Genomic DNA, 107,262 nt, shown 5'->3' on the forward strand with positions numbered 1-107,262 from the left:
TGTCGCCGGTGCGCCAGTCAGGATGGGAAGACGAGATGACGGTGCCGGCGAAATCGATGCCCGGCACCAGCGGCCAGCGGCGGATCACCGGCGCCTTGCCCGTGATTGCAAGGCCGTCCTTGTAGTTCACCGTCGTCGCCTCGACCGCGATGGTGACATCGCCTTCCATCAGGTCGGCCTCGGTGAGATCGGTCACGGCTACCGACTGATTTTTCTCGGCGTCACGCGAAACGAGGATGGCTTTGAAGGTTTCGGGCATCTCTTTCTCCGCGATCTTGTTTGGCGACATGGACTGTGCGGCGATGGCCGCACGGGGTCAATCTTTGGAAGACTTGGCATTCGAAGGTCTGGGCTCGCGCCGCCAGCCGAACAGTTCGTCGAAGACGACCAGGGCCGCGCCCACCGAGATGAAGGCATCGGCCAGGTTGAAGACGGCGAAGGACCAGACCGGCGTATGGAACAGGATATAATCGATGACATGGCCGTATATGGCGCGGTCGATCAGATTGCCGAGGGCGCCGCCGACGATCAGAGCAAAGCCGGTGCGGGCAAGGATCTGGGACGGCGCGATCCGCGTCGCCAGGAACAGCACGAAGGCAACGACCGCCAGCGAGATGACAATCAGCCCGCTGTCGCCGAAGGTCGAGAACATCGAGAAGGCGATGCCGGTGTTGTAGGTGCGAAACAGCGCCAGGAACGGCACGAGATCGAGCTTTTCCTGAAAGGGCAGGCCGGTCTCGACCAGGTGTTTTATCCACTGATCGAGCGCTATGGCCGCGACGACGAGCAGCGCGTAGGGGGACCATGATCTCACGGGCGGGCAACCTTCATTGCTGGTCCACGATTGGTTCGAGCTTCAGCGCGCCGCGCCGGATCTCGAACAGCATTATGCCGGTGGCAACGGCAAGATTGAGCGAATCGGCGCGGCCAGCCTGCGGAATTCTAAGCAGCCTGTCGCAACTCGCCGCCAGGCTTTCGGGCAGCCCCTGCTGCTCGTTGCCCATCATCAGCAATACCGGGCCGCGGGAAAAGTCGACCGAGCGGTAATCGACCGCGCCTTTCAGGTGGGTGCCGGCGACAAGGCCTGAAAATCCGCCTCGCCAGGCAAGGAAGGCCTCGGTCGTCGCCTTGGCCACCGGCACGGCAAAGATCGAACCCATGGTGGCGCGCACCGTTTCCACCGAAAAGGGATCGGTGGTGTCGCCGACCAGGATGACACCCTTGGCGCCGACAGCATCGACGGTGCGGATGACGGTGCCGAGATTGCCGGGATCGCGCACCCGGTCGAGCGCCACCCAGACATCGCCATTGTCGGCGCGGATATCCTTCAAGGCCAGGAATTTTTGCGAGAAGACCCCGACCACCATTTGCGGATTGTCGCGGCGGGTGATGGCGACGAGAACCTTTTCCGACACTTCGAGCACCGTGCCACCGGCGGCAACGGTGCGTGCAGCGACCTTCTCCACCGCGGCGTTGCCGCGCCCGGCCTTGGCGAAAACCAGTGTCCTGATCTGCCAGCCGAGATCGAGCGCATCGATGACCAGCTTCAGCCCCTCGGCCATGAAGGCATTCTGCTGGTCGCGGAATTTCTTCTGGGCGAGCGCCTTGATGTCCTTGACCAGCGGATTGGCGAGGCTGGTGACTTCCTTCACCAGCCCGGGTGCGCCTGCATGCCGCTCGTTCATTTCAGGCCACCCAACGCGAAAACAATGAGGTCGAAAGCGCCCGGCCGGCGGACTTTTCACGGATGATGAGCTCTCCCGATTCGACCGTGCCGCCCATGCCGGCAAAGGTGTCGCGCATCAAGGCATGGATGGCGAAGAAGGAGGCGCGGATCGAATAGGCGGTGAGCACCATGGCGAGTGGTTTCGGTGTCAGGATCGCGCGGCAAAGGTCGGTCAAGTCAGGCAGGTCCTCGAACAACTGCCAGACCTCGCCCTTCGGGCCGCGGCCATAGGCCGGCGGGTCGAACAGGATGATGTCGTAGCGGCTGCCGCGGCGCTCCTCGCGCTCGGCGAATTTCACCGCATCGTCGACGATCCAGCGGATCGGCTTGCTGCCGAGCCCGGCCATTTCCTGGTTTTCGCGGGCCCAGCCGATCGCCTTCTTCGAGGCATCGACATGGGTGACCTCGGCGCCGGCGCGGGCCGCCACCAGCGAGGCAAGACCGGTATAACCGAACAGGTTCAGCACCTTGACCGGCCGCTTGGCCGCAATGATCAGCCCGGCCATATGGTCCCAGTGCGAGGCCTGCTCCGGAAAGACGCCGACATGGCGAAACGAGGTGAAACGGCCGAGATAGTCGATGCCGTCATGCTTCATCGGCCAGGTTTCGCCGAGCGGCGTCTTCGGGAACCGCCAGCGGCCGATGCCTTCCTCGTCGGTATCGCCGGTAAAAATGGCGTCGGCTCGCTCCCAGTCCTTTGCCGGCAAGGCCTTTTGCCAGATTGCCTGGCCCTCGGGCCGCACGATGCGGTAGGGGCCGTATTGTTCGAGCTTCTGCCCGGCGCCGCTGTCGAGCAGCGCATAATCGGCATTCGGCGCCACTTCGAGGATCACGGGGAGGTGCTCGGTGGGCAGGGCGCCATCGCGCCGGGCAAGGATGCGCGGCACCGATTTCGGCTCGGAGCGGTCATCGGCCTTCGCCTCAAGCCGCTCGCGCGGCTGCGGTTCCGGTCTGGCGGGGGCGCGGCCGGCCTGCGGACGTGGCTGGTCCCCCGCACCCTTCGCGGATTGATGCGGACGGTTGTCGCGGCGTTTGTCGCGAAAAGACTTCAAGCGTGAGCAACTCCGAGCGGCGTGGCCGCTTTTGGCATGCGGACAGCGGCGGTGCAATAAGCGATGGCCGGCAGGTCGATTGGCGCAGGCCTGAAGCCTTCGCATTCGAAACAGTGCGGCGGGTGTTGCAGCATTGCGCTTGTTTTTCCACGCGCTTCGTTTATGAGGCCCGGATTGTTTTCTGGAATGGGAGCGAAAGATGACGAACATCTTCACCGCGCACCCCTCGAGGGTTCCGGCGTAAGCCAGCATCTTGCTGACTGCCGCCGGTCGAACGGATGCCTGATGGCGTCCGATTTCTGACCTGTATCCAGAAGTGTTCCATCATGGGCAATTTGATTGGGAGCTCAGGCTCCTCTTCGCCGCGCGTCGTCGCGACGGCGCATATCCAGCATTGTTTTTCACCGCGTACCTGGATCGAAGGAGCGGCGCTTCAGCAGCTGAAAACCGTCGCGGCTCTGCCCGGCGTTACCTCGGTTGCCGCGTTCCCCGACCTACATCCCGGCAAATATGGGCCGACCGGGATTGCCGTGTTGTCGGAACGGCTGCATCCGCAGCTGATCGGCAATGACATTGGCTGCGGCATATCGCTGTTCGAGCTCGATCTGCCGCTGCGCAAACTCAGGATCGACAAGGCCGTCGAATGCCTGCGCCAGATCGAAGCGGAGGATATCGACCCGCATGCGGCGCTCGCTGGCGTGGACCTGCCGCTGGATCTCTACCCCGATGCGTTGGGCACGATCGGCGGCGGCAATCATTTCTGCGAGCTGCAGGCGGTTGATCAGGCGATCGATGCGGCTGGTGAAAGCCTGTTCGACCGCCAGAAGCTGTATCTCCTGGTGCATTCCGGCTCGCGTGGGCTTGGTGCCTTTGTGTTCGGGCAGATGCTCGACCTTCAATCCGCGATGATCGCCGGGCTTGATCCGCAGTCCGCCGAGGGAAGGAACTGGCGCCGCCAGCATGATCTCTGCGTCACCTGGGCATCGCTCAACCGCAGGCTCATCGCCGAGCGTGCGGCAAGCGCCTTGCGCAGCGAGGTCCGGGTGATGGCTGATGTGCCGCATAATCTAGTCCGCGACCGGGCCGATGGCTTCGTCCATCACAAGGGGTCGGCCGCCGTGCGGATGGGAGATGTCGCGCCGATCGCGGGTTCGCGCGCCAGCCTGAGCTATGTCGTGCGGGCGCTCGACGGAACAGGTCCATCGCTGGGCGGCATTTCGCATGGCGCCGGGCGCAAATACGACCGCGCCACCATGCATGGCCGTGCGGGGCGCAACAGGTCGGAGCGCGACGCTTTGCTCAGGAACGTGTGGGGAGGGCAGCTGATCTGCGATGACCGTAACTTGGTCATCGAGGAAGCGGCTTCGGCCTACAAGGATGCCGGGCAAGTGGTGCAAGATCTCGCCGATGCCGGCTTGGTCGTGACGCTGGCGGCGATGAAACCGCTGGTGACTTACAAGAAGGCGATAGACGGCCCGTTCGACCGGACGCGCAAGAAGCCATCGCGTGAACGCGCATCGAGGAGGGCAGATCATGGCCGCAGTTGACATGCTTCTCACATCGGGCAGCGGGCCGGTGGAATGCCGCATCGCCCTGATGGCTCTGGTCGACATAATCAAGAGCGAAGCCGGCAGGCTTGGCTATACGATCGAAGTTACGCTTGGTCACGAACCGGACCGGCATGGCGCCAAATCCGCCATACTCAGCCTTGAGGGGCCCAACGCCGAGGCACTCGCCGAGGAATATTGCGGCACCGTCAAGTTCGTCTTCAAGAGCCCGGTGCGGCGGGGCCACAAACGGCAGAACTGGTTCGTCGGCGTGCAGACCGTGGATTTGACGGTGGCCGCCGCCGTGTCGGTCGCACTGTCCGATGTCCGGTTCGAAACCTTGCGGGCTGGTGGTCCTGGCGGACAGCATCAGAACACCACCGACAGTGCGGTGCGTGCCGTTCACCTGCCGACAGGCATTGTCGTCACGGCACGCAACGAGCGATCGCAACACCGCAACAAGGCGATCGCACTGGGGCGGCTGGAGGCGATGTTGCGCGTCCTTGCCGACCGTGAAGTCGACATGTCGAAGACGCAGATGTTCGTCGCCAACAAGGCCTTGGAACGCGGCAACGAAGTCAAGGTATTCCATCTCTGATGTCGCGGCTTGGACCACCCGTACACTTCCGAACGAGATGGATTATCGTGGAGACTACAAAGCCCGGAGAATCATGTCCCGCTCTGAACGCCTGCTCGACCTGATCCAGACGCTGCGCCGGCATCGCAGGCCGGTGAGCGGGCAGGCGCTGGCCGATGAACTCGGGATTTCGATCCGCACGCTCTACCGCGACATCGCCACGTTGCAGGGCCAGGGCGCACCGATCGAGGGTGAGGCGGGACTGGGCTATGTGCTCAAGCCTGGCTTCATGCTGCCGCCGCTGATGTTCAGCGACGAGGAGATCGAAGCCATCGTGCTCGGCTCGCGCTGGGTCGCCAAGCAGCCGGACCAGCGTCTGTCGGCCGCTGCCGCCAACGCGCTGGCCAAGATCGCCGCCGTGCTGCCGGACGATCTGCGCGAGGATCTCGATGCGAGCACGCTGCTGGTCGGGCCTCCCGCAGCAGTCATCGAGGGCATCGACCTCGGCCTGGTGCGGCAGGCGATCCGCAACGAGCGCAAGCTCGGCTTTTTGTACCGCGACGCCGGCGGCGTGGCTTCCGAACGGGTGGTCTGGCCGTTTGCGCTGGGGTTCTTCGACAAGGTGCGGGTCGTGGTGGCGTGGTGCGAGATGCGCCAGGATTTCCGGCATTTTCGCGCCGATCGAATATCCGGCCTCAACGCCACCGATACGCGCTATCCGCGCCGTCGCCAAGCACTTCTGAGGGAATGGCGGGCAACGCTCGACAAGCCGCGCAGTTCGTGACCGTGTGGTTCGTGACGACTGCTGCCAGAATCTGACAGTAGCTCATTCTATGGTCGCCAAGTTGAAACACTGTACCTTGGAGAGCAGACATGATCGCCCCGAATTTCGTCATCCTCTATGTCGACCAGCCGCAGCAGAGCGGCACCTTCTATAGCGCGCTGCTCGGTCGCGAGCCCGTCGAAAGTTCGCCGACCTTCGTGCTGTTCGTGCTCGACGCGGGCTTCAAGCTCGGCCTCTGGTCGCGTCATACGGTGGAGCCGGCCGCAGCCGCGGCAGGCGGCGGCGCCGAAATCGTCTTTGCGCTGGATACGCCGGACGCGGTCGATGCCGCCCATGCCGACTTGGCCGGGCGCGGGCTGAAGATCCTGCAGACGCCGACCGACATGGATTTCGGCCGCACCTTCGTCGCGCTCGATCCCGACAATCATCGCCTGCGCGTCTACTGGCTGTCCGATGAGGAACAGACCGATGGGGGACAAAAATGAGTGCGCATTGGATCGCGGTGGCGTCGGCCGAACATGTCCGGCGCGGGCGCCAGGGTGGCTTCATGCAGGTCAATCACGGCAAGGCAGCACCCCTGCGCCGCGTCAAGCCCGGTGACGGCATCGCCTATTATTCGCCAACCACCATTCTCGGCGAAAAAGACGGCCTGCAAGCGTTCACGGCAATCGGCACGGTGCGGGAAGGCGAGCCCTATCAGGGCGATATGGGCGCCGGCTTCACGCCGTTCCGCCGCGATGTCGCCTGGGCAGAGGCAGAGGAAACATCGATCAAGCCGTTGCTCGACAGACTGGACTTCAGCGCCGGCAAGTCCAACTGGGGTTATCAACTGCGCTTCGGCCTTTTCGAAATCAGCGCGCATGATTTTTCGCTGATCGCAGAGGCGATGGGCGCCAAACGGCTGCGGCGGTGAACTAAGCTACGAGCGCCTTGTAGACGGCAATGCCGGCGGCAAGGTCCTCGAGGGCTGCGCCAACCGACTTGAACAGCGTGATCTCACTGGCGCTCTCGCGACCCTTCTTCTGACCGCGCGTCAATTCGTGCAGGTCGGCGACAATGGCGTCCGGCTTCAGCACGCCGGAGGCCAGAGGCTGGACGATGTCGCCAGCCTCCTTGGTGGCGCCGGCGCGGGTGTCGACATAGACGCGGGCAAGCGCGATCGCGTCATCATCGCTTTCGCGCATCGTCGGGGTAAAGCCGCCGACCAGGTCGACATGGCTTCCCGGCTGCAACAATGCGCCCTTGATCAGCGGTGTCGTGGTGATCGTCGCCGAGGAGACGATGTCGGCCCGCCCAAGTTCGGCATCGAGATCGCTTGCCGCGCTGGCCGTGAAGCCTTCGGCGCGCAGGTCGGCTGCGACCTTCTCGGCATTGGCAGGGGTGCGGTTCCAGATGCGGATGGTCTTGATCGGCCGCACGGCGCAATGCGCCTTGGCGAGGAAGGGCGACAGCGCGCCGGCGCCGACCACGAGCAGCCGCGAGGCGTCCTCGCGGGCGAGATAGGAAGCAGCCAGCGCCGAGGCGCAGGCGGTGCGCCACTGCGTCAATCTCTGGCCGTCGATCAACGCTTCGGGTTCGCCGGTGGCGCCATTGAGCAGCAGATAGAGCCCCATCACCGCCGGCTTGCCGATAGCGTTGTTGTCAGGCGAGACGGTGACGATCTTGACGCCGATGTGACCACTGGCCGACGTGCCGGCAGCGTTGAAGTCGGTCCATGCCGGCATCAAAAGCAGTGTCGAGGCGGCGCCGTCGGGCCGTTCGACCGAGTGATGATGTCTGACCGGCTGCACCGCACCGTCACGAAACGCGGCGCGCAGCGTATCCACGAGTCCGGAAAAGGTCAGCGCATGATCGACCTCGGCGGCCGAAATGGTCAGCATGGAAAACTCCGCGGAGAGAAAACCGCCGACCGGCGGTTCAAGTGGTTGGCTTCGGCAAGGCCGATGCCTGGGCTGACCCTTGGGCCGATCCTTGTGGTGCCGCCGGCGCGCGGCTAACCGCCTGGCGCAGGTTCTCGGCTTCGACGCCACGCTGGCGCGCCAGCTTGCGGTAGCGGCCCTGCTTGACCCAGGTTGCCAGGCTGCCAACGACCATGCCGATGGCGAGCGCCAAAAACAGGAAGATGAACAGCGGCAAGGTCAGCGTCAGCTTTGGATTGCCGGGGTTGAACGGGTCCAGCGTGAAGGCGACCAGTTCGCGATTGGCGACGGCGAGCGCGATCAGGATGATCGCCAGGGGCACGAAGACCACGATGAGCATGAAGCGATTGAACATGATGTTTTCCGTCAGAAAGGCTGTCTGGCGCTGACGCGGCGCCTATTTGCCGCCGTTCAGCCTTTCGCGCAGCTCCTTGCCGGTCTTGAAGAACGGCACCCATTTCTCCTCGACCTCGACGGACTCGCCAGTGCGTGGATTGCGGCCGGTGCGGGCGGGACGGTTTTTCACCGAAAATGCACCGAAGCCGCGCAGCTCGACGCGATTGCCTTCGGCAAGAGCGTCGGTGATCTCATCGAAGATCGCGCCGACGATGTTTTCGACGTCGCGCAGGAAAAGATGCGGATTGCGCGTGGCAATAATCTGCACAAGTTCGGACTTGATCATCAGACGGGTCCCCGTGAAAGCAGTACGGTCAAAATTATGAGGATGATTTTATTTGCTTTTTCACTTGCCCCAAACGGCATCTCAAGGGTGCCAGACGGAAACGAGACCGTCAAGAAACAAGCGGTCGGCGCCGAGTTCATGAATGACATCGCCGCTGTAGGCGGGCAGGCCGAGCGCGCTGCCGATGGTTTGCGCCATCGCTTTCGAGAACAAAAAGCCGCCGCGCCGTTCCGTATCCTTCCACTCGACGACCTTCAGTTTGGCATCGACGCCCTTGGTCGCCAGCCAGCCGACCGCCTCGGTCTCGCCGCCGACAGCATCGATCAGCCCGTTGGCGACGCCCTGGCGGCCGGTGAAGATCGAGCCGTCGGCGAGCGCCAGCGCTTGCTCGCGGGTCATCTTGCGGCGCTCGGCGACAATGCCAACGAACCAGTCGTAGCTGTCGAGGATGAGCTTGCGGACCATGGCGCGCTCGTCGTCATTGGTCGGCTTGAAGGGGGACGGCGAGGCTTTCAGCGGCGAGGATTTTACTTCCTCCAGCTTGACGCCGAGCTTGTCCATCAGGCCGCTGACATCAGGATACTGGATCAGCACGCCGATCGAGCCGACGATCGAGGTCTTGCGGGCAACGATGTGATCGGCGGCGCTGGCGATCATGTAGCCCGCCGATGCGGCAAGCGTGCCGACTTCCGCGACCACCGGCTTGTCGGCGGCCAGCTTGCGCACCTCTTCATAGATCGATTCACCGCCGACCGTGGTGCCGCCAGGCGAATCGATCGACAGGATAACGCCTTTCACCTTCGACGACTGGCGGATGGTTTCCAGCCGCTTGATGAGTTCCTCGTCCTCGGTGATGGTGCCTTCGATCTTGACCTTGGCGATATGGTCGACGGCCGAGCCGGTGAAATCGTCGCCATAGAACCAGGTTGAAAGTGCAATCACCCCAAGTGCCACGATGCCGATGGCGGCAATCCGCCAGAATGTCAGCTTGCGCCGCAAGCGGCGGCGGTCGATCAGGTCGTCGGCTCTCAGTGCCATGGTCAGCCTTTCAGTCGGCGGGAGGAGACGCTTTTAGACCATCATCTTCCCATCTGGAAGCAATTCTCTTTTCCGGCTCAACAAGACAATCCGCGCGGACAGTCGAGTTGGCCATGCCGGATGCGCCATCGGGCAGGTCAGGGCGGGCTCCGCCCCTCTCCAGGCACAGGTCTCTTCACGTATTTGTGCAATCGCCGCGACGTCTGGCGGCGAAGATCGGCAGCTGATAAATTTTACGCCGCGTGTCTGTTTCTGCTATGAAGAACGGGCAGTTGTGCGGATCTCATTTTCATCTGTACAAACGCGGCTGTCACATTTTTGCAGTTTTCATGGGCTTGTGCTTGCTTGCAGGCGGCGGCGTCCCACCTATAGGCGGTGCTCGCGGGTGGGCAAGGGGTTAGAAGAAAGCGTTGAATGTTAGCGCGACCGATTGAATCGACCAACGCCGAGACGGAGTTGGCTCCCCCGGCGGACGTCCGGATGCGTGGCGATGCTTTCGACCGCGCCCAGCGTCATTCGCGCCGCGTGCGCGTTCTCAAGTTTGCCGTGCCGCTGGCCGCGGTACTGATCGCTGTCGCTTTTCCGGTCTATTCCTATCTGGCCGCGCCGGTCTCCGTCGCGGTCCAGGCGGAAGGCACCGCTTTTTCCAACGGCAAGCTGGTGATGGCCAATCCCAAGCTTAACGGGTTCACCAAGCAGAAGCAGCCCTATTCGATGACGGCGCTGCGCGCCATCCAGGATGTCAGCACGCAAGGCATCATCGAACTGGAAGGCATCGACGCCAAGATCCCGGTCGGACCTGACAATATCGCGGCGATCAAGGCCTCGCACGGCACCTACGATCGCAACGGCAATACGATGAACCTGACCAGCGACGTTGACATCACCACAACTGACGGCATGCAGGCCAAGTTCAAATCGGTCTTCCTCGACATGGGCAAAGGCACTATGAAGACGGGTGATCCCGTCGATGTCAGCCGTGAGGGGTCACGGATCACGGCGGATTCGATGTCGGTCCAGGACAATGGCAAGGTTCTGGTTTTCGAGAACAAAGTGCGCGTCAACATCGATTCCGCCGCCTTGAAGACGGCAGAGGGAAACAGCGGAGAAATCAATGCGGCTCAGTAGTTCGACGCGGCTCGCGGCTGCAACTTCGGCGTTGCTGCTGCTCGGGCTGGTGCCGTCATTGGCGCAGTCCACCAGCCAATCAGGTCTCAAACTGTCCGGCGACAAGCCGATCCAGATCGAAAGCGACAAGCTGGAAGTCCGCCAGGCAGAAAATGTCGCCATCTTCACCGGCAATGTCAGCGTCGTCCAGGGGCCGACATTGATGAAGGCTGGCAAGATGACGGTCTATTATGTGAAGGATCCCAACGCCGCGGCCAAGGGCACGGAAGCCGCAGGCGCGGCGATGACCGGCTCGGCCAACATCGACCACCTGGAGATTTCCGACAAGGTTTACATCAAGTCGGACGCGCAGATCGCCACCGGCGATCAAGGCAGTTTCGATATGAAGAGCCAGGTTCTGGTGCTTTCGGGCAAAAAGGTCGTCCTGTCGCAGAACGATAACGTCCTGGTCGGCTGCAAGCTCGTCGTTCAGATGAAAACCGGGCTGGCCCAGGTTGATCCTTGCGCTGGGCAACGCGTCCAGATGTCGATCACACCGCCGCCGAAATCGGGAGCGGCGAACCCCTGATGGCCAGCCTGTCGTCGCTGACGGCGCGTCTTCCGGGACGGGCCGCCGGCAAGCTTTCGGCGCCGGCCACGGCGACCGTCGATACGGGAAAGTTCAAGGGAACCTTGATCGCCAAGGGTCTGACCAAGAGCTACAAGGGCCGCAAGGTCGTCAGCGGCGTCACCATCGGTGTGCGCGCCGGCGAGGCGGTTGGACTGCTCGGCCCCAACGGCGCCGGCAAGACGACCTGCTTCTACATGGTCACCGGCCTGGTGCCGGTGGACGAGGGCACGATCGAGATCGACGGCTTCGACGTGACCTCGATGCCGATGTACCGTCGTGCGCGCCTCGGCATCGGCTATCTGCCGCAGGAGGCATCGATCTTTCGCGGCCTGAGTGTCGAGCAGAACATCCGCGCCGTGCTCGAAGTGGTCGAAAAGAGCCGCAAGGAGCGCGAACGCAATCTCGACGAACTGCTCGAGGAATTCCACATCAGCCATCTGCGCAAGGCGCCATCCATGTCGCTGTCCGGCGGCGAGCGGAGGCGCCTGGAAATCGCGCGTGCGCTGGCGACGCGCCCGGCCTACATGCTTCTCGACGAGCCGTTTGCCGGCATCGATCCGATCGCCGTCGCCGATATCCAGCAACTGGTGCGTCACCTGACGGCGCGCGGCATTGGCGTCCTCATCACCGATCACAATGTGCGCGAAACGCTCGGCCTGATCGACCGCGCCTACATCATCCATGCCGGTCAGGTGTTGACCCATGGGCGGGCCGACGAAGTGGTGGCAAACCCGGATGTCCGCCGGCTCTATCTCGGCGAGGGTTTCACGCTCTGAGCGTGAAATTTGTTTCCTGACACGATTTTTGGTGCCTTCACCGCGCTTTTTCTCCGATTTTGCCGCCAGATAACGCTCCGGTAAGTGAGTTTTGCTAGCTATTGCCTTGACAAGCAAAAGCTGGGCCAGTTTCTATGACCCGCTGCAAAAATTCCTGTCCGGAAGCCCGGATGCGTAGACGAGGCGTTTGAAACCAGACAATGGCGTTGGCGGCGAAACTACAGCTACGACAATCGCAGTCGCTGGTGATGACGCCGCAGCTGATGCAGTCGATTCGGCTGCTGCAATTCACCCATACCGAGCTTGAGCATTTCATCGATGACGAAATCGAGCGCAATCCGCTGCTGGAGCGCGCGGAGCCGCAGGACGATGCAGCCAGCGACCAGTCGCAGAAGATCGAGGCGGAGCCGCAAGCCGCCGCTGCCGCCGATGGCGACTGGTTCGAAAACGAGACGCAGTGGAGCGCCGAGGCGATCTCCGACAAGCTCGATACGTCGCTGGAAAACCTGTTTCCCGACGATCCGGGGACGAGCGAGCGGCTCGGTCCCGACCTGACGGCGCAATGGAAATCGGCTTCCGGCAATGGTGCGAGTTCCTCATCCGAGGGCATTGATGCCGGCGACATGGCGGCCGCGGCGATCACGCTGCGCGACCATGTCGGCGAACAGGTGGCGCTCGCCTTCGTCGATCCGGCGGCACGGCTGATCGCCGCCGACCTTGCCGACGGCCTCGACGAGACCGGCTATCTGCGCGGCGACCTGGCCGAGATCGGCGCCCGCCTCGGCACGGACGCTGCTGCGGTGAGAAAGGTGCTGGCGGTGTGCCAGACTTTCGAGCCGGCCGGCCTGTTTGCCCGCGACCTTGCCGAATGCCTGTCGCTGCAGCTTGCCGTGCGGGACCGGCTCGATCCGGCGATGAAGGCGCTGGTCGCCAATCTCGAACTGCTGGCACGGCGTGATTTCCATGCGCTGAAGCGGATCTGCGGCGTCGACGAGGAGGATCTGCTCGACATGCTGGCCGAGATCCGTGCCCTCGATCCCCGACCGGGCATGGCGTTTTCGGGCGGCGCCAGTGACGCCATCGTCGCCGATGTCGAGGTGCGTGCCGCCAATGACGGCAGCTGGACGGTCGAGCTCAATGCCGAAACGCTGCCGCGCGTGCTGGTCGACCATATCTATTTCGCCCAGGTTTCGCCGCAGGCGAAGAACCAGGCGGAAAAGGACTTCCTCGCCGAATGCCTGCAAAACGCCAACTGGCTGACGCGCAGCCTCGACCAGCGGGCAAAGACCATCCTCAAGGTCGCCTCGGAGATCGTTCGCCAGCAGGATGCCTTCCTCGTCCATGGCGTGCGCCAGCTGAAGCCACTCAACCTGCGCACGGTGGCCGATGCCATCGGCATGCACGAATCGACGGTTAGCCGGGTCACCGCGAACAAATACATGCTGACGCCGCGCGGCGTGTTCGAACTGCGGTACTTCTTCACCGCCTCGATCGCTGCGTCGGGTGGCGGCGATGCGCATTCCTCGGAATCGGTACGGGACCGCATCAAGCAGCTGATCGATGAGGAAAAACCCGTCGACGTGCTTTCCGACGATGCGATCGTCGACATGTTGCGCGACAGTGGCGTCGATATCGCCAGGCGCACTGTCGCCAAGTACCGGGAAGGCATGAATATTCCTTCCTCGGTGCAGCGTCGGCGCGAGAAACGGGCGCTGGCCAGCGCCGGGCGCTGACACGGTTCGATTTTCCTCAGGCCAGCACTTCATTGACAAGCCGCGGCGAAGTGGCTAGAAGCCCGCCCGCATGAGTGGGGCTAGATGCCCGCGTGTGGATGGTCCGTCACGACGTTGGCCTCGGGACGGTCAAAAGGGCGGCTTGTGATCAACCGGAAAGTTCGGATTTAAAATCGGCGCGAGTGACGCCGCAAAGCTTGTGCGCACGGACCACGAGTATAAACTCGGGCGAGTTTGAAGCCTGAGCAAGGAAGGTCAGTTTTCAGATGAATCTGCGCATATCGGGAAAACACATGGATATCGGCGATGCGTTTCGTACACGCATCAACGATCGTGTCGGCGAAGCGATCGGCAAGTATTTCGATCGCGGCTTTGCCGGACACGTCACAGTCATCAAATCAGGTTCGCGCTATTCGGCGGATTGCATGATCCGGCTGGACTCCGGCGCTTCGCTGCAGGCCACCGGCGATGCCCAGGATCCGACGGTTGCCTTCGAGGCCGCCGCCGATCGCCTGGAAACGCGCCTGAGGCGCTACAAGCGCCGGCTGAAATCGCACAATTCAGGCGCTGCCAATGGCGATCCGACCGACATTGCCTACACGGTGATGGCGCCGCTGGCCGATGACGACGAGGATATTCCGGATAATTTCGCGCCGGCCATCGTCGCCGAATCAACCATGACGCTGAAGACCATGTCGGTGGCTTCGGCCGTCATCGAGCTCGACACCAAGGACAGCCCGGTCTTCGTCTTCCGCAACGCCGGAAACGACCATCTCAACATCGTCTATCGCCGGCCCGATGGAAACATCGGCTGGATCGACCCGTCCACGACCAAGGTCGCACAAGGATAAGAGCCGGCCGCACGAGGGGTGAGGACTGGTGACGGCAGGCGAACAAGGGATTTTCAAGCATGGATCTGAGCGATCTTATCAACGTTCCGGCGATACTGCCGGCGTTGAAGGCGAACTCCAAAAAGCAGCTGTTGCAATTGCTTTCCGAACGGGCAGCCGCGATTTCGGGCATTCCGGAGCGGGAGGTGTTCGACACCATCCTGCAGCGTGAACGGCTGGGCTCGACGGGCGTCGGCAACGGCATCGCCATTCCGCATGGCAAGCTCGCCGGCGTGAAGCGCATCGCCGGGGTTTTCGCCCGGCTGGAGACGCCGGTCGATTTCGAATCGCTGGACGATCAGCCGGTCGATCTGGTGTTTCTGCTGCTGGCGCCGGAAGGGGCCGGCGCCGACCATCTCAAGGCCTTGTCGCGCATCGCGCGGGTGTTGCGCGACGCCGACACGGTGGCCAAGATCAGGGGGACGCGTGACGCCGCGGCAATCCACGCGCTTTTGTCGGATACCCAGGCCTCGCACGCGGCCTGACACTTTCTGATTGGAACATCCAGCCAAGGGCCGCCACGGGCGGCCCTGTCCATTTAAGCCCGGCCCGCCGGGTTTAGTGAATGGCGACCGTGGTCAGGTCGTTTTCCATGGCGCCGGCCAGCGCGCGGTCACGCGCATCCGAAAGCAGGATCGGCTGGCCATTGGCGGCAAACAGTGCCCACAGTTCCATGCCGGGCGCGATTTCACCGAGGTTCGGGAAACGGCCGAGCAACTCGTCGCTCGAGACCTTGCGCAGATAGGCGACCGAGCCCTCGCCGAGATGGGCGAATTCGCCGCTGGTCATGGTGAGATTTTCATCAGTTCTGGTCATTTCAAAGCCTCCTTGGCGCGAGGACGCCGCTCAAGGCCATCCCGCATGAGAGCCATCGGTAAAGATCAGTCTTTCACCGATATGTTTATTTTCCGTACCAGCCGTTCGGACTCCGGCCGATCGAGATCGATCGACAAAAGGCCGTTCTTCAGTTCCGCCGCGATCACCCGCATGCCGTCGGCCAGCACGAAACAGCGCTGGAACTGGCGCGCGGCGATGCCGCGATGAAGAAACTCGCGCTCGGTATCGTCGGACTGACGGCCGCGCACGACCAGCTGGTTTTCCTCCGTGGTGACATCGAGATCGCTTTCGGCGAAACCGGCGACCGCCAATGTGATGCGCAACCTTTCGGTCTTGCCGTCGGCGCCGCTGAGGCGTTCGATGTTGTAGGGAGGGTAGCTGTCGCCGGACTTCGCCAGGCGTTCCAGAGTCTTTTCCATGGCGTCGAAACCAAGGAGAAGCGGGCTGGAAAAGGGCGTCATTCGGCTCATGTTACACTGTCCTCTGTAGAGCGACATAAAGTGGAAAAACCCAGATGGCATTTTTCCCGGTGGTCTTGATATGGTCCGCCCCGCGACCAAGTTCAAGCCATCAAAAGACCCGCCCAAAAAGACCAGGTCGTGGACTCACAGGAATGATCGACATGGCGCTTGAAACGGCCAGCAGATGCAAGGAGAAGCGCGCAGGTCGGGATTGTCTTCCCCGGTCGAGCGGTTCGACTTGGCAGTTCGCAGCCGCTTCGGCGTCATCCCGGATTCATCCCAAGTCCACGGCTTCGCCAAACAAGGAATTGAAATGCCTCAATTACGCAAGATCATCATCGACACGGATCCCGGCCAGGATGACGCCGTCGCCATATTGCTGGCGCTCGGCAGCTCCGAGCTGGAGATCGTCGGCATATCAGTCGTTGCCGGCAACGTGCCGCTGAAGCTTACCGAAAAGAATGCCCGCAAGATCTGCGAGCTGGCCGGCCGGCCGGACATCAAGGTCTATGCCGGCGCCATCCGACCGTTGATGCGCGAGCTGGTCACCGCCGAGGAAGTGCATGGCAAGACCGGTCTCAACGGGCCGCAATTGCCCGAACCGACGATGAAGCTGCAGGACCAGTATGCCGTCGACTTCATCGTCGAGACGCTGATGAAGGAAGAGAGTGGCACCATCACGCTTTGCGCGCTCGGCCCGCTCACCAACATTGCGCTGGCGCTGATCCGCGAACCGCGGATTGCACCGCGCATCAAGGAAATCGTGCTGATGGGCGGCGGCTTCTTCGAAGGCGGCAATGTCACGCCGTCCGCCGAGTTCAACATCTATGTCGATCCGCAAGCAGCCGACGTCGTGCTCAAATCCGGCATTCCGATCGTGATGATGCCGCTCGACGTCACCCACAAGGCGCTGACCACCGCCAAGCGCACGCAGGCCTTCCGCGAACTCGGCACCAAGGTCGGCACGGCGACCGCCGACATGCTGGAATTCTTCGAGCGCTTCGACGAGGAGAAATACGGCACCGACGGCGGGCCGCTGCACGACCCTTGTGTCATCGCCTATCTGTTGAAGCCGGAGCTGTTCAAAGGCCGCACCTGCAATGTCAGCGTTGAAACCACCTCGGAACTGACCATGGGCATGACCGTCATCGACTGGTGGGGCGTCACCAAGCGGCCGAAGAACGCCATGGTGATGCGCGACATCGACCATGACAGCTTCTTCGCGCTGCTGGTCGAGAGGCTGGGGCGGCTTTAGTTCCCTGTTCCAGATGCATATCATCCGCCCAAAAGCACTTGCGCTTTTGGGCGGCGTGCATCAGGCGATTACTCGCGAAGCAGGCGATATGTTTCGGTGTCATTCCGGCGATGCTGCCGTTCGACCGAAACCTCCGAACCGATGGCTCGCGGTGATGTTGCGTCGCCGTACGCGAACACCAGCAGATTATTTTCGTAGAGGCGGATTCCGTAGAGATAGCTGGGTCTGCCACCGACATAACCCTCTGGGTTCGGAGGCGCATTGAGGACGTTGACCACCGTGCCTGTTACGCGCTCTACATTGACGATCGGGCTGCTTTGCCTCGCAATCAAGGTGCCGATTGCCACAGCGCATGCGCCCACAACTAGGCTGGTGATGACTATGCCCCGAAGATTTTCGCGAAGGGTCATGAAGGCAAGGCCATACCGCGCTTTGGCCATGGTTCAATCCGCAAACCGGTAGAAAACGAAGCCACTGTCGCGTGTCACGCGCTCGATGCCAACGCGTGAGCCGATCAGGTGCGGGCGATCATCGTCGACGAGAACTAACGAACCGCTCTCAAGGGATAGCACGTAGACGCTGCGACCCTTGCCCCACTGAGCACTTTTGATCGTTGCGTCGACTGCATCAACCGAATGGATCGGGCTTGCGTCGTTGGTCCATTTGTTCAGAGCCGAGGGAACCATCACCGCGAACAGAGAGCCAACCAGGATCACGCCAGGCGCGTTCCTTTTCAAATCAGCATAAGTCCAAGACATAGATATGAATCCCCGGCGCGGATTCATGTGGTGGCGAGAAGGCTGATTTTCAATCAGCCCTCATCAGCCGTAGGTCTGCGAACTACTTCGACCGTGAAAACGCCAGCCACAGGCCGCCGCCGACCAGGAAGCTGCCGCTGATCCTGGACATGAGCTTGATGCGGCTGGCCGACAGCAGGCGCCCGGCGCGGCCGGCGGCCAGTGCATAGGTCGAATCCGAGATGGCGGCGAAGATCATGGCGGTGAGGCCCATGACGACGATCTGTAGCGAGTAGTTGCCCTGAGGCGCGATGAACTGCGGAAAGAAGGCGCCGAAGAACACCAGCGTCTTGGGGTTGCTGAGCGCCACCAGCAGGCCCTGCAGGAAGAAGCCGCCGCGCGGTTTCCTTGCCGTTCCGTCGGCGTTCAGCGTGCCCTTGGAACGGAACATCTGCACGCCCATCCAGATCAGATAGGCGGCGCCGATCAGCCGCACCCATTCGAACCAGTGGCCCATGCCCGAGATCAGCGTGTTGAGGCCGATGCCGACAATGGCGATCATCACGGCAAGCCCGGCCTGCGTGCCGGCGACATTGGCGAGCCCGGCGCGGGAGCCATGGCGGATGCTGTTGGCGATGATCAGCGTGACCGTTGGACCGGGCACCAGGATGATGACGATGCAAGCGAGGACATAGGCGGCGTAGAGTTCCAGCGACATGATTTTTCCTCAAGGATGCCGCCAGGGCGGCGCGGACTGACGGCAATCAATGCATGGCAGCGCAGCCGGCGCAAGCCGGCACGCCAAGCTCTGCGATACGCCAATGCACCGGTTCAGGCGCCGGTCTGCCAGGGCAGCGTTGCCTCATAGGCGGCTGCCGCCTTGAGCACTGCAAGATCGCCGCGTGGCCGGCCGATCAACTGCATGCCCATTGGCCGGCCCTTGTCGTCGAAGCCGACCGGCACGTTGACCGCCGGGCAGCCGCCCAGGGTGGCGAATGCGGAAACCTGCATCCAGCGGTGGTAGCTGTCCATCGCCCGTCCGGCGACCTCGCGCGGCCACGGCGTGCCGACTTCGAAGGGGAAGACCTGCGCGGTCGGCAGCGCGATCAGATCAAAGCGGTCGAAGATCGACAGCAGCGTGCGATGCCAGGATGTGCGGATGACCGAGGCCGCGCGGATCTGCGGCGCCGTCAGCCGCATCGCGTTCTCGACCTCCCAGACGGCTTCCGGCTTGAGCAGGCCACGCTTCGAGGGATCGTCATAGTGGGTTTTGAGCGCACAGCCGCTGCTGGCCTGGCGCAGTGTGACAAAAGCCTGCCACAGCGCTTCGAAATCGAAATCCGGCTGCAGAGGCTGCCGGGGGAAGGAGGATGCATCCGCCAACCGGCCGAGCGCTGTCTCGCAGAGATCGAGAATCCCGGCTTCGACCGGCAGATGACCACCGAGGTCGCCGAACCAGGCGATGCGGCCGCCAGTCGTCCCTGTCGCAAGCCCGTCGAGGAACGAGCCAGGTTTCTCATAGGACAATGGCGCTTGCGGATGATAACCCGCCTGCACGTCGAGCAGCAGGGCCATGTCGCGGACGTTGCGGCCCATCGGCCCATCGACACCCATCTGCGCATGAAAGACCTCGACGTCGGGTCCGCCGGGAACTAGCCCTTGCGACGGGCGGAAGCCAAAAACATTGTTCCAGGCGGCCGGGTTGCGCAGCGAGCCGCCAAAGTCGCTGCCATCGGCGACAGGCAGCATATCCAGCGCCAGCGCCACCGCCGCGCCACCACTCGAGCCGCCGGCGGTCAGCGCCGGATCGAAGGCGTTCAGCGTCGGCCCGAACACGTTGTTGTAGGTGTTGGAGCCAAGCCCGAATTCCGGAACGTTGGTCTTGCCGATGATGATTGCGCCGGCGTTGCGGATACGCTCGACGAAGAAATCGTCTTCCTGCGGCACGAAATCGGCGAAGATCGGCGAGCCTAGCGAGGTCCTGAGGCCCGTGGTCGAGGCGAGGTCCTTGATGGCGATCGGCAGGCCGAACAACGAGCCGGTTTCGGCATCTGCCCGTCGGACATCGGCAGCGTCGGCCTCGCGCAGGATGTCGCCACGGTCGCGCAAGGAGACAATGGCGTTGACCAGCGGGTTGACCGCCTCGATCCGGTCGAGGAATGCCGTCACCACCTCGCGGACGGAAAGTTTCCTTTGGCGGATCGCATCGGCAAGTGCGACCGCGGACAGGCGACAGATGTCGCTGGCCGGCGCCACGGCATGTTTCGTCTGAGGGCGCAGCATCTCAACGCGTTTCCTGCAATGCCTGGTCGACATCCTTGGCCAGCGGAATTGCCGGCTGGGCGCCTGGCTTCAGGCAGGCCAGCGAGCCCGCCGCGCCGGCGCGCGCCAGCGCCTGTTCGAGCGTCAGGCCGGAAGACAGGCCGGCGGCGAAATAACCGCAGAACGTGTCGCCGGCGCCGACCGTGTCGACAGGGGTGATCTTCATTGCCGGAACGGTCAGGAAATCGCTTGGCGTCGCCGCCATCACGCCGTCGCCGCCGAGCGTGACGACGATGGTGCGGCCGGTCTTCCCGGCATAGTCTCGCATGCGCGCCGCCCGGTCGCGGCCGTTGAGGGACAGCGCTTCGCCATAGAGGTCGAATTCGGTTTCGTTGGCGATGGCATAATCGGCCTTGGCAAGAAAGGCTGCCGCTTCGCCCTGGAAAGGCGCGGTGTTGAGCACGGTGATGGCGCCAGCCGCCCTTGCCTGGTCGAGCGCGGCACCGACGGTCGCCAGCGGGATCTCATGTTGCAGGAGTACGATATTGCCCTTTTTGAAGAAGGCTTTGGAGAGGTCGCCGGGCAATACGGACGCGTTGGCGCCCGGCACCACGGCGATGATGTTCTCGCCGTCGTCGCCGACCATGATCAGGGCTGTGCCTGTCGACGCAAAAGTCTCGGCGACGCCAGACAGATCGACCTTGCCGTCGCGCAGCAGTGCCAGCGCCTCGGCGGCGAAGCTGTCCTTGCCCACGGCGCCGACCATGCGCACCGGGGCGCCGGCGCGTGCCGCCGCCAGCGCCTGGTTGGCGCCTTTGCCGCCGGGCGCGGTGGCAAAGGTCGAGCCGGCTACTGTTTCGCCAGGGCTCGGCAAGCGGTCGACATTGGCGATCAGGTCGAGGTTGATCGAGCCGATAACGATAATCAAGCAAGGCCTCCTGCCAGCACGAACTCAAATATTGGAGCGTCTTTTGTGCGTCCGGGCGAACGCAGGTCGTTCCTATCGTGCGGGAAGCTAGCCTGTAAGGCCGCGGCTTGCCAGACCACGCGAATGGTCCAGCTCGATTTGTGCCTATTCACAACGCACGGTGACCGTGCCCTGGTAGTTGCCGGCGGGAAAGATACCGCTCGACTTGGTGGCGGTGAGGTCGACCTGCATGGGGTGGGTGCCGTTGACGACACGCTGCGGCACGTTTCCGGAGGTGTCGACGCCGGTGCCGTCGAGGCGGTAGACGGTGCTGAAGTTGACGTTGGTACCGCCGCCGCTTGGCGCTGACGAGAACGAGGCGGGCGCCGGCACGGAAACGGAATAACAGTCGAGCAGGTTGAGCAAGGTGCAAAGCAGCGAGCTGGCGGTGATGGTGGCGGTCGCACTCGACCCGCCTGCCTGTTTGGAGCCGAGGATGCTGATGGCAGGATTTGCGGTCATCGTTCCCGACGCCCCGACCATGATGGTGCAGGTGCCGATGATCGCCGCTTGCACCGGAAGGCAGAGGCCGGCAAGTGCTGCGGTCGCAAGCAGCGCGCGGTTATTTCTTCTTCTTTTTCTTGCCATCGCCATTTCCGGTCCTGATGCTCCAGCCTTCGTTGGCCCATCCCGGTGATGCGACCACGGGAGCGGGAGCGCTGGCGGCCACGCTCGCCGTCGGGCCGTCGGCGCCAAGGCCCATTTTGAGGAGTTTCAACTCCAGTTGCAGGCGCTCGACCTCAAGCTCGTAGAGGCGCCTGCAATCGACGCGCTTGGGCGAGCGCCCGATCGGGATCACCACGCGGCCGTAGGTCGCGACGTCATTGTTCGACTGGTTATTGCCTCTGATGACGCCGAGGTCGACATAGGCGCCGGTACCCGATACCGCCGAACGGCAGGTGGTGCCGTCGGAAGCGTGGACCTCGTCCTGCCCCTGAGGCAAGGTTACTCCGGGCAGGTTGAAGCCGCTCTCATTCTGGTTGAGATTGTAGACATCCTCGGCCAAAACCGGCGAGATCCCCGCCGACATCGCTGCAAGCGCGACTGTCAGGATTTGCGGTGCCCAAAAAACTTGCCGCATATCTGTGCCTTTATCTGCGTCTGTTGATTGGGAAAGGGGATGCTTTCGGTACAGATACGCACTTTACGCTCGGCAGCGCCGCCGAAGGGCACGACCACAAGGACAGGGCGGGAAGCCTGGGAAGCCAATTGGAAGGAACTCGGAGAGATCCTGGCGGCCACCGGCTGAAAATCCTGATCGTAGACGTGGATTTCGACCCTGATCTTCTGGTCGTAGGGATTGGCCGGGAATACGCGGACCGCGAAGACGTCGGTGAAGCTGTTGACCTCGCCTCGCATCGGCGACATCGACTGGGCCACGGCGGCAATGGGCATCAGGCCGACGGCCAGCGCCGTCGCCAAGGTTCGAGCATGTGTCAAAGGCCCCTCCTTCCGAGAGCTTATTCGCAGCGCACAGTCACCGTTGCCTGATAGTTTCCGGAGGCGAAGCGGTTGCTGCCGCCCTTGGTGCCGGCGAGGTTGACCGAGACGAGGTCGGCGCCGGGTGTGCCGAGGCTGGTGGCCGAGCCGGTCTCGGCGATGGAGTGCGTACCGGCAGCGGAGTAGGTCGGTGTCCAGGTGGTCGACGTGGTGTCGGCAGCCGGCACAGTGGTGATGGTGACCGGGTCTACGCTGAGCGATACGCCTCCGGTGGTGGTCAGCGTGACCGTTCCGGCCAAGCCGCCGCTGTTGTGCGAGCTTAGCGACTGAAGATCGGGGCTCACCGTCATCGTGCCGTTGGTGGCGACCACAAGCGTGCAGGTTGCGGTGATCGTGCCATTGAAAATGACATTTTGCGTTGTGGCCAATGCGGACTGGTCAATACAGGCGACCAGCAGGGCTGCGCCGAAGACGGCGCGAAACGATGTCATCGAGACCTCCCATTAAGCCGGATAGTCCGAGTTAATATGGGTCATCATCACTTTATCGTAGTTAATTTAGAGTTAACTTGAACAATTGCTTAAAATAACAATCGCTAAACCAGAGGTTGCTTTTGGTTGCAATCAAGAAAATCCGATGCAATAATCGCACTTATACTTGATAAGTCCGGCATTTATAGATTCTGCGGGGGGTTCTTGGAAAATCGACATTCACGACGACACTTGCCCTGCTTCCCAACCCAGAATGGCTCGCTTGCGGGTCAGACCCCAGTGATAGCCGGTGAGGTCGCCGGACTTGCCGATGGCGCGGTGGCAGGGAACCACGAAAGAGAGCGGGTTGGCGCCGTTGGCGGCACCGACGGCACGGCTGGCGCTCGGCGCGCCGATGCTGGCGGCGATCGAGGAATAGGTGCGGGCCTTGCCCATCGGTATGTTGAGCAGCGCCTCCCAGACGCGAACCTGGAAGTCGGTGCCGATCATGACGACATGCAGCGGCTGGTCGGGGCGCCACAGCGTCGGGTCGAAGATGCGCGCGGCATAGGGCCCCGTCGCGGCCATGTCCTCGACATAGATGGCGTTCGGCCAGCGGCTGGACATGTCGGCGAAGGCGGCGCGTTCCTCGCCCGGATCGCTGAAGGCGAGGCCGGCAAGCCCGCGGTCGGTAGCCATGATCAGGGCAGTGCCGAACGGCGAGGGGTGGTAACCGTAGCGGATGGTAAGGCCTGCGCCGCGCGTCTTGTAGTCGCCCGGCGACATCGCTTCATGGGTAACGAAGAGGTCGTGCAGCCGGCCGGGGCCGGACATGCCCAGCTCGAATGACGTTTCGAGCAGCGGCATGCCTGAATCCAGCAGCTTGCGGGCATGGTCCAGTGTCACCGCCTGCAGGAAGGCTTTTGGCGACAGGCCGGCCCAGCGGGTGAAGAGTTTCTGCAGGCCGGTCGGAGTCTCGCCGACCTCCTCGGCCAGTTCTTCCAGCGATGGCTGGTCGCGATAGTCGAGGCTGATCTTCTCGATGGCCCGGCGCACGATTTCGTAGTCGCTGCCTTCGGGCGTGATGTCCTTTTTGAGAACGGCCGTCTGTGTGCTCATGGAACTGTCTCCTTGGGCAGGAATATCGCCCCTTGGGGCGTCGATCGCCACCCGAAACTTGCCTTCTTGCGGCGCGTACCCAGATAGACTCGGGTTTTCGAGAGCCTGTTCCATCCCGATGAGGTCGGGATGGGGCTCTGTCTGTTTGTATGAGCATGATCTTTCCCGAAAACCGGATTCCACTTTTTCGGGATCATGCTCTGACTAGGAATCGCACATGGCTGGCGAGAAGATACATCTGACCGGGGAAAAGGGGACGTTGCTGTTGACGCTCTACGGCAAGGCTCTGGAGAGCAGGTTCCCGGATACGCTGCTCGGGGATCATTTCGCCGACGAGGCGGTGCGCAAGATCGACTACGATTTCTCCAGGCTCAAGGTCGACACCAATCTCGGCGTCGGCCTGGCGATCAGGGCAAAGACGCTGGATGTCCATGTTCAGGATTTTCTCGCGAGAAATCCCTACGCCATCGTGTTGCATCTGGGATGCGGGCTCGATACGCGCATATTTCGTGTCGATCCGCCACAGGGCGTGGACTGGTTTGATGTCGACTACCCTGAAGTCATCGAGCTCAGACGCAAGCTGTACCCGTCCCGGGCCCATTGCCATCTGATCGCCTCGTCGGTGACCGAACCGGATTGGCTGGCCTCGGTGCCGCGCAATCGCCCGGCCATCGTGGTGGCGGAAGGCCTGACGCCCTATCTCCCTGCCAACGAGGGACCACGCCTGTTTGCGCGGCTCGTCTCGCATCTTGCCAGTGGCGAACTGATGTTCGACGCCTACAGCCGTTTTGGCCTGAAGCTGCTTCGCCTCAATCCGGCCATCAAGGCGACGGGTGCCCAGGTGTATTGGGCGATCGACGATCCGCACGACCTGGAACTGGCCATCCCAAAGCTACGGTTCGTCGATGACATCTCGGCCTACAAACCTGAACACGCCGCCCGCATGGGCTGGGTCGCGAAGCTGTTCGTCCGTCTTTGGAGACACATTCCAGCCCTGCGCAAGGTCGGCAGGCTGTTGCGCTACCGGTTCTAGGATCAGCGTGCCTTGGCGGTCGCCAGCGCCCGCGAAAAGGCGGTGGCGAAGGTCTCGCGATCGTCGGGATTGAGAAACCCGCCGATCGGCACGTTCAGCCCCTGTGCTTCCACCGTCATCCTGGTGATGCCGATTTCGGCGTGACGGGCGACCGAAAACCGCGCCCAGAACGGGTTGAAGCGATGCGCTTCCGATTTTCCGGATGGCGCGGTCTTGCGGATGTCGAGGCTGGTGCGCGAGACCGACACCTCCTCGCGGGCACGCGCGGCACGATAGTTGGCGCGGAAAGCGATGTAGACGGCGACCACGTCGAGGCCGAGGAAGCCGAACACCGGCCAGGCGCCACGCGACAGGAAAAACGCGCCTGTCACCAGCCAGCCGAACAGCAGCGCGCCCATCAGCAAGGCAAAGCCGGTTTTGCCCAGGGACCGGTGCGGGGTCAGCAGCGCCTGAAAGAATGGCTCGTCGGCCTGAAATGAGGCGTTTGTGTCGCTCATGGCGGGATATTATAGGAAGGAAATGGCGAGCCCCAAGTCCAAAGAATCATCCATGCCCAAAAATGAGCTATTGCCCGGCCGGCGCGACGGGTCGAACGCCAAGCCGCGTCCGCGGCCGGTGCGGCGTTCGTCGCGCTACAGCGCGGCCGAAGTGCACGAGATCTTCCGGCGTTTTGCCGTCCAGCGGCCTGAGCCGAAGGGCGAGCTCGAACATGTCAACGCCTTCACATTGCTGGTGGCGGTGGTGCTGTCGGCGCAGGCGACCGATGCCGGCGTCAACAAGGCGACGCGGGCGCTGTTCAAGGCAGCCGATACACCGCAAAAGATGCTGGCGCTGGGTGAAGCCAAGGTTGGCGACCATATCAGAACCATCGGGCTGTGGCGCAACAAGGCCAAGAACGTGATGGCGCTGTCGCAGGCGCTGATCCGCGACCATGGCGGCGATGTGCCTGACGATCGGGATCAACTGGTCAAGCTGCCGGGGGTCGGGCGCAAGACCGCCAATGTCGTGCTCAACATGGCCTTCGGCCAGCACACGATGGCGGTCGACACCCACATCTTCCGCATCGGCAACCGCCTCGGGCTGGCGCCCGGCAAGACGCCGGAACAGGTCGAGCAGGGACTGTTGAAGATCATCCCGGACGAATACATGCGCCACGCGCATCACTGGCTGATCCTGCATGGCCGCTATGTCTGCAAGGCGCGCAAGCCGGATTGCCCGGCCTGCGTCATCGCCGATATCTGCAAGGCGCAGGAGAAGACGACCGATGTGCCGGCACCGCTGGTGCCGATAGCTCCGCTAGAAACGGTTGCCGGCGGCGATCAGTAGCCGTAGCCGCGTGCCATCGCCGCGGCGAAGACTGGGATCAACAGGAAGATGAATGCCTCGGCGCGGACAAAGGTCTTGACGGATGCAAGCTCGGCTGCCGGCACCAGGAACGAGGGATTGGCGCCTGCCTGCCTGTTCCAGGAGATGAAGCGGACGGTCGGGATGATCGACAGCAGGCCGACGATGCCAAACGCCGCCATCTTGGCCCAGAACACCCAGTTGTAGACGTAGAATTCCCAACCCTTGAGGCCATAGAAGACGCGGCCGATCCCGACGATGATGATCAGCGCGGCGATGATGCCATAATGACGGTCGATGACGGCGAGCCGCTTGAGCGTGGCGGCGGCCAGGTCGCCGCGGATGAGCACGAATTCGGCGCCGATGATCCCTGCCAGGGAAAACACCAGCAGATGGTGGACGATGGCAAGCACGAGATCGGTGGTGTCCATGCTTTTCCCTGGGTTTGACGGCGCAAGCCCGTGCCTGAAAGGATTGCGCTTGCAGCTGCTGAATCAGCCTGTTGCGAAAATAGCATCGTCGTGCCGAATTCCCATAGCGGAGCTTGAGACCATGTTGCCCGCATGGGTGCCCGTCGTATTTGTGGCGCGGCTTAGCGCGATTTTCTCGCCTGGAAGATGACATGCCCTGCCTTGGCCCTTGCCTGGCCCGGGCAATTTGCTACGCGCCGGGTAGATAAGCGAGGCAATCCCATGAATAATCCGCGAGCGACCATCGCCCCTGTGATCGAGACGCAGCGAACCATCCTGCGGGCACACCGGCTGGGAGATTTCGACGCCTATGCCGTGATGTGGACCGATCCCGTGGTCACCCGTTTCATCGGCGGCAAGCCGCGCACGCGCGAAGAAAGCTGGATGCGCTTCCTGCGTCATGCCGGCCTGTGGTCTCTGCTCGGCTACGGCTTCTGGGCGATCGAGGAAAAGGCGACGGGCCGTTTCATCGGCGAGGCCGGGTTTCACGACCTGAAGCGCGATATGCAGCCGTCGATCGAAGGCATTCCCGAGGCCGGCTGGGCGCTCGCTCCGGCCATTCATGGCGCAGGCTTCGCCACCGAGGTGGTTGGCCGCGTCCTGGCATGGGGCGAAGAGACTTTCGGGTCCGCGAGGACCGTTTGCATCATCGACCCGGAAAACGCCGCGTCGCTGAACGTTGCGACGAAGTGCGGCTACCGGGAAGTGGTGCGGACCACCTACCACGACGCCCCGACCATTCTGCTGGAGCGACTGCCCTGAGCGGCGTCATCGACTGGAGATCCCCGCGCTGCCAAGCATAGATCGCAGTGCGCCTGTCGCCAGCAATGGCGACGAGGCGGGCCGTGCCAAGAACCGCCCTGTGGTTCTGGTCAAATTGAACTGACGCAGCTCCGGCTGCGGCGCCTTCGACCCCGCTACGACACGGCGTCCGCGGCGAGGCTCGCCTGCTCGAGCATGGAGGCGTCCTCGCCGAAGGCGCGGGTGGCGCGCGCCGCCGCCTCGAGCAGCGGGCGTTTCATGCGCTGAAGGAACGCGGCGTCGACGCGCGAGCTGGGGCCGGCCAGCGTCAAGGCGCCGAGCAGGGCCCGGCCCGGACCGAACACCGGCGCCGACACGCCCGCCGTCTCTGGGTCGCGGTCGCCGACGGCGAGACAGTTGCAGGTCTTGCGGATGGTCTCGTAGGGTTCGCCGTGCTGGCCGGAAAACGCCGCAAGCACGCGGCCGCCCGACCCAACCAGCAGAGGCAGCACGTCGCCTTCGCGTATCGTGTAGCGGATCGGGTGCTTGGATTCGACGCGGTAGAGACAGGTGCGGACGTCGCCCGAGCGAACATAGAAGGCAACGCTCTCCCAGCTTCGCTCGGAAAGGTCGCGCATAATCGGCAACAGGATGTCGATCGCCACCACCGAACGCTGATAGAGCGCGCCGAGCCGGAAAGTGGCGGGTCCTACACGGTAGCGGCCATCGTCCAGGCGCTCGAGCAACTGCCCGCGCAACAAGGAATGCGCAAGCCGCAGGATGGTGCTCTTGTAGAGGCCGGTACGGGCCGCGATTTCGGCCAGGCTGAGCGAACGGTCGGCGGTGGTGAAGGCGTCGAGGATGGCGATCGCCCGATCAAGCGCGGCAACCCCTTCGGTAACCGCGTGCCGGATGTCTGGATCAGCCGATCTGCTTGATGAGTCCATTGCGGTTCCCAATTTGGAGAAGGTCCTAAGCAGACACCGCTGGCTTCGCCAACGCGTCGTCTGTTTAGGTTTCTTTGTTCGCCGCAGGTTCTTGTCGCAAAACCGCGGGACACTTTTGCGGAACCTGCTTAGCGGAGCCACTGTGTCGCGCTGCCGATGCGTTCTGTCTAGTAGAATATCGTTCCCGTTGACAGAACTCGGTAACATCTGCTTGAACTCGATTACGGGTCTGGATTCAGGCGCGTTTTGGCAGGCACCGGAGGAGGTGTCGTGATCTGGAGGAATCCCATGCTGAACAGACGCAGATTTTTAATGAGCACGGCGGCGGCAGGCGCTGCCGGCTTTGCAGGACTTCATCTCTCTCCCGCTTTCGCCGAAGGCGCGCCGCAGATCCAGATTTTCGTGCCGGCGGCACCTGGCGGCGGCTGGGACCAGACAGGGCGCACGATGGATCAGGTGCTGCGCAGCGAAAAGCTGATCTCCGGCTCGCAGATCACCAATGTCGGCGGCGCCGGCGGCACGGTCGGGCTGCCGCAGTTCATCAACCAATGGAACGGCAAAGGCAATTCGCTGATGGTTGCCGGCATGGTCATGGTCGGCGCGATCATCGCCAACAAGGCTGCCAACAATCTGACGCAAGTCACGCCGATCGCGCGCCTTACCGGCGAGTTCGAGGCCTTGGTGGTGCCGGCGGAGTCGCCGTTCAAGACGGCAGCTGATTTCGTCGCCGCACTCAAGGCCGATCCGACAAAGGTTCCTGTCGCTGGCGGCTCGGCCGGCGGTTCGGACCACATCCTGTTTGGGCTGATCGCCAAGACCGTCGGCGTGCCTGCGACAAACCTGTCCTACGTGCCGTTCGCCGGCGGCGGCGAGGCACTGTCGGCGCTGCTCGGCAATCAGGTGGCGGCCGGCATCTCCGGCTTCGGCGAGTTCTCCGAGCAGGTCAAGGCGGGCGCGCTGCGGCTGCTTGCCATCTCGGCCGACAAGCGCCAGGACGGCATCGACGCGCCGACGCTGAAGGAAGCCGGCATCGATGTCGAGCTGTTCAACTGGCGCGGGGTCTTCGCACCTCCCGGAGTTTCCGATGCCGACAAGGCGGCGATGATCACGCTGGTCGAGAGCATGGCTAAGAGCGATGCCTGGGCGACCGAGTGCAAGAACCGCAACTGGACGCAGATCCTGCTCACGGGCGATGATTATGCGAAATTCGTTGCCGAGGATACGGCCCGCATCGAGGCCATCCTGAAAGACCTCGGGCTCGCCTGATCTTCCCAAAAAGGGGCGGCGCTCGCCGCCCCTTCTCGCATGGAATGCAAAGCCGGCACTGCGGTGAGGACCGGCCGTGCGGTGCCGGGCATCTTGGCCAGCTATCCTGGCCAGTATTCTTGGGGAGGACAATCATGAGCAGCAGTGACCAGCAGGCGGCGTCGTCGCGCCTTGCCGTGCCGGAATTGTTGATCGGCGTCGGGCTTCTGGCCTGCGCCGGCGCTGTAGCCTGGCAGACGCTGGCGATCCCGGTGTCGCCGCTCTACTCCAAGGTCGGCCCGACCGTCTTTCCCTACCTCACCATGGTCGGTCTTGTGGTGCTTTCCCTGTTGCTCATCCTCGCGGCGCTTCGCGGCGGCTGGCAACCGGAGGAGGAAAAGGAAACGCCGACCGACTGGAAGGCGATGGGTTTCGTCGTCATCGGCCTCATCGCCAACCTGCTGCTGATCCAGCCGCTGGGCTTCACGGCGGCATCCGTCATCATGTTCGTTCTCGTCTGCTACGGCTTCGGCAGCAAGCGCACGCTGCGCGACGTAGGGCTCGGCCTGATCCTGGCGCTGGCCGCCTATTTCGGCTTCGCCAGGGCGCTCGGCGTCAACATCGGCGCCGGCTTCATCGAGAACCAGCTGAACACGGTGATCGATGCGATCATCGGCACGTTTGGAGCCTGACGCCATGGAAACGCTCGGCCATCTCGCACACGGCTTCTCGGTCGCCTTCACCCCAGTCAATCTTCTGTGGTGCCTGCTCGGCACCACGCTCGGCACCGCCATCGGCGTGCTGCCCGGTCTCGGGCCGGCGCTGACCATCGCCCTGCTTTTGCCGATCACCTACCAGGTGGCGCCGGAGGCCTCTTTCATCCTGTTCGCCGGCATCTATTACGGCGCCATGTATGGCGGCTCGACAACGTCGATCCTGCTCAACACGCCTGGCGAAAGCGCCACCATCGTCACCGCGCTGGAAGGCAACAAGATGGCGCGGTCCGGCCGCGGCGGGGCGGCACTTGCCACCTCGGCGATCGGTTCCTTCGTCGCGGGCACCATCGGCACCTTGGGCGTCGCCTTCCTGGCGCCCGTGGTGGTCAAATTCGCGCTCGCCTTCGGCCCGGCCGAATATTTCTCGCTGATGGTGTTGGCCTTCATCACGGTTTCGGCGGTGCTCGGTTCCTCGTCTGTGCGCGGCCTCACCAGCCTGTTCGCCGGCTTCGTCATCGGCATGATCGGCGTCGACCTGCAGACCGGCCAGCCGCGCTTCACCTTCGGCATGACCGAACTGCTTGACGGCGTCGACGTCATCATCTGCGCCGTCGGCCTGTTCGCCGTCGGCGAGACACTCTACATGGCCTCGCGCCGCTATGCAGGCAAGGACGAGATCGTGCCGCTGAGGGGCTCGCTCTACATGACATCAGCCGAATGGGCGCGTTCCTGGAAACCCTGGCTGCGCGGTGCGGCGATCGGCTTTCCGATCGGTGCCATGCCGGCAGGCGGCGCCGAAATCCCGACCTTCCTGTCCTACGCCATCGAAAAGAAGCTGTCGAACCACAAGGAGGAATTCGGCACGGTCGGCGCCATCGAAGGCGTTGCCGGCCCCGAAGCCGCCAACAATGCGTCCGCCGCCGGCGTGCTGGTGCCGATGCTGACGCTCGGCCTGCCGACCTCGGCGACGGCGGCGATCATGCTGTCGGCGTTCCAGAGCTACGGCATCAATCCGGGGCCGCTGCTTTTGACGACGCAGGGCGACCTCGTCTGGGGACTGATCGCCAGCCTGTTCATCGCCAACGTCATCCTCGTCATCCTTAACCTGCCGCTGATCGGGCTGTGGGTGCGCCTGTTGAAGATCCCGGCGCCGCAGCTCTATGCCGGCATCCTGGTGTTCGCCACGGTCGGCACCTATGGCATCTCGCAATCGCCTATCGACCTGGTCATCCTCTATCTCCTGGGGGCGGCCGGGTTCCTGATGCGGCGCTTCGATTTCCCGACCGCGCCGGTCATCATCGGCATGATCCTGGGGCCACTCGCCGAAACCCAGTTCCGCCGGGCGATGACCATCTCGAATGGCGACTGGTCGGTGTTCTACAAGCATCCGCTGTCATTGACGCTACTGACGCTCGCCTTCATCGGCCTGGTCGGGCCGCATATCTGGGCCTATGTCGAGCACCGCCGGCGGCGCGGACCGGAGCATGTGCCGGGCGATGCCTGATCGATTTGAGCTGTCATGACCGAATTGCTTTCCGGTATCCGCGTCCTCGACCTGACCAACGTCCTGGCTGGCCCCTATTGTGCCTATCAGCTGGCGCTGCTCGGAGCCGACGTGATCAAGGTCGAGGTCCCGCAAGGCGGCGACCTCGCACGCCAGCTCGGCGGATCGCCAAAGCTCAACAGCGCCGGCATGGGCGCCTCGTTCCTGGCGCAGAACGCCGGCAAACGATCGGTGGTGCTCGACCTCAAGAAGCCGGCCGATCGCGAACGCTTCCTCGATCTGGTCGCCAGCGCCGATGCGCTGGTGGAGAACTTCCGCCCCGGCGTGATGGATCGGCTCGGCCTTGGCTACGAGGCGCTCAAGGCGGTCCGCCCCGGCCTTGTCTATTGCGCGATATCCGGTTTTGGCCAGACCGGGCCGATGCGTGACAATCCCGCCTATGACCAGATCATCCAGGGCCTTTCGGGGATCATGAGCATCACCGGCACGCCGGAGACGGCGCCGCTGCGGGTCGGCTATCCGGTCGCCGACACGCTTGGCGGGCTGGTCGGCGCGTTCGCCATCGCCTCGGCGCTGGTGCGACAGAAGACAAGCGGCGAGGGCGCCTTTCTCGACGTCTCGATGCTCGAATGCACGCTCTCGGCGCTCGGCTGGCCGGTCTCCAACTACCTGACGGCAGCGGTCGATCCGCAGCCTATGGGCAATGAGAACATGACCGCTGCACCCTCCGGTGCCTTCCGCACCGGCGACGGACTGCTCAACATCGCCGCCAACAAGCAGGAGCAGTTCGTGGCGCTGTGCCGGCTGATCGGGCGGGCGGAGCTGGCGGTGGATCCGCGCTTTGCCGAGCGCGAGACCCGCAAGCGCAACCGTGCGGCGCTCAAAGTCGAGATCGAGGACGCCCTGGCGGGCGCCGCGGCGGCAGTCTGGGAAGAGACGCTCAATCGCGCCGGCGTGCCCGCGGGCAGGGTGCTGACGATCCCGCAAGTGCTGGCCGAGCCGCAAGTGCTCGAACGCCAGGTGACCGCGAATTTCGAGGGCGTGCCGGGTATGGACAGGCCGCTGACGGTTCTGCGCGGCGGCTTCATGGTCGATGGCGCGGCACCCCTGCCGACGAAGCCGCCACCGGCGCTGGGCGAGCATATGGACGAGGTTTTCGCCGATCTGCCGCCGCGCGCCAAGACAAAGGCACGGGCATGAGCACCGAGAAGAAGACCGGCCGTGAGCGCGGCGAGGAATGGTGGCAGACCGATATCATCGAGATGCGGCCCGGTGTCATCCGGCTGCGCGGCTATGAAATCCAGGATCTGATCGGCCGCGTCAGCTTCCCGGCGATGATCTGGCTGATGTTGCGTGGCGAGTTGCCCAGTGAGGACCAGGCGGCGCTGCTCGGCATTGCGCTGGGCGCCGCCGTCGACCATGGGCCGCAAGCGCCGTCGATCGCGATTGCGCGCATGGCTGCAACCTGCGGCGTCGGCATCAACAGCGCCATGGCCTCGGCCATCAACGTGCTCGGCGACGTGCATGGCGGTGCCGGCGAACAGGCGTTGACCTTCTACGGTGACATCGCTGTCGCGCTCGACGGTGGCATGACGCTGAATGAAGCCGTCTCGACGCGGCTCGACCGGTTCTTCGCCAAGGAGAAGGGTTATGTGCCGGGGCTCGGCCACCGTTTCCATCCGGTCGACCCGCGCGCGCCGCGCCTGCTGGAACTGACCCGCGCGTTTGCCGCGCGTGGTGTCGTCAATGGACGCTTCGCCGACATCGCCGAGGCGATCGAGGCGGACGTCGCCCGGCGCAAAGGGAAAAAGATACCGCTCAACATCGATGGCGCCACCGCCGTCATCTACGGCGAACTTGGCTTTCCGCCGCCGCTGACGCGCGGGCTTTTCGTGCTGTCGCGCTCGGTCGGCATCCTGGCGCATGCCTGGGAACAGTCACAGCAAGTCGAGCGAAACAAAGGGCCGCTGCCGCGCGAATGGTTGTGGGCCTATACCGGCGCGCCGGTGCGCCCCTTTCCCGAAGCGGACGACACGACCGAGTGAAAGTCCAGCCTCAGGCGAGGTCGAGTGGCTCGGGCTTGGCAATCATCAAGTTCGCCACCAGGCTCGAAAGGTCCGGCTCATCGATGAGCGTGGCCGCATCTGCGGCCGGCAGCCAGGCCCGCTGCCGCCGTTTGGCTTCCTGCCAGTCGGCCAGTTCCTCAGTGACCTCCAGCAGATAGACGATGACGTCGACGCGGACGAAGCGGTTGGCCAGCCGTTTCCAATAGGAGTAGCTGCCCGCCGGCTCCTTCAGCGTCTTGCCGAGCACGCCGGCTTCCTCTCGCGCTTCGATGGTGGCCGCCTTGCGTCCGCTCTTGCCCTTCATCGGCCAGCCCTTGGGGACGATGAAGCGTCTTGTGGTTCGCGATGTGACCAGCATCACCTCGACATCGCCACGCGCGTTCAGCCGAAACGGAATCGCCGCCACCTGACGGATGCTCTCGCCCTTCTTTGCCTTGCGTACGGCCTTCTTCTTGGTGGCTATCATTCGTGAATCCAGTCGATGCAATGCCGCATAGCGCGACAAGGCATCGTTGCAAAACCAAAACTTTCGCGTGTGCCGAAAGACACTCCGAATACATAAGTCGGCTAATAAATGAAAAACGCCGGCTTGTCAGCGGCAATTGCTCAAAACGGTGGCGCCGATTATCTGCGTCGTACAGCTTGGCTTGTATTGTGGCACCACCGGCTGCGGCTGCTGGACGATCTGGCGGTCCTGAGCACGATACTGCTGCTGTTGCTGCTGGTAGAGCTGCCGCTGCACCCGGTTCTGAAGGACTTGCAGGTCGTTCTGCCGGATCAGCGCGTTGTTGCCGTTGAGGGAATTGACGGCTTGCGCGGAAGCCGGCAGGCAAGCGCCGGCCAGCACTGCCGTCGCCAGCATTGCCGATGTGAAAACCATCAATGGTCGAAACGCCCACATCCGCTCATTCCCGCGTGAAGAAGTCATGGCCTTAATATAGGGCGTCTGTGCGGCTGTGCCATATCTTGGGGCTGATCGAAACAATATCGGTTTGTCGACCGGCGAAGGCCACCTCACGGCGGCGGAGAATCTGCCTGACAACCCCGCATTGCACTTGACGGAGGTCGTCGATTCGCCGCTCTATCGGTCGGCGCCCGTCGTGAGCTGCGTGGCGTCAATGGCGCCGGCCGTCAGCTATGACGGCGCCTCCGGCGAAACGGTTTGAACAGAACGCGATCGGCGCGTCTCTCAAGGTCAGCATCCAGCTGGCCCCAGGCGGAGCCGGGCGGGAGGAGTCTTGATGAGGAAGTACGCGTATTTCGTGGCAATGCTGGGTGTAGCCTGCGTCGTCGGTGTGCCGGCCGTGGCGGCGCAAACCAAGACCGCGGCGGCGCCGGCCGCCGATGCGCCGCAACTGCCCGGTGGCGCGTCGGCGTTGTCCGAGACCCATGGCGACTGGACGGTCAATTGCCAGATATCAGGCGCGACCAAGACCTGCAGCCTGTCGCATCAGCAATTCAACAAGCAAAACAACCAGCGCCTGCTGGCGATCGAGCTGTCGAGCAAAACCGGCGAGGATGCCGCCGGTACGCTCGCCCTGCCGTTCGGCCTGGCGCTGGCCAAGGGCGTCAGCCTGAGCATCGACGACCAGAAGCTGGATGGCAGCCTGCCATTCAACACCTGCCAGGTCGTCGGCTGCCTGGTGCCGGTGGCGTTCGATGCGACCCTCACGCCGCTGCTGAAGTCGGGTACCACCCTCAAGATCGATGCCTTCGCGGCAGACACCGGACAAGCGGTGACCTTTTCCATTCCGCTCAACGGTTTTGCCGGCGCCCTTGCCCGAACCGCGGAGCTTTTGTCCAATTGATCGCAGGGTCATGCAGAGCCGAATGACCTGAAGCGCGCCGTCGTTCCAGCGCCGCTGGTCAAACGACGGTCGTCTTCAGCCGTTCGGCGATCAGGGCGGCGAGCCGCGCCGCCACCTCGTCCTTGCTCATCTCGGGCCATTCCTCGACGCCGGCCCTGGATACGATCCGCACCCGATTGCGATCCCCGCCCATCACGCCTGAAGGACCGATGCCGCTTTCGTGCGACACGTCGTTGGCCACGATGAAATCGGCGCCCTTCTTGCGAAGCTTGGCTTCCGCGTTGCGCAAGAGATCCTGTGTCTCGGCGGCGAAGCCGACCACAAGGCCAGGTCGCTGGCTGTGATGGCCAACCCCGGCGAGAATGTCGGGATTCTCGACCATGCGCAAAACCGGCGGTCCTTCGCCGGGGACCTTCTTGATCTTCTCACCGGCCGAGTTCTCGCTGCGCCAGTCGGCAACGGCGGCGACGAACACCGCGGCGTCCGCAGGCAGAAGCTGCTCCACCGCATCGCGCATCTCTTGCGCCCGTTCGACATGGATGGTCTTCACCCCGGCGGGATCGGCGATGGTGACCGGACCGGAGACGAGGCGGACATCGGCGCCGAGCCTGGCCAGTGCCGCCGCAATGGCGTGGCCCTGCTTGCCGGACGAACGGTTGGCGATATAGCGCACCGGGTCGATCGGCTCATGCGTCGGGCCAGAGGTGACGATGATCCTGCGTCCCAACAGCGGCTTGGGGCTGACATCGAGCAGTGCCTCGATGGCGGCGACGATCTCCAGCGGTTCGGCCATGCGGCCTTCGCCCGCCTCATTGCTTTCGGCCATCTCGCCCCTGGCCGGACCGACAAAAGCGACGCCATCCTTCTGCAACGTCGCGCGGTTGCGGCGTGTCGCCGGATGCGCCCACATTCTTGGGTTCATGGCTGGCGCCATTAATACTGGCTTGTCGGTGGCGATCAGCACCGTCGAGGCAAGATCGTTGGCATGGCCGTTGGCAAGCTTGGCCATCAGATCGGCGGTAGCAGGCGCCACCACCAACAAGTCGGCCTCGCGCGACAGCCTGATATGGCCGACATCGTGTTCGTCATTGCGGTCGAACAGTTCGGTGAAGACATGGTCGGCGGAGAGCGCGCCCACCGACAGCGTGGTGACGAATTCCTGAGCGGCTGATGTCATGACCACCCGCACCGCGGCACCTCGCTCGCGCAACCGGCGGATGAGATCGAGCGCTTTGTAGGCCGCGATGCCGCCGCCGATGATGAGCAGGATGCGCTTGCCGGAGAGGCCGCGCGGCAAGGCTTTGCCTGCGGGTGCGGCAGCGGGAGTCGCTATGCCGTGCGAACTGGTCAGTTCGCGGAGGGTTTTCTCGATCTGGTCGATGCGGCCCATAGAACCGATCTGCCCGTCAACGGCGGCCCGGATCATCACCCGCGCCTGCTCCTCCATGGAGCGGTCGTTCTCCGCCGCCAATCGGCGCAGCAGTTCCTTGACCTCATCGTCCAGATTGCGGATCGTAATGCTGGCCATATGATTGCACTCTGCCGCAGTTGCTGAATGCAATGATAGCAATGCAATCAGAGCGCTGCAAGTTGCGGCGCCCGGATGTGGCTGGGCTATAGGATCTTCCAGGCGATATAGACCAGCGTCAGTGCGATCACCCATAGCGCCAGGCGGCCGGAGCGGCTGTAACGCGCCTCGGCCTTGCCGATGGCGCGGGCGGTGGTCTCGTCGAAGCGCAAGCCGTGCTCGGCCATCAGGTCGATCTCACGTGACAGCCGATCGGTGCGCGCCGCAAGCTCGGGCGCCTGGCGGGCCAGCGTCAGCAGCGCCTTGGCGCCATCGCGCGCATCGACCATCATGCCACGCGGGCCGAGATTGCCGGCGATCCAACCGCTAACCACCGGCTCGGCCGTCTTCCACATGTTGAAGGCCGGGTCGAGCGTGCGCGCGACGCCCTCGACCACCACCATGGTCTTCTGCAGCAGGATCAGTTCCGGCCGCGTCGCCATGTCGAAGAGTTCAGTCACTTCGAACAGCAGCGTCAAAAGCTTGGCCATCGAAATGGTCTCGGCCGGCTGGCCGTGGATCGGCTCGCCGATCGCCCGGATTGCTTGCGCAAAGGCCGCGACATTGTGCTGGCGCGGCACATAGCCGGCCTCGAAATGCACCTCTGCGACACGCAGATAGTCGCGGGTGATGAAGCCGTAGAGGATTTCGGCGAGGAACCGGCGCTCCTTCTTGCCGAGCCTGCCGGCAATGCCGAGATCGACGGCGACGATGGTGCCGTTTGCTTCGACAAACAGATTGCCCGGATGCATGTCGGCGTGGAAGAAGCCATCGCGCAGCGTGTGGCGCAGGAACGACTGGATGAGGTTGGCGGCGATGGTTTTCAGGTCATGACCGGCAGCGGCAAGGCCGGCAATGTCGTTCATCTTGACGCCGTCGACCCACTCCATGGTCAGCACGTCGCGGCCGGTGCGCTCCCAGTCGACGGATGGCACGCGAAAACCGGGATCATCCTTGGTGTTTTCGCCGAGTTCCGAAAGCGCGGCTGCCTCGAGGCGGAGGTCCATCTCGATCCTTGTGGTCTGCGCCAGCGTCTCGGTGACCTTGACCGGCCGTAGCCGGCGCGACGACGGAATGTATTTCTCCTGCAGGTGGGCGGCGAGGAAATAACTTTCGAGATCCTGGAAGAAGTGGCGGCGCACGCCCGGCCGGATGACCTTTACAGCGACCTTGGTTGCAGCGCCGTCATGGATGGTTTCGGCAGCGTGGACCTGGGCAATGGAAGCGGCTGCGACCGGGTCGCCGAATTGCGCGAAGAGATCGCCGACCTTGCGCCCGAGCGAAGCCTCGATAGCCGCGATCGCCTCGGCCCTGGGGAAGGTGTGCATCTTGTCCTGCAACATGGCGAGATCGAGCGCCATGTCGTTGCCGACGACGTCGGGGCGTGTCGCCAGGAACTGGCCGAGCTTGACATAGGATGGCCCGAGCCGGACGACCGCCTTGGCCAGCCGGTCGCTGCGCTCATAGGCCAGTGCGCGGCGGCGGGTGAACAGCCGCGCCAGCCGCCAGCCGAACTTCGGCAGGCCCGACAGTTCCTCGCCCGGCAAGGCGGCGACGACGCCCTCGCGCACCAGCACCCAGCCCGCCCGTACGAGCCGAAACCCAGCGCTGACGGTGCTCATGGCCGTGCCCGTCCTACCGGTTCTTCGAACCGGCATGGCGCACGTCGACTGGGAGAAATGCGGTCCAGCCTCAAAGCTTCCAGCCCGAATGAAGTGCCGCGATGCCACCGGAATAGTTGCGGAAGGAGACGCGATCGAAGCCGGCGCGGGAAATCATCGTCGCGAAATTCTGCTGGTTGGGAAACCTGGCGATCGATTCGACCAGATAGGAATAGGGCTCGCCGTCGCCGGTGACCATCTTGCCGATCTTCGGAATGGCGTTGAACGACCAGGCTTCATAGGCCTTGTCGAGCAACGGCATCTCGACTTCGGAAAATTCGAGGCAGAGGAACCGACCGCCCGGCTTCAGCACGCGGAACGCTTCACTGAGCGCGACATCGATGCGCGGCACGTTGCGAATGCCGAAAGCGATGGTGTAGGCATCGAATGTGGCGTCGGGGAAGGGCAGTTCCTCGGCATTGGCCTCGACGAAGTCGGTGTTGCCGGACAGGCCTTTCTTCTCGGCTCGATCGCGGCCGACGTCGAGCATCGAGCCATTGATGTCGAGCACGGTGGCGTGGGCATTGCCTTGACTGGCATCGACGATGCGGAAGGCGATGTCGCCGGTGCCACCGGCAACGTCGAGCACGCGCCAGCCCATTCTTTTGGGAGGATTGAGCCAGGTGACCATGGCATCCTTCCACAGCCGGTGCAGGCCGGCCGACATCAGATCGTTCATCAGGTCGTATCGGTTGGCAACCTTGTGGAAAACATCGTTGACCAGGGACTGCTTGTCGCCAGCCCCTACACGCTTGAAACCATAGGAGGTTTCCATGCCGCCCGCGGCCGTGGTTCTCTCAACTGACATTTTTTTGATCCGTCATAAAACCGGCGGGACCATAGCCGATCGATGGTGCGGGCGCTATTGTTTAAGGCGCGGTGTTCAGCCGCGCTTCCAGGTGTTGGATTTTCAAGACTTGGACTGACCGACGGGATGATTGAATGCCTTTGAAAGCGGAATTGCACTGCCACATTGAAGGGGCAGCGGCGCCTGAACTCGTCATCCGCCAGGCGCAGAAATACGGCAAGGATACCTCGCCCTATATCCAGAACAGTTCATTCGTCTGGCATGATTTCACATCCTTCCTCGCGGCCTATGACTTTTCCTCCGATCTGTTCCGGACGGAGGAGGATTATGCGCGGCTGGCCGACCATTATCTGACCAGCCTCGCCCGCGACGGCGCTATCTATTCCGAGGTGTTCACTTCGCCCGACCACGCCACGAAGGCCGGGCTGTCGCCCAAGGCCTACACCGACGCGCTTGGCGAAGGCATGGCCCGCGCCAAGGCCAAGACCGGCATCGAGGGCCGCATGATCGTCACCGGCGTACGCCATGTCGGCGTCGAGTCGATCGAGCAGGCGGCACGCTTCGCGGCGCGCTGCGGGCACCCGCTGGTCACCGGCTTCGGCGTCGCCGGCGACGAGCGCATCGGCGACATGGAGGACTATGTCAGGGCCTTCGAGATCGCACGCGAGGCCGGGCTCGGCATTACCATCCATGCCGGCGAACTGACAGGCTGGGAGACCGTCAAGGCGGCGCTCGATCACATCCGTCCCTCCCGCATCGGCCATGGCGTGCGGGCCATCGAAAACCCGGACCTTGTCCGGCGCATTGCCGATGAGGGCATCGTGCTGGAGTGCTGCCCTGGCTCCAACATCGCGCTCAAGGTGTTCGACAGTTTTGCCGACCATCCCTTTCCGGCCCTGCAGGCGGCCGGCTGCAAGGTGACGCTCAATTCCGACGATCCACCCTATTTCTGGACCTCGCTGAAGCGCGAATACGAAATCGCCGCCGAGCATTTCTCGATGACCGAAAAGGCGCTGACCGCCGTCACCAGAACGGCCATCGAGGCCGCTTTCGTCGACCGAAAGACCAAGACCGCGCTTCTTGCCCGCCTCAACGGCGCCTCTCGCTGATTTCTACCGACAAAGCTGTGGTCGGTGCTGGCCAAACGGTTCCTTGGCCGGCGTATTGCCGCTAGGGTTCACTCAAGCAGCTTGAAGCGCGGCGCGTCCGAAAGGGACCATGCGCGCACATTCGGGCGCAGGCATCAGGAGAACACCATGCAGGGCGTCACCGTCGTCGACCATCCGCTTGTCCAGCACAAGCTGACCATCATGCGCAAGAAGGAGACCTCGACGGCCGGCTTCCGGCGGCTGCTGCGCGAGATTTCGCTGCTGCTCGGCTATGAGGTCACCCGCAACCTCGAACTGACGACGACGACGATCGAAACGCCGATCGAGACGATGGAGGCGCCGACGCTGGAGGGCAAGAAGCTGGTTTTTGCCTCGGTGCTGCGCGCCGGCAACGGCTTGCTCGAAGGCCTGCTCGACCTGGTGCCGGCGGCCCGCGTCGCCCATATCGGCCTCTACCGCGACCATGAGACGCTGGAAGCGGTGGAATATTTTTTCAAGGCGCCGAGCGACCTCGCCGACCGGCTGGTGATCGTCGTCGACCCGATGCTGGCCACCGCCAATTCGGCGATCGCGGCGATCGACAAGCTGAAAGGGCGCGGCGCCACCAACATCCGCTTCCTTTGCCTGCTGGCGGCGCCCGAAGGCATCGAGCGCTTCACCAAGGCGCATCCGGATGTTCCCGTCTTCACCGCTTCGATCGACCGCCAGCTCAACGAGAAGGGCTACATCATGCCTGGGCTCGGTGATGCCGGCGACCGCATGTACGGGACCAAGTAGTACCAGGCAAAGTTGCCTGGTACGATTTACCAAATGTTTACGCAAAGGCGTGGTTTTGGCGTGCGTTAAAGCGGCAATCACCATCCGGGCTTATGGATCGGCCGTCACGAAGGCCGATCCATGCTGCGCAAACTTCTCATCCTTGGCGTTTTCGCCGGCACATCGGCATCGATACCGATCGTGTATCAGTCCAACCCGCAAATCATCGAGAACCTGCTGAGATCGTCGATGACAGGCAAGGCCGCGGTCGAGGCCCAGCCGGACGTCAATCTGGCAGTGGTGCCCGACAAGCCGGCCACGCCGCTGCTGCTTGGCCGCAAGGTCATCGTTACGGCTGACGAGCGGGGACATTTCTCATCGGCCTTCAAGCTCAACGGACGTCAGGTCGACGGCATGATCGACACCGGCGCCACGCTGGTTGCCATCAACACCTCGACGGCACGCAGGATTGGCCTGTCGCTGAACCCTTCCGACTTCAGTCACGAGGTCAGCACCGCCAATGGCTCGATCAAGGCTGCGGTGGCAATGATCGACCGGCTTCAGATCGGCAGCATCACGGTCAATGACGTCCAGACCATCGTGCTCGACGACAAGGCACTGCAGACCAATCTGATCGGCATGAGCTTCCTCAATCGGCTTGGCAAATTCCAGGCCGAGAATGGGACGCTGCTGCTCGTTCAATAATCTGCCGCGCGGAAGAATCCGCAATCAGCCGCGTGGAAGAATCCGCCGGATGACCGACTTGTCGGCAGCCGGCTTTGAGGCGCCAATCGCATAGGCCGTAATCACAGCGGCGGCGGCCGCCTCGGCATCGGCCAATGAGCGGGCATGGATCAGCGCCAGCGGCTCGCCAGCCCGAACCTCCGCGCCGACCGGCAGCAGCCTGGTGATGCCGACCGCGTGATCGACCTTGTCGTCCGGCCGCGTGCGTCCGCCTCCCAGGCCAACCACGGCGAGCCCGATGTCGCGGGTCGTTACGCCTGTGACGAAGCCGTCTTCGGTCGCCTTGACGGCAAACTCGGTCGCCGCCACGGCCAAGTATTTTTCCGGTTTCTCGATGAAATCGGCGGGACCGCCGAGCGCGGCGACCATGCGTGCGAAAGTGGCGGCGGCGCGGCCGCTGGCAAGCGTCTCGGTAGCGCGCCGCATGCCATCCTGGTTCGACGACACCAGTCCCGCCGATTGCAGCATTTCGGCGGCGAGCGCCAGCGTCACATCCTCAAGCCGACGATCACGAAGACGGCCGGTCAGGAAGTCGACGGCGTTGCGCACCTCGACTGCGTTGCCGGCGGCCGAGGCCAGCGGCTCATTCATGCCGGTGATCAACGCCGAGGCCTTCAGGCCCGCGCCATTGGCGATCTCGACAAGGCTGTTGGCAAGCGCGGTCGCGTCCCGCGACTTTTCCATGAAGGCACCGTTGCCGACCTTGACGTCGAGCACCAACGACTGCAGCCCGGCCGCCAGCTTCTTCGACAGGATCGAAGCGGTGATCAGCGGCACCGATTCGACCGTGCCGGTGACATCGCGGATCGCGTAGAGCCGTCGATCTGCCGGCGCGAGGTCCGCGGTCTGGCCGATAATGGCGCAGCCGGTTTCAAGCACCGCCTTACGAAACAGCGCGATATCGGGCTGGCTGGCATAGCCGGGGATCGCATCCATCTTGTCCAGCGTGCCGCCGGTATGGCCAAGGCCACGGCCGGAGATCATCGGCACATAAGCGCCGCAGGCGGCGACGATCGGCGCCAGCATCAGCGAGACATTGTCGCCGACGCCGCCTGTCGAATGTTTGTCGGTCACCGGGCCGGGCAGGTCCGACCAGTCGAGCACGTCACCGGAATCGCGCATCGCCAGCGTCAGTGCCACCGCCTCGTCGCGGCTCATGCCGTTGAAGAACACCGCCATGGCGAAGGCGCCGACCTGGCCGTCCGAAACGGCCCCTTCGGTGATGCCTTCGACGAAGCCGGCGATCTCCTGCGCCGACAGCTTCAGGCCATCGCGCTTGCGTCGGATGATTTCCTGGGGAAGCATCAGCTCTCCAGCAGTCCGTCGCGGAACACGCGCTGCAGGATCGTTGCCAGCCGCGCGCCGCCGATCGGCGCCATGTCCTTGGTCTCCTGATGCGAGAGCTCGGCCCCGGTCATGCCGGCCGCCAAATTGGTGATGACCGAGCAGGCGGCGACCCGAAGTCCGAGGAAGCGGGCAAGTATGACCTCCGGCACGGTCGACATGCCGACCGCATTGGCGCCCATGATGCGCGCCATGCGGATTTCGGCGGGCGTTTCGAAGCACGGGCCCGAGAACCACATGTAGACGCCCTTGTGAAGTGCTGTGCCGGTTGCCTTCGCCGCCCGTTCGATCGCCTTTCGGATGCCGGCATCATAGGCTTCGGTCAGGCCGACGAAGCGGCTGTCGCTGGGCTCGCCGATCAGCGGATTGGTGCCCGAGAAATTGATGTGGTCCGATATCAGCATCACCGAGCCTGGCGGCATGTCCGGATCGACCGAACCGGCGGCATTGGTGAGGATCAGCTTGGTGATGCCGATACCGGCAAGCACTTCCAGCGCCGGCCGCATCGCCGCCGCGTTGCCGTGCTCGTAGTAATGGGCGCGGCCGGACAGCATCAGCACCGGCACGCGGGCAAACAGCCCCGCCACCACCTGGCCAGCATGGCCGGTGACGCCACTTCTGGGAAAGCCCGGCAGGTCGGCGTAGGAAATGCGGATCGGATCCTTGATCTGGTCGACCAGCCCGCCCAGGCCTGAACCCAGCACCAGTGCGGTCGACGGCGCCAGGCCGTCCAGCCTTTCGACGAGATGGTCGAGCGCCTTTTCCTTCATCGCAGCCAACTCTTCATTTTCGCCGGTTCTTCGTTCAACCAGGTCTTCATTTCAAAATGTCGCCGCGGAAACCGTAGGGCAGCATCTCGCCCATGGTCACGGTCTCGGCCACGCCGGCATTGTCGCAGAGATAGAGTTTTGTTTCCGGCCGGCAGAATTCGGCCAGTCGCTGCCGGCAGCCGCCGCAAGGCGAGCATTTCGCCATGCGTTCGGCAAGGACGGCGATTTCGACGATCTTGCCGCCGCCACCCATGATGTAGTGGCCAAGCGCGGTGGTCTCGGCGCACCAGCCTTCCGGATAGGAGGCAATTTCGATGTTGGCGCCGGCAAAGACGCGCCCGTCCTCGGTGCGCAAGGCGGCGCCGACCGGGAACTTCGAATAGGGCGCATAGGCCTTGGCCATGGCAGCTTTGGCCGCTTCGAACAGATCATGCGACATTGGTTCGTTCTCTCCGACGATCGTGTCCAAAACCCGGCGCCTGCGCCGGGTAGCGCTTCGACCTCAGCGTTCCTTGACGTAAGGCACGCCGCCGGCGCGCGGCGGGATCGCCTTGCCGATGAACCCAGCGAGCAGGATAACAGTGAGGATATAGGGCAGCGCCTGCATGAACTGCACCGGTACCTTGCCGATGATGGGCAGCGGCGAGCCTTGCAGGCGGATCGCCGCCGCGTCGAGGAAGCCGAACAAGAGGCAGGCGAACATGGCGTTGACCGGCTTCCACTTGGCGAAGATGAGCGCGGCCAGCGCGATGTAGCCCTTGCCGGCGGTCATGTCCTTCACGAAGCCGCCATTCTGCACCATCGACAGATAGGCACCGGCGATGCCGGTCAGTACGCCGGTGCAGATCAGCGCCCGGTAGCGCAGCCAGGCGACCGAGATACCGGCGGTGTCGACGGCGGCCGGGTTCTCGCCGACGGCGCGCAGCCTGAGGCCGAAGCGGGTGCGAAACAGCACCCACCAGGTGAACGGCACCATCAGGAAAGCGAGATAGACCAGGATCGAATGGCCCGACAGAAGCTCGGCATAGATCGGTCCGATGATAGGCACGTCGTGGATCGCGTCGGCACCCGGCCAGGTGATGGCCTCGAAGCGCTCGCCCGGTTGCAACGCCGGCGTGCGCCCGCCTTGCTGGAACCACGCCTGGCCGAGGATGATGGTCGATCCGGCGGCGATGAAATTGATCGCCACGCCAGAGACGATCTGGTTGCCGCGGTGGGTGATCGAGGCAAAGCCGTGGACCATCGCAAAGGCGACGGAGATCAGGATGGCCATGCCGAGGCCGAGAAAGGCCGAATGGAACACGGAAGCGGCCGCGGCACCGGCGAAGGCGCCGACCAGCATCTTGCCTTCGAGGCCGATGTCGAAGATGCCGGCGCGCTCCGAATAGAGGCCGGCAAGGCAAGCGAGCAGCAGCGGCACCGAGAGGCGGATGGTGGAGTCCAATGTCTGGACGATTGCGTTGAACACATCCATCTCAGGCACCCTTCCCCTTGACCGCTTCCATGCCGACCGATCGCGGACTGAACGAAGCGAACAGCGCCTGGATGTACGGCCTGAACATGTGCTCGAGCGCACCGGCGAACAGGATGACCAGACCCTGGATGATGACGATCATGTCGCGGCTGATCGCCGGCATTTCGAAGGCAAGCTCGGCGCCGCCCTGGTAGAGCATGCCGAACAAGATCGCCGCCAGCACGATGCCGACCGGGTGCAGGCGGCCCATCAGCGCCACGGCGATGCCGACGAAACCAGCGCCACTGACAAAGTCGATCGCGACATTGTGCTGGTCGCCCATCACGGGGTTAAGCGCCATCATGCCGGCCAGCGCGCCGGAGATCATCATGGCGGTGATGATGATGCGGGTTTCCGAAATTCCGGCATAGCGTGCCGCCTTCGGGCTGTGGCCGTAGGTGCGCATCTCGTAGCCAAGCTTGGTGCGCCAGATCAGCAGCCAGACCAGGAAGGCCATGACCAGCGCCAGCAGGAAGCAAACATTGAGCGGCGCCGAGCGGATCTTGGCGCCGAACAGTTCGATGATCCAGTTGAGCTTCGGCAGTTCCGCGCCGGCGAGGAAGTTGCGCGTCTGCGGCGCTTGCGACCCTGCCGGCTTCAAGGGGCCGACCAGCAGGTAAACCATGATCGAAGCGGCGATGAAGTTGAACATGATGGTGGTGATGACGATGTGCGAGCCACGCTTGGCCTGCAGGTAGGCGGGGATAAGCGCCCACAACGCGCCCACGACCGACGAAGCGACGATGGCCAGCGGAAATGTCAGCCACCATGGCAGCACGCTGTCGAAGGAAAGACAGACCACGGCGATACCGAGGCCGGCGATGTAGGCCTGCCCCTCGGTGCCGATGTTGAACAGGCCGCAATGCGCCGCCACCGCCACCGAAAGCCCGGTGAATATGAAGGTGGTGGCATAGAAGAGGGTGAAGGCAATGCCTGTGCCCTTGCCGAAGGCGCCTTCGACCAGGATGACGGCGGCGCGCAACGGGTTCTCGCCGACCAGAAGCACGACGAAACCGGCGACGACGAAGGCAACGAACAGGTTGATCAGCGGGATCAGGCCGTAATCGGCCCAGGCCGGCAGTTTGGCGTAAGGCGTGCTCATTGGGCGGCCTCCTGATGCTCGACACCAGCCATCAGCAGGCCGAGTTCGCCTTCGGTCGCTTCCGGGCCGCGCTCGCCGACGATGCGGCCGGCAAACATCACCAGGATGCGGTCGGAGAGCGAGCGGATCTCGTCCAGCTCGACCGAGACCACCAGCACCGCCTTGCCCTGGTCGCGCATGGCGATCAGGCGCTTGTGGATGAATTCGATGGCGCCGACATCGACGCCGCGTGTCGGCTGGCCGACGATGAGAACACCCGGGTCCTGTTCCATTTCCCGCGCCAGCACGATCTTCTGCTGGTTGCCGCCGGAGAAGTTGGCGGTCTTCAGCCGGCAGTCGGCCGGACGGATGTCGTATTTGGCGATCTTGTCCTTGGCATCGTTGCGGATGGCATCGATGTTGAGGAACGGCCCTTTCAAATAGCGAGGGTCGTCGTGATAGCCGAGGATGGAATTCTCGTTCTCCTCGAATGCCAGCACCAGCCCGACGTGATGGCGGTCCTCCGGCACATGGGCGAGGCCGCGGTCGCGCAATTCGCCCGGATCGGCGGCACCCGTCAGGTCGATCGGCTTGCCGTCGAGCATGACCGAGCCGGAAACGGCGTGCCGGATGCCGGAAATCGCCTCAAGCAGCTCGGATTGCCCGTTGCCGGCGACGCCGGCGATGCCGACGATCTCGCCGGCGCGAATGTCGAAGGAGATGTCGTCGACCATGGTGACGCCGCGCGTATCCTTCACCGTCAGGTTCTTGACCGCGAGCTTGACGGCGCCAGCATCCGCCTCGCCCTTCTCGACCCTGAGCAGCACGCGCCGCCCGACCATCAGCTCGGCCAGTTCCTCGACGGTGGTCTTCCTGGTCTCGCGCGTCGCCACCATCGTGCCCTGGCGCATCACCGACACGGTGTCGGTGATGGCCATGATCTCGCGCAATTTGTGGGTGATCAGCACCACCGTCTTGCCCTGTTCCTTCAGCTGCCCGAGGATGCGGAACAGGTGGTCGGCCTCGGCCGGGGTCAGCACGCCCGTTGGCTCGTCGAGGATCAGGATCTCGGCGCCGCGATAGAGCGCCTTCAGGATTTCCACACGCTGCTGCAGGCCGACAGGCAGTTCCTCGATGATCGCATCGGGATCGACCTCCAGCCCATATTCGCGTTCGAGACGGTCGAGTTCAGAGCGCGCCTTGGCGATGCTCCGCTTCAGCAGCGCATCGCTCTCGGCGCCCAGAATGATGTTTTCCAGCACCGAGAAATTGTCGACCAGCATGAAATGCTGATGCACCATGCCGATGCCGAGCGCGATGGCGTCATTGGGTGTCTTGATCGAGGCCGGCTGGCCGCCGACGTGGATCTCGCCGCTGTCGGCCTGGTAGAACCCATAGAGGATCGACATCAGCGTCGACTTGCCGGCGCCGTTCTCGCCGACAATGCCATGGATGGTACCGCGTGCGATCTCCAGATTGATGTCGCGGTTGGCGCGCACGGCGCCAAAACTCTTGTTGATACCAATCAACTCGATTGCGGCTTGCGCCATGCAGCCTGTCCCACTCTTATTTTTTATCGCTTGGTCAAAACGCCTAGCATGACACTCCGCCCGTGCCAATTGGCGGAGCATTGGTCACTCTCGACAAATCCCGGTGTGCTTGTCAATTTCCAACGTGGCCGGGGCCTTCACATTCGCTACTATGGCAAAGGTGAAATTGACATCGCGGCGCAAGGCGTCGCCATGCACTGCGCTGCGAGGCATTATGCTGCCAGACTGGGGACTTTGAATGATCATGCCCGCCGACCGGCTGACGACGCTGGAGATCCGCGCCGCCGAACAGGAGAAGACGATCGAAGAACTATCCGGCCAGATCGCCGAGCAGTGGAAGGTGATCGAGCGCATGCAGCGCAAGCTCGATGCGCTGACGGACCGCTTCCTGGCGCTGGAGGAGCAGGCGGCGCCGGACGTGCCCATAACCAAGCCGCCGCACTGGTGAGGAAGAAGGGGAGGGGGAAGTCATGGCCAGTGAAAGCGATCGCGTCGCGCGGGCCGGCGACTATGTGCTCGGCCTGATGAACGATGCGGAACGCGAACGGGCCGAGCGCGACCTGGAGATCGACGCTGCCTTCCGCGATGCGGTCGTGCAACTTGCTGAACGCATGCACCTCTTCGACCGCGCCAAACCGGCTGATGGCGAAGAGCGTTGGACGGAGATCACGCAGCGCATTGCCGACCTGCCGCAGATGCGCACCTTCGGTCTGGGCGGCAGCGATGCCAAATCACCGACGGTGATCCGAAGCCTGTCGCAGGCGCCGCACGGCTTCGGCCTGCACGCGCTTGGCGGCCGTCGCGGATTTGCCGTTGCCGTCGGGCTGATCGTGGTCTTCGCGCTGGGTTATCTGGCGGGCAAGCTATAGCCAACGCAAAACCGCCGGGCTTGCGCCCGGCGGTTTGCAGATAATGGCTGTACGTCCGTGCCGATCAATACGGGCAGGCGTTGTCGGCGGTGTAGTCGTGCACTTCGAGCTTGCCGGCGATGATGTCGGCTTTGGCCTTTTCGACCGCCGCCTTCATCTCGTCGGTCACCAGCGCCTTGTTGTTGTCGTCCATGGCGTAGTCGACGCCGCCTTCCTTGAGGCCGAGATTCTCGACGCCACCCTTGAAGGTGCCGTTCTTGCCGTCCAGGAAGGCGGTGTAGACGGCAACGTCGACGCGCTTGAGCATCGAGGTCAGCACCTTGCCGGGCTGCAGGCCGTTCTGGTTGGAATCGACGCCGATGCCGAGTTTGCCGGCATCCGCCGCAGCCTGGAGCACGCCGACGCCGGTGCCTCCAGCCGCGGCGTAGACCACATCGGAGCCCTGGTCGATCTGCGTCTTGGCGATCTCGCCGCCCTTGGCCGGGTCGTTCCAGGCAGCCGGCGTGTCGCCGGTCATGTTCTGGATGACGTCCGTCGCGCCTGCCGACTTGGCGCCGCCGACATAGCCGCATTCGAACTTGCGGATCAGCGGAATGTCCATGCCGCCGATGAAGGAGACCTTCTTAGACTTCGAAGCCATCGCCGCCATGATGCCGACGAGGTAAGAGCCCTCATTCTCCTTGAATACCAGCGAGCGGACATTGGGCAGATCGACGGCATCGTCGATGATGGCGAAGTTGAGGTCAGGATATTCGGCCGCGACCTTCTTCAGCGCATCCTCCCAGGCAAAGCCGGCCATGACGATGGGGTTGCGGCCGTCCTCGGCGAAGCGGCGCAGCGCCTGCTCGCGCTGCGAGGCGTTGGACACTTCGAACTCGACATAGGCGACGCCGGTCTCGGTCTTGAATTTCTCGGCGCCATGAAAGGCAGCCTCGTTGAAGGATTTGTCGAACTTGCCGCCGAGATCATAGAGGATGGCCGGCTGGACATCCGCGGCGAAAGCCGGAAGAACCATTGCGGTTGCGGCCAGGAGGCCGAGAACGATACGTTTCATGTGATCCACACCCTGTCGGTTATTTTTTCCGTTACGCGCCGCATGCCGGCCCGGTTCTTCGGCAGGCATACGACATCAGCCAGGAGTGTATTCCCCTCCCGCTCGGCGGCAATCTGGCACGGCCCGAAACAAAATTCACGCGGAATTTTGACCTTTTGGAAAAGCATGGCGCGGGCAAGCCGCACTGCGGCTCGATCCTTGCGCCAAGGGCGTCAGGCGGAGATGGCAGCCGGGATCCAAGAGATGCCGGTGCCCTTGAGGTTGCAAGTGCCGTGGGGGTTCTTCGCGAGATATTGCTGGTGGTCGCCTTCGGCGAAGTAGAATTCAGGCGCCGGCGCGATCTCTGTGGTGATTCTGCTATGGCCGGCCGCGCGCAAAGCAGTTTCGTAGGCATCGCGCGAGGCGCTCGCGGCCCGTAATTGCGCATCCCCGAATGTGTAGATCGCGGAGCGGTAGGTGGTGCCGACATCCTTGCCCTGGCGCATGCCTTGCGTCGGGTCGTGGCTTTCCCAGAACAGCTTCAGAAGCGCGGCATAGGAGACGATTTTGGGGTCGTAGACGACCAGAACCACTTCGGCATGGCCGGTAAGGCCGGTGCAGGTTTCCTGATGGGTCGGATTGGGCGTGATGCCGCCGGCATAGCCGACCGCAGTGACCCAGACGCCTTCGAGCTGCCAGAACAACCGCTCCGCGCCCCAGAAACAGCCGAGCCCGAACAGCGCCCACTCAAAGCCCTCGGGATAGGGACCCTTGAGAGGCTTTTTCAGGACCTGATGCCTGGAAGTCGTCGGGATCGCCCGGGCGCGGCCCGGCAACGCCTCGGACGGCTTCGGCAGATTGAGCTTCTTGTTCAGCATGTCGCTGAGAAAGAACATGCGCGGTCTCCGATGGTGGGACACAAGAAGTGGTCTATCGTTCGAGCATCGGGTTTTCCCAAGAACCGGTGCCCGCTTTTGGGTCCGCCCCTATATCTCTTTGTTTGACGCAATTCCGGACGGAAAACCGTTTCACACTTTTCCTGGAATTGCTCTAGGTGGCGGCGAACTGTCCAGGGCGTCGCTGCCGCCTGTAGCCGATCGCATAGAGCAGGAGGGCCAGCACCGCGAACACGGCGAAGCCCGGCTGGTTGAGCACCCAGGCGATGGCGACGTCCCACAGCAGCGGACCGGCCTTGGTTCGCACCAAGGTTTCGAAGGCGGCCCGCGTGTCGGGCGAGACCGCCAGCCAACTGGCGTTGAGCGGGGTCAGCACCAGCGCCGAAGCCGCCACGGTGCGCGTCGCGTCGAGCACCGCCATGATGACGGAAATCGACAGCGCGACCATCGAGGCAAGACGAAAGAGCAAGCGAAACATTCAGGAACCTTTTCCTTCCGGCCAGTCCTCAAGCTCCTGCCGAGGGTCGTCCGGTTTCAAACGAGAGATAGAATGCGCGTGCCAGGTTCGCAATCGCCATACGCGAATTTGAAGTCCGGCCTATGCCGCCGGCTTGCGTTTGCGCCGATGGACGCGCCAGACGGCGAAAAGGCCACCAGCGATGGCGCCGACGACCAGCCCGGCCATGCCGATGAACACGGCAAAATAGCCGCAGGCGCCCTCGAAGCAGCTCATGTCGGTGGCATCGGCAATTACCGAGCCGGCGAAGAATCCACCCACGGCGCCGATGACAGCGCCGAGGATGATGCCGAGCAGGGCGGCGACAACCGAGACGAAGACAGGCGGGCTTTCGGTTTCAGGATTGGCGTAGACGGTCCCGGCTTCGGAACCGCGGCGCAGCAGATAAATGCAGAGAACCCCGATGGCGATCTCGGCAGCTGTGACCACAAGCGCCTGGCCTGAGAAGACGAAATCGGAAATCGTCAGCACATAGGCCTGCCTCGCCAGCAGCCAGATGATGGTGGCGATCTGCCAGATGGTGAAATGACGCGGGAAGCGGGCGGAGCGGCCGAAGGCGAGGCCGAGCAGATAAAGCCCCCACAGGATGGTGATGATGTCGACGGCGAGCCCGCTATAGACGAGATAGAAGACCCTGTCCGGCAGGCCGTAGTCGCCGACCAGTCGCCAGCCGGAGATCAGGCCGTAGACCGACCATGCCATGACGAAGACGAGCCATCCCGGCGGCACGAAGGACAGGCCGCTGTCCGGTCGCCTCGCTGGCGTCTGTCCATTGCTCGATGTCATGTCCGGACGATGCCCCCGCAAAGTCTTTCCACCACGAGACAGGCGACCCCGGGCGAAGTCAAGCGCCGCCAGCCTTGCGGCCTTGCCTGTGCACATCATTCGGGTGGCGGCGCCTCAAAACGGGGGCGCCGGCAGGCTCGCGAAACGCTGTGTGGCCGGCAAAGCGAATAGACTGCCGTTATGGCTTGGCATTCGGCGCCGGATCGACTAGATGAGCCCCGCGCCTGTTGCTTCGACGGCTCAGGTGCAGGGGAGAGGCGTTCGCTGGTTGGCGGCGCCGGCGCGGAGTTCCACGCCATAGTCCCAAGGGAGGTGCATCTCCCCAACCCGCGCGGCGAAACCGGCCGGCGCGACATGCATGGACGGAGAGGTGGCCGAGTGGTTGAAGGCGCACGCCTGGAAAGTGTGTTTACGGGAGACCGTAACGCGGGTTCGAATCCCGCTCTCTCCGCCAGCTCACATAGAGCCCACTAACTTTCTGATTTAAAAAGACTTTTTGTGATGGCTCGGCGTCCCGGTGCCCCACGCTGGTGCCCCAAGATAGTGCAACTATCGGGCCGGGCTAGTTACAGCAGACCCGGCGAACGTAGGTGTTGCCGTTGGTCGAGTACGCATCATCGGGGATTGTGCCCCTTGCTTTCATCTCTTTGGCGAGGCTCTTAGCCATCGGCTCAGCAAATGTGTCTTTGAGCGTGATTGCGAACCAGCCGTTGGTAACGAGATATGCGGCAAGAGGAACCGACGCAGACCGAACGTACGACTCGGCTTCAGCGAGATTGTCGAAACTTTTGACCTGGACGTGAAACTGTCCAAACGGACCGCTGTCATATTGGTCAACATGGACCCAAGTGTCGTGCATGAAACCGATTTGATTTCCCGACTGCACCCTATACCAGCGACCATTGTTCCCAAGGATTGTGACAGAGCTTCCGTTTCTCAGCACTGCGACACTCGCCGACTTTCCGTTCGGCTCAGCTTTGATTGGGGCTGAGCCTTTGGGATGCCCTATTCGCCCGGAATGAGCTGGCGGGACCGCAAGTGATAGATTGTCGGGCGTTGGTGGCAATGACGCGACTTGTGGCTGCGATGGCGCTTGGAGAGGTTGTGGCGTCGGAGGTGGGGCTTGGCTAGCTGCCGGTTGCTCACCTGCCGCTGGCTCCGGTGTGACGACTCTGTAACGCTCCATCTCGCTCTTGGAGAGATATCGTATGTCGTCGCTGTCATATTGCAGCGATAGCTGAAGCAGCGCTGGGTCTACGCCCATCTCGAGCATGTAGGTTATGGTGTCAGCAGTGATCTGTTGGATACCAGAAACAGCGTCCTTGGTAGTTACCGACAAATCGCCACTGAATGATGACTTGTGCACCCCAATGGACCCCGGCTCTGCATATCGGATGACACCACCAAGGAAGGCCAAGGAACAGGCCGAAGCACACTCCACAGCCCTGAACTGCACGGTGCTGAGACCTAGCCTGCGAATGAGCCGACCAAGATCCATCGCCTTTTGGATATTTCCCCCCGGCGATTGAAACGTCACTGCTATGGACGAACTGGATCGCGCCAAGGCCTCGAACCTCGACAAATCGTCCTGATATGTGAAGTCGCCCGTCACGAAAATATAGGGGAGTCCGCCCTCAGTTTGCCTCGCCTGAAATTGCAGTTCAGCGCTTGCCGCCGGAACTACCAGCAGCGACAGCAACGTATACAATAAGACGCGCGACACGCGAGACATAGCCGGAAAGACCCCACAGCCAATTCTGCCTCAGATGCGTAAAACTGTCGAATCCTAGTTGCCAAGGTGGTTAGTGACCGGCCTTCGGATGCGAGCGAACCAGCATTCCGCTGATCATTGGGATGCCTTCCGGTTGAAGTCGCTTACGGCTTCGTTGAAGCCCGAGAGAGCCGATTCATTGGCATTCTTAGCAGCGTCTATTGCGTTCTGCGCCTCGTGGTTGTTGCAAGACATAAACTCCTCGACGTCTGACCTATAGCTCTCCAAGTCTCGTTTGCACCTGTCGAATTCCCATTGATCGCTGAAGCTCCCATAGCGAGAAGCGCAGGATGGTGCGGAAGGCTCCGAGCAGTAAGCCAAGGCAGGTGATGCGCCAGCGGGGAGCAGCAATGCCAATGAAAATAGCCGAATGATCCACATGATTTTCCCCAAAGCTATTACCAAGCACACTGCCAACTCGCCAGCAACGCAACATCTCGAAACCATCTATTTGATTACTGCGGGGATTTCCAAACCCACTTTAACAATCGCTATCTGCTTCATCGTTTTCCTCGCCGCCTCGCTGTGACGCACCTGGACCATAATCCCATCATGCATCGGTAGGGCCGCTATCCCCACCCTCGCCAGCCGCAGCAAGACGGCAACCAAGATGGAGCTTTCGGTGAACATTAAGTCCAGCGCGATGTCCCTTCCGAAGAGCGGCACGAGGGCGGGATGCTTAGCCCCAATCGCCTTCGCCAATCTTCTCCCCGTCCAGCCCGGCGGCAAGGCCTCCTTTACGTCACTCGGTAGGCGGGTCATTTCGTTCGAGGACGACAGCATGGCCGCAAAGCAGGCCTTCACGCCAGCACGGTGCCCCTCCAAGCCGGGGAGGGCGTAGAGGTCACCCTCAGGCGGCTTAGCTCCTACTCGCGCATAGGCAAGCCTTGGGAACATGCTCGCGAAGTCGAGGTCGGCTATGGGCTCCCCATTGATGCGTAGGTCTCCCCGCAGCCTCTTCGGCAAGGATTCCCAGAAGCCCCCATAGAGCCGGCCATGCAGGCTGAAGGTGTGCGGGTCCCCGATGTCGCGCAGCAGGAAGCGGCGGGTTAGCTTGAAGCCGGCTCGGGGGTGTCCTTGAAGCTCTATGCACTGGGTGGTGAGGAAGGCATTGATCTCCTCCATCTCCCCCCGCAATAAGTATGTCTCGGGGGTGTCCACATAGTCCACCTGTTGATAGGGGAGCTTGTGGCCAACGGCATCACGGCCCATCCTTGCAGTCAGCCATATGGTCTCCTCCCCCTCTGCTCTACCTACCTCCGCCGCAGTCCCTTTGAGCAGGGCATCGAGGAGGCTCCCTGTTGCTTCTATGCCTGTCCTCCGCTTCTTGATGTGTGCTGCATGCTTGATCACTAGGCCCATGGTGGCCATCGCATCGATGACATGGGGGAGGTGCCCCAAGCCCCTACGGTCATAGCGGGACTGTGAGGTGTGGCGCAGGGGGATGGCTAGGCGGCTATGCTCGGGGTGACCTTGATGCATGGCTGCTAGGTTGGCCACGAGGCAAGACACGATGTTGGTGACCCTCTCCACCTGCTCCATCCGGGGTTGCCTGATGCGGGCTTGAGGACCCTTAGCGGTGGCTTGGAGCACATGCTTGGTGATGGAGGCCGAGAGGGCCTTAAGGTTAGGACCTTGAGAGGTTGCCCAAGGATCAAACCAATAGTCTGAGGAGGCGGAGGTATCGTCCATCCAAGCCACCCTCTCCATAGCGGGCCTTCATGTTTGGCTTTGAGTTAACATCGATGGAGATGGGGCTAGGGAGGCGTTGAGCTTAAAGGCCACCACCACGCGCCGCCATAAGGGGAATGGGGGGAGCTAAGCGCTCAACCTGTGCGTCCCCATGATGCCCGATCAAGTCACACAATAAAGTGCCCGCGAGTTTTCATTCCGCCGCCGCATGATGGGATGGATGGGGGCCGAATCTTTCGACTTTCAGCTGGATGATTTCCGGCAGGGCTGCGGCAACTAGCGGATCGACAACCTTTGCCATGGCCTCTCCAATTTTCCGTAGCACGAGCCCTGCGGATCGAGGGTAGGCGTGAATTTCAACCGGCACGTCCGCGCCCTTTGGGTTCCACATCAGCCACCGACGATGAGTTCCGCTCGCCAAGCGGTGTGCTACCTTTGCGGCTTGTACGTTTTGGAACTCGCGCGTTCTGGGGCTTCCAAAGTCGTCTTCGATAAGGGCCGCCACGGCCACATAGATGGCCACTAGCTTGCTTGCCAGGACCTCCGCATCACTTAGACGGGCAAATGCAATCCGCGCCCTAGTGGCAGCACTGAGCCCGCGCAGGCTCATCGCAGGTTCAACCCTGCCGGACCCGGCCAGCAAATATTGCATTTCCGTTGTAGCAACGGCCACAGCGGGATTGCTTCCGTGTTCAGCCCTCAGCCAACGGGATGCCGAGTCAAGGTAAGGTCTCAGTTCAGCTGCACGATATGTTCCATGCCAGTGCGACCCGTGGCGGGATTTCCACTGCACATGATACCGACAATGGAATTGCGAGCGCCCTGTTCCGGCGGCGAAGGAGGTAGGCCGACCACAGCCGGGAGTCCCGCATGTCAATGTCTCTGCCGGTACTCTGTGGAAGTCTTCGGGCAACGAGGCCAGCTGGGATCGCGACGCTGACATCAAAGGTTCCAGTCTTTCGGTCGCAGTCCGCTGTTTTTGGCTTTCTCATGCGCCCAGTCTTGTAGTTCTCCAAGAAGGGTCGTCTCGAACTCGTCGGCAGGCGTTCGACCAGAAATCGAAATGGATCTTCCTTCCAAATCGTCATCAAGGACAATCAAAGCCGCCTTGTCAGCGAAAGGCGTTTTGTTTGATTTGAGATAGCCCCTTCGCCTTCGATCCGAGGGCGGGGTATTCAGGTGGTCCCTTACGTGTTTCAGCTGGGTAATTACGGCGACAGATGCGCCGGCAAGGACAGTCTTCAGCCCATCGCGAATGGCCGGAAAAACGCCCTTGGTGTGATCGCCTTTCCCCCCATCGCCAAAAGGGTTTGCGTCGCGTGCGATGGGCTTGCCGCTGTCGGTTACTAACGCCCAAGCGTAGGCGAACAGTTGGTCCTTGAACGGCCCAGCGTTTTCGCGTGTGCTTGTGGCTACAAAAAGTCTGAAGTTTGTATGTGATGTGTTGGTCATGATGGGTTCCAATTTAGATGCGACCAACAGTCCAATTAAGCCTAGTTGGCTGGCAAGGGAACAGCCAAAAGTGGCCGAAATGCCGCAAGATGCGCCAAAAGCGCGTGATGCCCCCATCCAACTGCCAACTAGCCCATATGCCACAGCTCCCTACTCGGATGTTGCAATTCACGCCCCCTTGAATCATTGTGCGCCCCGAGCGCTCACGCGGCGTTCCGGGGTGTGGAAACCCTGAGTTCAAACATGGTGCCGAAAACATCGGTGCCGATCCTCGACTTTTTGGTCGGGGAGCCTGTGGCGTATGTCCAGGTTCTCCGGAACTAAAGGCCGCAGGAACCGGAACTCGGTTTTCCAACTCCCCGATCAGGGGGTCATGAGGAGGCTGCTTGCGGGGGCGCACCGCAGGCTACTACCTCAGGGCAAACCGATGGGACCAATCCTTGAGCGTATTTTGTTTGAGACGATCTATGGTGGGTTTGTCATTGCCGCACCCATCTACCTCTTGGCGTATGCGGCGAGAAAGGCCTGGAGACACTCCCCACACCCCGGAGCTGTCGCCGCGATAACCGTACTGGTGGCAGCCGTGACACTGCCAAGCGTTCCTCGTTATCGCTTTCAGTCACACGAATTGGCGGAGATGGCGAGAATGCCTTGGGCTCATATCAGCGGGGAGTCGTATGCCGGAGAATTAACCGAACCGATCACGCTCTTTCGCCCAGCTTTGGCCTCCATCACCTACACTGCGCCAAGCTGGATCGAAACTCAGTTTCAGCAACTGACGAGACGCTACCAAGAGGATGACATCTTGTCGCTAGTGGATGCCGATTGCGGTCAGCGAACTATTTGGCGGGCTCAGCCGACCAGCGATAATCTTTTCCATTACCTTTCCCAGACCCCTGCGCAGATGTCACCGATCGACGAGGCCACATTCTGCACAACCGATTGGAAGGCCGAACGCGACGCTTGGCGCACCGCCCTCAAGCAAGGCTTTGTAGGTGGGTCAAACATGGGCAGCCTTTTCTAGCCCGTCACTCCATGTCGGGCACGTCGCCACCAACAAAGAGCGTCGTGGGCTCACCGTATTCGCCAAGCGATGGGTTGGCTTCACGCGACCACGCTATTACGCCGGCATGTTTCCCCGCTAGGCCCTTAGCGGTCCTTATCGCCCGGTCCTCGGTCTGCTGCTCGGCAGGCCCAAAGACTGGCTGTAGGTCCCCGGTCTCATCGCGGTCAAAGGCGGTGACGACAATTAGCTTGGGTGCCTTGGGCTGCGGCAGCAAGTTATCTGACATCGAGGTTCTCTTTCCGCTGAGCCACGAGCCGGTGGGAGGGGATGGGTTCACGGGGGAAAATCGCCGTTGTGCCGAACACGGGTATCATCGAAGGCTCCAGCTCTGGCGCTTTCTGTTTGGCCTTTAGGTCCGTGATTTCCTCATCGCGCCTTGCAATTCGGCTTTCCAGATTGGCTATGCGCTCAGTCAGCAAATACCGCCCAACAGCAAACCCACCGCCTCCGAACAGCACGGCAAACGTGGCAAAGGCTGCGGGGTTCGCGGCCACCAGCGCAGAGTTACTCCCAATGAACGCGATAAGGTCATGCATTGAGCGCCGCCACTCTCACCCAAGCACGGGCGGCGTAGGGTCGAAGCTGATCGCCACCAGCCCCGGATACCTGTGAGCGAGGGCGAGGATTTGGGTCTCAAGCTCGCAGTTGTAGGCCATAAGCGCCTTCACGGTTTCAAGGGGGCTTTCGTAGCGGGCTATGAGCTTCTCCGCTTCGGAGTGCAGCTCGGCTTTGGACTCAGCGTCTAAGTGCATCGTGGCCATCGCGGTGTCTCTCCTAGCGGGCGGCTCTGCGCGGTGCCGCAAGCGCGTCAAGTCGGTCCTGAAGGTGGCCGTTGAGAACGATCATTTCCTTGAGCGCCTTCACCGGGTCGCCCTTGTGCTGGGCAATGAACTTGTCGGCGATTGCCTGGAGGGCGGCTTCTTGGCGGCTGTCCAGTGTCACAATGTGGTCCATGACGGTTGCTCCTAAAAGCTTCAGGCTGACAGTGAACAAAAAGGGAACGAAAATGTCAAGGGCGAATTGACTCGGCGAGGAATGCGTTCCTATTTTTGAGCCATGCCGGAACAGAGCAGAAGACCGCGCCGCCTTGTGCAGACCCTGTGCCGAGCGCACGAGGTTGGTCAGCTAATCCGCGTCCGATGCATCAACTGCAACATCTCTCGCCACTATCTGCCGGGGGACCTAGCCAAGCTCGTCGGGGACATTCCGTTTTGGGACGTGGCCCGCCACATGCGTTGCGAACGCTGCAAACGCCGAGAGCTTGACGTAGATATCCTGCTGCCAAGCGCATCGGAGGGCATGAAGATACGCGTGAGGCGGCTTGCGGAAATCCGCATGGTGCGACGAGTGATATGGAAGGATGATTGAGCGGGACGTTGTTTCACTTGGGCTTGAATCTGTCCCTGAATGCCGCCCCAGTCCGCTCATTCATCAGAGCGAATGCACCTCCAACCACGGTCTCCAAAGGCGATTTTTGGCAATAGTTGTCCATCCAAAGGAAAACTTGCTCGCGGCTCACGGACACGCCACCGGCCCTCCAGAACTCGACGCCAGAGCCTAGCGCCAACCCGTTCATGAGACCGAGCACATAATGTTCGAGCCCGGCAGCGCTCGCCTCTCTTCGAGCCTCAACCCACTTTCCACAATCTAGGGTTCCCTCCACCGCAATCCCTCCCTTAGATGCAGTCGTCAGGGAAAGGAGCGAGGCCGCTACGAGAGCTGGGCCAATAAAACGATGCTGCATAAACCCCCCATCTCAACTTTGGACTAGAATAGCGACCCATGAGCCGGTGCGGGTGGCGTTTGCGCTGGGAACTTAATCTGTGTGGCCGGCTTCTCGACAATCACAAGGGCATCGTCCGGGGCCGTGCGCTGTAGCTTCCTCGCTTCCGACCAAGGAGCGGTCAGCCAGGTCTCCGTTTCCTCTTGCGTCCTCAGGATCACCGGCATGGCCTTCTCGTGAATCGGCTTGATGAGGGCGTTGGGCGCGGTCGTCATGAAGCCGTAAAGCTCGAAGTCGCCGGGGCCGTCCTTGACCTTGCGCACCCCATGCCACGGCGTCCAGAGGCCAGCGAAGAAGAACAGCGGGCGGTCCTCATTGAGCGCGAACCAATAGTTCCGCTGGATGCCTGTCTCGGGGTCCTTGTCGCCGGGCGTCGGGCTCGGCTCCGCAAAGCTTGTCACGGGCACCACACAGCGGTTCTCGACGCCGACATACTGCTGCCAATGGCCATACTGGGGATTGCGTATGTTGGTGGTGCCGTAGTCGGCCTTGCCCTTCATCCGCTCAACCGGTGTCGGCATGCCCCACAGAAGGTTGGCAAGCTCGCGCTGCCCGTCCAGAGCGTTGCGCGCCACCGGGCCGGGTTGGTTGGGATAGATGTCTATGGACGGCTCAAGGTTGCCCAAGATGTCCCGCAGAGCGCGGGTCCATTGGCGGACTGCTTCTTGGGACGTGGTGATGTTGTAGAGGTTGCACATGGTGATCGTCTAGTTCTTCGGCGGTATCTCCGGCAAGGCCCCATAAAGCGCGAGCACAGCGGAGGCGAATTGATGAAGCTGGTTCTCATCACAGTAGTTCAACAGGAATGCCAACTGGCCTTCGGTCGTTACATCTCCTAAGTCCCGCATCGGTTGTTTATGGGCTAGATGGCTGATATTGATGCCACTCATGAATCCCTGAGCCCAGGATAAGACAGCTGCACCTATCGGTGTCTTGTCGGCTGGGTGCAATCGCGCAATCTCAGCGCAAGTCGCCGATCCGAACCCTGAGTACGCGAACGGTTCCTTGGAGAAGGAAGCGCTGCAAGGTAGCGCCAAAAAACACAGCGTTAGCAACCACTTCATGCCTTACCCCCTGACGCATCACTTAAAAATTGGGTATCGGTTTGTCACGGCAACCAAACTTGCCGCCAGTCCCCGAGTCCTTGATGCTCGAATTGTAGAACGATCCCTTGGACTCTGCGGCCAACAGCGCTGACACCGTTCCCGGGTCAATCTCGCAGTAGTGATACCAAGTCTGCTTGAGGCGGATGAGCATATAGGAGTGCTCAGCGTTGTAGCAAACGCGCTTGACCACGCTGCTGTCCAACTCCCCAGTGCACTGAAATTTGGCGAGGTCTACCGCGCCGCGATACTTCACGTCCACCGTTTCGGCAGCAACCGGCCCAGAGGCCACTAGCGTGAGCCACAGAACGGCACCAGCCACCAGACATCTTGCCTTCTCGTGCATTCTCCATCCCCTCAACACTAGCTTGTAGGTGTCGCCTCTGCGTGTTCTGCCAGTATCCGAAAAATGCTAGCCCGGCTGATCCCTAACGCCGCCACCATATCGCTAACAGATTTCCCCTCCGCCCGCATCCTCATCACGTCCTTTGCCTTGGCGCGGGCCGTAGGTTGCCGCCCCTCGTACTTGCCCTCGGCCTTGGCCTTTGCGATCCCCTCTCGTTGCCTCTCAAGCATTAGCTCCCGTTCGAACTCTGCGATTGAGCCGAGAAGGTTCAACATCAGCTTTCCTGTGGGGGTGGCGGTGTCGAGGTTCATCGCCAAAATGCGCAGGCCTGCCCCTTTTGCCTTCAATGCCGCAGTGATCGACACGAGGTCGGCCACGGAGCGTGCTAGTCGGTCCAGCTTGGTGACTACCAGCATGTCGCCTTCGCGTACCCATTCAAGGACGGCTGCAAGTTGTGGCCGATTGGTAGCCACAGACGACACCTCTTCGCGGAACACCTTGGTGCATCCCGCTTGCTCAAGGTCGCGAAGCTGGGCTTCAAGGCCGGCCTTTTGGTCGGTGGTGGAGGTGCGGGCGTAGCCGACTAGTGCGGATGTGGCCATGACATTGTGTCTCCCATTGGCGTTCATCTGAGACTATTATGTGAGACTGGCAACCGAAATGTCAAGAGACCACTTATGTGAGACTAATTGGGCGGCTGTTGGCAGGACTCACATGGGCTTGCCCTAGTGAGACAAGCAATGGAGGCTTGGCGCCGGCCCCAAGTCTGATACCGTTCCCTCAAAGAGGGGCAATTAATGGGGCTCTATAGAAAGTGGTTTCTGCGAGGGTTGCGCCTTGCTCTAGTCGCGGGCTTGATGGGTGCTGGCTGGCATAGCTGGGACGTGCTGGACCGATACAGCGCAGACGCGGCAACCCAAAGCTCTATGAAGCTTGCCTATGAGTGCGCAGCTCGGCAGAGCGACGAACAACTGGCCTCGCGACAGAATCCGGTCGGCAATATCAATGTCCGCGACCTTTGCCTTACGGGCAGGGACTTTTACGTATCATGGCCCGAGATGCAGGCCATGCGTGCGGGTACGATGAAGTTCGAAACAACATTGCGGCCATTCGACTGGCAAGGCTCGGCGATAATAGGAATAGCCTGGACGCTGATTATGGCGCTCATGTCGCTGGGCGTTCTGTTTGCCATCACGGTAGCAAGGTGGGTTTGGGGAACCACAGCGAGAGAGCGGGGCCGGCAGTAGCTTGGAAAACGAAGCGCCGGGAGGCGGCACGGGGGGAAAAGCTCGCCGACGCCCTCACGAGATGGTGTCTCAAATGTGCGACCCATTATCTAAGTCGGGTCCTTTTTTGCCTTATCTGCCTCGGAGTCCTTTTCCGCCTTATCGGCGCCGAGGTCCTTTATTACCTTTCTTCTGATGTCTCCGGCCATAGCAATTTCGACAATACTTTTAGCAGAGAGCAACGCAGCTAGCTCCTCGTCAAGGATTCCCGGCTGCCCTGTGCCAGTAATTTTGGCGTATGCAGGGTTCTTCTTGTTTCCAATATGAGAAACGCGCACCTTCTTTTTCGTGGCCTTAGCCTGAGCCAACATAAGCCCAACGCCAAGCCGAACCATCGCTTCACTATCGGCGATATCGCGCGGAGTCGCTTCAAGGCATCGAAGCATCCGATCATCTGCTGCACCGCCAAAATACTCATAGTAGGAGGCGGACAAATACGTCTCTGGAGTTTTGCTTAGACCAACTTCAGCCCGCAACTTAAAGAATTCTGGATAAACCCCAGTAACCTTTCCATTCTCTCTAATGGAGTGGCCTCTTGGGCAATGTCGTACTACGTGATGATCATCAGGAATTCTCTGCTCGGCCATTAAAATCTCTTCAGATGAAAAACAGCGTGTTCAGCAAATGATTTAAGCGGTCCTTGACCGACAGATACTTCCTTATTCGATCCAATGGTTAACTGAGCAGCCCACTTTGCCTCGTTGGCATCGACGAAATTTGCCGTCAGGACGTTTTGCCCCTTTTTCCAGGCCAGCAAGATGCTGCCGTCTCCATCTAAGCCCAGCGAGGTCCAGCTGCTATTCTTAGAAAGGATGGTCCATCTCAAAAAACCCAAGAAGGACTGCTGGCGCGGAAGTGCATTTTCTTCGTCCCAGGCTTCGGTCTCAAGGAGGTAATCGACTTCCGCAAATAGCCTTGCGCGTTCATCCGAAGATAGATGCATAGCATATTGCGACGTGGCCACCTTCAGGTGCACTCGCGCGTCGAATAGCTCCACATCACGGGGCTTCGGATCAGGTGCTGTTTCGGTTATTGTGACAGGCGGATTGCTCATCGCCGCGCCAAGAACGCCATCCAAGTTCGGTGCTGGGTTTGGCGAAAGCCGTCCCGATAGCGAAGTAAAATCAGCCGGCCCTGACCTCGCCCACTTTTCCGGCAACGCAGGAGCCCTTTCAGTTGCAAGGTGGTGTGCGGTCATCTGAATAGTGCCCTCGCTGCATCCGTCAAACAGCTTTCAAATATCTTGTTTTTCACTGAGCGGAACTGACTAAGACGTTTCCACATATCATCGTAGCGCAGAGGAACGTTCTCTTGCTGGATTACATCGATATCAATCAGGTATGAAAGGTGGTCGATCAACGCAGGATTTACAACCCCACTGTTAATAACAACCACCAACCCCTCGCTCTCCTCGATAAACTCGATTCTCGCCGTTTCCGAAATTGACTGCTTGGCCAATCCCTGCGGCAAGTTAACGCCCACGAGAGAGTAATCTGCAGGGGTAATTTTCGCACTATTTCCAAACGGTATATCAAGTCGATTGATAAATCTGCTAGCTATTCTGGTTATGACCGGACGCTTGAGCACGCTGAGAACCAAGTCAAAATTAGTTTGTGTCGATTTAAACAAACTGTCCCAACCTTGGTAAGGAGCCAATCTCACTGTGCCAATGTTCGTCTTGTTGAGCAACACAATGTCTGCTCCGTTTGCTGACGTCAGCTTAAAACCATTAATCGAGAAAGTCGGGGTGGTCGTATTTTCCTTTATGTCTAAATGAAGTCCGCGTATCGGCTCGATCGAAGGATAGAATCTCTTCAATTTGTCTCGAATTCGCTCTAAATCTCTAGCAGAAATCTCTGTTTGAAACTGGAGATCAAGAACAACCTCCGTTATTGGCGGGCGGGCATATGGTTCTTGTTTGATCATATGGTGACAGCCTCCAACGCTGAACAAAGTATCATTTCAAGCTTGCATGAAGATGGAGTTGCCAGCCGTGCCACAGCCCTAAACCTTCAATTCAACACGTAAGACCGAAAGAGCTTGGGCGGTCAACAGGGGACACGTGCGAGGCCAGCTTCTGGCAGCTTCACGGCCTCCACAAGGGCCTTCTTAGCCTTCTCCGGGTCCTGCCCCGCGTAGCCATGCTGGCTTAGGTCTAGGCTCTTGGCCCGCTCGCTGTCCGTATGTCCAACCACCCACGTGATGGTCCACTCGTCAAAGCCCTCAGCCCCCGCAAGCATGGCATCACGTGCCTTGCGGATGAACCAGCGGCGGAACGAGTGGAAATCCACATTGCTCTTGGCTTTGTCGTTTGGCCTCTCATCAACCCCAACCTTTCGGCGATACCGCGTGAATTGCTTGGCGGCTGGATCGGAACGCGTCTCGCGCGACTTTGGGATGGGCGGCAAGTCGTCAAACAGATAGTCGGTTTCCTTCTTGCCCGCCGTACGACGCTCTACGATCTCTGTAAGACCGCTGTGGATTGGGACGGTACGGCGGGCGTTGTCGGTCTTGCCTGCCCACACGTTGAAAACCTCTTCGCGACAGTCGGAAACTTGAAGTTGGCAAATCTCCTCGATCCGCATTCCGCTGAGCGCCGCCATCGGCATAAGGTCGCGAAGCAACGGGCCGCCGTCGCCGTTAAGCAGGTTGATCATCTCCGCATCTGTAAACGGTCGCTTGCCCCTGTCCGTCTCCGCCTCACGCCGCTGTCTGGGAGCTGAGGGAAACGATTGGCCGGCCCATGGGTTCTCCCCTACCAAGTGCCCCTTGCTAAGAAGCCAAACCCAATACTGCTTTAGGAACCCGAGATAGGCGGTAGCCTTCTGGTGGCCCCTCCCCACCACAAGGGACCCCGAGACAAACTTGCCAGCCTCCACTCTCCGCATCACTTCGAGCGAGACGGGGAGCCGACTATCGCGCAGCCAATCGCCAAGCCAACCCAGCACCCTACGAAAGTCCCCCTCAGACTTGAGCCGGTAGCCTTGGTGTTTGAGGAAGTCGGCTGCATGGTGGTCCAGCGGTGTGGCCAGTCCGCTAGCGAGGGCGAAGAAGGCCTTTGCGCGGTCCAGCCCCTGACTTTCCTCAACCTGCTCGGCGCGAAGCCTTACGGCAAACTGAGTGTCTTCCTCGTCGTTGGACAGTCGGTGCCGGAGAGCTTCAGCCTCCAAGGGGTCACTGGTTGCGAGTGCCTTCTCCGCAGCAGAAATGGCTTCCTTAAGCCGAGACACAATCGGCCACTTACGTGCATCTGCATCTTTGAGGTCGGCGGTGTGGAGGGGGTGAGTTAACTTGCCTCGGCCAATCAAATCCCGCACCCGAGCAGGGACCTTAACGCGGACCCGCCACTGCTGCCCGTGCCATTCAAGATATTGCCGCTGGTTGGCCATTCTGTACCCGGTGCCCCACGTTGGTGCCCCACAGGTGAGTCCTCAAAGCCCAGAAGTCAAGGGATGCAAGGGGTTCAGGGGCCTGGAGGAGAGTGTCCCGCTCTCTCCGCCAGATTTCTCGCATAACAGGCTGATTTTGTAGGGTATTTGTCGACGTCCTTTGCATCCTTCCCAATGCGTTTCCCAAGGAAAATGCAACCGAAGGAGACCGGATTATGCACCGCTTTTCTGACCAGCCTGAAAGCCCAATCCTCGGGAGACTCTCCCGTCGCGCCCTATTTGTTGGAGCAATCGCCTCCGTTCCGGCCATTGCTTCAGCGGCGTCGGCGTCGCCCGTCCTGCCGCGCGAATTGCCGGTCCAGCGGGTCAACCGCCTCGCTCGGGAACTTGCCGAGGCAATGGATGACTGGTTGACCGACATCAGCCACTCTGACCATCCACGTGCCTTGTGGAAGGCACACGTCTGGCCGGCCTCAACTGGCCTCGGCATCTACTATGAAAACCACGATAGGGGCTTGTCATGAACGCGCACAAGCCCATCCTGCAGCCTCTCGGCATGCCGAAGGGTATGGATCCCCGCCAATGGCGCCAGTCGGTCGAGAAGCGCCTCAACGACTTTCGCGCCATGTCGCTGATCACCGCGCTCGATCTCATGGAAGTCGATTGCGACCTGGAGGAGACAGCAGACGACGAGCCGTCGCTCGGCTGCCTCGATGATCTGGAGCTCGACCACTGCGACGACGAGGACGGCGGCGACTTGGAAGGGTCCTGCCCGGGAGACTACGGCGAAACCGTCATGTGGCCCGACGATCTGGAATCTCAGGAAGTGCTTGCGAGGAGCGGCATATGACCCTGCTCGATCCAGGCGCCGTACCACGTGCGATCAAGCCGAGCAACGACATGATCGTTCTGCCGTTCCTCCACGCTTACCGCAACAACTTCGGAATGATCCCTGTGCGCACTCAAGACGATTTCATGCTCGTCTCGCCGTCGCACTACGACCCTGAGCGCTACCCGCCGGGCTTGCATTCAATAGGTCCGACGCCCACCATTTTAGCCCGCTGCCTCAACGGTGGCGGGCTTTTCATTTGGCGGTGGGGACTAGCGGGATTAGCGGGCAAAATGCCGTCGCTTTCGAGTGTCAGCAGATATGGTAAGGTTGATTGTCGGCGAGTAGCAGAGGTCCAGCAACAATGACTTTGAGACGAACCAGAGCTTACGGCGCATCCGGCTTGGTTCTAGCGGTTTGCATTGTATTTGCTTGGCAGAACGCCACTGCCGCTCAAAATTGCGACGCAGCCGCGACGCCTGGCGTCAATTGGCAGGACTGTGACAAAAAGCTTCTCATCCTAACAGGAGAGGACCTGAGCGGGGCGAACCTGTTCGGTGTTGATTTCACGTCGACCGACCTCAGGAACAGCAATCTCCTTGCGGCGAATTTTGAGAAGGCAACGCTTGTGCGTGCTTCCCTGGCCGACTCGACCGCCAAAGGCGCCCGGTTCGACAAAATCGAGGCCTACAGGACCGACTTCAGCCGTATGGACGCGCAGGGCGCTGTGTTTACGAGCGCGGAAGTGCAGCGCTCGAATTTCCAGGACGCCAATCTGACCAATGTTGATTTCACAAAGGCGGAATTGGGGCGAGCGCAGTTCCATGACGCCAATATCAGCGGCAGCCGCTTTTCGTTTGCCAATCTCGCGCGGGCGGACTTCCGAGGAGCGACGTTCACCGCGCCGATAGACTTTGACCGCGCTTTTTTCTTTCAGACCCGTATCGAGGGCCTCGATCTTTCCAATTCGGCGGGTCTGTCCCAGTGGCAGCTCAACATGGCTTGCGGAGACGCCCGGACCGAGTTGCCTTCTGGCTTGACGAGGCCTGAAGATTGGCCCTGTAGCGAGCCATAGGCTCGGCGCCGTGTCGCTGCCGGGGCTGAAATCGTCATGCGCCCTTGCGGGGGCGAAGCTTGCTAAACCCGTGTCTTGCGGGAGACGCCATATTCAATCAAGCGATCGCGCATTTCATTCAGAGCTCTTGCATATGGCGTCTATCTGCTGTTTCGCTAGGGTTGTCCGGCGGCGGCGCCGGGGTGCGGCCTAATAAGGCTTAGGCTCAAGTTCAGGAGGCGGCGCGTTCGGGTCGGGGCAATCAGACGATTGCTCACACGGAGAGGGCCTATCGCCAACGCCGCCATAGCGTTCCACAAGTTTTGCGAATCCGTAGGCGAAGGCGGACAGAAGCGCCAGGATAACCACTATTCGGACGGCCATACGGGATTGTAGCAGGTCATCCCGCATCCCTCAGATATTCCTCTCGATATGAGCCTCGATCGGATTTGGGCGCCGTAGTTCAAATCTTTTAGCTGCCATAAATGTCAGCACGATAGCGGCAGCTATCGTTGCAATCACGGTGGCGGTGCTGGCTAGACTTCTCACCATCACTCAAAGCCTACCGCCCGCTTCGGCTTCGGCGTGATTTCCTCGATCCGCGCCTTAACGTCGTCCTGGGCCATCGCCTGTTCTAGCGCCTCTGCTTCGGCCTTGTCCTTGGTGGTCAGCACTGTCCGCCAATGCGGCTTCTCAAACACGCCAACGATGTAAGTGGTCCTTTCGGGCTCAGGTCCGGCTGGCATACTTCACCTTGCCCCACTGGCTGCATTGAGGACACAAAGGACGGAAATAGGCCAGCTTGTCGCCGGGAATATTTCCGCAACTGGTGATCGTCAGGCTGCCGCCATTGAACCCCTCCAGGCTGTAGGATTCCCAGGTCCCGCTGAGGGGCTGATGGTCTTCTCGTAGTTTCAGATAACCGGTGCGACCGCATTCGCACACCAGCTTTTCCCGTAAAACAGTTGAGAGCACTTGGGACTGCCTTCCACGATTCGGCAAACAAGCCCGACCGTCCGTGCGACCCGTTCTTGATACGATGGCCGGTGCGGCCTTGGGGCTATCTTGGGGATGCGAAAGCCGCACCGGTCACTGCGGGAAGGGGTTGCGTTCCCCGCGCTGCCAAAACTATGGGCATATTAGAAACTTCGCAATTAAGCCTATTGGCGGGACTAAGACTGAAGTCCCAGCCCGCGCGCTACTCAGCCGGGGGCATCGCACCGGACCCATCACATTCCATGGGATAAACTCGACTTCCTTCCCGTCACTTCCCGAACGGCCTTCAACAGCCCCTCATGCAAGACACGCGTAGCGCGGTAGTGCTCGCAGTGTGGCGATATGAACGGCTTCACGATGCTCCAATGCAGCGCTTCCGCTGCCACGAGAAAGCGCTCGATTTCAGCCTGCGATAATGCTTGGCCGGTTTCGATCTAGCCATTGGCGAACTCCGTTTGAAGGGTCGCTGCAACGAAGGGATGGCAAGTGCCGAAATGTGCAACGATGCTCAATCGCGTGCGTCTTCGGGACGGTTGACCCCGGCGCCGATCACGGTCAACCTCTGGCAATTCGGGCATCGTAAAAGGTCGGAAAATGAGGCGCAGACATGAATCGATGCTCGTTATGAGAACCGCGATTGCTCTGCTCTCCTGCCTGGCCATTTCGGCCTGCGGTATGGCCAAAGCCGCGAGGGAAACCGGGCAGACGTTCGACAAGTATGGGTGCCTTGCTCGTGACTTCAAAGGCCAACCGCCTTGCAAACCTGAAACTGCAGCAGCGCCCTGACGAGGCAAGCGCCATGCATTGGTGAGCCATTTTCGGGCACGGACAACCGAGGAAACCTCCGCATGGCCAAGCTCGGAAGGGCCTATGAACAAGTCGTTGCCGACGTGGCGAAGCAGTTCGATCCTTCCGCCGAGGTGAAGGTCGGCGAGTGGGTAAAAGGGCCGGATGGCCTTAGAGAGGTCGACGTACTGATCACAGGCACCGTGGACGGCGTGACGAGGCAGATCCTGATCGATGCTGCCGATTCAAAGCGTCGCGATCTTGCCGCGGATGTCACCTTGATATGCAGCAACGCGGGCTTTTCGAAGGACGCCATGCGAAAGGCAGGTCGGGTGGGAATCGGCTTGATCGGAGTTATGAGAGAGCCCGACCCTAGGATTCGCTATAAGGTGTTCGACGAGAAACGATTTCCGGTCATTCTAGAGCGCTTTAGCCTAGACATAGTGCCCATTTTCATCGTTCGTGGCCCGCCACCATCATTCGACGACGCGTTGAAATCGCTGGTGATTTCTGACTAGCTTAGGTCTCCCTGCTTCTTTCCCTGCTTGGCTGGCCTGCTCAAGCAGAAAAGTCCACACCGTAAGGGAGTGGGCCAATCTGAACGAAAATCACAAGCCGGAGGAACCAGGAGCGGGGTGGAGCGTTTCCTCGCGTGCTCAAGAAAATCGCCCTAGCTACCGTCCTGATCCAGGTCGCCGCCGTTGCGGCGCTCATAACTCAGACAGTGCTCTTCACCTCAACCACCGCTACCCAAGCCGCGAACGTGCAGCCTGGCGAAACTGTTGCAGTCACAGGGAAAGAATGCGCTGAGGCGACGTGGCCAGATATTCCGGAACATTGCCTGAAACGAACCAAGGCAAGAGTGCGCACGCTCGTCCTGAGCGCAGGGCAATAGAAAAGCCCGCCATCGTGGTCTCACTGTCATGGGGGAAGAGATCTCCGTTGCAGGGTTCGTGGTAACCAAGACTCTATTCGTGATCTCGGTGCCAGGCCTCAACGGGGGAACGATCTGCTCCGTCATGAGTTAGCACTTCATGATGTACACCCCGGAGCACAGTGGACGCGGCGCAATGGCCGATCTCATGATCTTGGAACTGGCCAAGGCCAGACAGCGCGTCAAGCGGGCGGAGTCCGCCCTCAGGCGCGCCAAGGAAATGCTGGATGAAGACTGCGGAGTCGGGATCAATCTCGCGCTCTGCGGCAGAATACGGGCCGCTCAGCGGCGTGTGATCGAGGCCCGAGAGCGCCTGACGAAGATCGATCCACCGGCATCGTAGTGCTCCATGATTTTGGGATTGTTGCCATGATGATCGCGACCTTCAACCTTGAAACCGCGAGAAACGGCGACGTATATCGCGCCGCAAGGCTTGCGATGCTGACGCAGCAGGTGATGCGGCACATCGAGCGCACGGACGCCTCGGCGCAGAAAGTCGAGCAAGTGCTGGCCACATTGGCTGAAGCAAACGCGCTCGTGCGGCGATAGGGCCACACGTCAAGCGCAATCGGCCAACGCCTCCAGAATCCCCGATCCCGGTTGTCGTTGCGCTCGATGGCTTCGGTCAGGCAGGTCAGCGATTGTCCGGCTAGCCGCAGCGGGAAGCATCACGCGGATCGTGGCGAACGCTTGTGCCGGCGCTGGGCAAGGTTGCATAGTCCAACAGGGACTCAGCAGGCTGTGCGCATCGGCTCGGAGCAATCGTGATTGGACTTTATGATCTCTGGCCCGCCTTTGTGGTCGTCGCGCTGCTTTGGCCGCTAGCAGGCTTGCCGCTGTTTCAGCGTGTCGGCTTCGAAGCGACCGCGGCCAGGGTCCGGGCGATCGACGGAATGCGTGGCTATCTGGCGCTTGCCGTCGCACTCCACCACGCCGTCATCTACCATGAATTCCTGACGACCGGCACATGGAAGTATCCGCCCTCCGCTTTCTACGGCCTGTTGGGACAAATGGGGGTGTCCTTCTTCTTCATCATCTCCGCCTATCTGTTTTGGGGGAAACTGCTATCGGCAAAGGCCTCCGTGGATTTTCCGACCCTGTTGCTCAAGCGGGCTTTCAGGATCGGGCCGCTCTACATTTTGGCCGTCGGCGTGGCGATGGCCTTGGAGGTCGTTGACGGCCGGATCGATTATTCGACCTTCGCAACCTACGAGCGGGCATTTTTCAATCTGCTGTTTGGTGTCTTTGGCTATATCCCGCTTTCGAGTGCCCGCGTCTGCGTCTTGGCCTGCGTAACCTGGACCTTGCCCTATGAATGGCTGTTCTATTTCAGCCTGCCGATCGCAGCCATATTCAGCCGGCACCCGGTTACCCGCATAGGATTGCCGGCCGTTCTGCTGGCTTTTTCCATTGTCATGTCAATGAGTGGAGGCAGCGGCGCCTACAGCTATCTGGGACTTTTCGCAGGGGGCATGTTGTGCGCGACGCTTGAAGCAAACGCGCTGCTGGTGAAGGTGCACCGGCACGTCCTGTCCGCCATCGCCCTGGCGCTGCTGGTGTATGTTTTTGCCACCTATAGGGTTGCTTACGCGCCGGGACCGATGCTGCTGTGCACCGGTGCCTTCTTCCTGATCGTCTCGGGCGCCGATTTCTTTGGCCTTCTGACTGCCAACCGTTCAGTGCGACTGGGCGAGATCAGCTATGGCATCTTTCTCTTGCAGGGGCTTGCCTTCGTCGCGATATTTTCCATCGCGCCCGTGCGGACCTTCGCCCTGGACAACGCCACCCAGTATTGGCTTGTGATCGTGATGGCGATGGTGCTTCTGCTCCTCATGGCGCTGGTCGCGCACCTTTTTGTTGAAAAGCCCGGCGTCTCGCTGGGAAACAGGCTTGCGGCAGTTCTTCGCCTGTCGAAGCAGCGTGAGACACGCGAGGCTCCAGTCGCGAGTGAAGCAAGGTCCTGGCGGATGCCGACCAGCCTCACACGACAATCCGCCGATCGCTCATAGCGCTTGTGCGGGCATCGCGATCCAAGGATGACCGCCGCCTTCATATAAAAGCGCACGGTCTGGAACCTCCTGCCACGCGGCGCGTTTCACCGCGTCCCGTTCGTGGACCAGCCCGGATATCTCTCCTGGCGCTGCGATAAATCAGGAGCCCGTTTCATGCACGACAAGCTGTTTCATTCACCGGTCGCACTGACCGTCGGCCTTGGCTTCAAGCGCGAGATTGCCTCGCTGGCCGAAATGCACGATTTCCTGACCAATTGGACGACTTCCCGCCGCGGCCCGCTTTATCGCAACGCGATGAAGGCATGTGATCTCGCGGTTCCGGGTTATGTGACCATCGAGCAGGCGCGCCGTGCGCTGGTCGAATTTGCCCAGGCTTCCGGCATCCTGTGGCCGGATCTCGAGCCGACCGCGGGTGTGCACGCAGTTGCCCGTGGTTATGGCGGTTACGCCGCCTGACGCGACCTCCCATCCTGGTGGCTAGTCTACACCAGCCATCGCAGGAAGCCCGGCTCGACCCAGCCGGGCTTTCGCTTTTTTACGAGCTATAGGAAATCACAGATGCGGGCTGTGTATGTTGAGCGACAATTATTGCGTCGAACGTGCGCGTCGCCGTGGCGGCTTGGGGCCTGCCGACGCCGGCTCGTCCGCCGACTGCGCGGCAAGGCGCAGAGCTCTCAGCCTGGCCGTCTTTTCCTCTCGCGCCGCTCGCTCGGCGGCGGTCACGATCAGCGACTCATGCTTGGCGCGTTCGTCGCGCTCCGTATCGACTTTCGCGCGATTCATATGTCGGTCCTTCCGCTGCTGGGACGTCGGTTTCGGAACCGTTGTCACCTCAATCAGTCTCCGCATGGTGCAGCGGTGCGGCGGCGGTGACGATTACAAATGATGACCAGTGGAATCTTTCGGTCCGAGCCTTGGGCCGAGGCTCTCAGTCACACCACCCCGACGAGACGACCAGCGATGCTTCGAAGACATGGCGCCCGCTCTCGTCCCGCACTTTCACGGTGATGACCGTGCGATCGTTCTCGATCATCTCGTCGCGGACGATGTCGGGCAGTATGCGAATCGCCTCTCGCCGCAGGCGTTCGCGCGTTTCGAACACCTGCCCGTCATCGTCGACCGTCAGACCATCACCATTGTAGAGGTCGAGGTAGTATCTGGGCATGATGCGCTGGACCTCCTGGTGATGACGTGCGCGAGAGATTCAACCGACAATTCACGGACCGAACTGTTGTTCCACCTGAGGTGGCGTTTGCCGGTGAATAAGTGCACTCTAACAAATGTTAATGCCTGGCCCCGTCCGAAGACCTAGTGCTTCCGCAGCCGCCCCATGCTTGCGCCAAACGAATTGGCGATCGGCTCTGAGCCCCTTCGCTGGAGATAGCGGTGCTTGAATCCCTTTATCTGAACCTTGGCCAACACGACGCGCTCTCCGACGGCGAGAAAGCGTTGCTGGCCGGTGCCATGACCTTCGAAAGGCATTTTGCGACCGGACAGGACATTGTCGCCTCGGGATCGCGGCCGACTTACTCGACTTTGATCCTCGACGGCCTGGCGGCACGCTACAAGGTGCTGGAGAATGGCGGCCGACAGTTCACCTCATTGCAGGTGCCTGGCGACTTCGTCGATCTCCACGCTTTCCTGCTGAAGACTATGGATCACGGCATCGTTGCCCTGTCGCCTTGTCATGTCATGTTCGCCGATCACAGCCGGCTGCGTGCCATCACCGAGGAGGCACCGCATCTGACCCGGCTGTTGTGGCTGGACACGCTGGTTGATGGCGCCATTCACCGCGAGTGGATCGTGGCGATGGGACGCCGCTCCAAGACCTCGCATCTGGCCCATCTCGTCTGTGAACTTTTCGTGCGCTTGCAGGTGGTGCAACGCACCAACGGCATGAGCTTTCATCTGCCGCTTTCACAGGCCGAACTGGCCGACGTGCTTGGCCTCTCGGTTGTGCATATGAACCGCGTTATCGGCGCCTTGCGCAAGGTCGGCGTCGTCAACTGGGCGAACCACACGGTGACCATTCTCGACTGGCACCGGCTGCAGGAAATAGCCGAGTTCGACCCGACCTATCTCAGCATGATGCGGGAACCGCGCTAGCTCGTTCCTGGCGCGGCTCACCGATCATGAGTTTTGGGTTACGCCGCTTCGGCTGCAACGTTCACAGCCGATACCGCGATCTGCGTCAGGGCTTCGTCGGTGGCCTTCTCCTCCTTCAGCGTGGCTTCGAGAAGCGTCACCGCATCATTCAGGCCGAGTTCGCCGGCCCAGGTCCTAAGCGTGCCATAGCGCGAAATCTCGTAGTGTTCGACCGCTTGCGCTGCCGCGAGAAGGCCGGCGTCGAGCGCCGGAGATTCCTTGTATTCCTCCATGATCTCGGCGCCTTCCTCGGTGATGCCCATGATGGCCGCACACGTCTTGCCGACCGCCTTCTTGCCGATGACGCCGAAGACCTTCTCCAGCCTTGCGACATGGCCCTCGGTCTCGGTGCGATGCTTTTCGAAGGCCGCTCTCAGGTCGGCGCTTTGCGCGGCCTTGGCCATTTTCGGCAGCGTCGCCAGGATCTTCTTCTCGGCGAAATAGATGTCCTTCAGGGTGTCGTGAAACAGATCGTCGAGCATTTTCTGCTTTGCCATGGTCGTCTCCTGTGGTGAGCCCTCAGGTCGACAATCTCGCATTGGAAGTTTTGTTCCGCTCGTTCCGGCAATGACGTCCCCAGCGACCCAAATTTGTTGGCCCGGGGCCGGCCATGAGTCGGGCGAAAAACCTTTATAAAATTCCTATTTCTTTCCTTCCCGCCCCGTCTCGAACCTTTATGGCGATCGGGTCCATATTCCGCCTTGAGCAAAAGTTGGCGCCGTCACACCTGAAGTATGGCGGGCCGCTTTTTACGCAATCGCCGACCTGTTTACGCAATCGCCGACCTGCCTGTGGCAGGCGCTACGGTCGAAAGTAGAAGATCGGAAGCAAGGAACAAGCACAATGGACATCGTCGTTCTCGGGATCGGGATTTTGTTTTTTGCCCTGTCCTTCGCCTACATCAAAGCCTGTGACATTCTCTAACGCGAGGATCGCGAAATGCTCGTCGACTATATTCTCGGTGGCAGCGTGACGCTGTTCCTGCTCGTCTACCTGACATACGCCCTCGTTCGTCCAGAACGCTTCTGACGGCAATAGACGCAAGGTCCGGAAAGCTACAATCATGACACTCAACGGATGGCTACAGATCCTCGTCTACTGCGGGATCGTCGTTTTGCTGGTGAAGCCGCTCGGCGGCTACATGTACCGCGTCTTCAACGGCGACCGGACATTTCTTTCGCCGGTTCTAGGCCCGATTGAACGCGGGCTCTATCGCATCGCCGGCACCAGTGAACGCGAGGAGCAACACTGGACCGCCTATGCGGCAGGCATCATGCTCTTCAGCGTTGCCAGCTTCCTGGTGCTTTACGTTCTGCAGCGGCTGCAAGGCGTCCTGCCTTACAATCCCGCGGGCATGACCGCTGTCGAACCCAACCTTGCCTTCAACACCGCCGTCAGCTTCGTGAGCAACACCAACTGGCAGAACTATGGTGGCGAGAGCACGATGTCCTACCTCGTGCAGATGGCTGGCCTCACCGTGCAGAACTTCCTGTCGGCGGCGGTCGGCATCGCCATCGCGGTCGCGCTGATCCGTGGTTTCGCCCGTGCTTCGGCCAAGTCCATCGGCAATTTCTGGGTCGATATGACCCGCTGCACCCTCTATGTGCTGTTGCCGCTCTGCATCGTCCTGACCCTTGTCTACGTCTATCTCGGCATGCCGCAGACGCTCGGCCCGTACGTCAACGCCACCACGCTTGAAGGCGCGCAGCAGACGATCGCGGTCGGTCCGGTCGCCTCGCAGGTGGCCATCAAGATGCTCGGCACCAATGGCGGTGGCTTTTTCAACGCCAATGCCGCGCACCCGTTTGAAAATCCCGACGCGATCTCCAATCTGATCCAGATGGTGACGATCTTCGCACTCGGTGCTGCCCTGACCAACGTCTTCGGCCGCATGGTCGGCAACCAGCGCCAGGGCTGGGCGATCCTGGCCACGATGGGCGTCCTGTTCATCGCCGGTGTCGCCGTCTGCTACTGGGCGGAAGCTGGCGGCAATCCGCTGGTGCACGCGCTTGGCATCGACGGCGGCAACATGGAAGGCAAGGAGACGCGCTTCGGCATCGCCATGTCGGCCCTGTTTGCAGTCGTCACCACCGCCGCATCCTGCGGCGCGGTCAATGCCATGCACGACAGCTTCACGGCACTCGGCGGCTTCATCCCGATGATCAACATGCAGCTCGGCGAAGTCATCGTCGGCGGCGTCGGTGCCGGCTTCTACGGCATCCTGATGTTCATCGTCGTCGCCGTCTTCGTTGCCGGACTGATGGTTGGCCGCACGCCCGAATATCTCGGCAAGAAGATCGAAGCCAAGGAAGTCAAGATGGCGATGCTGGCCATCCTCTGCCTGCCGCTGGCGATGCTGGTCTTCACGGCCATCGCCGTGGTCCTGCCGAGCGCTGTGGCATCCATCGCCAATGGCGGGCCGCATGGCTTCTCCGAGATACTCTACGCCTATACCTCGGCGGCAGCGAACAACGGCTCGGCCTTTGGCGGCCTCAGCGGCAACACGCCCTGGTACAACATCACGCTCGGCATCACCATGCTGATGGGACGTTTCCTGGTCATCATTCCGGCGCTGGCCATTGCCGGCTCGCTGGTGGCCAAGAAGACGGTCCCGGCCTCGGCGGGCACGTTCCCGACCGATGGCCCGCTGTTCGTCGGCCTGCTGGTTGGCGTCATCCTGATCGTCGTCGGCCTGACCTTCTTCCCGGCACTGGCGATCGGGCCGATCGTCGAACACCTGGCAATGATCCATGGGCAGACATTCTGATGCCGCCCCGTCTTGGATAGAAGTCATGTCCTGGTTCAACACCACGCGTCGCAAGGCTCGGCCCAAGGCCGATAATGAGGGGGAGGCAACTCCCCCTCCCTTCCCGAGCGTATCCACGTTCCTGGGCATTGCGGCGGTCATGATCGTGATCTGGCTGCTGGTCTATGGGCCGCCCTTTTCGGCATCCGATCGATCGGTGCCATCCAACAACAGCGAAGCCGGAGCTCCAAAATGAGCCACTCAAAATCCGCGAGCATCATGGATGCTAGCATCCTCTTGCCCGCTATCGGCGGGGCCTTCAAGAAATTGAACCCGCGCACCCTCATCAGAAATCCGGTGATGTTCGTCGTCGCCGTCGTTTCGGCGCTTACGACCGTGCTGTTCGTCAGGGATCTGATCACCGGCGGTGGCGATTTCAGCTTCACGCTGCAGATCATCATCTGGCTGTGGTTCACCGTGCTGTTCGCCAATTTCGCCGAAGCTGTCGCCGAAGGCCGCGGCAAGGCCCAGGCGGATTCGCTGCGCAAGGCCCGCACCGAAACCCAGGCCAAGCTTTTGACCGGCGAAGATCGCACGAAATACAAACTCGTGCCCGGCACCAGCCTCAAGGTTGGCGATGCCGTGCTGGTCGAGGCCGGCGACATCATCCCGTCGGACGGCGAAGTGATCGAAGGCGTCGCTTCCGTCAACGAAGCGGCGATAACAGGCGAATCCGCGCCAGTCATCCGCGAATCCGGCGGCGACCGTTCGGCGGTCACCGGCGGCACACAGGTGCTGTCCGACTGGATCCGCGTGCGCATCACCGCGGCATCGGGCCATACCTTCCTCGACCGCATGATCTCGCTGGTCGAAGGCGCGGAACGCCAGAAGACGCCGAACGAGATCGCGCTCAACATCCTGCTCGTCGGCATGACGCTGATCTTCGTGCTGGCGACGGCGACGATCCCGAGCTTCGCTTCCTATTCGGGTGGCTACATCTCGGTAACCGTGCTGGTCGCGCTGTTCGTCACCCTGATCCCGACCACTATCGGCGCATTGCTGTCTGCCATCGGCATCGCTGGTATGGACCGCCTGGTGCGCTTCAACGTGCTGGCGATGTCCGGACGCGCCGTCGAGGCGGCCGGCGACGTCGACACGCTGCTGCTCGACAAGACCGGCACCATCACGCTCGGCAACCGCCAGGCGACCGAGTTTCGCCCGGTCAAGGGCGTCACCGAGCAGGAACTGGCCGACGCCGCCCAGCTCGCTTCGCTTGCCGATGAAACGCCGGAAGGCCGTTCGATCGTCGTGCTGGCCAAGGAGAAATACGCCATCCGCGCCCGCGACATGGCAACGCTGCACGCCACCTTCGTGCCCTTCACCGCGCAGACCCGGATGAGCGGCGTCGATATCGACGGCTCCTCGGTGCGCAAGGGCGCGGTCGATTCCGTGCTCGCCCATGTCAGCCAGTCGACGGTCGCAGCCCACGCCACACGGCCCGGCAGCGATACCGTCAGGGACCTCCAGGCGATCGCCGACGAGATCGCGAAGTCGGGCGGCACGCCGCTGGCGGTCGAGCGTGACGGGCGCTTGCTGGGCGTCGTCCATCTCAAGGACATCGTCAAGGGCGGCATCCGGGAGCGCTTCGCCGAACTGCGCAAGATGGGCATCCGTACGGTGATGATCACCGGCGACAACCCGATGACGGCCGCGGCGATCGCCGCGGAAGCCGGCGTCGACGACTTCCTCGCCCAGGCGACGCCCGAGGACAAGCTGAAGCTGATCCGCGACGAGCAGGCCAAGGGCAAGCTTGTCGCCATGTGCGGCGACGGCACCAACGACGCGCCGGCCCTTGCCCAGGCCGATGTCGGCGTCGCCATGAACACCGGCACGGTCGCCGCGCGCGAGGCCGGCAACATGGTCGACCTCGACAGCGATCCGACCAAGCTGATCGAGATCGTCGAGATCGGCAAGGCGCTGCTGATGACGCGCGGTTCGCTGACCACCTTCTCGATCGCCAACGACGTCGCCAAGTACTTCGCCATCATCCCGGCGATGTTCGCCGTGTTCTACGTCGCGCCGGGGCAAACGACCGGCCCGCTGCAGGCGCTCAACATCATGCATCTGGCGACGCCGCAAAGCGCTATCCTGTCGGCCATCATCTTCAACGCGCTGATCATCATCGCGCTGATCCCGCTGTCGCTGAAAGGTGTCAAATATCGTGCCATCGGCGCCGGCGCGCTGCTCAGCCGCAACCTGCTTGTCTACGGCCTCGGCGGCATCATCGTCCCCTTCGTCGGCATCAAGGCGATCGACATGATCGTCACCGCCCTCGGCCTCGCTTAAGGAATACGTCCATGCTCACCCAGATAAGACCCGCGATCATCATGATCGTCTTCTTCACGGTGCTGACCGGCCTCATCTATCCGATTGGCATGACCGGCATCGCCCAGGCGCTGTTCCCGCGCCAGGCCAATGGCAGCCTGATCGAAAAAGACGGCAAGGTCGTCGGCTCCGAACTGATCGGCCAGGCCTTTGCCAGCGACAAGTACTTCCATGGCCGCCCTTCGGCAGCAGGCGACGGCTACAACGCCGCTGCCTCCAGCGGCAGCAACCTCGGCCCGACCAACCCCAAGCTGATCGACCGCATCAAGGGCGATGCCGAAAAGCTGAAAGCGGAGAATCCGAATCAGCCCGTACCGATGGACCTGGTGACGACGTCCGGCAGCGGCCTCGATCCGCACATCAGCCCGGAAGCGGCCTACTTCCAGGTGGCCCGGGTGGCCAAGGCCAGGGGCGTCGATGAGGCCAAGGTCAAGGCGCTTGTCGACAGCCAGGTCGAGGGCAGGGAACTCGGCTTTATGGGAGAACCGGTGGTCAACGTGCTCGGTCTCAACCTTGCGCTGGACGCCGCGAAATAGTGAATGGTGGGTGCCGGGGATCGACACTACCCCCGGCGCCATCCATGATCGATGCTGATGCCGGACGACAGCCGCAACGAAACCAGACCTTCTCCCGACGCGCTGCTCGATCATGCCGAGCGGGAGGAACGCGGCCGCCTGAGAATATTCCTGGGTGCGGCACCCGGCGTCGGCAAGACCTACGAGATGCTGATGTCGGGCCGCGCCAGGCTGGCCGACGGCGTGGACGTGGTGATCGGCGTCGTCGAGACGCATGGTCGCAAGGAAACACTGGCCCTGGTCGAGGGCTATGAGGTCATTCCCCGCCGCAAGGTCGACTACAAGGGGCGCGTCCTCGACGAGATGGATATCGACGCCATCCTCGCCCGGCGTCCGGCGCTGGTTCTCGTCGACGAACTCGCCCACACCAACGCGCCTGGCAGCCGCCACCCCAAGCGCTACCTCGACGTCCAGGAAATCCTGACGCGAGGCATCGACGTCTACACGACGCTCAATATCCAGCACGTCGAAAGCCTGAACGATGTCGTCGCCCAGATCACCAAGGTCAGGGTCCGCGAGACGGTTCCCGATTCCATCATCGACCAGGCCGACGATGTCGAGATCATCGATCTCACCCCCGACGACCTGATCAAGCGGCTCGAGGAAGGCAAGGTCTATTTCCCCAACACTGCCCAGCGCGCCATCGAGAACTATTTCTCGCCCGGCAACCTGACGGCGCTGAGGGAATTGGCGCTGCGCCGCACCGCCCAGCGCGTCGACGACCAGTTGCTGATCCATATGCAGGCGCATGCCATTCCCGGGCCGTGGGCTGCAGGCGAAAGGGTCCTCGTCTGTCTCGACGCGCGCCAGGGAGGCTCGGCCCGCGTCCGCTATGCACGCAGGCTGGCCGACCGGCTTCGCGCGCCGTGGACGGCGCTGCATGTCGACAGCCCTCGCTCGGCCAGCATGCCGGAGGAGGACAAGGACCGACTCGCCACGAACCTGCGCCTCGCCCAACAGCTTGGTGCCGAGGTGACGACCATTCCGGGTCAGAATTTGGCGCAGGACATCGTGCGTTATGCGACGGCGAACAATTTCACCCATATCGTGGTCGGCAGGCCGACCCGGTCGCGCTGGCGCGAATTGATCGAAGGCTCGCTCACCTACGATCTCATCCGCAATGCCGGTGACATCAGCGTCCATGTCATTTCTGGAAACGAACGCAACACCGAGGCGACGTCGAGGAACGTCAGGGCGGCGGACGAACAGTGGCAGTTCCAGATATGGCCCTATCTCAAGGCCACGGCCTATGTCATGGGCTCGCTCGCCTTCGCCGTCCTTCTCGACCAATTCCTGGACGTTCGTAACCTCGCCATCATCTTTCTCGTCGGGGTGCTGGCATCGGCGGTGACCGGCGGATTGTGGCCGGCTCTCTATGCCTGTCTCGCCAGCGCGCTTGCGTTCAACTATTTTTTCCTGGAGCCGCGCTACACACTGACGATCCGGGATCCGGAGAGCATCGTTGCGCTCGGCGTCTTCCTGGTTGTCGCTGTCATTGCCAGCAATCTGACGGTGCGCGTGCAGCGCCAGGCGATCGCCGCCCGTTCGCGGGCGCGGGCCACCGAGGACATCTACCTCTTTTCAAAGAAGCTCGCCGGCGCCGGCACGCTCGACGACGTTCTCTGGGCCACCGCCTTCCAAATCGCCTCGATGCTGAAGCTGCGGGTTGTGTTGTTGCTGCCCGAAGACGGAACGATCACCGTCAAGGCCGGCTATCCGCCCGACGACACGCTGGCCGAGGCCGACATCGCGGCCGCCCGCTGGGCCTGGGAGCATAACCGTGCCGCGGGACGCGGCGCCGATACGCTTCCGGGCGCCAAGCGCCTCTATCTTCCCTTGCGCACTGGGCGCACGGCCATCGGCGTCGTCGGCCTCGACAACGACAAGCAGGGTCCGTTGCTGACGCCCGAGCAGCAGCGCCTGCTCGATGCGCTGGCCGACCAGGCGGCGGTCGCCATCGAGCGCATCCAGCTCGTCGCCGACGTCGACCGCGCCAAGCTCGCGGCCGAGGCGGACAGGCTGCGCTCGGCACTTCTCACGTCCATCTCGCATGATTTGAAGACGCCGCTCGCCGCCATCATGGGCGCGGCCGGCACGCTGAGGGAGTTCGCACCGGCACTTCCCGAACAGGACCGGGTGGAGCTCTTGACGACCGTGCTCGACGAATCCGAGCGGTTGAACCGCTTCATCGCCAATCTGCTCGACATGACCAAGATCGAGTCCGGCGCGATGGAGCCGAACTATGCTTTCCACTATGTCGGAGACATCGTCGGGTCCGCTCTGCAGAGAGCCAGGAAAATCATCGCTGAGCACAAGACCGAGATCGATATACCCAGCGATTTGCCGATGTTGAAAGTCGACCCCGTGCTGTTCGAGCAGGCACTGTTCAATCTCCTCGACAATGCGGCGAAATATGCGCCGCCCGGCTCGACGATCCGGATACAGGGCTGGACCGACAATGGTTCTGTTATCCTGCAGGTCATGGACGAAGGGCCGGGCATCCCTCCCGGCGACCTGGAACGGATTTTCGATACGTTCTACCGGGTGCGCAAGGGCGACCAGGTCCGCGCCGGCACCGGGCTCGGCCTGTCGATCTGCCGCGGCTTCATCGAGGCGATGGGGGGCACGATCACGGCGGCAAACCGAACCGACCGTTCGGGCGCGGTCTTCACCATCAAGATGCCGAAGCCGGCGAACCAGCCCGATCTCGATGCCGCCAATACGGACGACAACGAAGTGGGTGACTTGGCATGACAAACTCGAACGTCAGGATATTGGTTGTCGACGACGAGCCGCCGATCCGCAAGCTGCTTCGTGTCGGGCTCGGCAGCCAGGGCTACGCGATCAGCGAGGCGCCGAACGCCAAGGCAGCGATCGAACTGATGGATGCGGAGAAGCCGGATCTCGTCCTGCTCGATCTCGGCCTGCCCGGCATGGGTGGCCACGAGCTGTTGCGCAAATGGCGCGACGACGGCCTCGACATTCCGGTGGTCATCCTGTCCAGCCGCACCGACGAGGCCGGCATCGTCCAGGCTCTGGAACTTGGCGCCGACGACTATGTCACCAAGCCGTTCGGGATGAATGAGCTGGTTGCCCGCATCCGCGTGGCGCTGCGCCACAAGTTCCAGCAGCAAGGTGAAAAGCCGGTGTTCCAGACCGGCGACCTGTCCGTCGATCTGGTCAAACGCATCGTCAAGGTCGAAGGCAAGGACGTCAAGCTGTCGCCGAAGGAATACGAGATCCTGCGCATCCTGGTGCAGCACGCCGGCAAGGTGCTGACCCATCATTTCCTTTTGAAACAGGTCTGGGGCGATTCGACCGACGTGCAGTATCTCAGGGTCTATGTGCGGCAGCTCAGGCAGAAGATCGAGAAGACCCCCGACCAGCCGCGCTATATCACCACCGAGACCGGTGTCGGCTATCGACTGCGAGAGGTCGAATAGAGGCCGTTCGACGTAACGCTCTATCTCGCTGTTTAACGCAATTCCTGAGGGAAAGCGCCAATGCGCTTTTCCCGGGAAAAGCGTTTCACACTCTTCCTGGAACTGCTTTAACCAACGGCCTCCTGCAGGCGGTTTGCCGTCGAGGATGTCCGCAAGGCCGCGAGGCAGCCCACAATGCCGAGCGGCACGAAGGCAAGAAACAGCCAGGACGCGACATTCGCGGCCGCGTCATGATTCAGTCCTTCTGAAAAGCCGCTGGCATTGGCAACGATCCCGGCAAGTGCTGCGCCCACGGCATAGCCGATGCGCTGCATGGTCGGCACCGCAGCCGAGGCGATGGTCTGCTCGTCCTCCGGGGCGGAGGCAACGATGACGCGCGTCAGGAACGGCCAGGCGATGCCGAAGCCGCCACCCTGCAGCAGGGCGCAAAGCAGGATCAGCGGAATGGAGCCCAGCGGTATCGTATAGGCAAAGCCGGCGATGCCTGCCGCGATCATCAGCGCGCCGCCAACGATGATCAACCGCTCTCGGTGCGGTGGCGCATTGGCGACGAGGATCGACAGGATCGACCAGGCGATCGATTCGGCGGCGATGATGTAGCCGGTGGTGAGCAGCGGGATGTTGTGCAGGCTGGTCAGGATCAGCGGCCCGTAGACGCCGAAGGAACAGGTCGCTACCGAAAAGGCGGCGACCATGGTCATGCCGGCGCCGACCGGTGTGCGCCAAGAGAACAGCCGCGCCGGAAAAAGCCGGGAGCGCGGCTTCAGCGCGTCGATGTAGAAGAACAGCACCAGGCCGATGAGGCCGAGGGCCATCAGCACCGACGAGCGCAGCAGGGCGATGTCGACGCCTGCCGAGGCGATCAGCACCACGGCGACGGTAAGGCAGCCAAGCGCTGCGAATGGGAAGGGCGGCGCCTTGCCCGCGGTCGCCTGCGGCCTGGTGGCCTCGGGCGTGTTGAGGACAATCAGGCTCGCCAGCGCCATCGCAGTGCCGCCGAAGGTGAAGATGCCAAAGGCCCAGCGCCATGACAAAAGCTCGGTCATGATCGCGCCGAGAAGCGGGCCGCTGAAGGCGGCGACGCCCCAGATCGCCGACATGATGCCGAAAAGCTGCGGCCAGATGGCGCGCGAGAACAGCCGTTCGACCGAGACGAAGGCCAACGACACCAACGCGCCGCCGCCAAGCCCCTCGATCAGGCGGCCGGCAAGGAACAATTGCATGGAAGGCGAGATGGCGCAGATCAGCGCCCCGGTGGCATAGAGGAGGGCGGCAACCACCATGTTGGTGCGCAGCGCCACATAGCTCACCAGCCGTCCCGCCGCGGCGCCGGCGACGATGGCGCCGAGTTCATAGATGGCCAAAGACCAGCCGACGAGCTGGACGCCGGCCAGTTCGCCGACCATGGCCGGCATCACCGTCGCCACCATCGTCTCGTTGGTGGCGTGCAGCAGGATGCCGAGGCTGATGAAGCAGAAACGCGCCAGGTCGCCGCTTGCCCACAAAGCGCGCCAGTCGACCCTGTTTGTGCTGATTCCGGTCATTTCCACCCCTGCCTTCCATATCTCGATGCCAGCGTATGGCGCCAGAAGCCAGTCTGGGTTTCCGGCAGGACCATGCACAGGCGAGAGCGCGCATCGCGCGCCGCGTCGAGGGCGTCGCTCCAGTCGGGGCAGGCTTGTAGGACCTCAACCGGGGTTGAGCTCAAGCGAAATTTTCGAGATTTTTTCGGCAGGCGACCGGGCGATCAATTCTCGGTGCTGCGCAACTGGAACTGGCTGACGCCGATGGCGAGGTTGATGCCGGTCTGCGTCTGCAGGCTGAGTGGCTGCAGGGTGAAGGCCTGCGAGGAGCCGCCGACCAGCAGATTGGCGCCGGCGCCGACGGCGGCCGTCACCTCGGCGCTAGCGCCGATATAGTCGCCCGCCAGCGCGCCCGGCGCGTAGATGTTCTTCAGCGGTGTCAGCACGATCCACTGCATCACCGTCTGCTTCGTGGTGCCGATGTCGAGGCCGTATTTGTTGACGGCGCCGAAATAGGCTTCCGGTGCAAAGGTCTTGTCGGCGGGGTTGAAGGTGCAGCTCAAATCCTTGCTCGAGCCGAAGATGAAGCCGGTGCCGCCGCCGATGGCGCAATCCAGCACGCCGAGTTCGATGCCCTTGTCCTGTGCATGCGCCGCTCCGGCAAGCGTGGTGGCGAATATGGCAGCTACGATGGCTGTCTTTGGCATCCGGTCCCCCAGCGGTTCGGAACCGCTCTTTCTCTTTGTTTGACGCAATTCTCTAGAGAAAGCGCTACGCGCTTTTCCCGGGAAAACCGTTTCACTCTTTTCCGGGTGTCGCTCCAAGAATCAAACGGCGCGGAACCATCCTATCTGGTTCCGCGCCGTAAATAGAGGGGTCGTGGAGCGCAGGGCTCCACGCAATCACTTGAGCGAGTGGATCAGCTCCAGCGAGGTCACGGCCACGGCGAGGTTGACGCCGGTCTGTGCTTGCACGCTGAGCGGCTCCAGCATGAAGGCGCTGTTGAAGCCACCGACCAGCAGGTTGGCGCCACCGCCTGTCACCACGCTGGCCTCGGCATTGACACCATAATAGCTGCCGGCGAGATCGCCCGCATCACGTTCGCGCGTTGCCGCCAGCACGGCCCAGACGAGCTGGCCCTGATGCGTCTGGCCGACATCGACGCCGATCTTGGAGATGACGCCGGTGTAAATCTCCGACGGTCCGTGGTGGTAGGGGCGGAAGACACAGGACACGCCCTTGTTGGAAGCGACGATGTAAGAGGTGCCGCCATCAATGGTGCAGTCGAGCGTTCCGAGCTGCAGCTTGCCGGCGCTGGCAGGGGCGGCGGCGAACACCGTCGTGGCGAGGGCCGCGGCGCAGGCGAGTTTCTTGATCATGGGAGGGTCCTTTCGCAAATTGCTTGGAATAACGGCTTGGGTGGCCAGACCGTTCCCCTGAAAACTTGGCGCGAACAAGGCACGCGCCAACACCTTGCCGCCGGGGTTAATGCGCGGTTGCCGGATTGATGGGTTTTCGAGAGCCACGCGCTCGTTCGGGCGCACAACGGGCAGCGTTTTGATTGGCGCCTAAGTCGCACCGCTGACGCGGGCGAGGCCATCCTTGGCCGGCTGGTAAGTCGGATCAAGATGCACGGCTTCGCGGTAGGATTTCCCCGCCTTGACCTTGTCGCCGCGCCGCTCGTAGATCAGCGCCTGATTGGCCCAGGCCTCGGCGTTCTTGCCGTCGAGCTTGATCGCCATGTTGAAGTCGGCAAAGGCGTTGTCTTCGTCGTTGGTGGCCAGATAGGAAAGGCCGCGGCCGTTGTAGGGCTCGGCGGCGTCCGGCGCTAGCGAGATGGCGGTCGAGAAATCCTCGATGGCGAATTTGTGCTGGCCCTGGCTCTGATAGATCAGGCCGCGATTGTGGTAAGCGCGCGCATCGGTGGTGTCGAGCTGGATTGCCTTCTGGAAGTCGTTGAAGGCATCCTGGGTGCGACCCGCCTTGCGGTAGAGATTGCCGCGGCCGATATAGGCGGCGTCATAATTGCCATTGATCTGGATCGAGCGGTTGTAGTCGTCGAGCGCGGCCTTCTGATTGCCGAGGAAGCGCTGAATGAGCGCACGGTTCGAATAGGCCTGGTAGAAATTCGGGTTGAGCTGGATGGCGGTGTTGAAATCCTGGAGCGCCGCCTGGTACTGGCCGCCACGGCCATAAGCTGAGCCGCGCACATTGTAGCCTTCGGGATCCTTGGGATTGCGCTGGATCACCGCCGACAGCGAGGAGATGTTCTCGCTCGAGCCTTGAGCCTTGTCGATGTTGTTGAATTCGCCTGTAGGGCCCGCCGTCTGGCAGCCGGCCAGCGCCAGCCCGGAAAGCAGGGCTGCCGTCAGGGCAAAGCCGCGCAATGGGGTTCTGCGCTCCACGCTGATTGCGTTCATGTCTGCCCTGTCCTCACTTCAGTCGCGTCACTCGGGTCCGGGTCCCCCCTCCGGGCCGGGTCAAAATTGTCGTAAAGCGTTAGAGCGTCCTTTGCGCGTCCAAGTGGACGCCTGTCGCCCTAAACAAAAAGGTGGCGGCGATTCCGCATCGCGCCACCTCTGGTATCCTTCGAAAAGGACGAAAAATTGGCGTTAGAACCGCGGCGGGCGCGGAGCACCACCTGCACCGCCGGCGGCGCCAGCAGCGACCGGACGCGGCGTCATCGGCAGCAGGCCTTCGCGCTGTGCGCGCTTGCGGGCCAGCTTGCGGGCGCGGCGCACGGCTTCGGCCTTTTCACGGGCGCGCTTCTCGGAAGGCTTCTCGTAATGGCCGCGCATCTTCATTTCGCGGAAAATGCCTTCGCGCTGCATCTTCTTTTTGAGCGCGCGAAGCGCCTGATCAACGTTATTGTCGCGGACGAGTACCTGCACGGGCAATCCTGTCTTTCGGGTTTGTTATCAACAGGCAAGCGGCCATAGCCACAAGCCTCCGCGGCGATCTACACCACGAATTGTGGCGGCTGATAGCAGAATCAGGCCGCGCTGTCCACAGCCGAAATGAACATCAGCGGCAAACCGCAGCGGTTTGCCGCTGGATCGGGAGCCGACTACGCCGTGGCGAGGTGAAGCCGCTCGAAATCTTCGAAGAACTCGCCATAGTCGCAGGTGATCTCCTCGCCGGCCGCGATGTCGCGGGTGGCGATGGCGCCGCCATACTGCGAAAAATCCGTATTCGGCCGTTCGGCGTGATTCATGAAACGCCCATTGTCGACCTCATAGACCATGAAACCGGGACGGTCCGGGCTTGGATAGGCATAGCGGTCGAGCAATTCCCTCAGATGCGAGGGGGCTGCCTCGTATTTTTCCATCGGAATCAACCGGTCGAAATCCGGATCGAGCCGCCAGATCGAGGCGCCTTTCCTGATCGGTTCGGCGGCGAACACGCCGACGCCTTCGATTGCACTCGCAGCCACGTAGGTTCTGATCAGCATCATGGTTCCAGGACCTGAATTGGCAAAACACCCGTTTCGATAGGAAACGGCATCGCCAAATCGCACGGAAAAAGCAAGACCGGCCGTCCACCTCGCGACAATCAACATGCATCCTGGTGGGGAAAAGCCTTCACGTCCGGTTGATCGACACGCCGCCATCGGCAAACAGCGCGGCTCCCGTGGTGAAGCTCGATGCGTCGGAGGCAAGGTAAAGGGCCGAACGGGCGATCTCTTCCGGTGTCGCGACACGCTTCAACGCATGCAGGCTTTCGACGAAAGCCCGCGATTCAGGGGTCTTGAAGGTCGCCGCCGGCGTGTCGGTGCCGCCGGGCAGCAGCGCGTTGACCCGCACGCCTTTCGGGCCATATTCGGCGGCAAGCACCTGCGTCAGCCCGATCAGCCCGGCCTTGCTCGCGGCATAGCTGGTCATGCCGGGCATGCCGACGGTGCTACCGACGAAGGTGGAAGTGAAGATCAGCGAACCACCGCCGCGCTCGATCATCGCCGGCACCTGATACTTCGCGCCGAGAAACGCGCTGGTGAGGTTGGTGTCGAGCGTCTCGCGCCATTCTTCCAGCGGCAGTTCCGAAATCGGACCCATGAGGCCGACGGCGCCGGCGTTGTTGAAGGCGATGTCAAGCCCGCCGAATTTTTCGACCGCCAGATCGACAAGGGCTTTCGCATAGGCTTCGTCGCGGACATTGCCGGCAAGGGCGACGGCCGTGCCGTCGGCGTCGGCTATCTCGGCCACCAGCGCATCGAGCTCGGCCTGGCGGCGGGCGGCGGCGATGACCTTGGCGCCTTCCTCGGCGAAGAGTTTCGCGGTGGCGCGGCCGATGCCGGAACTGGCGCCGGTGACGATGGCGATCTTGTTGGCGAGTGCGAGCATGGCTGTCGTCCTTCTGTCGGTCCTGTCTGGCCGACTGGTGCCGGCAACGAGGTCCCTTGGTCGCAGGCCACACCTACCCGCGACACCCGATACCTGCGCAGTTGGTTTCTTGCGGCTGGTCGTTGGAGGGAGCGACTCGCGAAGGCGACGCCGGTAGGGCGAACTATTGCTTCAACAACCAGCTGAGGCGATCGAGCGAGAATGCGTAGCTGATGACGATGAGTAGGGCGACGATGATGCCCGTGGTCGTGTAGCCGGCCACGTAGAATCCGACGGCACCGCCGAACAGGATGACGAGCTCCAGAGCCAGACGCACCGCACCCGGTACGGGCACCGGGGCGCGGCCCGACCGGCTGGGATCGTCGAGCACGGCGAAGGTCCCCCACAAGGCAGCCGCAATGAGGGGCAAGGCCAGGGCCAGGAGCCAGCGCCACAATCCATCGGAGAGACCCCAGCCCGACAAGCCGAGGCCAAGCATGGCGGCAAGCTCCAGCAGAAAGCGCAACGTCAAATTCCACCAGGCGTTGCCCATAATTGCCTCCCGAGTCCCGCGACAGGCAATGTGACTGAAGGCAGCCGTGGCTACCAGATCGCATGCGTCATTTTCGGCGCGGCGCAAAACGGCAAGCGCCGTCGCAAACAGCGCAAGGGTGGAAGCTGCGTTTCGCTAGTGATACACCTCGCGCGCCGGGGTCGATAGAATGCCCTGCCGCCATTTGCGAGGCTGGAACGTTGAAGAAATATTCGGTATTCGCCATCGCCCGCGAGGCCATGCGCGGCCACAAGGGCTGGGAGGAACAGTGGTCCTCGCCTGAGCCGAAGAAGGAATACGACGTCATCATCGTCGGCGCCGGCGGTCATGGCCTGGCCACCGCCTATTACCTTGCCACGGTACACGGCATCACCAATGTCGCGGTGCTGGAAAAAGGCTGGCTCGGCGGCGGCAACACCGGCCGCAACACCACCATCATCCGCTCGAACTATCTCTATGACGAGAGTGCCGGCATCTACGACCATGCGCTGAAGCTGTGGGATGGGCTCAGCCAGGAGCTCAACTACAACGTCATGTATTCGGCGCGCGGCGTCATGATGCTGGCCCACAACGTGCACGACATCCAGGTGCTGAAGCGTCATGTCCACGCCAACCGGCTGAACGGCATCGACAATGAATGGCTGACGCCGGAGCAGGCGAAGGAATTCTGCCCGCCGCTAAACACCTCTAAGGATGCCCGCTATCCCGTCGTCGGTGCGGCCTTGCAGCGCCGCGGCGGCACGGCGCGCCACGATGCCGTGGCCTGGGGCTATGCCCGCGGCGCCTCGGCGCGCGGCGTCCACATCATCCAGAATTGCGAGGTCACCGGCGTCAAGCGGGCGGCCAATGGCGCAGTCATGGGCGTCGACACGACGCGCGGCTTCATCGGCGCCAAGAAGGTCGGCGTCGTTGCCGCCGGCCACTCGTCCGTCATCATGAACATGGCCGGCGTGCGCATGCCGCTGGAAAGCTATCCGCTGCAGGCGCTGGTGTCGGAGCCGGTCAAGCCGGTGGTGCCGTGCGTGGTGATGTCGAACACGGTGCATGCCTATATCTCGCAGTCCGACAAGGGCGAGCTGGTGATCGGTGCCGGCACCGACCAATATGTCTCCTATTCCCAGACCGGCGGCCTGCACATATTGCAGCACACGCTCGACGCCATCTGCGAGATGTTCCCGATCTTCACGCGCATGAAGATGCTGCGCTCATGGGGCGGCATCGTCGACGTGACGCCCGACCGCTCGCCGATCCTGGCCAAGACGCCGGTGCCCGGCCTCTATGTCAATTGCGGCTGGGGCACGGGCGGCTTCAAGGCGACGCCGGGCTCCGGCCATGTCTTTGCCCACACCATTGCCAAGGACGATCCGCATCCGATCAACGCGCCCTTCACCATCGAGCGCTTCCGCACCGGCCGCCTCATCGACGAGGCGGCGGCGGCGGCGGTGGCGCACTGATGATGGCGCAGATGGCTGTCGCCATGCCGCTGATGCTGGCGGGGGAACAGGGCATGTTCCATTTTCCGTCGGCGGACGAAGTGCGCACGCAGCCGATCAGCCGCGCCGGGAACGAGGCCAGCTGGCCGTTTTCCGTCGATGACGGCATCCTGGCCTGCGTGTGGAGCGGCGGCCAGAAGGTGGTCATGTTCCTGGAGAACATGCCTTCCGACCAGGATGAGGACGACACATTCGAGCCGCGCCGCGTCATCGTCACGACCGATCCGATGCAACTCACCATCGGCAACATGGCATATCGCGACCTGTTTCGTCCGGCCGCAAGCGTGGAGGAGCGCATCCGGCTCGTCGCGCCTTTTGCCGCCATGGGCCAGAGGCTTTGCGACCAACCCGCCGGCGCTCATGTCGGCAACGGCGAATTGTAGGAACGAACCAAATGCTTCTCATCCGCTGCCCCTATTGCGAGGAAGAGCGCCCGGAACTCGAGTTCCGCAACGCCGGCGAGGCGCATATCGCGCGCTCGGCCAACATGGCTGGCGAGACCGACGACGATTTCGAAAAGTTCTTCTTCATCCGCTCTAACCCCAAGGGCATCATCTATGAGCGCTGGCGGCACATGCATGGCTGCGCGCGCTTCTTCAATGCGGTGCGCGACACCGTCACCGACAAGTTCATCATGACCTACAAGGCCGGCGAGCCAAAACCGTCGAAGCTGCCCATAATCTCCAACGAAGTGGTTGCCAAATGAGCGGCGCGTTCCGCATTCCCGGTGCCGGTCGCCTCAAGCAGGCGAAGACCGCGCGGTTCAGCTTCGATGGCCAGTCCTACGCCGGCATCGAGGGCGACACGCTGGCTTCGGCGCTGCTTGCCAATGGCGTCCATCTCGTCGGCCGCTCGTTCAAATATCACCGCCCGCGCGGCATCCTGTCGGCGGGCGCGGAAGAGCCCAACGCGCTGGTCGAGATCAAGCGCGACGCGGCGCGCAAGACGCCAAACGTGCGGGCCACCGTGCAGGAGCTCTATGACGGGCTTGAAGCACAGTCGCAGAACCGCTGGCCGTCGCTGTCCTTCGACGTCGGCGCGGTCAACGATATCGCGTCGCCGCTGTTTTCGGCCGGTTTCTACTACAAGACCTTCATGTGGCCGAAAGCGGCCTGGAAGAGCCTTTACGAGCCGAAGATCCGCGCCGCGGCCGGCCTTGGCGTTTCCCCGGATAAACCTGATCCCGACCATTATTCGTCGCGCTATGCGCATTGCGACGTGCTGGTGCTGGGCGGCGGTGCCGCCGGCATCGCGGCAGCACTTGCCGCGGCCGAGACCGGCGTGCGCGTCATCCTGGCCGACGAGCAGGCCGAGTTCGGCGGCAGCCTGCGTTTCGAAACCGGCGCCGGGATCGATGGTCAGGACGGTTTTGCCTGGGCGCAGGCGGCGATTGCCAGGCTTCAAGGCATGGACAATGTCCGCGTGCTCCCGCGCACCACGGCCTTCGGCTACTACGCGCAGAATTTCGTCGGCCTTGTCGAGCGCGTCAGCGATCATCTCTCAGCCCCCGGCCACGACCTGCCGCGCGAGCGGCTGTGGCAGGTGCGGGCCAAGCGCGTGGTGCTGGCCTCCGGCGCCATCGAACGGCACATGGTCTTCGCCGACAATGACCGGCCGGGCATCATGCTGGCCGGTGCAGCGCGCACCTATCTCAACCACTATGGCGTCGCTGTCGGCAAGAATGTCGGCGTCTACACCGCCAATGATTCCGCCTATGCGGCGGCGATCGACCTTAGGAAGGCCGGCGTCAACGTGGCGGCGATCGTCGACCTGCGCGACCATCCAACCGGACCGGTGATCGACGAGGCGAGGGCGCTCGGCATCGAGGTCAATTTCGGCCGCGCGGTGATCCGCGCCGGCGGCAAATTGCGGGTGTCGTCGATGACCGTGCAGCCGAAGAATGGCGGCGGCGAACGCACCATCCCGGTCGATGCGATCCTGATGTCAGCCGGCTGGACGCCGTCGGTGCATCTGTTCTCGCAGTCGCGCGGCAAGGTCGCTTTCAACGACGAGACCAAGCGCTTCGTGCCGGGCACCTATGCGCAGGATTGCGTCTCGGTCGGCGCCTGCAACGGCACCGACGGGCTGTCGGCGACGATCGACGAGGCTTATGCGGCCGGCGAGAAGGCAGCGAAAGATGCCGCTGCTAAAACCGCCAAGACCAACAAGCCGAAGGTCGACGCCTCGGAGAGCTGGTCGCGCGGCATGCTGGGGGCTGCCCCCGGCGCCGGGCCGGACACCACGGTCAAGGCCTTTGTCGATTTCCAGAACGACGTCACCGCCAAGGATATCCGCCAGGCGGTGCATGAGGGCATGCGCTCGATCGAGCACGTCAAGCGCTTCACCACCAACGGCATGGCGACCGACCAGGGCAAGACCTCCAACATGCACGGCCTGGCGATTGCTGCCGAGGTACTTGGCAAGCCAATCCCGGAAGTCGGCCTAACCACGTTCCGGGCGCCCTATACGCCTGTCACCTTCGGCGCGATCGTCAGCCACGCCCGCGGGCCGCTGTTCGACCCGACGCGCAAGACGGCGATCCATCCGTGGGCCGAGGCGCAAGGCGCCGTGTTCGAGGATGTCGGACAGTGGAAGCGCGCCTGGTATTTCCCCAAGGGGGGTGAAGACATGCACGCCGCGGTCGACCGCGAATGCGTCGCGGTGCGAAAGACGGCCGGCCTGTTCGATGCCTCGACGCTCGGCAAGATCGAAGTGGTCGGGCCGGATGCGGCCAAGTTCATGGAACTGCTGTACACCAATCCGTGGGAGAAGCTGGAGCCAGGCCGCTGCCGCTATGGCATCATGCTGCGTGAGGACGGCTTCATCTATGATGACGGCGTCGTCGGCAGGCTCGCGCCAGACCGCTTCCATGTGACGACGACGACCGGCGGCGCGCCGCGCGTCATGAATCACATGGAGGATTATCTCCAGACCGAGTTCCCGCAACTCAATGTCTGGCTGACCTCGATCACCGAGCAATGGGCAGTCATCGCCGTACAGGGACCGAAGTCGCGCGACATCATCGCGCCGCTGGTCGAAGGCATCGACATGTCCGACGAGGCGCTGCCGCACATGTCGGTGCGCGAAGGCAAGATCTGCGGCGTGCCGACCCGGCTGTTCCGCATGTCGTTCACCGGCGAGCGCGGCTTCGAGGTCAACGTGCCGGCGGACTATGGCCAGGCCGTATGGGAAGCGCTGTGGGCCGAAGGCCAGAAGCATGGTGCGGCGGCCTACGGCACCGAGGCGATGCACGTGCTGCGCGCCGAAAAAGGCTACATCATCGTCGGCCAGGACACTGACGGGACAGTGACGCCGAACGATGCCGGTCTCGACTGGGCGGTCGGCAAGAAGAAGGCCGATTTCGTCGGCATCCGCGGCATGGCACGGCCGGATCTTGTCGCCAAGGGCCGCAAGCAGCTGGTCGGCCTCAAGACCAAGGACCCGAAAGTGGTGCTGGAAGAAGGCGCGCAGATCGTCGAGGATCCAAAGCAGGCGATCCCGATGAAGATGATCGGCCACGTCACCTCGAGCTACTGGTCGGAAAATTGCGGCCGCTCTATTGCCCTTGCGCTGGTCGCCGGCGGCCGCGACCGCATGGGCGACACGCTCTACGTGCCGATGCCGAACGGGGTGATCGAAGTGGAGGTTTCCGGCATGGTGTTCTTCGACGAGACGGGAGGGCGCCTCAATGGCTAAGGCCGCTGCAAAGAAGACAGCTCCGGTTGCATCCCCTTCGGTCGAGCGCCGTCCGGCGCTGGCTGGACGCAGCACCGCCGCGACCGGCGCCAAGGTCGAGGTGCTGCCGCCGGCCGAGCGCATTTCGCTGCGCGCGCCGGAGGCTTCGACTGCCGCCCTTTCCAAGGCGCTTGGTGTGACCTTGCCGAAAAAGCCGAAGACCTCGGCCGCGAAGGCCGGCCGCACCGCTCTGTGGCTTGGACCCGACGAATGGCTGGTCATCGACGAGGCCGGCAACGATCCGCTCGCCGACTGCGCCACGGTTTCCGCCTTGCATTCAGCCGTCGGCATCTCGCATCGCAATATCGCGATCGCCGTGACGGGCGCCGGCGCGGCCGCGGCGATCAATTCTGGCTGCCCGCAGGATCTGTCGCTCGATGCCTTCCCGGTCGGAGCGGCTTCGCGCACCATCCTGGGCAAGGCCGAGATCGTGCTGCTGCGCAACGCGCCAGACGCCTTCAGGGTCGAGTGCTGGCGTTCCTTCTCGGACTATGTCTTTACTTTCCTGTCCGAGGGATCGCGAGACGCAGCGGTCTGAACTCGGAACGTTTTGCAGGGCACGCTCGTTCTGCATCCGCACGCCGAGGGAGAATGCCGATGCCGTCGAATTCCGCGCCGAAGTCGCCGGTCAAGAAGAGCCCTGCCGTTCGTTCGCTCGAACATGAGAAGCACGAAGGCTCGAGCGCCGAAGAAGAACTCGAGGAAGGCCTCGAGGATACCTTTCCGGCCAGCGATCCGGTGTCGATAACCGGGACGGCCATCCCCGGCGGTCCCGCGAAGCCGGGCAAGGCCAAGACCGTGGCCGGCCGCAAGAAGCGCACGAGGTAGTTTCCATCGGACCAGGCCGGATCGGGCCTTCTCAATCCCATCGGACATGCTATTTAAAGCGCTTTGGGAGAGAGAAATGCCGACAAAAGCCATCGTTTGGGGCGAGAACGTCCACGAGCAGACCAATGCCGCCGTGCGTGACCTCTATCCCTTGGGCATGCATGGCACGATTGCCGCGGCGCTCAACCAGGACAAGGGTATCGAGGCGACCACCGCCACCTTGCAGGAACCTGAGCACGGCTTGAGCGAACAGCGCCTGGCCACCACCGATGTCCTACTGTGGTGGGGCCACAGGTCGCATGGCGAGGTCAAGGACGAGATCGTCGAGCGCGTGCAGAAGCGGGTGTGGGAAGGCATGGGGCTGATCGTGCTCCATTCCGGCCACTACTCGAAGATATTCAAGCGGCTGATGGGCACGCCCTGTTCGCTGAAATGGCGCGAGGCGGGCGAGCGCGAGCGCGTCTGGGCGATCAACCGCAGCCATCCGATCGCGCAGGGCATCGGCGAGTGCCTGGAGATTGGCGAGACGGAAATGTATGGCGAGCCGTTCGCGGTGCCGGAGCCGCTCGAGACGGTGTTTGTCTCCTGGTACGAGGGCGGCGAGGTGTTCCGATCCGGACTGACCTACCAGCGCGGCGCCGGCAGGATCTTCTACTTTTCGCCCGGCCACGAAACCTACCCGATCTACCACAATGAGGGTGTGCAACAGGTGCTGCGCAACGCCGTGCATTGGGCGCACAACCCGGCGCCGGCCTGGTCCGGCATCACCAATGCGCCGAACGTGCCGACAGATGCCGCCAAGGAGAAGATCGTCCAGAAAGGGCTGCGCCTGCATGCCGACGGTGACAAGGGCCTGAGTTGATGGGCCAGGCCGGGCTACGCGTCAGCGTTCGACTGGGCCAGTCGGGTGCCGCCAACCGAGGCGGCGTCGCTTAGACCAAACTGCTCGCCAGGCCGGCTTTCAATTTGCGCCGGCCTCGGCGTTTGATTTTGTCTCAAAATGTGCTGGGCACGATCCACGGATTGATGCTGATGCCGAGCCGCGGGCCCTTGCCGTCAGCGGTGTTTTCCGTGGAACCCTGCTTCTCGACCGAGCCGGTGGGAGCGCAATCGAGCTTCACATGGGTCCTGGTGTCGACGCAGGTCGCAGCCGGTGCCTGCTTAACCGGATGGGTGGCGCCGGCTGCGAAGGCCGAGCCCGAAAGTGCCAGCACGGCGGCGAGTGTGAGGAGTGTCGTTTTCATCGTCAGTCTCCGTTTTCGACCGTTGAATTTTTTCCGTACATGTACGATACGGCGTACATATACGTCTGGCGATGCCGTCGTTCAAGTCAGAAACGTACATGTACGAATGAATTTTATTGAACTTTTATTGAACGCCGAAAATCGCGGCGTTCTGGCGCAGCCGAGCACTCCAACCGGACGTTGGTCGTGGTTGTCAGAGCCTGTGAAGGATGCCGCTCAGCACTTGACCGGCGTTTCGGTCAGCGGCGGCACGGTCTGCGTGCTCAGCGTGGCAAGCGTGAAATCGCACATCCGCTTCACGAAAGCCTGCGGGTCGCCGAACGGATAGAACGGAAAGGTGATCAGCAGCGAGATCGTGCCGTGGCCGACCGCCCACAGCATGGTGGCGATGGCGCGCGGGTCGCCCTGCAGCTTGCCGGCGGCGACACAGGCCTCGACCCTGCTGATCAGCGCGTTCATCGCCGGGTTGCTCTCTTCCATGTCCTCGTAGCTCCTGCCTTCCGGCAGCTTGGTCTTTTCGGTCATGAACACGGTGCGGTATTCGTTGGGATTGCCGAGCCCGAAAGCGGCATACTCGGTCATGACCGCCTGCAATGCCTCAATCGGATCGTCGGACGAATGCTCCTCGATGCGGCGGGCAAGCGTCTCGAATGCATCCTCGGCCAGGGCGAACAGGATGTCCTGCTTGTCGGCGAAGTAGGAATAGACCGACATCGGCGCGTAGCCGACCCGTTTGGCCAGTTTGCGGATGGTCAGGCCTTCATAACCCTCTTCCTGGACGAGCTTGTGCGCGGCCTCGACCAGTTCGGAGCGCAGTTCGGCCCTTTGTTTCTCGCGGCGTGTCTGGACGCTCGGCGGCAAGATCTCGTGCCTTTGGTTGGTTGGTACCTGGCTAAATTATATACGCTGTACGAAAACGGACAAGGGCGCGACAGGTTCCCAAACGGCATGCTTCAGATCGCACCGATGCCGCCGTCGACGGCCAGCGCATGGCCGGTCATGAAGGAGTTTGCCGGATCGGCGGCAAACAGGATGGCGGTGGTGATTTCGTCGACTTCCGCCACCCGCTTCATCGGCACGCCACGCGTCAGCTCCGCCAACGCCTCCGCTTCCGGCGCGCCGGAGACGCGCACGAAGCTGTCGACCATCGCCGTCCTCGTGTGGGCGGGGCAGATGGCGTTGATGCGCAGGCCCTTGGTGGCGTATTCGACCGCCGCCGAGCGGGTCAAACCGATGACGCCGTGCTTGGCGGCGGAATAGACCGAGAGTTTCGGCGCGCCGGACAGGCCGGCGGCCGAAGCGATGTTGACGATGGCGCCGCCCTTGCCGGTCGCCTTGAACTGCCGCTCCATCTGCGGGATCTGATGCTTCATGGCATAGAAGACGCCGAGCAAATCGACCTCCAGCACGCGGCGGGCCTCGTCCGAGGGGACCTGCGGCAAGCGCACGAAGCTCTGGACGATGCCGGCATTGTTGATGGCGACATCCAGCCGTCCGAATTTCTCGACCGCCAGCCTGACCAGATCCTCGGATAGTTTTTCGTCGGCGATGTTGCCGGCAAGGGTCGCCGTTTCGGCCTGCAGCGTGGCTGCAAGGTCGGCCAGCGCCCTTTCGTCGATGTCCGACAGCACCAGCCGCGCACCTTCAGCGGCAAAGCCCTTCGCCGCACCCCGGCCAAGCCCGCCGGTCGCACCGGTGATCAGCACGGTTGCTCCCGCAAAACGGCCCATCACGCCTCCTTGCCGATCAATTTCGCGGCGAGATGCGAAAGCAGTTTTACCGCCTCGCCATAGGTTCTGGCCTTTTCGGGATTGGAGGCGTTGCCGTCCAATGCCCGCTTGAAAACGCCCTGGCATATCGCCGCCAGCCGGAAGAAGGAGAAGGCCAGGAAGAAGGTCCAGTCGCCGATGCCGTCCAGCCCGCGTCGCCGGCAGTAGGCGACGACATAGTCCTCTTCGGAGGGCAGGCCGAGCGCGCGACGGTCGATGCCGCCCAGGCCACGAAAGCCCGAGGCGTGGGGCAGGCGCCATTGCATGCATTGATAGGCGATGTCGGCAAAGGGGTGACCGAGCGTCGACAATTCCCAGTCGAGCACCGCCAGAACCGTCGGCTGGTCGGCGGCAAAAATCAGATTGTCCAGCCGGTAGTCGCCATGCACCAGCGACACGCGGCCGTCGTCGGCCGGCCTATGCGTCTCCAGCCAGGCAATCAGCCGGTCCATATCGGCGATGGTACCGGTTTCCGAGGCGCGATACTGGGCGGTCCAGCGGGCCAGCTGGCGCTCGAAATAATTGCCCGGCCGGCCGAAATCGACGAGACCCGCGGCCCCGACATCGACATCGTGCAGCGCCGCAAGCGTAGCGTTCATGGCATCGTAGATGGCGGCGCGTTCGTCATTGTCGCGGGCCTCCGGCAGCGCCGGATCCCAGAGGATGCGGCCGTCGACGAAATCCATGACGTAGAACATACGGCCGATCGGCGAGTCCTCCGCCGACAGATGCAGCATCCTGGGCACCGGCACGGCGGTGCCGGCCAGCGCGCTCATCACGGTGAATTCGCGGTCGACCTGATGCGCCGATTTCAGCAATTGCCCGGGCGGCTTGGCGCGCAACACGTAGCGGCCGCTTTGCGCGGCCAAAAGGTAAGTCGGGTTCGATTGGCCGGATTTGAATTTTTCGATGGAGGCAAGCCCGGTGAAGCCGGGGATGGTGGCCTCGAGATAAGGCGCCAGTGCTGCCTGGTCGAGAACGTTCGGATCGTTCATGCCGTCTCGGGCTGGCGTTCGATCAGGGTCAGCGTCAGCCAGCGAGCGGTCAGCGCCGGTTTCTTGGAGCCTTCGATCTCGATCGTCACGTCATGCGCGGTCTGCACCCAGCCCGACGGCCTGACCTTGACGTCGGCCAGCACGAAACGGGTGCGGATGCGCGCGCCGGTCTTCACCGGCGCCAGGAAGCGCAGCGAATCGAAGCCGTGGTTGACGCCCATCTTGCCGTTTTCCAGCGGCGGCATGGTCTCGAAGGTCATGGCCGACAACAGCGACAGCGACAGGAAGCCATGCGCAATGGTGCCGCCGAACGGCGTCTCGCGCATGGCGCGCTCCGGATCGCAGTGGATGAACTGGTGATCGTCGGTGGCGTCGGCGAACTGGTCGATCATGCGTTGCGTGACCACCCGCCACGGCGACACGCCAACTTCCTTGCCGACACTGGCCAGAAGTACATCGAGACTGATCGGTTCCACGCGGATGTCCTCCAGTTCACCCCCGGCTCCGGCCGGAAAATGTTATTCCTTGAACAAGGTCAGCCCATGCTGCACCGACTGTCCGCCGTCGATCGGCAGGATGGCGCCGGTAACATAGCTGCCTGCACGGCTGCACAAATAGAGCGTTGCGCCGGCAATGTCATCCGGTGCGCCGATACGGCCGATCGGAACATGGTTGCCGACATGTGCGGCCTGTTCCTGCGTGCCGGTGGCAAAAGCCGTCATGCGGCTCTGGAAGGGGCCGGGGGCGAAGGCGTTGACAGTGATGCGGCGGGCGGCGAATTCGAGCGCGAGGGTGCGCGTCAGATGATGAACCGCGGCCTTCGACGCCGTATAGGAATAGGCGTCGTCGGCCAGCGGCTGCGTGCCCATCACCGAACCAAGATTGATCACCCGGGCCGGATCGGCATCGCTGGCGGCGGCATCGAGCAGCGGCAGCAATTCGCGCGTCAGATGGAAGACCGCGGTAACATTGACACCGAGCACCTTCGCCCATGCGGAATAGGGAAAGCTCTCCAGCGGCGCGCCCCAGGATACACCGGCATTGTTGACCAGGATGTTCAGGTGGTCGGTCCGCGCCTTGACCTCGGCGACGAGTGCGGCAATGCCGGCTTCGCTGGAGACATCGCCGGCGAAGCCTTCGGCCCGGCCCGGTGCGCCAAGCCCGTTCAGTTCACCGGCGACCTTGATGCAATCCTCGCCCTTGCGCGAGGCGATCATGACGCTCGCTCCGGCCCTCACCAGCGCGGTTGCCGCCATGCGGCCGATGCCGGTCGCCGCTCCCGTCACCAGCGCGGTCTTGCCGGCCACCGAAAACAGCTCGTCCAGATAGCTCATCACAATCCTCCGCGCCCTACCTTGGTATGCGGGCCTCGGTGTGCAGGCAAAACAGTTCGCGTTGACAAGGCTATCCGAAGTACGGTCATCCTTGCCACGTGTAAAATGCCTGGCCTGCATGAAGGGTTAGCGATGACGGAGATGAATCTCGGCATGACCGAGCGGTTGAAGCCGATCCACGCGCGCGTCGCGGCCATGGTGCGCGACGAGATCATGCCGCTCGACAAGGAATTCCTCGGCGAAGTGGGCAAGCAAGGCGACCGCTGGGTCCATAGCGCGCGCCAGAGTGAAATCCTCGAAGGGCTGAAGAAGACCGCACGGGAGCGCGGCCTGTGGAACTTCTGGCTGACCGGCTCGGAGCGCGGCTACGGCCTGTCCACCGTCGAATACGCCTATCTTGCCGAGGAGATGGGCAAGGCGCATCTCGGCGCCGAGACCTTCAACTGCTCGGCGCCCGACACCGGCAACATGGAGGTGCTGGAACGGTATGGATCGGCCGACCACAAGAAGGCGTGGCTCGAGCCGCTGCTAGACGGCAAGATCCGCTCGGCCTACCTGATGACCGAGCCGGATGTCGCCTCGTCCGACGCCACCAACATTGCGATGCGCTGTGAGCGCCAGGGCGGCGACTATGTGCTCAACGGCGAGAAATGGTGGGCTTCCGGCGCCGGCGATCCGCGCTGCGCCATCTACATCGTCATGGTTAGGACCGGTGCCGACGAAGAGCCGAAACACAGGCGGCATTCCATGATCCTGGTGCCTTCCGACGCAAAGGGCGTGACCAAGGTCCGGGCCATGCAGGTCTATGGCGACGATGATGCGCCGCACGGCCACATGCATCTTCGCTTCGACAATGTGCGTGTGCCCGCATCGAACCTGATCCTCGGCGAGGGCAGGGGTTTCGAGATCGCGCAGGGCCGGCTCGGCCCCGGCCGCATCCATCACTGCATGCGCGCCATCGGCCAGGCCGAGATGGCGCTGGAGCTGCTGTGCCAGCGTTCCGTGCGCCGCGAGGCCTTCGGCCAGCCCTTGGCAAAACTCGGCGCCAATTTCGACATCATCGCCGAATGCCGCATGGAGATCGAGATGGCGCGGCTGCTCTGCCTGAAGGCGGCATGGATGATCGACCAGGGCGATGCGCGCGCCGCAGCACCCTGGATCAGCCAGATCAAGGTGATTGCGCCGCGCGTCGCGCTCAAGGTCACCGACGAGGCGGTGCAGATGTTCGGCGCGCAAGGCATCAGCCAGGACACGCCGCTGGCGCGCTCATGGGCGCATCTGCGGACATTGCGCCTTGCCGATGGGCCTGACGCCGTGCATCGCCGCCAGGTGGCGCGGACGGAACTGAAGAAATACACGCAAGAAAAGGTTTGAGCGCCGGCATTCGTCACCCGGCGACGCCGGCAGGTCCGAGCAAGGAGTGTTCCGATGACCGTCCCCTCCGAAATGAAGGCGCTGCTGCTTGTCGGCGACGGCTACACCAGGACGCCTTCCGGCAGTGCGCTGGAAGCGATGGAGCCCTATCTCGAGCCGGGCAGCATCGCGGTGCCGATGCCGGGGCCAACGCAGGTGCTGATCAAGGTCAGCCTCGCCTCGATCAATCCGTCCGATGTCATGTTCATCAAGGGCCAGTACGGCCAGCCGCGCGCCAAGGGCCAGCCGGCCGGCTTCGAGGGTGTCGGCACCGTCGTCGCCGGTGGCGATGAGCCCTATCCCAAGAGCCTCGTCGGCAAGCGCGTCGCTTTCGCCACAGGCGTCAGCAACTGGGGCTCATGGGCCGAATATGCCGTTGCGGAAGCGGTGGTCTGCATCCCCCTGCTCGACACCGTTCGCGACGAGGATGGAGCGGCGATGATTGTCAACCCGCTCACCGCGCTCGCCATGTACGACATCGTCACAGAAGAGGGCGAAAAGGCCTTCGTCATGACCGCCGGCGCCAGCCAACTCTGCAAGCTGATCATCGGCCTGGCCAGGGAAGCGGGTTTTCGACCCATCGTCACGGTGCGCCGCGACGATCAGATCGCGGCTCTGAAGGAGCGTGGCGCGGCGTACGTCCTCAACGAAAAGGCGCCGGATTTCAAGACGGCGCTACGCGAGGTGATGAAGGCCGAACAGCCGCGCATCTTCCTCGACGCGGTCACCGGGCCGCTTGCCTCTGCCATTTTCGACGTCATGCCGAAGCGCTCGCGTTGGATCATCTATGGGCGGCTCGATCCCGAAGCCACGATCATCCGTGAACCCGGCCAACTGATCTTCCAGCACAAGCACATAGAGGGTTTCTGGCTGAGCGAGTGGATGCGCCAGTTTCGCGACCGCCGCGGCCCGGCGATCCTGGAAGCGCAGAAACGGTTCTCCGATGGGCGCTGGTCGACCGATGTGACGGCGGTGGTGCCGCTCGCCGAGGCAATGGCGCGGGTGCCGGCGGAACTGGCCAAGCCCAACGGCAAGGTGTTCATCCGGCCTTAGCATGAAGGTGCCCGAAGCTCGAACACGAAGCCTCCAGACGCTCTCGACGCCAAAAAAGGCGATGTCCGGCTGCCGCCGGTGCCGTCGGGGCACCATCCACTCTTTCAGCCCTCTATGCCGCGCCGCTTTGTCCGTGATATGCCGCCGCCATCGAATGCCTGACGGCGCGGGCAAGGGCCTGTTTCGGGGTGGTGTGGAGTGACTTGATGACGATTGCCAACCCGGTTTTCGACCGTTTGGGACTTAGCATGTGGATCGGAGCGTTCCTGATCGTTCTTGTCATGGTCCTGTGGTCGCCGGACACGCATTCGGTGCTGGGGGCCTACAGATTTGGCAGCGAGGAATTTCTGGCCGGCCGGCCGCTCTACAATCTTGGCTCCCAGATGGGGTATCTCTACGCGCCGGCTTTTGCCGCGCTCTATGTTCCGCTGCTGAAGCTGGGCCCCCATCTGGGCGGCCTGGTGTGGCATGCCCTCGGCTTCGCGGTGCTGACCTTTGCCGCAATGCGGCAGGTTCGCAAGCTCGGCGGTCAGCAACTGACCTGGCTGCTTTCATTCGGTCTCTTCCTCGCTCTGCCGTTGGCGCTCGGCGCGATCCGCAACGGACAATCGACAATACTGCTGACCGGCGCCTGCTGGCTCCTTACGCTTTCGGCGCTTGAAGGTCGGCGCGCCGAGACCTTCTTCTGGGCTTCGCTGGCCGTCATCGCCAAGCCGACCGCTATCATCATGCTGCTGTTGGCAGGAGGGCTGCGCCCCCGGCTGATCCCGGTGCTGGTGCTGGCGGTGCTGGTCGTGCTCGCCATACCTTATGCTTTCGCGCCAGCCAGTTATCTGAACGGCCAGTATCTTGATTTCGCCCGCATGCTGACCTCGATGGCGGTCGACAAGACCAGCCGCTTTGTTGCCTCCGATTTCACCGCGCCTTTTGCGGCGGCGGGGATGCCCATCGCGGAATCCGGCGCCACGGCGGTGCGCTTCGTGGCCGGCCTGTTGACGCTCTCGACCGTGCTCTGGTTCGATCGCAAGCTCGAACGGGGGACGGCCGGGCTGGCGATCTTCCTGACAGCCACTTTCTACATGTGCGTCTTCAATCCGCGCGTCGAGCCCAACACCTATGCGATGATCGCCGTGCCTGCCGGGCTCGCCATCGCCCTTTTGTGGCGCGAGGAACGAGGCGGAGTCCTCGCCTCGGTGCTGTCGACGGCGCTGTTCGCGACCGGGCTGACCGGCGTCGAGCAACATGTGCATGCTTTCCTCTACCCCTGGTTCAGGCCGATCGCGATTGCTTTCATCGCCTGTTCCCTGATCTGGTGGTTCTGGGCCAAGGCGGGAGAAAAGGTGGTGAATGCGGGGGTCGCAAATGGCTGAGTCGCGGCCGGTACTCGATATCGTCGCGCCGTTCCTCAACGAGGCGCCGTCGGCATTGGCCTTCGCCGAGTTGCTTGCCGCGCTGGAGGCAGCGGTGGCAGAGCGCTTCGGCATGGACGTGCACAAGATCCTGGTCGACGACGGCAGCCGCGACGATGGCGCCAAACGGTTTTCGCAGGTGCTGACGGGGTCATGGGAGATCGTCCGCCTCAGCCGCAATTTCGGCAAGGAAGTGGCCGTGCTCGCCGGCCTCGACCAGTCGCGCGGGGACATGGTGCTGATCATGGACGCCGACCTCCAGCATTCGATGGACATCAGCCTGAAGATGATCGCCGAGTTGGTGGAGCATCCCGACATCGATGTCGTCTACGCGCAGAACGACAGGCGTGAGGCCAGTTGGCGACGCAGTCAGCTGGCGCGGCTTTTCTACAGCCTGATCAACAGCAGCCAGCGTTTCGACATTCCCGAAAATGCCGGCGACTTTCGCGTCATGCGCGGTGCCGTGGCGCGTGCGCTGACCAGCCTGCGTGACAAACGACGCTTCAACAAGGGCCTGTTTGCCTGGGCCGGCTTCCGCCAGAAGGCGTTGCCCTATTCGCCGGAGAACCGCGCCAGCGGCACGTCGAAATGGAGCCGGCTCAACCTGATCGCCTTCTCGTTGGAAGGTTTCACCTCCTTTTCCGTCATTCCGCTACGCTTGATCAGCCTCAGCGGGCTGCTTGCCGCATTTGCCGGCGCGGTCTACGGCGCCAAGGTGTTCTTCGAGGTGATCTTCTACGGCATTGCCGTTCCCGGCTATCCCAGCCTGCTGGTCGCCGTCGTCCTGCTCGGCGGCCTCAACCTGACCCTTCTCGGGCTGATTGGCGAATATGTCTGGGTCACGCTCAGCGAAAGCAAGGATCGGCCGGTCTATATCGTGCGCGATGTCGTACGCAGCGACGTCGCTCCCGAC

The 107,262-nt window shown here is 62.3% G+C and carries 129 protein-coding genes, 1 tRNA gene and 1 pseudogene (2 of these 131 running past the window's edge); 57 read left to right on the forward strand and 74 right to left on the reverse strand.

Going from position 1 to position 107,262, the window contains the following annotated elements; all coding sequences use genetic code 11:
* The 4 genes in view from acuI to AC1DYW_RS24425 are tightly spaced (at most 57 nt apart) and all read right to left on the reverse strand, a layout consistent with a single transcriptional unit that may run on beyond the window.
* Positions 1-259, reverse strand: the beginning of a protein-coding gene (gene acuI, locus AC1DYW_RS24410) for an acrylyl-CoA reductase (NADPH) (RefSeq protein WP_477227898.1). It extends 731 nt beyond the left edge of the window; the window shows 259 of its 990 coding nt (coding positions 1-259); the start codon lies at positions 257-259; the stop codon falls past the left edge of the window.
* A 57-nt stretch (positions 260-316) separates the two neighbouring features.
* Positions 317-814 carry a signal peptidase II gene (gene lspA, locus AC1DYW_RS24415; RefSeq protein ID WP_477227899.1) on the reverse strand — a complete coding sequence of 166 codons (498 nt, stop codon included), beginning with the start codon at positions 812-814 and terminating at the stop codon, positions 317-319.
* A gap of 13 nt (positions 815-827) precedes the next feature.
* Positions 828-1,685 carry a TrmH family RNA methyltransferase gene (locus tag AC1DYW_RS24420; RefSeq protein WP_095084721.1) on the reverse strand — a complete coding sequence of 286 codons (858 nt, stop codon included), beginning with the start codon at positions 1,683-1,685 and terminating at the stop codon, positions 828-830.
* Position 1,686: 1 nt separating this feature from the next.
* Positions 1,687-2,778, reverse strand: a complete 1,092-nt coding sequence (locus AC1DYW_RS24425; RefSeq protein ID WP_477227900.1) for an RsmD family RNA methyltransferase — start codon at positions 2,776-2,778, stop codon at positions 1,687-1,689.
* Positions 2,779-3,104: 326 nt separating this feature from the next.
* Between AC1DYW_RS24425 and AC1DYW_RS24430 the strand changes: the two genes are divergently transcribed.
* The 5 genes from AC1DYW_RS24430 (at position 3,105) to AC1DYW_RS24450 (ending at position 6,599) form a co-directional block, all read left to right on the forward strand.
* Positions 3,105-4,325 (forward strand): RNA ligase RtcB family protein, encoded by a 1,221-nt coding sequence (locus AC1DYW_RS24430; RefSeq protein WP_477227901.1) that lies wholly within the window; start codon positions 3,105-3,107, stop codon positions 4,323-4,325.
* Positions 4,312-4,923, forward strand: a complete 612-nt coding sequence (gene prfH / locus AC1DYW_RS24435; RefSeq protein WP_477227902.1) for a peptide chain release factor H — start codon at positions 4,312-4,314, stop codon at positions 4,921-4,923. The genes AC1DYW_RS24430 and prfH overlap by 14 nt, the downstream gene beginning before the upstream one ends.
* Positions 4,924-4,996: 73 nt before the next feature.
* Entirely contained in the window at positions 4,997-5,686 is a 690-nt protein-coding gene (locus tag AC1DYW_RS24440) for a helix-turn-helix transcriptional regulator (RefSeq protein ID WP_477227903.1), read from the forward strand.
* 89 nt (positions 5,687-5,775) lie between these two features.
* A complete protein-coding gene (locus tag AC1DYW_RS24445) occupies positions 5,776-6,171 on the forward strand; it encodes a VOC family protein (protein ID WP_477227904.1) in 396 nt (131 codons plus the stop codon).
* Entirely contained in the window at positions 6,168-6,599 is a 432-nt protein-coding gene (locus AC1DYW_RS24450) for an EVE domain-containing protein (RefSeq protein WP_477227905.1), read from the forward strand. Before AC1DYW_RS24445 ends, AC1DYW_RS24450 begins: the two co-directional genes overlap by 4 nt.
* Before the next feature lies 1 nt (position 6,600).
* Here the strand turns inward: AC1DYW_RS24450 and lhpI are convergent, their stop codons facing one another.
* The 4 genes from lhpI to sppA all read right to left on the reverse strand — a co-directional run bounded on the left by lhpI (position 6,601) and on the right by sppA (position 9,325).
* Entirely contained in the window at positions 6,601-7,566 is a 966-nt protein-coding gene (gene lhpI / locus AC1DYW_RS24455; RefSeq protein WP_477227906.1) for a bifunctional Delta(1)-pyrroline-2-carboxylate/Delta(1)-piperideine-2-carboxylate reductase, read from the reverse strand.
* Positions 7,567-7,603: 37 nt separating this feature from the next.
* A complete protein-coding gene (locus AC1DYW_RS24460) occupies positions 7,604-7,960 on the reverse strand; it encodes a DUF1049 domain-containing protein (protein WP_477227907.1) in 357 nt (118 codons plus the stop codon).
* A 42-nt stretch (positions 7,961-8,002) separates the two neighbouring features.
* Positions 8,003-8,287 carry an integration host factor subunit beta gene (locus tag AC1DYW_RS24465; protein WP_006200394.1) on the reverse strand — a complete coding sequence of 95 codons (285 nt, stop codon included), beginning with the start codon at positions 8,285-8,287 and terminating at the stop codon, positions 8,003-8,005.
* A gap of 81 nt (positions 8,288-8,368) precedes the next feature.
* A complete protein-coding gene (gene sppA, locus AC1DYW_RS24470; protein ID WP_477227908.1) occupies positions 8,369-9,325 on the reverse strand; it encodes a signal peptide peptidase SppA in 957 nt (318 codons plus the stop codon).
* Between the two features lie 414 nt (positions 9,326-9,739).
* On the opposite strand from sppA, the gene lptC reads away from it, so the two are divergent.
* The 6 genes from lptC (at position 9,740) to ptsN (ending at position 14,947) form a co-directional block, all read left to right on the forward strand.
* On the forward strand, positions 9,740-10,453 hold the full coding sequence (lptC, locus tag AC1DYW_RS24475; RefSeq protein WP_457154470.1) for an LPS export ABC transporter periplasmic protein LptC: 714 nt from the start codon (positions 9,740-9,742) through the stop codon (positions 10,451-10,453).
* Complete coding sequence (locus AC1DYW_RS24480; RefSeq protein ID WP_095084711.1) at positions 10,440-11,021, forward strand: LptA/OstA family protein; 582 nt, start codon at positions 10,440-10,442, stop codon at positions 11,019-11,021. Before lptC ends, AC1DYW_RS24480 begins: the two co-directional genes overlap by 14 nt.
* Positions 11,021-11,839, forward strand: a complete 819-nt coding sequence (gene lptB, locus AC1DYW_RS24485) for an LPS export ABC transporter ATP-binding protein (protein WP_477227909.1) — start codon at positions 11,021-11,023, stop codon at positions 11,837-11,839. Before AC1DYW_RS24480 ends, lptB begins: the two co-directional genes overlap by 1 nt.
* 200 nt (positions 11,840-12,039) lie before the next feature.
* Positions 12,040-13,572 carry an RNA polymerase factor sigma-54 gene (rpoN, locus tag AC1DYW_RS24490; RefSeq protein WP_477227910.1) on the forward strand — a complete coding sequence of 511 codons (1,533 nt, stop codon included), beginning with the start codon at positions 12,040-12,042 and terminating at the stop codon, positions 13,570-13,572.
* A 266-nt stretch (positions 13,573-13,838) separates the two neighbouring features.
* Positions 13,839-14,423: a ribosome hibernation-promoting factor, HPF/YfiA family gene (hpf, locus tag AC1DYW_RS24495; protein ID WP_095084708.1), complete on the forward strand. Its 585-nt coding sequence runs from the start codon at positions 13,839-13,841 to the stop codon at positions 14,421-14,423.
* A 59-nt stretch (positions 14,424-14,482) separates the two neighbouring features.
* On the forward strand, positions 14,483-14,947 hold the full coding sequence (gene ptsN, locus AC1DYW_RS24500) for a PTS IIA-like nitrogen regulatory protein PtsN (protein WP_013529589.1): 465 nt from the start codon (positions 14,483-14,485) through the stop codon (positions 14,945-14,947).
* Between the two features lie 73 nt (positions 14,948-15,020).
* Here ptsN and AC1DYW_RS24505 read toward each other — a convergent pair whose 3' ends face one another.
* On the reverse strand, positions 15,021-15,278 hold the full coding sequence (locus AC1DYW_RS24505; protein WP_095084707.1) for a BQ00720 family protein: 258 nt from the start codon (positions 15,276-15,278) through the stop codon (positions 15,021-15,023).
* A 65-nt stretch (positions 15,279-15,343) separates the two neighbouring features.
* Positions 15,344-15,769, reverse strand: coding sequence for an Hsp20 family protein (locus tag AC1DYW_RS24510; RefSeq protein ID WP_095084706.1), 426 nt, complete (start codon positions 15,767-15,769; stop codon positions 15,344-15,346).
* Between the two features lie 304 nt (positions 15,770-16,073).
* Between AC1DYW_RS24510 and AC1DYW_RS24515 the strand changes: the two genes are divergently transcribed.
* On the forward strand, positions 16,074-17,015 hold the full coding sequence (locus AC1DYW_RS24515; protein WP_095084994.1) for a nucleoside hydrolase: 942 nt from the start codon (positions 16,074-16,076) through the stop codon (positions 17,013-17,015).
* A 68-nt stretch (positions 17,016-17,083) separates the two neighbouring features.
* Here AC1DYW_RS24515 and AC1DYW_RS24520 read toward each other — a convergent pair whose 3' ends face one another.
* The 10 genes from AC1DYW_RS24520 to AC1DYW_RS24565 form a co-directional block, all read right to left on the reverse strand.
* Positions 17,084-17,455, reverse strand: coding sequence for a hypothetical protein (locus AC1DYW_RS24520; RefSeq protein WP_457151903.1), 372 nt, complete (start codon positions 17,453-17,455; stop codon positions 17,084-17,086).
* Between the two features lie 3 nt (positions 17,456-17,458).
* Positions 17,459-17,773, reverse strand: a complete 315-nt coding sequence (locus AC1DYW_RS24525) for a hypothetical protein (RefSeq protein WP_477227911.1) — start codon at positions 17,771-17,773, stop codon at positions 17,459-17,461.
* Between the two features lie 82 nt (positions 17,774-17,855).
* A complete protein-coding gene (locus AC1DYW_RS24530; RefSeq protein ID WP_095084705.1) occupies positions 17,856-18,470 on the reverse strand; it encodes a LysE family translocator in 615 nt (204 codons plus the stop codon).
* Positions 18,471-18,583: 113 nt separating this feature from the next.
* Positions 18,584-20,035: an amidase gene (locus tag AC1DYW_RS24535; RefSeq protein WP_477227912.1), complete on the reverse strand. Its 1,452-nt coding sequence runs from the start codon at positions 20,033-20,035 to the stop codon at positions 18,584-18,586.
* A 1-nt stretch (position 20,036) separates the two neighbouring features.
* Entirely contained in the window at positions 20,037-20,942 is a 906-nt protein-coding gene (locus AC1DYW_RS24540) for a ribokinase (protein WP_477227913.1), read from the reverse strand.
* Between the two features lie 144 nt (positions 20,943-21,086).
* A complete protein-coding gene (locus tag AC1DYW_RS24545; RefSeq protein WP_477227914.1) occupies positions 21,087-21,569 on the reverse strand; it encodes a hypothetical protein in 483 nt (160 codons plus the stop codon).
* The gene (locus tag AC1DYW_RS24550) at positions 21,544-22,062 is read right to left on the reverse strand and encodes a hypothetical protein (protein ID WP_477227915.1); all 519 of its coding nucleotides are present in this window, start codon (positions 22,060-22,062) and stop codon (positions 21,544-21,546) included. The genes AC1DYW_RS24545 and AC1DYW_RS24550 overlap by 26 nt, the downstream gene beginning before the upstream one ends.
* Positions 22,029-22,421 carry a hypothetical protein gene (locus AC1DYW_RS24555; RefSeq protein WP_477227916.1) on the reverse strand — a complete coding sequence of 131 codons (393 nt, stop codon included), beginning with the start codon at positions 22,419-22,421 and terminating at the stop codon, positions 22,029-22,031. Before AC1DYW_RS24555 ends, AC1DYW_RS24550 begins: the two co-directional genes overlap by 34 nt.
* A gap of 20 nt (positions 22,422-22,441) precedes the next feature.
* A complete protein-coding gene (locus AC1DYW_RS24560; RefSeq protein ID WP_477227917.1) occupies positions 22,442-22,912 on the reverse strand; it encodes a hypothetical protein in 471 nt (156 codons plus the stop codon).
* A 219-nt stretch (positions 22,913-23,131) separates the two neighbouring features.
* Positions 23,132-24,010: a methylated-DNA--[protein]-cysteine S-methyltransferase gene (locus AC1DYW_RS24565; protein ID WP_457151911.1), complete on the reverse strand. Its 879-nt coding sequence runs from the start codon at positions 24,008-24,010 to the stop codon at positions 23,132-23,134.
* A gap of 217 nt (positions 24,011-24,227) precedes the next feature.
* Here AC1DYW_RS24565 and AC1DYW_RS24570 point away from each other — a divergent pair, with 217 nt between their 5' ends.
* Positions 24,228-25,043 carry a class I SAM-dependent methyltransferase gene (locus AC1DYW_RS24570; RefSeq protein ID WP_477227918.1) on the forward strand — a complete coding sequence of 272 codons (816 nt, stop codon included), beginning with the start codon at positions 24,228-24,230 and terminating at the stop codon, positions 25,041-25,043.
* A gap of 2 nt (positions 25,044-25,045) precedes the next feature.
* Here the strand turns inward: AC1DYW_RS24570 and AC1DYW_RS24575 are convergent, their stop codons facing one another.
* Entirely contained in the window at positions 25,046-25,540 is a 495-nt protein-coding gene (locus AC1DYW_RS24575) for a DUF2244 domain-containing protein (RefSeq protein ID WP_477227919.1), read from the reverse strand.
* A gap of 22 nt (positions 25,541-25,562) precedes the next feature.
* On the opposite strand from AC1DYW_RS24575, the gene nth reads away from it, so the two are divergent.
* Positions 25,563-26,369 carry an endonuclease III gene (gene nth, locus AC1DYW_RS24580; protein WP_477227920.1) on the forward strand — a complete coding sequence of 269 codons (807 nt, stop codon included), beginning with the start codon at positions 25,563-25,565 and terminating at the stop codon, positions 26,367-26,369.
* Here the strand turns inward: nth and AC1DYW_RS24585 are convergent.
* Positions 26,363-26,818: a DUF2214 family protein gene (locus AC1DYW_RS24585; RefSeq protein ID WP_477227921.1), complete on the reverse strand. Its 456-nt coding sequence runs from the start codon at positions 26,816-26,818 to the stop codon at positions 26,363-26,365. The genes nth and AC1DYW_RS24585 overlap by 7 nt on opposite strands.
* A 261-nt stretch (positions 26,819-27,079) precedes the next feature.
* On the opposite strand from AC1DYW_RS24585, the gene AC1DYW_RS24590 reads away from it, so the two are divergent.
* Positions 27,080-27,619, forward strand: a complete 540-nt coding sequence (locus AC1DYW_RS24590; protein ID WP_457151915.1) for a GNAT family N-acetyltransferase — start codon at positions 27,080-27,082, stop codon at positions 27,617-27,619.
* A 155-nt stretch (positions 27,620-27,774) separates the two neighbouring features.
* Here AC1DYW_RS24590 and AC1DYW_RS24595 read toward each other — a convergent pair whose 3' ends face one another.
* The gene (locus AC1DYW_RS24595; protein WP_477227922.1) at positions 27,775-28,545 is read right to left on the reverse strand and encodes an IclR family transcriptional regulator; all 771 of its coding nucleotides are present in this window, start codon (positions 28,543-28,545) and stop codon (positions 27,775-27,777) included.
* 288 nt (positions 28,546-28,833) lie between these two features.
* Here AC1DYW_RS24595 and AC1DYW_RS24600 point away from each other — a divergent pair, with 288 nt between their 5' ends.
* The 5 genes from AC1DYW_RS24600 to AC1DYW_RS24620 all read left to right on the forward strand — a co-directional run bounded on the left by AC1DYW_RS24600 (position 28,834) and on the right by AC1DYW_RS24620 (position 34,055).
* Entirely contained in the window at positions 28,834-29,811 is a 978-nt protein-coding gene (locus AC1DYW_RS24600; RefSeq protein WP_457150941.1) for a Bug family tripartite tricarboxylate transporter substrate binding protein, read from the forward strand.
* 134 nt (positions 29,812-29,945) lie between these two features.
* Complete coding sequence (locus AC1DYW_RS24605) at positions 29,946-30,482, forward strand: tripartite tricarboxylate transporter TctB family protein (RefSeq protein WP_477227923.1); 537 nt, start codon at positions 29,946-29,948, stop codon at positions 30,480-30,482.
* A 4-nt stretch (positions 30,483-30,486) separates the two neighbouring features.
* Positions 30,487-32,010, forward strand: coding sequence for a tripartite tricarboxylate transporter permease (locus tag AC1DYW_RS24610; protein WP_095084691.1), 1,524 nt, complete (start codon positions 30,487-30,489; stop codon positions 32,008-32,010).
* Positions 32,011-32,025: 15 nt separating this feature from the next.
* Positions 32,026-33,210, forward strand: a complete 1,185-nt coding sequence (locus AC1DYW_RS24615; protein WP_477227924.1) for a CaiB/BaiF CoA transferase family protein — start codon at positions 32,026-32,028, stop codon at positions 33,208-33,210.
* Complete coding sequence (locus AC1DYW_RS24620; RefSeq protein WP_477227925.1) at positions 33,207-34,055, forward strand: citryl-CoA lyase; 849 nt, start codon at positions 33,207-33,209, stop codon at positions 34,053-34,055. The genes AC1DYW_RS24615 and AC1DYW_RS24620 overlap by 4 nt, the downstream gene beginning before the upstream one ends.
* Before the next feature lie 10 nt (positions 34,056-34,065).
* Here the strand turns inward: AC1DYW_RS24620 and AC1DYW_RS24625 are convergent, their stop codons facing one another.
* Together AC1DYW_RS24625 and AC1DYW_RS24630 are read right to left on the reverse strand one after the other, a co-directional pair.
* A complete protein-coding gene (locus tag AC1DYW_RS24625; protein WP_477227926.1) occupies positions 34,066-34,542 on the reverse strand; it encodes an NUDIX hydrolase in 477 nt (158 codons plus the stop codon).
* Between the two features lie 126 nt (positions 34,543-34,668).
* Positions 34,669-34,956, reverse strand: a complete 288-nt coding sequence (locus tag AC1DYW_RS24630) for a hypothetical protein (RefSeq protein WP_477228090.1) — start codon at positions 34,954-34,956, stop codon at positions 34,669-34,671.
* A gap of 361 nt (positions 34,957-35,317) precedes the next feature.
* Between AC1DYW_RS24630 and AC1DYW_RS24635 the strand changes: the two genes are divergently transcribed.
* Complete coding sequence (locus AC1DYW_RS24635; RefSeq protein WP_457150935.1) at positions 35,318-35,884, forward strand: invasion associated locus B family protein; 567 nt, start codon at positions 35,318-35,320, stop codon at positions 35,882-35,884.
* Positions 35,885-35,942: 58 nt separating this feature from the next.
* Here AC1DYW_RS24635 and coaBC read toward each other — a convergent pair whose 3' ends face one another.
* The 3 genes from coaBC to ubiE all read right to left on the reverse strand — a co-directional run bounded on the left by coaBC (position 35,943) and on the right by ubiE (position 39,920).
* Positions 35,943-37,412, reverse strand: a complete 1,470-nt coding sequence (gene coaBC, locus AC1DYW_RS24640; protein WP_477227927.1) for a bifunctional phosphopantothenoylcysteine decarboxylase/phosphopantothenate--cysteine ligase CoaBC — start codon at positions 37,410-37,412, stop codon at positions 35,943-35,945.
* 86 nt (positions 37,413-37,498) lie between these two features.
* Positions 37,499-39,073, reverse strand: a complete 1,575-nt coding sequence (gene ubiB / locus AC1DYW_RS24645; protein ID WP_477227928.1) for a 2-polyprenylphenol 6-hydroxylase — start codon at positions 39,071-39,073, stop codon at positions 37,499-37,501.
* Between the two features lie 70 nt (positions 39,074-39,143).
* The gene (gene ubiE, locus AC1DYW_RS24650) at positions 39,144-39,920 is read right to left on the reverse strand and encodes a bifunctional demethylmenaquinone methyltransferase/2-methoxy-6-polyprenyl-1,4-benzoquinol methylase UbiE (RefSeq protein WP_477227929.1); all 777 of its coding nucleotides are present in this window, start codon (positions 39,918-39,920) and stop codon (positions 39,144-39,146) included.
* 134 nt (positions 39,921-40,054) lie between these two features.
* Between ubiE and AC1DYW_RS24655 the strand changes: the two genes are divergently transcribed.
* The 3 genes from AC1DYW_RS24655 (at position 40,055) to AC1DYW_RS24665 (ending at position 42,490) form a co-directional block, all read left to right on the forward strand.
* On the forward strand, positions 40,055-41,029 hold the full coding sequence (locus AC1DYW_RS24655; protein WP_477227930.1) for an adenosine deaminase: 975 nt from the start codon (positions 40,055-40,057) through the stop codon (positions 41,027-41,029).
* Positions 41,030-41,176: 147 nt separating this feature from the next.
* The gene (gene upp / locus AC1DYW_RS24660) at positions 41,177-41,806 is read left to right on the forward strand and encodes a uracil phosphoribosyltransferase (RefSeq protein WP_095084682.1); all 630 of its coding nucleotides are present in this window, start codon (positions 41,177-41,179) and stop codon (positions 41,804-41,806) included.
* A gap of 120 nt (positions 41,807-41,926) precedes the next feature.
* Complete coding sequence (locus AC1DYW_RS24665) at positions 41,927-42,490, forward strand: TIGR02281 family clan AA aspartic protease (RefSeq protein ID WP_095084681.1); 564 nt, start codon at positions 41,927-41,929, stop codon at positions 42,488-42,490.
* Between the two features lie 24 nt (positions 42,491-42,514).
* On the opposite strand, the gene deoA is transcribed toward AC1DYW_RS24665, so the two are convergent.
* The 6 genes from deoA to AC1DYW_RS24695 all read right to left on the reverse strand — a co-directional run bounded on the left by deoA (position 42,515) and on the right by AC1DYW_RS24695 (position 48,787).
* Positions 42,515-43,834, reverse strand: a complete 1,320-nt coding sequence (deoA, locus tag AC1DYW_RS24670) for a thymidine phosphorylase (protein WP_477227931.1) — start codon at positions 43,832-43,834, stop codon at positions 42,515-42,517.
* Complete coding sequence (locus AC1DYW_RS24675; protein ID WP_477227932.1) at positions 43,834-44,643, reverse strand: purine-nucleoside phosphorylase; 810 nt, start codon at positions 44,641-44,643, stop codon at positions 43,834-43,836. The genes deoA and AC1DYW_RS24675 overlap by 1 nt, the downstream gene beginning before the upstream one ends.
* 46 nt (positions 44,644-44,689) lie before the next feature.
* A complete protein-coding gene (cdd, locus tag AC1DYW_RS24680) occupies positions 44,690-45,082 on the reverse strand; it encodes a cytidine deaminase (RefSeq protein ID WP_477227933.1) in 393 nt (130 codons plus the stop codon).
* A gap of 63 nt (positions 45,083-45,145) precedes the next feature.
* A complete protein-coding gene (locus tag AC1DYW_RS24685) occupies positions 45,146-46,117 on the reverse strand; it encodes an ABC transporter permease (protein WP_095084677.1) in 972 nt (323 codons plus the stop codon).
* A gap of 1 nt (position 46,118) precedes the next feature.
* Positions 46,119-47,258 (reverse strand): ABC transporter permease, encoded by a 1,140-nt coding sequence (locus AC1DYW_RS24690; protein ID WP_095084676.1) that lies wholly within the window; start codon positions 47,256-47,258, stop codon positions 46,119-46,121.
* Complete coding sequence (locus tag AC1DYW_RS24695) at positions 47,255-48,787, reverse strand: ABC transporter ATP-binding protein (protein ID WP_477227934.1); 1,533 nt, start codon at positions 48,785-48,787, stop codon at positions 47,255-47,257. The genes AC1DYW_RS24690 and AC1DYW_RS24695 overlap by 4 nt, the downstream gene beginning before the upstream one ends.
* Positions 48,788-49,028: 241 nt before the next feature.
* Between AC1DYW_RS24695 and AC1DYW_RS24700 the strand changes: the two genes are divergently transcribed.
* Both AC1DYW_RS24700 and AC1DYW_RS24705 read left to right on the forward strand, forming a co-directional pair.
* Positions 49,029-49,235, forward strand: a complete 207-nt coding sequence (locus tag AC1DYW_RS24700) for a SlyX family protein (RefSeq protein WP_184877134.1) — start codon at positions 49,029-49,031, stop codon at positions 49,233-49,235.
* 22 nt (positions 49,236-49,257) lie between these two features.
* Positions 49,258-49,656: a hypothetical protein gene (locus AC1DYW_RS24705; RefSeq protein ID WP_095084673.1), complete on the forward strand. Its 399-nt coding sequence runs from the start codon at positions 49,258-49,260 to the stop codon at positions 49,654-49,656.
* Between the two features lie 64 nt (positions 49,657-49,720).
* Here the strand turns inward: AC1DYW_RS24705 and AC1DYW_RS24710 are convergent, their stop codons facing one another.
* The 4 genes from AC1DYW_RS24710 to AC1DYW_RS24725 all read right to left on the reverse strand — a co-directional run bounded on the left by AC1DYW_RS24710 (position 49,721) and on the right by AC1DYW_RS24725 (position 52,888).
* A complete protein-coding gene (locus tag AC1DYW_RS24710; protein WP_095084992.1) occupies positions 49,721-50,710 on the reverse strand; it encodes a BMP family lipoprotein in 990 nt (329 codons plus the stop codon).
* Between the two features lie 212 nt (positions 50,711-50,922).
* Complete coding sequence (gene msrA / locus AC1DYW_RS24715; RefSeq protein ID WP_457154672.1) at positions 50,923-51,585, reverse strand: peptide-methionine (S)-S-oxide reductase MsrA; 663 nt, start codon at positions 51,583-51,585, stop codon at positions 50,923-50,925.
* Positions 51,586-51,739: 154 nt separating this feature from the next.
* Complete coding sequence (locus tag AC1DYW_RS24720; protein ID WP_457154671.1) at positions 51,740-52,063, reverse strand: hypothetical protein; 324 nt, start codon at positions 52,061-52,063, stop codon at positions 51,740-51,742.
* Between the two features lie 120 nt (positions 52,064-52,183).
* On the reverse strand, positions 52,184-52,888 hold the full coding sequence (locus AC1DYW_RS24725; protein WP_477227935.1) for a hypothetical protein: 705 nt from the start codon (positions 52,886-52,888) through the stop codon (positions 52,184-52,186).
* Positions 52,889-53,252: 364 nt separating this feature from the next.
* On the opposite strand from AC1DYW_RS24725, the gene AC1DYW_RS24730 reads away from it, so the two are divergent.
* Positions 53,253-53,342, forward strand: a tRNA-Ser gene (locus AC1DYW_RS24730).
* 108 nt (positions 53,343-53,450) lie between these two features.
* On the opposite strand, the gene AC1DYW_RS24735 is transcribed toward AC1DYW_RS24730, so the two are convergent.
* The 4 genes from AC1DYW_RS24735 to AC1DYW_RS24750 all read right to left on the reverse strand — a co-directional run bounded on the left by AC1DYW_RS24735 (position 53,451) and on the right by AC1DYW_RS24750 (position 57,803).
* On the reverse strand, positions 53,451-54,620 hold the full coding sequence (locus AC1DYW_RS24735; protein ID WP_477227936.1) for an SH3 domain-containing protein: 1,170 nt from the start codon (positions 54,618-54,620) through the stop codon (positions 53,451-53,453).
* A gap of 486 nt (positions 54,621-55,106) precedes the next feature.
* Positions 55,107-56,351: a hypothetical protein gene (locus tag AC1DYW_RS24740; RefSeq protein ID WP_477227937.1), complete on the reverse strand. Its 1,245-nt coding sequence runs from the start codon at positions 56,349-56,351 to the stop codon at positions 55,107-55,109.
* Between the two features lie 193 nt (positions 56,352-56,544).
* Complete coding sequence (locus AC1DYW_RS24745; RefSeq protein ID WP_477227938.1) at positions 56,545-57,024, reverse strand: hypothetical protein; 480 nt, start codon at positions 57,022-57,024, stop codon at positions 56,545-56,547.
* Positions 57,025-57,293: 269 nt separating this feature from the next.
* A complete protein-coding gene (locus tag AC1DYW_RS24750; protein WP_477227939.1) occupies positions 57,294-57,803 on the reverse strand; it encodes a hypothetical protein in 510 nt (169 codons plus the stop codon).
* A 427-nt stretch (positions 57,804-58,230) separates the two neighbouring features.
* On the opposite strand from AC1DYW_RS24750, the gene AC1DYW_RS24755 reads away from it, so the two are divergent.
* Positions 58,231-58,827, forward strand: coding sequence for a hypothetical protein (locus AC1DYW_RS24755; RefSeq protein WP_477227940.1), 597 nt, complete (start codon positions 58,231-58,233; stop codon positions 58,825-58,827).
* Between the two features lie 4 nt (positions 58,828-58,831).
* Here the strand turns inward: AC1DYW_RS24755 and AC1DYW_RS24760 are convergent, their stop codons facing one another.
* The 12 genes from AC1DYW_RS24760 to AC1DYW_RS24815 all read right to left on the reverse strand — a co-directional run bounded on the left by AC1DYW_RS24760 (position 58,832) and on the right by AC1DYW_RS24815 (position 66,776).
* Complete coding sequence (locus tag AC1DYW_RS24760) at positions 58,832-59,095, reverse strand: hypothetical protein (RefSeq protein ID WP_477227941.1); 264 nt, start codon at positions 59,093-59,095, stop codon at positions 58,832-58,834.
* A complete protein-coding gene (locus tag AC1DYW_RS24765; RefSeq protein WP_477227942.1) occupies positions 59,085-59,405 on the reverse strand; it encodes a hypothetical protein in 321 nt (106 codons plus the stop codon). The genes AC1DYW_RS24760 and AC1DYW_RS24765 overlap by 11 nt, the downstream gene beginning before the upstream one ends.
* Positions 59,406-59,420: 15 nt before the next feature.
* Positions 59,421-59,630 carry a hypothetical protein gene (locus AC1DYW_RS24770; RefSeq protein ID WP_181057344.1) on the reverse strand — a complete coding sequence of 70 codons (210 nt, stop codon included), beginning with the start codon at positions 59,628-59,630 and terminating at the stop codon, positions 59,421-59,423.
* A 13-nt stretch (positions 59,631-59,643) separates the two neighbouring features.
* The gene (locus tag AC1DYW_RS24775) at positions 59,644-59,823 is read right to left on the reverse strand and encodes a hypothetical protein (protein ID WP_477227943.1); all 180 of its coding nucleotides are present in this window, start codon (positions 59,821-59,823) and stop codon (positions 59,644-59,646) included.
* An 813-nt stretch (positions 59,824-60,636) separates the two neighbouring features.
* A complete protein-coding gene (locus AC1DYW_RS24780) occupies positions 60,637-61,350 on the reverse strand; it encodes an SOS response-associated peptidase (RefSeq protein ID WP_477227944.1) in 714 nt (237 codons plus the stop codon).
* Positions 61,351-61,359: 9 nt separating this feature from the next.
* Positions 61,360-61,542 carry a hypothetical protein gene (locus AC1DYW_RS24785; RefSeq protein WP_477227945.1) on the reverse strand — a complete coding sequence of 61 codons (183 nt, stop codon included), beginning with the start codon at positions 61,540-61,542 and terminating at the stop codon, positions 61,360-61,362.
* A gap of 196 nt (positions 61,543-61,738) precedes the next feature.
* Positions 61,739-62,101 (reverse strand): KTSC domain-containing protein, encoded by a 363-nt coding sequence (locus tag AC1DYW_RS24790; RefSeq protein WP_477227946.1) that lies wholly within the window; start codon positions 62,099-62,101, stop codon positions 61,739-61,741.
* 17 nt (positions 62,102-62,118) lie between these two features.
* Entirely contained in the window at positions 62,119-62,730 is a 612-nt protein-coding gene (locus AC1DYW_RS24795) for a recombinase family protein (RefSeq protein ID WP_477227947.1), read from the reverse strand.
* A gap of 707 nt (positions 62,731-63,437) precedes the next feature.
* Positions 63,438-63,974 carry a hypothetical protein gene (locus tag AC1DYW_RS24800; protein WP_477227948.1) on the reverse strand — a complete coding sequence of 179 codons (537 nt, stop codon included), beginning with the start codon at positions 63,972-63,974 and terminating at the stop codon, positions 63,438-63,440.
* Positions 63,974-64,585 carry a hypothetical protein gene (locus AC1DYW_RS24805; RefSeq protein ID WP_477227949.1) on the reverse strand — a complete coding sequence of 204 codons (612 nt, stop codon included), beginning with the start codon at positions 64,583-64,585 and terminating at the stop codon, positions 63,974-63,976. Before AC1DYW_RS24805 ends, AC1DYW_RS24800 begins: the two co-directional genes overlap by 1 nt.
* Complete coding sequence (locus AC1DYW_RS24810; RefSeq protein WP_477227950.1) at positions 64,582-65,313, reverse strand: TIGR04255 family protein; 732 nt, start codon at positions 65,311-65,313, stop codon at positions 64,582-64,584. Before AC1DYW_RS24810 ends, AC1DYW_RS24805 begins: the two co-directional genes overlap by 4 nt.
* A gap of 122 nt (positions 65,314-65,435) precedes the next feature.
* Positions 65,436-66,776, reverse strand: a complete 1,341-nt coding sequence (locus AC1DYW_RS24815) for a tyrosine-type recombinase/integrase (protein WP_477227951.1) — start codon at positions 66,774-66,776, stop codon at positions 65,436-65,438.
* A 215-nt stretch (positions 66,777-66,991) separates the two neighbouring features.
* On the opposite strand from AC1DYW_RS24815, the gene AC1DYW_RS24820 reads away from it, so the two are divergent.
* Genes AC1DYW_RS24820 through AC1DYW_RS24835 form a run of 4 tightly spaced genes read left to right on the forward strand, consistent with a single transcriptional unit; the run spans position 66,992 to position 68,680 of the window.
* Positions 66,992-67,300 carry a hypothetical protein gene (locus AC1DYW_RS24820; protein ID WP_457154669.1) on the forward strand — a complete coding sequence of 103 codons (309 nt, stop codon included), beginning with the start codon at positions 66,992-66,994 and terminating at the stop codon, positions 67,298-67,300.
* Positions 67,297-67,626, forward strand: coding sequence for a hypothetical protein (locus AC1DYW_RS24825; protein WP_477227952.1), 330 nt, complete (start codon positions 67,297-67,299; stop codon positions 67,624-67,626). The genes AC1DYW_RS24820 and AC1DYW_RS24825 overlap by 4 nt, the downstream gene beginning before the upstream one ends.
* The gene (locus tag AC1DYW_RS24830) at positions 67,623-67,973 is read left to right on the forward strand and encodes a hypothetical protein (RefSeq protein ID WP_477227953.1); all 351 of its coding nucleotides are present in this window, start codon (positions 67,623-67,625) and stop codon (positions 67,971-67,973) included. Before AC1DYW_RS24825 ends, AC1DYW_RS24830 begins: the two co-directional genes overlap by 4 nt.
* Complete coding sequence (locus AC1DYW_RS24835; protein ID WP_095084655.1) at positions 67,970-68,680, forward strand: pentapeptide repeat-containing protein; 711 nt, start codon at positions 67,970-67,972, stop codon at positions 68,678-68,680. Before AC1DYW_RS24830 ends, AC1DYW_RS24835 begins: the two co-directional genes overlap by 4 nt.
* A 530-nt stretch (positions 68,681-69,210) precedes the next feature.
* On the opposite strand, the gene AC1DYW_RS24840 is transcribed toward AC1DYW_RS24835, so the two are convergent.
* The 3 genes and pseudogenes from AC1DYW_RS24840 to AC1DYW_RS24850 all read right to left on the reverse strand — a co-directional run.
* The gene (locus AC1DYW_RS24840; RefSeq protein ID WP_095084654.1) at positions 69,211-69,405 is read right to left on the reverse strand and encodes a hypothetical protein; all 195 of its coding nucleotides are present in this window, start codon (positions 69,403-69,405) and stop codon (positions 69,211-69,213) included.
* Complete coding sequence (locus AC1DYW_RS24845; RefSeq protein ID WP_457155054.1) at positions 69,389-69,634, reverse strand: hypothetical protein; 246 nt, start codon at positions 69,632-69,634, stop codon at positions 69,389-69,391. Before AC1DYW_RS24845 ends, AC1DYW_RS24840 begins: the two co-directional genes overlap by 17 nt.
* 234 nt (positions 69,635-69,868) lie before the next feature.
* Positions 69,869-70,097 (reverse strand): annotated as a pseudogene (locus AC1DYW_RS24850) (hypothetical protein); the annotation flags it as partial.
* Between the two features lie 406 nt (positions 70,098-70,503).
* On the opposite strand from AC1DYW_RS24850, the gene AC1DYW_RS24855 reads away from it, so the two are divergent.
* The 6 genes from AC1DYW_RS24855 (at position 70,504) to AC1DYW_RS24880 (ending at position 73,843) form a co-directional block, all read left to right on the forward strand.
* On the forward strand, positions 70,504-70,959 hold the full coding sequence (locus tag AC1DYW_RS24855; RefSeq protein ID WP_477227954.1) for a hypothetical protein: 456 nt from the start codon (positions 70,504-70,506) through the stop codon (positions 70,957-70,959).
* Positions 70,960-71,093: 134 nt separating this feature from the next.
* Positions 71,094-71,336, forward strand: a complete 243-nt coding sequence (locus AC1DYW_RS24860) for a hypothetical protein (protein WP_477227955.1) — start codon at positions 71,094-71,096, stop codon at positions 71,334-71,336.
* A gap of 175 nt (positions 71,337-71,511) precedes the next feature.
* Positions 71,512-71,718 carry a hypothetical protein gene (locus tag AC1DYW_RS24865; protein ID WP_457155682.1) on the forward strand — a complete coding sequence of 69 codons (207 nt, stop codon included), beginning with the start codon at positions 71,512-71,514 and terminating at the stop codon, positions 71,716-71,718.
* 26 nt (positions 71,719-71,744) lie between these two features.
* Entirely contained in the window at positions 71,745-71,924 is a 180-nt protein-coding gene (locus AC1DYW_RS24870) for a hypothetical protein (protein WP_095084649.1), read from the forward strand.
* Positions 71,925-72,172: 248 nt separating this feature from the next.
* On the forward strand, positions 72,173-73,384 hold the full coding sequence (locus AC1DYW_RS24875; protein ID WP_477227956.1) for an acyltransferase family protein: 1,212 nt from the start codon (positions 72,173-72,175) through the stop codon (positions 73,382-73,384).
* A 156-nt stretch (positions 73,385-73,540) separates the two neighbouring features.
* Positions 73,541-73,843, forward strand: coding sequence for a DUF982 domain-containing protein (locus tag AC1DYW_RS24880; RefSeq protein ID WP_457154663.1), 303 nt, complete (start codon positions 73,541-73,543; stop codon positions 73,841-73,843).
* A 129-nt stretch (positions 73,844-73,972) separates the two neighbouring features.
* Here AC1DYW_RS24880 and AC1DYW_RS24885 read toward each other — a convergent pair whose 3' ends face one another.
* Positions 73,973-74,170, reverse strand: a complete 198-nt coding sequence (locus AC1DYW_RS24885) for a hypothetical protein (RefSeq protein ID WP_477227957.1) — start codon at positions 74,168-74,170, stop codon at positions 73,973-73,975.
* A gap of 145 nt (positions 74,171-74,315) precedes the next feature.
* Positions 74,316-74,552 (reverse strand): DUF6894 family protein, encoded by a 237-nt coding sequence (locus AC1DYW_RS24890; RefSeq protein WP_095084645.1) that lies wholly within the window; start codon positions 74,550-74,552, stop codon positions 74,316-74,318.
* Between the two features lie 221 nt (positions 74,553-74,773).
* Between AC1DYW_RS24890 and AC1DYW_RS24895 the strand changes: the two genes are divergently transcribed.
* Positions 74,774-75,493, forward strand: coding sequence for a Crp/Fnr family transcriptional regulator (locus AC1DYW_RS24895; protein ID WP_477227958.1), 720 nt, complete (start codon positions 74,774-74,776; stop codon positions 75,491-75,493).
* A gap of 38 nt (positions 75,494-75,531) precedes the next feature.
* On the opposite strand, the gene AC1DYW_RS24900 is transcribed toward AC1DYW_RS24895, so the two are convergent.
* Positions 75,532-76,029, reverse strand: coding sequence for a YciE/YciF ferroxidase family protein (locus AC1DYW_RS24900; RefSeq protein WP_477227959.1), 498 nt, complete (start codon positions 76,027-76,029; stop codon positions 75,532-75,534).
* A gap of 442 nt (positions 76,030-76,471) precedes the next feature.
* Between AC1DYW_RS24900 and AC1DYW_RS24905 the strand changes: the two genes are divergently transcribed.
* Genes AC1DYW_RS24905 through AC1DYW_RS24935 form a run of 7 tightly spaced genes read left to right on the forward strand, consistent with a single transcriptional unit; the run spans position 76,472 to position 84,681 of the window.
* Positions 76,472-76,561, forward strand: a complete 90-nt coding sequence (locus tag AC1DYW_RS24905; RefSeq protein WP_095084642.1) for a K(+)-transporting ATPase subunit F — start codon at positions 76,472-76,474, stop codon at positions 76,559-76,561.
* Positions 76,562-76,595: 34 nt separating this feature from the next.
* Positions 76,596-78,299 carry a potassium-transporting ATPase subunit KdpA gene (gene kdpA / locus AC1DYW_RS24910; RefSeq protein WP_477227960.1) on the forward strand — a complete coding sequence of 568 codons (1,704 nt, stop codon included), beginning with the start codon at positions 76,596-76,598 and terminating at the stop codon, positions 78,297-78,299.
* 25 nt (positions 78,300-78,324) lie between these two features.
* A complete protein-coding gene (locus AC1DYW_RS24915) occupies positions 78,325-78,534 on the forward strand; it encodes a hypothetical protein (protein WP_095084640.1) in 210 nt (69 codons plus the stop codon).
* On the forward strand, positions 78,531-80,624 hold the full coding sequence (kdpB, locus tag AC1DYW_RS24920) for a potassium-transporting ATPase subunit KdpB (protein ID WP_095084639.1): 2,094 nt from the start codon (positions 78,531-78,533) through the stop codon (positions 80,622-80,624). The genes AC1DYW_RS24915 and kdpB overlap by 4 nt, the downstream gene beginning before the upstream one ends.
* An 11-nt stretch (positions 80,625-80,635) precedes the next feature.
* Entirely contained in the window at positions 80,636-81,199 is a 564-nt protein-coding gene (kdpC, locus tag AC1DYW_RS24925) for a potassium-transporting ATPase subunit KdpC (protein WP_457154564.1), read from the forward strand.
* Between the two features lie 57 nt (positions 81,200-81,256).
* Positions 81,257-83,992: a DUF4118 domain-containing protein gene (locus AC1DYW_RS24930; protein ID WP_477227961.1), complete on the forward strand. Its 2,736-nt coding sequence runs from the start codon at positions 81,257-81,259 to the stop codon at positions 83,990-83,992.
* A complete protein-coding gene (locus AC1DYW_RS24935) occupies positions 83,989-84,681 on the forward strand; it encodes a response regulator transcription factor (protein ID WP_457153126.1) in 693 nt (230 codons plus the stop codon). The genes AC1DYW_RS24930 and AC1DYW_RS24935 overlap by 4 nt, the downstream gene beginning before the upstream one ends.
* 107 nt (positions 84,682-84,788) lie before the next feature.
* On the opposite strand, the gene AC1DYW_RS24940 is transcribed toward AC1DYW_RS24935, so the two are convergent.
* The 8 genes from AC1DYW_RS24940 to AC1DYW_RS24975 form a co-directional block, all read right to left on the reverse strand.
* Positions 84,789-86,225 carry an MFS transporter gene (locus tag AC1DYW_RS24940; RefSeq protein ID WP_477227962.1) on the reverse strand — a complete coding sequence of 479 codons (1,437 nt, stop codon included), beginning with the start codon at positions 86,223-86,225 and terminating at the stop codon, positions 84,789-84,791.
* A gap of 203 nt (positions 86,226-86,428) precedes the next feature.
* A complete protein-coding gene (locus AC1DYW_RS24945; protein ID WP_477227963.1) occupies positions 86,429-86,911 on the reverse strand; it encodes a DUF992 domain-containing protein in 483 nt (160 codons plus the stop codon).
* Between the two features lie 195 nt (positions 86,912-87,106).
* The gene (locus AC1DYW_RS24950; protein ID WP_095084635.1) at positions 87,107-87,583 is read right to left on the reverse strand and encodes a DUF992 domain-containing protein; all 477 of its coding nucleotides are present in this window, start codon (positions 87,581-87,583) and stop codon (positions 87,107-87,109) included.
* A 189-nt stretch (positions 87,584-87,772) separates the two neighbouring features.
* Positions 87,773-88,624 (reverse strand): tetratricopeptide repeat protein, encoded by an 852-nt coding sequence (locus AC1DYW_RS24955; protein ID WP_477227964.1) that lies wholly within the window; start codon positions 88,622-88,624, stop codon positions 87,773-87,775.
* 192 nt (positions 88,625-88,816) lie between these two features.
* Positions 88,817-89,095, reverse strand: coding sequence for a 30S ribosomal protein S21 (rpsU, locus tag AC1DYW_RS24960; RefSeq protein WP_023810129.1), 279 nt, complete (start codon positions 89,093-89,095; stop codon positions 88,817-88,819).
* A gap of 176 nt (positions 89,096-89,271) precedes the next feature.
* Positions 89,272-89,658, reverse strand: coding sequence for an SET domain-containing protein (locus tag AC1DYW_RS24965; protein ID WP_457153128.1), 387 nt, complete (start codon positions 89,656-89,658; stop codon positions 89,272-89,274).
* 127 nt (positions 89,659-89,785) lie between these two features.
* Positions 89,786-90,544: an SDR family oxidoreductase gene (locus AC1DYW_RS24970; protein ID WP_477227965.1), complete on the reverse strand. Its 759-nt coding sequence runs from the start codon at positions 90,542-90,544 to the stop codon at positions 89,786-89,788.
* A 163-nt stretch (positions 90,545-90,707) separates the two neighbouring features.
* Positions 90,708-91,076, reverse strand: a complete 369-nt coding sequence (locus AC1DYW_RS24975; protein ID WP_477227966.1) for a DUF2568 domain-containing protein — start codon at positions 91,074-91,076, stop codon at positions 90,708-90,710.
* Between the two features lie 200 nt (positions 91,077-91,276).
* Here AC1DYW_RS24975 and AC1DYW_RS24980 point away from each other — a divergent pair, with 200 nt between their 5' ends.
* The 7 genes from AC1DYW_RS24980 to AC1DYW_RS25010 all read left to right on the forward strand — a co-directional run bounded on the left by AC1DYW_RS24980 (position 91,277) and on the right by AC1DYW_RS25010 (position 97,994).
* Positions 91,277-92,530 carry a sarcosine oxidase subunit beta gene (locus tag AC1DYW_RS24980; protein WP_095084630.1) on the forward strand — a complete coding sequence of 418 codons (1,254 nt, stop codon included), beginning with the start codon at positions 91,277-91,279 and terminating at the stop codon, positions 92,528-92,530.
* Positions 92,530-92,952 carry a hypothetical protein gene (locus AC1DYW_RS24985; protein ID WP_477227967.1) on the forward strand — a complete coding sequence of 141 codons (423 nt, stop codon included), beginning with the start codon at positions 92,530-92,532 and terminating at the stop codon, positions 92,950-92,952. The genes AC1DYW_RS24980 and AC1DYW_RS24985 overlap by 1 nt, the downstream gene beginning before the upstream one ends.
* 11 nt (positions 92,953-92,963) lie before the next feature.
* Positions 92,964-93,275, forward strand: coding sequence for a sarcosine oxidase subunit delta (locus AC1DYW_RS24990; RefSeq protein WP_477227968.1), 312 nt, complete (start codon positions 92,964-92,966; stop codon positions 93,273-93,275).
* Positions 93,272-96,265: a sarcosine oxidase subunit alpha gene (locus AC1DYW_RS24995; protein WP_477227969.1), complete on the forward strand. Its 2,994-nt coding sequence runs from the start codon at positions 93,272-93,274 to the stop codon at positions 96,263-96,265. Before AC1DYW_RS24990 ends, AC1DYW_RS24995 begins: the two co-directional genes overlap by 4 nt.
* Complete coding sequence (locus AC1DYW_RS25000) at positions 96,258-96,842, forward strand: sarcosine oxidase subunit gamma (protein WP_477227970.1); 585 nt, start codon at positions 96,258-96,260, stop codon at positions 96,840-96,842. Before AC1DYW_RS24995 ends, AC1DYW_RS25000 begins: the two co-directional genes overlap by 8 nt.
* A 59-nt stretch (positions 96,843-96,901) precedes the next feature.
* Positions 96,902-97,132, forward strand: a complete 231-nt coding sequence (locus tag AC1DYW_RS25005) for a hypothetical protein (protein WP_457150378.1) — start codon at positions 96,902-96,904, stop codon at positions 97,130-97,132.
* Positions 97,133-97,208: 76 nt separating this feature from the next.
* Positions 97,209-97,994 carry a ThuA domain-containing protein gene (locus tag AC1DYW_RS25010; protein ID WP_457150377.1) on the forward strand — a complete coding sequence of 262 codons (786 nt, stop codon included), beginning with the start codon at positions 97,209-97,211 and terminating at the stop codon, positions 97,992-97,994.
* Positions 97,995-98,127: 133 nt separating this feature from the next.
* Here AC1DYW_RS25010 and AC1DYW_RS25015 read toward each other — a convergent pair whose 3' ends face one another.
* The 6 genes from AC1DYW_RS25015 to AC1DYW_RS25040 form a co-directional block, all read right to left on the reverse strand.
* Complete coding sequence (locus AC1DYW_RS25015) at positions 98,128-98,376, reverse strand: DUF680 domain-containing protein (RefSeq protein WP_457150376.1); 249 nt, start codon at positions 98,374-98,376, stop codon at positions 98,128-98,130.
* A 216-nt stretch (positions 98,377-98,592) separates the two neighbouring features.
* A complete protein-coding gene (locus tag AC1DYW_RS25020) occupies positions 98,593-99,237 on the reverse strand; it encodes a TetR/AcrR family transcriptional regulator (protein ID WP_457150375.1) in 645 nt (214 codons plus the stop codon).
* 92 nt (positions 99,238-99,329) lie between these two features.
* Positions 99,330-100,106, reverse strand: coding sequence for an SDR family NAD(P)-dependent oxidoreductase (locus AC1DYW_RS25025; RefSeq protein ID WP_477227971.1), 777 nt, complete (start codon positions 100,104-100,106; stop codon positions 99,330-99,332).
* Positions 100,106-101,140 (reverse strand): phosphotransferase family protein, encoded by a 1,035-nt coding sequence (locus AC1DYW_RS25030; protein WP_477227972.1) that lies wholly within the window; start codon positions 101,138-101,140, stop codon positions 100,106-100,108. Before AC1DYW_RS25030 ends, AC1DYW_RS25025 begins: the two co-directional genes overlap by 1 nt.
* Positions 101,137-101,622, reverse strand: coding sequence for a MaoC family dehydratase (locus tag AC1DYW_RS25035; RefSeq protein WP_378922604.1), 486 nt, complete (start codon positions 101,620-101,622; stop codon positions 101,137-101,139). Before AC1DYW_RS25035 ends, AC1DYW_RS25030 begins: the two co-directional genes overlap by 4 nt.
* Before the next feature lie 36 nt (positions 101,623-101,658).
* On the reverse strand, positions 101,659-102,474 hold the full coding sequence (locus AC1DYW_RS25040) for an SDR family oxidoreductase (protein WP_457150372.1): 816 nt from the start codon (positions 102,472-102,474) through the stop codon (positions 101,659-101,661).
* Between the two features lie 132 nt (positions 102,475-102,606).
* Here AC1DYW_RS25040 and AC1DYW_RS25045 point away from each other — a divergent pair, with 132 nt between their 5' ends.
* From AC1DYW_RS25045 to AC1DYW_RS25060, 4 genes are all read left to right on the forward strand, one after another.
* Positions 102,607-103,848 carry an acyl-CoA dehydrogenase family protein gene (locus AC1DYW_RS25045; RefSeq protein WP_477227973.1) on the forward strand — a complete coding sequence of 414 codons (1,242 nt, stop codon included), beginning with the start codon at positions 102,607-102,609 and terminating at the stop codon, positions 103,846-103,848.
* 54 nt (positions 103,849-103,902) lie between these two features.
* Positions 103,903-104,940: a zinc-binding dehydrogenase gene (locus AC1DYW_RS25050; protein WP_457150370.1), complete on the forward strand. Its 1,038-nt coding sequence runs from the start codon at positions 103,903-103,905 to the stop codon at positions 104,938-104,940.
* A 206-nt stretch (positions 104,941-105,146) separates the two neighbouring features.
* Positions 105,147-106,310: a glycosyltransferase 87 family protein gene (locus tag AC1DYW_RS25055; RefSeq protein WP_457150369.1), complete on the forward strand. Its 1,164-nt coding sequence runs from the start codon at positions 105,147-105,149 to the stop codon at positions 106,308-106,310.
* Positions 106,303-107,262 carry the 5' portion of a glycosyltransferase family 2 protein gene (locus tag AC1DYW_RS25060; protein WP_457150368.1) on the forward strand. 30 nt of this gene lie beyond the right edge of the window, so the window shows 960 of its 990 coding nt (coding positions 1-960); the start codon lies at positions 106,303-106,305; its stop codon lies off the right edge, out of view. Before AC1DYW_RS25055 ends, AC1DYW_RS25060 begins: the two co-directional genes overlap by 8 nt.

This window comes from Mesorhizobium sp. P2_D5 (genome assembly GCF_056404355.1).

Coding starts and splice junctions, on each gene's coding strand:
- AC1DYW_RS24655 (WP_477227930.1), top strand. CDS start 40,055: ATGCCTTTGAAAGCGGAATTGCACTGCCACATTGAAGGGGCAGCGGCG.
- AC1DYW_RS24505 (WP_095084707.1), bottom strand. CDS start 15,278: ATGACCAGAACTGATGAAAATCTCACCATGACCAGCGGCGAATTCGCC.
- rpoN (WP_477227910.1), top strand. CDS start 12,040: ATGGCGTTGGCGGCGAAACTACAGCTACGACAATCGCAGTCGCTGGTG.
- AC1DYW_RS24605 (WP_477227923.1), top strand. CDS start 29,946: ATGAGCAGCAGTGACCAGCAGGCGGCGTCGTCGCGCCTTGCCGTGCCG.
- AC1DYW_RS24955 (WP_477227964.1), bottom strand. CDS start 88,624: ATGAACGCAATCAGCGTGGAGCGCAGAACCCCATTGCGCGGCTTTGCC.
- kdpC (WP_457154564.1), top strand. CDS start 80,636: ATGCTCACCCAGATAAGACCCGCGATCATCATGATCGTCTTCTTCACG.
- AC1DYW_RS24740 (WP_477227937.1), bottom strand. CDS start 56,351: ATGGACGATACCTCCGCCTCCTCAGACTATTGGTTTGATCCTTGGGCA.
- AC1DYW_RS24985 (WP_477227967.1), top strand. CDS start 92,530: ATGATGGCGCAGATGGCTGTCGCCATGCCGCTGATGCTGGCGGGGGAA.
- AC1DYW_RS24450 (WP_477227905.1), top strand. CDS start 6,168: ATGAGTGCGCATTGGATCGCGGTGGCGTCGGCCGAACATGTCCGGCGC.
- AC1DYW_RS24935 (WP_457153126.1), top strand. CDS start 83,989: ATGACAAACTCGAACGTCAGGATATTGGTTGTCGACGACGAGCCGCCG.
- AC1DYW_RS24615 (WP_477227924.1), top strand. CDS start 32,026: ATGACCGAATTGCTTTCCGGTATCCGCGTCCTCGACCTGACCAACGTC.
- cdd (WP_477227933.1), bottom strand. CDS start 45,082: ATGTCGCATGATCTGTTCGAAGCGGCCAAAGCTGCCATGGCCAAGGCC.
- AC1DYW_RS24885 (WP_477227957.1), bottom strand. CDS start 74,170: ATGAATCGCGCGAAAGTCGATACGGAGCGCGACGAACGCGCCAAGCAT.
- AC1DYW_RS24445 (WP_477227904.1), top strand. CDS start 5,776: ATGATCGCCCCGAATTTCGTCATCCTCTATGTCGACCAGCCGCAGCAG.
- AC1DYW_RS24940 (WP_477227962.1), bottom strand. CDS start 86,225: ATGACCGGAATCAGCACAAACAGGGTCGACTGGCGCGCTTTGTGGGCA.
- AC1DYW_RS24930 (WP_477227961.1), top strand. CDS start 81,257: ATGCCGGACGACAGCCGCAACGAAACCAGACCTTCTCCCGACGCGCTG.
- AC1DYW_RS24880 (WP_457154663.1), top strand. CDS start 73,541: ATGCACGACAAGCTGTTTCATTCACCGGTCGCACTGACCGTCGGCCTT.
- kdpB (WP_095084639.1), top strand. CDS start 78,531: ATGAGCCACTCAAAATCCGCGAGCATCATGGATGCTAGCATCCTCTTG.
- AC1DYW_RS24765 (WP_477227942.1), bottom strand. CDS start 59,405: ATGCATGACCTTATCGCGTTCATTGGGAGTAACTCTGCGCTGGTGGCC.
- kdpA (WP_477227960.1), top strand. CDS start 76,596: ATGACACTCAACGGATGGCTACAGATCCTCGTCTACTGCGGGATCGTC.
- AC1DYW_RS24685 (WP_095084677.1), bottom strand. CDS start 46,117: ATGGATGTGTTCAACGCAATCGTCCAGACATTGGACTCCACCATCCGC.
- AC1DYW_RS24870 (WP_095084649.1), top strand. CDS start 71,745: ATGATGATCGCGACCTTCAACCTTGAAACCGCGAGAAACGGCGACGTA.
- AC1DYW_RS24945 (WP_477227963.1), bottom strand. CDS start 86,911: ATGCCAAAGACAGCCATCGTAGCTGCCATATTCGCCACCACGCTTGCC.
- AC1DYW_RS24430 (WP_477227901.1), top strand. CDS start 3,105: ATGGGCAATTTGATTGGGAGCTCAGGCTCCTCTTCGCCGCGCGTCGTC.
- AC1DYW_RS24620 (WP_477227925.1), top strand. CDS start 33,207: ATGAGCACCGAGAAGAAGACCGGCCGTGAGCGCGGCGAGGAATGGTGG.
- AC1DYW_RS24760 (WP_477227941.1), bottom strand. CDS start 59,095: ATGTCAGATAACTTGCTGCCGCAGCCCAAGGCACCCAAGCTAATTGTC.
- sppA (WP_477227908.1), bottom strand. CDS start 9,325: ATGGCACTGAGAGCCGACGACCTGATCGACCGCCGCCGCTTGCGGCGC.
- AC1DYW_RS24515 (WP_095084994.1), top strand. CDS start 16,074: ATGCCTCAATTACGCAAGATCATCATCGACACGGATCCCGGCCAGGAT.
- AC1DYW_RS24600 (WP_457150941.1), top strand. CDS start 28,834: ATGCTGAACAGACGCAGATTTTTAATGAGCACGGCGGCGGCAGGCGCT.
- AC1DYW_RS24820 (WP_457154669.1), top strand. CDS start 66,992: ATGCACCGCTTTTCTGACCAGCCTGAAAGCCCAATCCTCGGGAGACTC.
- AC1DYW_RS24890 (WP_095084645.1), bottom strand. CDS start 74,552: ATGCCCAGATACTACCTCGACCTCTACAATGGTGATGGTCTGACGGTC.
- AC1DYW_RS24810 (WP_477227950.1), bottom strand. CDS start 65,313: ATGATCAAACAAGAACCATATGCCCGCCCGCCAATAACGGAGGTTGTT.
- AC1DYW_RS24815 (WP_477227951.1), bottom strand. CDS start 66,776: ATGGCCAACCAGCGGCAATATCTTGAATGGCACGGGCAGCAGTGGCGG.
- AC1DYW_RS24770 (WP_181057344.1), bottom strand. CDS start 59,630: ATGGCCACGATGCACTTAGACGCTGAGTCCAAAGCCGAGCTGCACTCC.
- AC1DYW_RS24480 (WP_095084711.1), top strand. CDS start 10,440: ATGCGGCTCAGTAGTTCGACGCGGCTCGCGGCTGCAACTTCGGCGTTG.
- AC1DYW_RS24665 (WP_095084681.1), top strand. CDS start 41,927: ATGCTGCGCAAACTTCTCATCCTTGGCGTTTTCGCCGGCACATCGGCA.
- AC1DYW_RS24970 (WP_477227965.1), bottom strand. CDS start 90,544: ATGCTCGCACTCGCCAACAAGATCGCCATCGTCACCGGCGCCAGTTCC.
- AC1DYW_RS24995 (WP_477227969.1), top strand. CDS start 93,272: ATGAGCGGCGCGTTCCGCATTCCCGGTGCCGGTCGCCTCAAGCAGGCG.
- AC1DYW_RS25010 (WP_457150377.1), top strand. CDS start 97,209: ATGCCGACAAAAGCCATCGTTTGGGGCGAGAACGTCCACGAGCAGACC.
- AC1DYW_RS24835 (WP_095084655.1), top strand. CDS start 67,970: ATGACTTTGAGACGAACCAGAGCTTACGGCGCATCCGGCTTGGTTCTA.
- AC1DYW_RS25040 (WP_457150372.1), bottom strand. CDS start 102,474: ATGAGCTATCTGGACGAGCTGTTTTCGGTGGCCGGCAAGACCGCGCTG.
- AC1DYW_RS24420 (WP_095084721.1), bottom strand. CDS start 1,685: ATGAACGAGCGGCATGCAGGCGCACCCGGGCTGGTGAAGGAAGTCACC.
- AC1DYW_RS24975 (WP_477227966.1), bottom strand. CDS start 91,076: ATGGGCAACGCCTGGTGGAATTTGACGTTGCGCTTTCTGCTGGAGCTT.
- AC1DYW_RS25000 (WP_477227970.1), top strand. CDS start 96,258: ATGGCTAAGGCCGCTGCAAAGAAGACAGCTCCGGTTGCATCCCCTTCG.
- AC1DYW_RS24755 (WP_477227940.1), top strand. CDS start 58,231: ATGGGACCAATCCTTGAGCGTATTTTGTTTGAGACGATCTATGGTGGG.
- nth (WP_477227920.1), top strand. CDS start 25,563: ATGGCGAGCCCCAAGTCCAAAGAATCATCCATGCCCAAAAATGAGCTA.
- AC1DYW_RS24750 (WP_477227939.1), bottom strand. CDS start 57,803: ATGACCAACACATCACATACAAACTTCAGACTTTTTGTAGCCACAAGC.
- AC1DYW_RS24795 (WP_477227947.1), bottom strand. CDS start 62,730: ATGAACGCCAATGGGAGACACAATGTCATGGCCACATCCGCACTAGTC.
- AC1DYW_RS24525 (WP_477227911.1), bottom strand. CDS start 17,773: ATGTCTTGGACTTATGCTGATTTGAAAAGGAACGCGCCTGGCGTGATC.
- AC1DYW_RS24465 (WP_006200394.1), bottom strand. CDS start 8,287: ATGATCAAGTCCGAACTTGTGCAGATTATTGCCACGCGCAATCCGCAT.
- AC1DYW_RS24545 (WP_477227914.1), bottom strand. CDS start 21,569: ATGGCAAGAAAAAGAAGAAGAAATAACCGCGCGCTGCTTGCGACCGCA.
- AC1DYW_RS24440 (WP_477227903.1), top strand. CDS start 4,997: ATGTCCCGCTCTGAACGCCTGCTCGACCTGATCCAGACGCTGCGCCGG.
- AC1DYW_RS25045 (WP_477227973.1), top strand. CDS start 102,607: ATGACGGAGATGAATCTCGGCATGACCGAGCGGTTGAAGCCGATCCAC.
- AC1DYW_RS24785 (WP_477227945.1), bottom strand. CDS start 61,542: ATGAGTGGCATCAATATCAGCCATCTAGCCCATAAACAACCGATGCGG.
- AC1DYW_RS25030 (WP_477227972.1), bottom strand. CDS start 101,140: ATGAACGATCCGAACGTTCTCGACCAGGCAGCACTGGCGCCTTATCTC.
- AC1DYW_RS24735 (WP_477227936.1), bottom strand. CDS start 54,620: ATGTCTCGCGTGTCGCGCGTCTTATTGTATACGTTGCTGTCGCTGCTG.
- AC1DYW_RS24610 (WP_095084691.1), top strand. CDS start 30,487: ATGGAAACGCTCGGCCATCTCGCACACGGCTTCTCGGTCGCCTTCACC.
- AC1DYW_RS24790 (WP_477227946.1), bottom strand. CDS start 62,101: ATGCACGAGAAGGCAAGATGTCTGGTGGCTGGTGCCGTTCTGTGGCTC.
- AC1DYW_RS24565 (WP_457151911.1), bottom strand. CDS start 24,010: ATGAGCACACAGACGGCCGTTCTCAAAAAGGACATCACGCCCGAAGGC.
- AC1DYW_RS25005 (WP_457150378.1), top strand. CDS start 96,902: ATGCCGTCGAATTCCGCGCCGAAGTCGCCGGTCAAGAAGAGCCCTGCC.
- AC1DYW_RS24900 (WP_477227959.1), bottom strand. CDS start 76,029: ATGGCAAAGCAGAAAATGCTCGACGATCTGTTTCACGACACCCTGAAG.
- lhpI (WP_477227906.1), bottom strand. CDS start 7,566: ATGCTGACCATTTCGGCCGCCGAGGTCGATCATGCGCTGACCTTTTCC.
- AC1DYW_RS25050 (WP_457150370.1), top strand. CDS start 103,903: ATGACCGTCCCCTCCGAAATGAAGGCGCTGCTGCTTGTCGGCGACGGC.
- AC1DYW_RS24625 (WP_477227926.1), bottom strand. CDS start 34,542: ATGATAGCCACCAAGAAGAAGGCCGTACGCAAGGCAAAGAAGGGCGAG.
- AC1DYW_RS24710 (WP_095084992.1), bottom strand. CDS start 50,710: ATGAAACGTATCGTTCTCGGCCTCCTGGCCGCAACCGCAATGGTTCTT.
- AC1DYW_RS24800 (WP_477227948.1), bottom strand. CDS start 63,974: ATGGCCGAGCAGAGAATTCCTGATGATCATCACGTAGTACGACATTGC.
- AC1DYW_RS24965 (WP_457153128.1), bottom strand. CDS start 89,658: ATGATGCTGATCAGAACCTACGTGGCTGCGAGTGCAATCGAAGGCGTC.
- AC1DYW_RS24695 (WP_477227934.1), bottom strand. CDS start 48,787: ATGGCGCAAGCCGCAATCGAGTTGATTGGTATCAACAAGAGTTTTGGC.
- AC1DYW_RS25055 (WP_457150369.1), top strand. CDS start 105,147: ATGACGATTGCCAACCCGGTTTTCGACCGTTTGGGACTTAGCATGTGG.
- AC1DYW_RS24775 (WP_477227943.1), bottom strand. CDS start 59,823: ATGGACCACATTGTGACACTGGACAGCCGCCAAGAAGCCGCCCTCCAG.
- AC1DYW_RS24840 (WP_095084654.1), bottom strand. CDS start 69,405: ATGCCAGCCGGACCTGAGCCCGAAAGGACCACTTACATCGTTGGCGTG.
- AC1DYW_RS24460 (WP_477227907.1), bottom strand. CDS start 7,960: ATGTTCAATCGCTTCATGCTCATCGTGGTCTTCGTGCCCCTGGCGATC.
- AC1DYW_RS24585 (WP_477227921.1), bottom strand. CDS start 26,818: ATGGACACCACCGATCTCGTGCTTGCCATCGTCCACCATCTGCTGGTG.
- AC1DYW_RS24560 (WP_477227917.1), bottom strand. CDS start 22,912: ATGACATCGTTTCGCGCCGTCTTCGGCGCAGCCCTGCTGGTCGCCTGT.
- AC1DYW_RS25025 (WP_477227971.1), bottom strand. CDS start 100,106: ATGGGCCGTTTTGCGGGAGCAACCGTGCTGATCACCGGTGCGACCGGC.
- AC1DYW_RS24520 (WP_457151903.1), bottom strand. CDS start 17,455: ATGGCCAAAGCGCGGTATGGCCTTGCCTTCATGACCCTTCGCGAAAAT.
- AC1DYW_RS24865 (WP_457155682.1), top strand. CDS start 71,512: ATGGCCGATCTCATGATCTTGGAACTGGCCAAGGCCAGACAGCGCGTC.
- AC1DYW_RS24590 (WP_457151915.1), top strand. CDS start 27,080: ATGAATAATCCGCGAGCGACCATCGCCCCTGTGATCGAGACGCAGCGA.
- AC1DYW_RS24950 (WP_095084635.1), bottom strand. CDS start 87,583: ATGATCAAGAAACTCGCCTGCGCCGCGGCCCTCGCCACGACGGTGTTC.
- AC1DYW_RS24575 (WP_477227919.1), bottom strand. CDS start 25,540: ATGAGCGACACAAACGCCTCATTTCAGGCCGACGAGCCATTCTTTCAG.
- AC1DYW_RS24530 (WP_095084705.1), bottom strand. CDS start 18,470: ATGTCGCTGGAACTCTACGCCGCCTATGTCCTCGCTTGCATCGTCATC.
- AC1DYW_RS24855 (WP_477227954.1), top strand. CDS start 70,504: ATGGCCAAGCTCGGAAGGGCCTATGAACAAGTCGTTGCCGACGTGGCG.
- AC1DYW_RS24690 (WP_095084676.1), bottom strand. CDS start 47,258: ATGAGCACGCCTTACGCCAAACTGCCGGCCTGGGCCGATTACGGCCTG.
- AC1DYW_RS24725 (WP_477227935.1), bottom strand. CDS start 52,888: ATGACATCGAGCAATGGACAGACGCCAGCGAGGCGACCGGACAGCGGC.
- AC1DYW_RS25015 (WP_457150376.1), bottom strand. CDS start 98,376: ATGAAAACGACACTCCTCACACTCGCCGCCGTGCTGGCACTTTCGGGC.
- AC1DYW_RS24675 (WP_477227932.1), bottom strand. CDS start 44,643: ATGAAGGAAAAGGCGCTCGACCATCTCGTCGAAAGGCTGGACGGCCTG.
- AC1DYW_RS24905 (WP_095084642.1), top strand. CDS start 76,472: ATGCTCGTCGACTATATTCTCGGTGGCAGCGTGACGCTGTTCCTGCTC.
- prfH (WP_477227902.1), top strand. CDS start 4,312: ATGGCCGCAGTTGACATGCTTCTCACATCGGGCAGCGGGCCGGTGGAA.
- AC1DYW_RS24595 (WP_477227922.1), bottom strand. CDS start 28,545: ATGGACTCATCAAGCAGATCGGCTGATCCAGACATCCGGCACGCGGTT.
- msrA (WP_457154672.1), bottom strand. CDS start 51,585: ATGTTCTTTCTCAGCGACATGCTGAACAAGAAGCTCAATCTGCCGAAG.
- coaBC (WP_477227927.1), bottom strand. CDS start 37,412: ATGGCCAGCATTACGATCCGCAATCTGGACGATGAGGTCAAGGAACTG.
- hpf (WP_095084708.1), top strand. CDS start 13,839: ATGAATCTGCGCATATCGGGAAAACACATGGATATCGGCGATGCGTTT.
- AC1DYW_RS24990 (WP_477227968.1), top strand. CDS start 92,964: ATGCTTCTCATCCGCTGCCCCTATTGCGAGGAAGAGCGCCCGGAACTC.
- upp (WP_095084682.1), top strand. CDS start 41,177: ATGCAGGGCGTCACCGTCGTCGACCATCCGCTTGTCCAGCACAAGCTG.
- AC1DYW_RS24915 (WP_095084640.1), top strand. CDS start 78,325: ATGTCCTGGTTCAACACCACGCGTCGCAAGGCTCGGCCCAAGGCCGAT.
- AC1DYW_RS24705 (WP_095084673.1), top strand. CDS start 49,258: ATGGCCAGTGAAAGCGATCGCGTCGCGCGGGCCGGCGACTATGTGCTC.
- ubiE (WP_477227929.1), bottom strand. CDS start 39,920: ATGTCAGTTGAGAGAACCACGGCCGCGGGCGGCATGGAAACCTCCTAT.
- ptsN (WP_013529589.1), top strand. CDS start 14,483: ATGGATCTGAGCGATCTTATCAACGTTCCGGCGATACTGCCGGCGTTG.
- AC1DYW_RS24825 (WP_477227952.1), top strand. CDS start 67,297: ATGAACGCGCACAAGCCCATCCTGCAGCCTCTCGGCATGCCGAAGGGT.
- lptB (WP_477227909.1), top strand. CDS start 11,021: ATGGCCAGCCTGTCGTCGCTGACGGCGCGTCTTCCGGGACGGGCCGCC.
- ubiB (WP_477227928.1), bottom strand. CDS start 39,073: ATGAGCACCGTCAGCGCTGGGTTTCGGCTCGTACGGGCGGGCTGGGTG.
- AC1DYW_RS24830 (WP_477227953.1), top strand. CDS start 67,623: ATGACCCTGCTCGATCCAGGCGCCGTACCACGTGCGATCAAGCCGAGC.
- AC1DYW_RS24510 (WP_095084706.1), bottom strand. CDS start 15,769: ATGAGCCGAATGACGCCCTTTTCCAGCCCGCTTCTCCTTGGTTTCGAC.
- AC1DYW_RS24550 (WP_477227915.1), bottom strand. CDS start 22,062: ATGCGGCAAGTTTTTTGGGCACCGCAAATCCTGACAGTCGCGCTTGCA.
- AC1DYW_RS24780 (WP_477227944.1), bottom strand. CDS start 61,350: ATGTGCAACCTCTACAACATCACCACGTCCCAAGAAGCAGTCCGCCAA.
- AC1DYW_RS24570 (WP_477227918.1), top strand. CDS start 24,228: ATGGCTGGCGAGAAGATACATCTGACCGGGGAAAAGGGGACGTTGCTG.
- deoA (WP_477227931.1), bottom strand. CDS start 43,834: ATGCTTCCCCAGGAAATCATCCGACGCAAGCGCGATGGCCTGAAGCTG.
- AC1DYW_RS24535 (WP_477227912.1), bottom strand. CDS start 20,035: ATGCTGCGCCCTCAGACGAAACATGCCGTGGCGCCGGCCAGCGACATC.
- AC1DYW_RS24630 (WP_477228090.1), bottom strand. CDS start 34,956: ATGGTTTTCACATCGGCAATGCTGGCGACGGCAGTGCTGGCCGGCGCT.
- lptC (WP_457154470.1), top strand. CDS start 9,740: ATGTTAGCGCGACCGATTGAATCGACCAACGCCGAGACGGAGTTGGCT.
- AC1DYW_RS24720 (WP_457154671.1), bottom strand. CDS start 52,063: ATGTTTCGCTTGCTCTTTCGTCTTGCCTCGATGGTCGCGCTGTCGATT.
- AC1DYW_RS24635 (WP_457150935.1), top strand. CDS start 35,318: ATGAGGAAGTACGCGTATTTCGTGGCAATGCTGGGTGTAGCCTGCGTC.
- AC1DYW_RS24805 (WP_477227949.1), bottom strand. CDS start 64,585: ATGACCGCACACCACCTTGCAACTGAAAGGGCTCCTGCGTTGCCGGAA.